The sequence below is a fragment of the Mesorhizobium sp. M4B.F.Ca.ET.143.01.1.1 genome (genome assembly GCF_004792275.1).
GTDB lineage: Bacteria > Pseudomonadota > Alphaproteobacteria > Rhizobiales > Rhizobiaceae > Mesorhizobium > Mesorhizobium abyssinicae.
Genome location: NZ_SRSR01000003.1, coordinates 57,672 through 173,014, shown reverse-complemented (window position 1 = coordinate 173,014; position 115,343 = coordinate 57,672). Strand labels below are relative to the sequence as shown.

Sequence of the window (115,343 nt, the reverse complement as noted above, 5' to 3'; positions counted from 1 at the left end):
GCCGTACGCAAGGCCTCGAGCCGTATCCGTCGCATGGACCTGAACGGACGGTGATCGCGTCCGCCGCGCCCTTCATCCCACCACGCTGCAACGCGATCGGCCGCCGGCAGCGAGCTGCCGTCGAGATGGGCAAACTCCTTGCCAAGTACAGCAGGATCGGCAGCGAAAAGACCTGTGTCGCCAAAATCCACCTCGAAGAGATCACGAAGCGCCGCACCTGCAGCGGACGCCAGTTCTGGATCGCGCATCTTCTCGATCAGCCATGGCATGACCGCACGGTCGCCAAACAGGCCGACCGATGCCGTGGCCGCGATGCGCGAGATGGGCTGTTCGAGACGCGACTGCAGCCAGGCCTTGCCGGCCTTCAGCGGTGTCGTCATTAGGCGCAACTCCATTGCCGCCCCCGCAAGGTCCGCCTCCGTCAGCAGGATCTTGTCGACCACCGGATGCGCGGATCGGGCCTCGCCAAGCAGGCAAGCAGCGAAGGCGGCCGCAAGACGTTCTTTCGCGGTCTCGCCATCGAGGCCAGTCAAGACTGCCGGAAGGAGGTCGCGCCGCTTCAGCGCGCCGGCGAGCCGTACGGCGCGCCAACGGACGCCCGCGTCGGAATGGCTGACCAGATGATGCAGGCGCTCGCCCGGATCGACACGATTATGCCACAGCGCAGACAGCCCTAGGCAGCGAAGCCGCGCATCGCGGGTGTCCAGCCACTGCGCCACGAACGGCCGAAGGTTTTCGCGCGGCGTGCGCGCGATCGCACCTGACAGGCTCGATATACCGGCTTCACCCAGGCTTGCGCTGGCGTCGATCGCGGAGCCTACCAGCTTAGCATCGCCCCAACGCATCGCCAGAGTGCCGAGTACGAAGAGTTCACCCGGTTTGGCGTAGTCGGCAAAGAGCGCGTGGGCAGAAACCCAGCCGGCGTTGCCGGCAGCCATCAGTCCTTCCAGGTTGGCTTCGAGACGCTGGTCAATGCGGCCTATATCGGTCTCGTCCAGAATTGGACCATCGATCTCCTGGCGGCGACGCAGCCAGAGAAATGCTGCGTCCTCGGCATGCTGGTCCACAATGGCCGGGATGGTCGCGATGCGATGCATCGGCATGCCTCAGTTGAGATGCACGGCCCCGCCGCGAATGCGATTGGTGCCGCTGGCCTGGCTGGTCAACTGGGTGCCACGAATGGTGACGCGGCCATTCTTCTCCAAGATGATCGATGCCAGGCCGCAGCGCAGTTCTATACGCTCGTCACCGTTGATGACGATGTGCTGGCCGTCACGGACGACTTCGAGGCTTCTTCCGGGGCGGGCGGGATCGACAATGCGACCGACCACCAGTGGTCGCATCGGGTCGCCGCCCTCGAAGAGCAGGGCCAGTTCGGACCCGATGGCCGAGGCGTCCAGTTCCGTGAGGCTGCGCGCGGCAATCGCGGTCTCGCGCGGATTGCCGACAAAAACGACGAGTGGCGCCCCGCCTTCGAAACCGATCAGCAGGCCGATCACGACGCCGTCGATACGCTCCAGCACTTCCATGGTGACGTCCTCAATTGTTGTTGATCGTGCTTCCCTTGACGACGACGTCGCCATCGGCCTTGAGGGTGATCTTGCCACTGCCCAGGAGCGAAATATCCTTGCCGTCGGCAACGATGGTGCCATCCTTTTTCAGGATGATCGAGGCCGACCCGCATTTGAGCGTGATCGAGTCGCCCGCCTCTATCACCAGGTTTTTGCCGACCTTGATCGAACTGTCTTCCGCGACATCGATGCCGCTGCCCTTGCCGACCTTGAGCATGTGCCCGCCATCGATCTCGGTCGCGTCATCGGCGCCAATTTTTGCCGATCTGGCTTTGCCGATCTGCGATGACTGAGCGCCACCGACGGTGAAGCTCTGATCAGCGCCGACATTGACGGTCTGAGCTGCCGCAATGTTCCAGCTGTCGGCCGCCCCTATGTCGTGGCTCTGCGCTGCGCCGACCGTGACCGAGCGCGAAGCGCCGATAGTGTTGGTCTGCACCGCGCCAACGGTCCTGGTCTCAGCGGCCCCGACGGTGTCGATGCGCGCCGCGCCGACGGTGATGGTCTGGACTATCGCCACGGTCTGCGTGTGATTGGCGCCGATCGTTTCGGTCGAGTTCGAGCCGATGCCGATCGTCTCGTCCGATCCCACCGTGAGCGAGCGGTTGGCGCCCACCGTCTCGGTGTCGTTGCTGCCGATGTTCGTCGTCTGGTCGACGCCGATCTTGGCCGTCTTGTTGTTGCCGACGTCCTCGTCGAGGTTGTGGCCGACGGAATGCTTGGCGTCATGGTCGATGCGGTCGGACTGGTCATGCTGGACCAGCTTCGTGCGGTCGTGCTTGATCAGCAGGTTGTGATCCTTCTGCGCCTGGAAATTGACCAGCTCGGAACCGGCCTTGTCCTCGAACATCAGCTCGTTGTAGCCGCCGCCGCCCTTGGACGAGTTCGATTTCCAGCCCGATTGCGTCGCGTTGCCCGGCAGCCCGTAGGGCGGCATCTGCGAGGCGTTGTAGACCCGGCCGGTGATGATCGGCAGGTCCGGATCGCCCTCGATGAAGTCGATGATGACCTCCTGGCCGATGCGCGGGATCTGGATGAAGCCCCAGCCGCTGCCGGCCCAGGTCTGCGAGACGCGCACGAAGCACGAGCTGTTCTCGTCCTTCTTGCCCAGGCGATCCCAGTGGAATTGCACCTTCACCCTTGCATATTTGTCGGTGAAGATCTCTTCGCCGGAAGGGCCGACCACGGTCGCCGTCTGCGGCCCGCGCATGATCGGCCGCGGCGTGATGCGCGGCGGGCGATAAGGCAATTTGGTAGGCGCGAGGCCCAGCACGATCCTGAAATTCTCGCTATGCCCCTCGTTCTGGGTCCGGTAGCCCGGATCGAACAGCCGGTACTCGGCGCTGAGCACCAGATAGTCCTGGTTCTGGTCGTCGCGCGGAAAACTCTCCAGCTTGAACTTGCAGCCGGCAAACAGCCCGCGCACGGTGCCCACCGCGGTGCCGCGCTGATGCACCGCCTGAAGTTCCTCGCGCCTTATCCCCGCAATCTTGTCGCCGCGCCCGACATCCAGATGCGCTCCGGGCTGGCGGTAGTTTTCGCCAGCGGCCTCCTTGTGGCCGAAGGGCTGCGCCGATTTCGCCATCAAATCCGCGCCGGGCTTCTCGAAATCATAGTCGGTGTGGGCGTAGGCGCCGGGCCGCACCGAACTGCCTGGAATCCATTCGGTGATGTATTCGACATCGCGCCGCGAGGCCTGCCCCTCGAAATTGTAAAGCACCTTGTCGTAGCCCGGAGCCGGCTTCAGCTTGCTCATCGCATCGCACAGAATGAGCGTGTGCTTGCCCTCGTCATATTCGAAGAAATAGAAGATGCCTTCGTGCTCCATCAGCCGCTGCACGAAATCCAGGTCGCTCTCGTCGTACTGCACGCAGTATTCGCGCTGCGGATAGGACCCCTGCAGCCGCTTCTCGAATTTCGCGATGCCGTATTTCGAGAATATCTTCTCGATGATCTCGACCGCGGTCATGTTCTGGAAGATACGGCAATCGGTGGTGTTGCCGAGAAACCAGAGCCACGGCCTGATGACCGCTTCATAGTAGGCCAGCCGGTCCTCGATGCGGGTGAGCCTGAACTCGGAGACGAGGCCGCTGAACCAGCGCTTCGGATCGGTCTCACCCTCGATCGAGACGGAGCCGCCCAGCATCTTCAGCGGATCGACATCGTGGTTGGTGCTGACGAACCCGATCGTATGGGCGAAGCAACGGCTGATCTCATCGCGTCCGACAAGATGGGTGAAGGTCAACAATTCGGCGCCTAACGGCGTCTGCACAACCGTGGCACGTTCGTTCGGCATAGGTCGTGCCCCTCCAGGACGCGGCCGCCAGTGTGATGGATTTGAAGTTGCCCCTATGTTAACCGCATCACGTTCGGGGACTTCCCGGATTGCCACACTAGGCTTCGTTCAGCCTACCATATGTTTTCCCACCGGCCAAAAGGAACGACGGGCGGGCAAAGCTTGCGCCGGAGGCAGTTGTGAAAGGCTGCTGTCGTGTTGTCCTCGCAAACTGCTAGAATGGCGAAATAGATCAGCGGTCCGCGGCCAATTCATATGTTCATCAGTCTGCAGATCAACAATGTCGAGGCCGTGCCCGCAGGTCTCCCCCTCGGCTACGGATCGCGGGACCGCAGCTTTGAAATCGGGCGCGAAAATTGCGACTGGACCTTGCCCGACCCGGACAAATTCATTTCCGGCCGGCATTGCGAGGTGCGGTATGAGGCGGGAGCGTTCTGGCTGCACGATGTCTCGCGCAACGGCACCTTCATCAACGGATCGAGCAAGCGCCTGGCCGCGCCGCATCGCCTCGGGCACGGCGACCGGCTGCTGATCGGCCGCTACGTCATCTTCGTGTCTCTCGACGACGAGCGCGGCGCGACCGGGCACCCTCATTCGCGATCCGGTTCGACGCAACGCGAAATGCCGGCCCCGACGGGCCGGCCGCAGGAATTCAGCAACGAGCCGTTCTTCAGCCCGCGCGACCAGCGTCAGGCGCCGGCCTCGACGTCCTCATTGCGGCAGGCCGCCCCGCCGCCTTCGGCCGCGCAGCACCCCGGCGCGGACGAGATCCTCAGGGATATCGCGCGGGCTGCCGGTATCTCGCCGGACCTGCTTCAATCGCGCGACCCGCATGAAGTCGCCGCCGAAATCGGCGCGGTGCTGCGGACGACGGTCGAGCAACTGGCCTTGCTGCTGAAGGCCCGCGCGGCCGCCAAGATCCTGGCCAAGAGCACCCACCGCACGATGATCAGCGCGGCCGACAACAATCCGCTCAAATTCGTGCCCGGAACCGACGACATCATGGAAATCATGTTCGCGCGGCGCAGGGCCGGCTATCTTGACGCCAGGCACAGTGTCGAAGACGCCTTCCGCGATCTCAAGACGCACGAATTGGCCACCTATGCGGCCATGCAGGCGGCGCTCTCCCGGCTGCTTGACGACCTGTCGCCCGAGGCGATCGGCAAGAAGCTTCCGCCCACGTCGTTCAGCTCGAAGAAGAGCCAGGCCTGGGATGCTTTCGTGGCCACCTGGCGAACCATGGAGGAAGCCCACGAAAACGGCATGCTGGACATATTCCTGGCCTATTTCGCCGAAGCCTATGCCAAGGCCGACAAGCAAAAATAGCGTGTAAAATCCGGCGCTAGAGCCGGATTTCTGCACCGCCGCCGTTAAGAATAATCCGCGCCATTCCGCGCATATGGTTCCAATCGGCGGCTTCTGAGATTACGATCACATACGACAGTTCGCCAGGCGGTTACGGCTGAATGACCCAGGGGTCTGCGGCAAATGTCATGTTACGGCGGGATCGCGTTCTGTAGCCTAGCTTCCACCGGACACTCCCCGCGCCAGCAGGGCACGCATTCTTTGCTTCTGCCCATGCATGGTCTTGCGCGCCGGCACGGCCGCCATGCGGGAACGGAAGGCCAGCAATGAGCTCGAAGGACGATCCCTTCGGCCCCGCCGGCAAGACCGTCATTCGCGCCAATCCGCGACGCAGGCAAAAGCCGGCGCCGTCGCCTCCGGCATCCGCCGATGGCGGGCAGTCCATGCCCGTGCGGGATTCGACGGTTTTCGATCCGCAGGGCGGACAGCACATGCCGCCGGGCTGGGCATCCGGAACCGTGATCTATCAAGGGGCGGCGTCCAATGCCGGCCCCTTGGAGACCGCGTCCTCGTCGGGGCCGCAGCAGGACGTCCTGCTCGAGGCCGCCGGCAGCATCACCTACCCCACGGCAAACCCGATCCTCGCCGCCGCCGCGCCTTTGCTGCTGCTGTTCAGCCAGCTCAGGCTCATCCCCGTCGAAAGACATGCCGAGCCGCTCGCCGGGCATATCGCCGAGGCGATCGAAAAGTTCGACCGGACGCTGCAGAAGTCAGGCATCGCCGAAGAGGACGCACGGATCGCGAAGTTTGCGCTTTGCGAAACCGCCGATGATCTTGTCGGCAACCTGCCCTGGCCCGAGGGAGACGGCTGGGCAGGACATGCCATGCTGTCGCGGTTCTTTCACATCAAGTCCGCTGGCGCGGGTTTCTATGAAGCGCTGAACAAGCTGCTCGCCGCGCCGGAAGCGCATTACGACCTGCTCGAATTGATGCATGGCTGCCTGTCGCTGGGGTTTGAAGGACAATACCGCGGCCTGGCGCGCCAGGGCGACAATCTCGAGCGTATCCGGCGCGACGTCTTCGACACGCTCCGCTACTTCCAGCCGCCTGCCTCGCAAGACATCTCGCCGCGCTGGCAAGGCATGGCGGCCGTCATGGCGCAGCCGTCGGCCCGGCTGCCATTGTGGGCCGTGGCGGCCGCCGCGGCGACGCTGGTGACGGCGGCGTTTTTCGTGCTGCGCGTTCTCATCACCGATGAGGGCGATGCGACGGCCGGAGAGCTGCTGGCGCTCAATCCGTCGACGCCGGTCACCATCGAGCGCGCCGGCGTGGCGCCGCTGGCCGAACCGGCGAAAGTGGCTCCTCCTCCTCCAACGCCCGTCGCGCTCACCCAGATCAACCGCATCCGCGCAGCGCTGGCGAAGGATCTGGTGCGCGGCGGGCTGGCGGTGGGCACGCAAGGCAGCTTCATCGTCGTCGAGATAAACAACGTCCTGATGTTCGAACCCGGCAAGGCCGAGCTGAAACCGGAGTTCCAGTCCGTTGCCGCCGACATCGCCGGGGCGCTCGACGCCGAGCCGGGACCGATCAGGATCGTCGGTCACACGGACAACGCAAAGCCACGCAAATCGAGCACGTTCAAGTCCAATTTCGACCTCTCCGTCGCCCGCGCCAAGGCCGTCGAGGCGCTGATGGCGCCCAGGTTCAAAGACCCGTCGCGGATCACTGCCGACGGCAAGGGCGAGGACGAGCCGATCGCCGACAATGCGACGCCGGAAGGCCGCGCCACCAACCGCCGCGTCGATGTGATGATCCCCAAGGAGGAGACATTATGAGCGCGGCCCGCCGGAAGCGCCCATGACGCAATGGCTGCTGCGCATACTCAACGCCCTTGCCTTGGCCGGTTTCGCGGCAGCCGTCTGGTTTGCCGGGCCGTTGATCCGCTATGCCGATAGCCGCCCGCTGGGCCCGGTGTGGCTGCGCGCCGCGATCATCGGCCTGGCCGTGGCCGCGGCCGTGCTCTTCTACACGATCCGGTTCTGGCAAAGGCGAAAGGCGCAAAAGGCGCTTGAAGCCGCAATCGTGCGCAACGACGCCGGCAATGACGATTCGCAGGTGCTCGAGGCCCGCATGAGCGAGGCCATCGCGACGCTCAAACGCTCGAGCGGCAAGCACAATTTTCTCTACGACATCCCCTGGTACATAGTCATCGGTCCGCCCGGCGCCGGCAAAACCACGGCGCTGGTCAATTCGGGCCTGAAGTTTCCGCTTGCCGGTTCCGGCACGGCGCAGCCGGTGGCCGGCATTGGCGGCACCCGGTCCTGCGACTGGTGGTTCACCGACGAGGCCGTGCTGATCGACACCGCCGGACGCTACACGACGCAGGATTCCGACAAGGCGCGCGACAACAAGAGCTGGCTCGCCTTCCTGTCGCTGCTCAAGAAATATCGCGCCAGGCAGCCGATCAACGGCGTCATCCTGGCTGTCAGCCTGGCCGATCTCATGAGCCTCGACGACCGGCAGCTTGATGCCCATGTCACCGAGATACGCAGCCGCCTGCGCGAAACCCATGAAACGCTCAGGATCCAGTTTCCGGTCTACCTGCTTTTCACCAAGGCCGACCTCGTCGCCGGTTTCATGGATTACTTCGGCGGCTTCGACGAGGCGCGCAGGCGCCAAGTGTGGGGCGCGACCTTCCAGACCACCGACCGCAACAAGAATATGACCGGCGAGGCGCCGGCCGAATTCGATGCCCTGGCGGCGCGCCTGTCGGACGAGGTGGCCGACCGGCTGCAGGAAGAGGCGGATCCGGTCGCGCGCATTTCCATCTTCGGCTTTCCGGCGCAGTTCGGCGCCTTGCGGAACCGGATTGCCGGCTTCATCGGCAGCCTGTTCGACCCCTCCCGCAGCGAGGTCAATGTCAGCCTGCGCGGCCTCTATTTTTCCTCGGGCACGCAGGAAGGAACGCCGATCGACCAGGTGCTCGGCGCCATCGGGCGCAGTTTCGGCAGCAGCGCCCAGCCCCATCTTTCCGGGACCGGCAAGAGCTTCTTTCTCCACGATCTTCTGGCCAGCGTCATTTTCGCCGAAGCCGGCTGGGTTTCGTATGACAGGTCGGCCGAAAGGCGCGCGGCGATCGCCAGATATGGCGGCATCGGCGCAATTGCCTTGGCCGCCGCCGTCGCCCTCGGCGCGTTTGCGCTCAGCTTTACCGCCAACCGATCGCTGCTCGCCGCAACGACGCAGGCGATGAGCCAATACCGCCAGGCGGCGGAACCGCTGCTCAACAGCACCGAGGTCGCCGACGTCGACCTCGAGAACGTGATTGGTCCGCTCGACCAGCTACGCAACCTGCCAGCCGGATTCGAGACCGGCGACACGCCGACGCCTATCGAGGAGACGTTCGGCCTCGGCCAGCGGGAACGGCTTCTTTCAGCGTCCAAAACGGCCTACCGGCAAGCACTGGAACGAAGCTTCCGCTCGCGCCTGCTGCTGCAGGCCGAGCGCACGATCCAGGCCAGGATGGCCGATCCGGCGGCACTCTATGAGCCGCTGAAGATCTATCTGATGCTCGGCGGCAAGGCGCCGAAGGTCGACGACGAGCTGGTCGTTTCCTGGATGAGGCAGGACTGGGAGCAGAACCGCTATCCCGGCGAAAACAACCGCGAAGGACGGGCCCAGCTCGAAAAGCACCTGCGCGCCATGCTTGCGCTGGACGACGCCTATGATCCGGTCTTCGAGCTCAACCAGCCGCTTATCGAAGCCGCCCAGCGCTCGCTCGGACGCATGAGCCTCGCCGATCGCGCCACGGCCCTGATCAAGTCGGCGGTCTACGCGGCGGCCCTGACCGATTTTTCCGTCTCGGCCAAGGCAGGGCCGGAAGCGCCGCTGCTGTTCGAGCGCGCCGACGGCAGCGATCTCTCTGGACTTCGCATTCCCGGCCTCTACACCCATGCCGGCTTCAACGATTTCTATCTGCTGCAACTTTCGCGCATCGCGCAGATGCTTGTCGACGACCGATGGGTCCTGGGCGGCGGCGGCGAGCAGGGCGGCATCGATCAGGAATTGCTCAAGCTCGGCCCCGAGCTTCTCGATCGCTATGCCAAGGAATTCGCCGCTGCGTGGAACGGCGTTCTCGATCAGCTGCGCTTCAAGGCGATGCTGAAGGACAAGCCGCAATACATCGCGCTTTCCGCCGCGGCTTCGCAGAACTCGCCGATCGATCAGCTGTTCAGCGCGATTGCCGATGAAACCGCCCTGACCCGGCAAAGCCAGGTCGCAAACACCGAGGCAGCCACGGCCGGGCAGCCGGACGCCGCGGCCATCGCCAGGGGCCTTGCCCGCATCGGCATCCAGATGGCGATCGGCAAATCACAAAGCCGTGCCGGCGCGGGCACTGCGAGCGCGCAGGGCCCCGGCGCCAACGTCGAGGCGCAGTTCAGGTCGTTCCAGGCCCTGGTGGGCGGTCCCGCTGGACGCCGCCCGATCGACGCGTTGACCCAGAACTTTCGCGACATCTATCAGAGCCTGAAGCTGGCGGCGGACGTTCCCTCCGAGACCGAGCGCGTCAGCACGAACCTTCAGTTGCAGGTCTCGACGCTGCGCGCCAACGTCTCGCGCCTGCCCAAGCAGCTTGCCCGCATGGTCAATGCGGCGGCCGACGAGTTCGAGGGCAACGTCGCCGAAACCTCGGTGGCGAATCTGAACCAGTTGCTCGACCAGACGGTGACGCGCCCCTGCGAGGAGATGGTCAACGGCCGCTATCCTTTCGCCGCCGGCAGCACGCAGGACATTGCGATGGCGGACTTCGCCAAGCTGTTCTCCCCCGGCGGCTTGATGGACCGCTTCTTCGCGCGAAATCTCGCATCCATGATCGACATGACGGGCCAGGACTGGAACTGGAAGCAGGACCAGCGTTTCGGGCGCGATCTCTCGAAAGCGACGTTGAAGACCTTCCAGTCGGCGGCGGAAATCCGCGCCGCCTTCTTTCCGTCCGGTGGTTCGGTGCCTTTGGTCAGCATCACCTTCACGCCCTTTTCGTTGCATGGCGATGCCGACAGCGCGGTGCTCGATGTCGATGGCCAGACCGTTCAAAGCAGCCAGACAGGCAACGCGCCGAGCACGCTGAGCTGGCCGAGCGGCGCTGCCTCCGGCTCCGCCAGCCTGAGCCTTGCGCCGGAAATGCCGGGCCGGGAATCCGCCATCAAGTTCGACGGCCCGTGGGCGCTGAAACGGCTCATGGACAAGGCATCCGTCAGCGGTGGCGAAGGCAGTCTGGAAGCGCGCTTCGTGATCGGCGGACGCGACGTGGCTTATACGATCCAGAGCAATTCCGATCCCAACCCGCTGTTCCTTCCTGCGCTTGGCGCGTTCAGTTGCCCGAAGGGATTCTGAGATGTTTTTTCCGCTCCCCGCCTCATCGATGACAAAGCCGGCCGGCCGGCGTACCGGCCTTGATTTCGGTACTCTAATGCTCGCGCCTGTGGCAGAGTGGCGCGAGCGGCGGCCCGAGGGCGCGGCGCGAAGGACGCTTGAGAAGCGCTTGGTGGCAAATTGAACAATGTCGCCCTTCCCTTTGAAAGCTTCGGCGTCAGCCACAAAGGCTGCGTGCGCGACCTCAATGAAGACAGCTATCTGGTCGAGCCGCGAACAGGCCTCTGGGTTGTGGCCGACGGCATGGGCGGACATGATGCCGGCGAGGTGGCTTCGGCAAGCATCGTCGATCATCTGGCGACGATCGGCATCGCCAGTTCCGCGCCGGATCTTCGCGCACGCTTCGAGGACAGGCTGAGCCGGGCCAATGCCGAAATCCGCGGCATATCCGAAGCCCGCGGCATAACCATCGGCTCGACCTTCGCCGCCCTCTTGGTGATGGATGGGCGGTTTGCCTGCCTTTGGGCCGGCGACAGCCGCGTCTATCTTGTCCGCAATGCCTCGATCTCGCAGATCTCGAAAGACCACACCGAAGTCCAGGAACTCCTCGACAGAGGCATGATCAGCGCCGCCGAAGCGCTCACCTGGCCGCGCCGCAACGTCATCACCCATGCGGTCGGCGTCAGCGACGAGGTCGTGATCGACTACCAGCAGGGCGAGACCATGCCGGGCGACATCTTCGTGCTGAACACCGACGGGTTGACGGCGCATGTCAGCGATGCGGAGATCGAGGCGGCGGTGTTGTCGGCCGCGCCTCAGGCGGCGTGCGAGAACCTGCTGGAAACGGTGCTGGCGCGCGGCGGAACCGACAATGTGACCATAATACTCGTGAAGATCGGCGATCGTCGCAACGGCCAGGCGGCCGGTCCGCATCCCGCCACCGCCGGAGGTCGGGACCGATGAGCGCCGACGACAGGACGCGCGTCTCGCCGAGCTTTGCCAGCACAGGCGTCGGCACGCAGCTCAGCGGCATATACGAGCTCGACGAGCGGATCGCGTCCGGCGGCATGGGCGAGGTCTATCGCGGCCACAACATCCAGACCGGCGATCACGTCGCCATCAAGATCGTGCTGCCGGAGTTCGCCCGCGATCAGACGATCCTGTCCCTGTTCCGCAAGGAAGCCTCGATCCTCAATCACCTGTCGCATGACGCGGTCGTGCGCTACCACGTCTTCACCATCGATCCCGGCATCGGGCGACCCTACCTGGCCATGGAATTCGTCGACGGCCAGTCGCTGTTCGATGTCATCAGGCGTGGCGCCATGCCTGTGGAGGACGTGCGCAAGCTCTGCCATCGGCTCGCTTCCGCCCTGAGCGCCGTGCACCAGGCGGGAGCGATCCATCGCGATCTCTCGCCGGACAACATCATCCTGCCGGGGGGCCGGGTCGACCGCGCCAAGATCATCGATTTCGGCATTGCGCGCTCGGCGGCCGTCGGCGGGGAGACGCTGATCGGCGGCAGGTTCGCCGGAAAATACAACTACGTTTCTCCCGAGCAGCTGGGGCTTTACGGAGGCGAGGTCAGCGAGCAGTCCGACATCTACAGCATGGGGCTGGTGCTGGCGGCCGCCTTGCGTGGCAACCCGCTCGACATGAGCGGCTCCCAGCTCGAAATCGTGGAAAAGCGCCGAACGGTTCCGGATCTTTCCGACATAGATGCCGATTTCCGCGAGATCATCGAAGCGATGCTGCAACCGGACCCGAAGCACCGGCCGATCAGCATGGCCGAAATCGCCAGGATGACCCGGGACCCCGACGAGGAGACCAGGCCGCCGGTATCCGCCTTACCGCGCGAGCGGCCGGACCTGCATCGCGCCTCGACCCCTGCCGCGCCGGAAAAGCCGCAAGGCCAGGCCTGGGTGCCCCCCGGCGACCAGCGTTTTGTCCCGCATCAGCGGCCCGCGCATCTTTCCGAACCGCGCCCGCGGGCGGCGGCACCACCTCCCCGTGCAGCCGCGCCCGACGGTTCCAGGAAACCCGCAAGGACCCGAAACATCGCCATCGCCGCCGTGGCCGCGCTGGCTCTGGTGTCGGGAGCAGGCGTCTATCTCAGCGGTGTCCTGACGCCCGCCCCGCCGCCGGCCGGCAAGACGACGCTTTCCCCTTCGAAAACGCCGAAGCCGGCGCCGGCCGACAGCGCCGCCACGACGCCCCCCGAGGAGCCCGCAGCGGGCTCGCCCCGAAAGCCACAGACAGAGGCAGCCCAGCCGCCGGCTGAGAAGCCGGCAGCGCCGACCCCGGCGCCGGTCGAAAAACCGGCGGATGCGGCGTCCGACCAGAAGCCGGCGCCAACGCAGCCTGCCGAGCCCCTGCCGTCAATGGAGGAGGAACCAAAGCCGCCGACTGCCCAGTCGCAAGCGCCCACCGAACAAGCTCCATCGGCAAATCAGCAGCAGGCCGGCGATGGCCAGAAGGCGACTGCGCCGCCCACCAAGATCGCGCCTGCTACGCCGCCGGAAGAGATTGCCCCGGCCTCGCCATCGGTCGAAAAGGCCCCGGTGCCCGCCCAGCCGGATGTCGCGGAAACCGCGAAGCCGAAGCTGCCGGCCAGCCAGCCGGCTGAGCCCGTCCAGCCGAAGGTGGCTGACAAGGTTCCCGAAGGCGCGGCGACGGCACCGGAAGCGGCGAACACGACAAGCCCGCAGCCTGAACCGCCCGCCGCCAAGCAGCCGGATGAGACCGACGTCTTGAATGTGCCCAAACCGCAGGTTCCGCCGGCCGCTCCCCTCGACGAGACCGCGCTACGCGCTTCCTGGGTGCGCGATTTCAGCGGCGGCGACTGTTTCTACGCGACCATGACATCGGCAACCGCCAACGCCGCCGCGATCGAGGGCTTCGGCACTGCGGTCCAGCCGTTCGAGCGGCTGATGTCCGACTTCCAGTCGCGCTTCGGTGTCGAGCCGGATATCAGCGTGCGCCTCATTGAACCCGCCCAATGCGAGGTCACCAATTTCCTGCGTTCTCTCGGCCGCTCCGATGGCGACAAGCCGCAGCTCGTCCTCGATCGGACATTGGTGCCGAACGGCGCGCCGATCGGCGGCACGCTGGTGACGCGTGGCGGCCTCATCTCCAACGTGCTGCTGATCGACCACAAAGGCATGGCGTTCAACCTCGACGACCGCATGGTCGTGCAGGCGGGCAAGGCGAGCTTCAGCATCCCGATCGAGCTCGGCGCCGCCGACAAGACGGCCGGCAAGGTCGTGCCGCAGGTCATACTGGTGATCACGGGACCTCGCGACATCCCGGCCGCCGTGTTCACAAGGCCCACTCCGGCATCCGAGCTGCTGCCCAGGATCCTTGGCGAGATCGAGGCCCGCGGATCTGATTTCTCCGCCACCGCCAAATATTTCCGGCTCGGCGGATAGCATGGACGCCGATGGAAATCCGCCGCTCGCGTTCTTCCTTCCCGCCCGTCCTCCCGCCACGCAAGCTGCGTGATCGGGCTCGAACCCTGCTTGGCCCGATCGGCCGCGCCAGGCCTGCCGCGATCCCGGTCGCGGCACTGCTGGCGGTCCTGTCGATCGGCCAGGCGCGCGCCGAGTTCACGGTCTGCAATCAGACGCTGGATGTCGTCAATCTCGCGGTCGGCCAGAAGGTCGACAATGCCGACCAGACGGACGGCTGGTGGACCATCGGCGCGAACCAGTGCGTCAACGTCATTCGCGAGGAGCTGACCAACCGCTACATCTACATCTACGCGACGGACGTCTTCGGCCACGCGATCCTGAACGGCTCGACCGAAATGTGCATCGACAGGCGCCGCTTCTCGATACGCGGCATCGACGAATGCTGGCAGCGCGGCCATATCGCGGCGCGGTTTGTCGAGGTCGACACGCTCGAACAGGTGCGGTGGACGTTCTTCCTGACCGGGAACAGCCCGTGACGCACAGTATCGACACGAGCTTCAAGCTGAAAAGGCAGGCGCGCCTGGCTTCGCGCAGGCGCAAGCTCTGGCGCCGGATCCTTGTCGGTCTTGCGGCGATGGTCCTGGTTTCGATCGGAACCGGCTTCTACCTCACCGCCGACTACTGGTCATTCGGCGATGAGGATGAGGAATTGCAGGCCGTCGACGGCACGGAGGACGTCCCGGCCGACGCCTCGGTCTACGTGCCCGCCATCATCGACCTTGCCGGGGACCCGATGTGGATCACGCTCGCCCCAGATGCCGACACTTCGACGAAAGCCCATGCGATGGCGCGACCGGCCGAGCTCGATCAGTCCGGGATCTCGCCGCAGATCGAGGTGCTGTCGGACGTGATGCTCAGCGCCAGCGAGAAATTCATGACGACGATCCCGTCGACGCAGGAGGATTTCGCCTTCTTCCAAGCGCAGCGGCAGACCGCGTCCCCGCCGTCCGACGACCTGCAGGACGATCTTCAGCCGCCGGCCGGCGACCTGCAGAACGATCTGCAGCCGACGCCTGTCCCCGACGAGGCGCCGGCCGCTGCGGGACAGCCGGCGGACGCCGACGATCCGGAGGCCGGCTGGGGCGAAACGATCGATGCAGGCGAGGCCGCCCTGCCCGCATTCCAGAAAACCCAGATCGAAAACAACACCAGCGTCGCGACCGTCACCAAGGAATACCAGCGCTTCGAGGCGACCGAAGACAGCTTCGTGAAGATCCTCAACGACCGCAGCCTGGACAGCGTGGCGCTCGATGCGCATTTCTCGGCCGAGGACGCCAAGCTGGCCGGCGAAGCGCTGAAGGCGCTGTTCAACCGGGAAAGCCTGGAACCGGGCTATGTCGTGGCGATGCGCGGCTTCAGGCCGACGCGCGAGGCGACGACGATGTCGCTCATGCAGGTCTCGATCTACGCCAAGAACGTGTTTGTCGGCACGCTGACGCGCAATGCCGCCGGCGCTTTCGTTTCGGGGGTCGATCCCTGGGTCCGCGAGGACCTGTTCAACTATTCGGGCGCGCCGGAGGAAGGAACGCACAAGCGGCAGTATCGCCTGCTCGACGCGATCTATTCGACGGCCGCGCGCAACAAGGTTCCGACCGGCGTGATCGGCGAAGCGATCATGTATCTGTCGCGGGGGCAGGATCTCGACGCCTTCGCCAGCGAGGACCAGCGCCTGGTGCTGATCTACTCGCAGACGCCGCGCGGCCAAAGCGAGATCTCCGGACGGGTCCTCTATGTCGGCGTCCAGGGCACGGAAAAGAGCCTCGACTGTTTCGTTTTCCAGCAGAGCGACGGCCAGTTCGCGTGCGTCACCGGCAATGACGAGGTTCGTTCGCTGGCGGTGACCAACGGCATGGTCACCCCGGTCAGCGGCGTCATGACCTCGACCTTCGGCCCGCGCAAGCACCCGATCCTCGGCACCGTTCGAATCCATAAGGGCGTCGACTGGGCCGCTCCGGTCGGCACGCCGATCATGGCCGCCTTCGATGGCGAGATCACGTTTCAGGGCGATGGCGGCAGCTACGGCAATCTCGTGAAGATCTCGCATCCCAACGGGCGCGAGACGCGCTATGCGCATATGCAGAAATTCGCCATCGCCAGCGGCGTCGGCACCAAGGTGAAGGCCGGCGACGTCATCGGCTATATCGGCACCACCGGGCTTTCGACCGGCCCGCATCTGCATTTCGAGCTCTACCAGGCCGGCGCGGCTATCGATCCGCTGGGAACGGTCACCACGGTTGCCGCCTACGCTTCCGGCGGTTCTGGCGGCACCGGCGATGCTGCCGTCGAGACGCTGACCGACCGCATCGTCCATGTCGAAAGCGGCGGCAGCGCGCGGGCCAAGAACCCGCTTTCCTCGGCGACGGGCGCCGGCCAGTTCATCTCCAAGACCTGGATCCGGATGATGAACACCTACCGCCCCGATCTCGCCCGCTCGCTGTCCACCGCCGACCTGCTCGCGCTTCGCTATGATGCGACGCTGTCACGCGAGATGGTGCGCAACCTGGCGCGCGAAGGCGAGGCCTATCTTCGCGCCCGCGGCCATCAGATCACCGCCGGCCGTCTCTATCTCTGCCATTTCCTTGGCATGGAAGGCGCGCATCAGGTGCTGGCGGCGCCGGGCGCGTCGCAACTGAGCGCCGTGCTCGGCTCGGCCGTCATCCAGGCCAACCCGTTCCTCACCGGCAAGACGGCCAGTTACGTCGTCGACTGGGCGGAGCGGAAAATGGGGCAGAAGGCCCCTCGCATCGCCACCGACGCGGCGCAGCAGACGACGACCACGACCGAGATCCGGCAGACGTCGCCAGAATTCGAGAAGTACAAGCAGGCCGTCACCGCCCTTATAGGCTCGCTTCAGAACACCCTTTAAGCCCGCCGTTGGTGTTCCCTGCCGCCCGGTGATATTATCGGCGAAATTTTTTCGGGCCTGTCGTGAACCATGACTGTGGTTGAGATCACAGACGCCCAAGAGCCATTTTTGGCAGAAGCGACTGTGTCGCCGACGAAACTAGCATGCGCAGACATCACTAGCGCGCCCCGCTGGGGCGGAGGGCTGATCCATGAAAGCGTTCGCCGTCTTTCTGAGCGGATTCATACTGTTCGTCCTGGCCTCGCTTGGCGCCCAGGCTGCGGCCTCCGATAGTGGCGCGCCCGACGCCAAACGCGTCGCGCTGGTGATCGGCAACAGCAAATACGTCCATGCCGTCGCCCTGCCTAATCCCGCCAACGACGCGCACCTCATTGCATCGACGCTGCGCAACGCCGGCTTCGAGGTCATCGAAGGGGTGGACCAGGACAATGTGGGCATGCACAGCCTCATCAGCCGGTTCACCGAGCAATCCTACGATGCCGACCTCGCCGTCATCTACTATGCCGGCCACGGCATGCAGGTGGACGGCAAGAACTTCCTCATTCCGGTCGATGCCGAGTTGACCTCGCCGGCCTATCTCAAGACCCGCACCGTCCAGATCGACGAGTTCATGGCGGCGCTGCCGTCCGATCCGGCGGTCGGCGTCATCATCCTCGACGCCTGCCGCGACAATCCGCTGGCCAGGACGCTTGCCGCATCGCTGCCGAAGTCGCGCTCGCTGGGCGCCGGCCTGGCGCCCGTCGAAGCCAAATCGGAAGGCGTCGGCACCGGCGGCATCCTGATCGCCTATGCGACCGACCCCGGCGCCATCGCCTTCGACGGCAACGGCGTAAACAGTCCCTACTCGACCGCGCTCGCCAGGCATCTGACCGAACCGGGCGTCGAGATCCAGAGCGCGCTGACGCGCGTGCGCGGCGAAGTGACCGAGACCACGCAAGGCCGGCAGCGGCCATGGCACAACGCGTCGCTGGGGCGTGAGGTGTTCATGGGAAAACCTGTCGTGGCGCCGCCTGCGGCAAAACCCGCCGCCGACGCGCCCAACGCCGCGGCGACATCGGCCCCCGGCCTGGTGGTCGGCGAAGCTCCGTCCTGGGAAGTCGAGCAGCGGCTGTGGGACGAAGCCTCGAAGAAGAATTCCATTCCGTTCTACGAGGCCTATCTCGACCAGTTCCCGAATGGCCGTTTCGCGACGGTGGCGCGGTTGAACATCGATGAGTTGCAGGACCCGAAAGCCGAAGACCGGAAGGTCGCGGCCCTCGATACGGATGAGGCGGATGCCAATTCTGGCTCCACGGTGCGCACCTCGGTTGGCATTTCGGACGAGATGAAGCAGGCGCTGGGCAGCGAGCAGACGGAAAACGCCATCGGCCTCGACCGCGAGGGCCGCATCGACCTGCAGTTGCGCATCGAGGCGCTTGGCAACGAACTTGGCCGCGTCGACGGCAATATGGGGCCCAAGACCCGCCAGGCCATCGGCGACTGGCAAGAGAGGAACGGCCTGCCGCCGACGACCTTCCTGACGCGCGACCAACTGGCCTTCCTGGTGGTCCAGACCGATCCGATGATGGAGGCCGTGCGTGCCAAGCACGCAGCCGACCAGGCCCGTGCGGCGGCGCCGAAAAAGCAGGTCGTGCAGAAGGCCCGCACGCCGAAGGCGGTGGCGCAGAAACCCCGCAGGAAGCAACAGCAGGTCGTTCAGACGAGGCGCAACCGCGACACGCTGGTCGGCCGCGAGGAACCCCCGCCGCCCCAGGACAACAACAACGACTTCCTGACCAAGGCGCTGATCTTCGGCACCGGTGTGGCCGTGGACGGCGCGCTCAAGAACTGACGCGCCTGCGTCCTACGGCAATTCCAGGGATTGCGTAGAAGCAAATAGTTAGAGCGGTTCTCTGAACCACTCTGGACTGCATGTCGGCCCAAGCTACTGCGTGCTGATCCGCATCTCCACCCGGCGGTTGACCGGATCATAGGGATCGGGGCTGCGCGGGTTCTTCTCGCCCATGCCGATGGCCTTGATGCGGGCAGCGTCGACGCCGTTGGACGTCAGGAAGGCGGTCACCGAGCGTGCCCTTCGCTGCGACAGTCCCTCATTGTAGTGGACCGTGCCGGACGCGTCGGTATAGCCTTCGACGACGAAGCTGAGGGAGCTCAGCCGGCTGTCCTTCAGCGCCTTGGCGAACTCGTCGAGTTCCGCGCGCGCCGTCGCGTCGAGCTCGGCCGAATCCAGTCCGAAATTGACCAGCATGTCGAGGCCTGCCTGTTTGGCCGGGGCTTGCTTCGTCTCGCTCTTGCTCTTGCACTCGTCTTCGCTGCCGACGCAAATTCCGCGCGAAGCGCCGAGTTTGCCCTCACCGGCAAAGAACTTCACGATATCTTCCGATTTCTGAAGCGGATCGGCAAAAGCCTGGCCCGACACAAGCGCGATCGCCAACACTAAGGCTGAATTGCCCAATTGCATAACCGTTACTCCCGTCTGAGCATCCGATTTCGCCGGCCGGATCATATCAAATTCCGGAGCAATTGTCTGTCGGCGACATCGAAAATATACGGCATTGCCGACAGTGGCCGCTCCGCGGCCGAGCAAGGCTTGACCGTTGCCTCGCCGAAGGCTTGAGTGGTTGTTGTCCCTCAGGGAAGGCGTGGCAGCCATGGCCAATGAGCTCCGATACAAAACGGCACGGGATCTTTTCATGGCTTGTCCCGCTGTTGCCGAGGACATGAGCGCCCCTGCAACCGAGCAAGCCTCGATCGACTTCTGCCGCGCCCTGCTCGCCGGGCCGGTGCCCGAGGAGGCGATCACGTTCTGCGCCTATCTGCTTGCCGCACGGGCTGCCGTCTGGTGGGCGCATGAGTGTCTGAGCCACCTGACCGACCTGCTCGACGGGCAGGATCAGGAACTGCTCAGGCTTGTCGGCGACTGGGTCAGCGAACCGGACAATCCCCGGCATCATGCCGCGCTGAGCAGGGCCGCGGCGATGCCGCCGACAACCCCCGCCGCCTGGATCGCCCTGGCGGCGGCATGGCGCGACGACGGTTCGGCCGCGGAAGCCACGGCGCGGCCTGGCGCGCGGCTGTTCCCCGCCGCCCATGCGGTCAATGCAGGGATACTGTCGGGACTGGCGCGTGTCGCGCTCGCCGATCGATTTTCCGTGCTTTCAGCCTTCGTCGAACTGGGCATCCAGACGGCGGAGATCGATGCTATGCGTCAATCGACGGACGCCTAATGGCGCAGCGCACGGTCATCGCAGCCGGCTGCCCTGGAAGCTTGGTCATCCTCCCCAGCCGCCGCCGCCTCCGCCGTTCCCGCCTCCCAAAGTGGGGACAACAGGCGCGGTCACAGTGGTTTCCTCAACCGGCTTTACCACTTTCTTGGCAGTCACCTTCTTCTGTTTGACGACCGTGGTCTGAGGGGTCGTCTGAACGACCTTCAGCTGCGGCTTCGCCGCCACCGGCATCGGCTCGGCCTTGGGCATCATGGACGTGCAGCCCATGAGCGCCACCACGACGCCGGATAGCGTTGTTGCGGTGATTGCTTGCTTCAATGTCCTGCCCACCATTGCCTCCCGGTTGATCAGAAAAGGTCCCTGCGCGGATTGGCTTCTTCCCACACTCCTCTGGCCGCGTTGATCAGCTGGGCGTCCAGCGAACCGGTCGCGGGGATCTTCGACTTGAGCTCCTGCCGCAACTGCTGCAACGCGGCCGTTTTCGGCTTGGCTCCGAATTTTGCCAGCGTCTTTCTGGCCTCCGGCAGTTCCTTGCGAAGATCGAGCGCAGCCGCGAAGGCAAGGAAACGCGCGGCAACGGCTTGATCCGCCTTGTCGCCCTTTTGCATTTCGAGAGCCGCGCGATCGTAGGCGCCGGCCTGATCGCCGCGCATGGTCGCCAGCTCGAACAGTCTTTGCGCTTCGGCGAGGTCCTGCTCCACGCCAACACCGTCCCGGTACATGCGTCCAAGGCTGGCCGGGGCATAGGGCTGGCCAAGATCGATGGCCTTTTGAAACAGCGTCAGCGCCATCTTTGGATCCTTCTCGATGCCCTGGCCGCTGAGATAGTTCCGGCCGAGAAGGTTCATCGAATACATGTCCTGCCGCTGCACGCCGGCCTGAAGGAAGGCGACGGCGCGGGCCGGGTCGGCGGTCACGCCGTTGCGGCCCTCGGTGAAGATCGCGGCGAGATCGTTCATGGCGTAGGTATGTCCCATCGCCGCCGCCTTGAGCAGCAGGTCCAGCCCCTTTGCGGTATCGGCCTTGACGCCGTAGCCGTTGAACAGGGCGCGGCCCCAGGATGTCATGCCGTAGGGATCACCCTTGTCGGCCGCGGCCTTGTAGAGGGAGTTGGCCTGCGTGCGGTCTTGCGGCGTCCCAGTCCCGGTCGCGTGCAGGTAGCCGAGCTCGAACACGGCGCGGACATGTCCCTTCTTTGCGGCCTCCTCGATGGCTGTCCTCGCCTCCTGGACCTTGCCGGCGGCAAGCAGCGCGCGCCCGAGTTCATAGCGGAAGCGGGGCACATCCGGGTAAGCCTTCACCGCGGCCTCGCAGACGTCCACGGCACTGGCGCCGATCTCGTTCGGCAGCAGGCCGGGGACCACGCCCTGCAGGTCGAGAGGCTCGCCGGCGGCCGTATCGCAAGGATCGACGCTGGGCGAGAGTTTCATGGTGGCGGGCTTGGGCGAATTGTTGTCCGCCCGGATTTCGAAGCCGACCACAAGCGGTTTGACGGTGCCGATCTGGGGTTCGTACCGCAGGTGCTCGACTTCGCCGACCATCAGGCTTGAGTCGGGCGTCAGTGTTCGGTCAGGCAGCGATAGCGTTCCCGTTGCCGGATAACTCGCGACTTTCAGGCTGACCGCTGGGTCCTTCGTCGGCAGGTCCAGCTTCAGCGCAACCGGGCCGACGCCCACGGGAACGGCAACGTCGCTATTCTCGATCGCCTCGGCGGCACCGGTGATGTGGATGCCCCGTTCCAGCGTCTGCTGCTTTTGCTCGGCCTCGAGCGAGGCCACAACCTGTTCGCCCTCGGCGCCCTCGCCGCTCTTGACCCGGAACACCATGATGCCCTGAGCTTCACCGCCCCAGTCGTCGTGGGTGGCGTAGGCCAGCATATCAACTTCTTCCTGGGCAACTGCTCCCTTGGGTACATCCATCTTCAGGCGCGGCAGGTCCTTGCCCTGGATCGGCTGGCCGACCTCGACAGGCTTGCCGTCCAGTGTCAGTTGTCCGAGCGCAGGCGGTCTTTCGATGCTGACCGTGACCGTTCCACCATCGACGTCGACGGGCGCCGGCAAATCGAGGGCAACCGGGCCGATCCCCGACGGCACGACCTTCTCCAGCACCGGCGGCAGCGAAGGCCGGGTGGCGCGGCGCATCAGCACGACCTCATCGATCAGCGAGGAATTTTCCCAGGGCACCTGCTTGCCTTCGGTCGCCTGGACAACATCGCGGCGCACAGCCGCCATCACGGTGCGTATCTCCTGGTTCGGCGCCAGCGCGCGCCGCGAAAATGCCGACGAGAAGGGACTGAGGTCGCCGGTTCCGTCATAGGCGACCGCCCCCGGTTCCGTCGCGAAGGCAATCAGCGTGTTCAGCGAGCTCTTGACCTGCGCAAGGCCTGCATTGCCGGCGGTGATGAGCTGATCCCTCAGCCAGTAATCCTTGCGCGGGAACGGGTTGTTGCGGCAGGCATCGAGGATGATCACCTGAATCTTCGATTTCGAACGCATCTGCTCGAGCACATCGTTGAGCTTGATGGCCTGGACCTCGATGTCGGCCGCTTTCTTCAGCGAGGCATCGACCGGGATCAGAAAATTCTCGCCGCCGATCTGGAAGCCGTGGCCGGAATAGTAGACGACCGCCAGTTCGGCGCCGTCGGCTGCGGCCAGATAATTGCGAAATTGCTTCTCGAACTCGAGTTTGGTGAGGTCTTTGGCGACGAACACGTCGAAGCCGGCCTGCCGAAACGTGTTCGACACATCCTCGGCATCCTTGTCGGGATTCTTGAGCGCCGGGATGTCCCGATATTCGGAATTGCCGATCACAAGGGCAACCCTCCGATCGGCGCGGGCATCCAACGTCGCGAGGCCCACGAGGATCAGGGCTGCAATGAACGCGCAGCATCGCAGCATGGCAAATCCTTAACTGCTATGACCTGTCGACCACAAGAACGCAGCTTGCGGTGCCGGGGTCTGTTAAAGAGTTCACAATCTGCCGAAACAGGGGCTGAGGCAGGCGCCATGGCGAATGCGGGCGTATTCCTCATCCAATCGGTTTCTAAATTACCCTAGCGGCGGAACTTCCGCAATGATTTGAGCCGGCTTGCCGCTGCGGCTTGCCAAGCGCCTTAGTCGGCCTTCAGCCAGTTCAAACGCCGGATTCCGGATACGGGGCGCGGCGGCGCGGGAACAGCGCCAGCACATTGTCTGACCGGCCGCACTGCCGCCCCAGGCGGCGAGTTCAAATTCCTGATTTGGCTGAGGCTGGCCCCGAAAAAGGCGGACCTGGGGGACACCGGGTCCGCCTTGCCTGCCGACGGGGCTTCGGGGGGAAGACGAGGTTCGGCAAACAATCCGAGGGCAACTCCTGCGAGCGTTGGAGTTTTTGGTAAGCTCGGAAGACAGGATAGTGAGCGTGTTTTGCGCTTAACTCAATTAGCTCGATAGGCCTTAGCTCGATCTGATTAGTCGGCAGCAGCTTATGTTGTCTCCTTCACAGTCACCGACACGGCTTCGTTACATAAAGATGCGACCTTAAGCTGTGGGTAGGCAGAGGGAACCGTGGAGATGACATACAAGTCAGTTCAAGAGAGCCTGCGGGCAGCCGGAATTGTCATGAGCAAGAAGGGCGAGATCCATCGCATAAACTTCTTCGGCGGCCTCGAGGACACCGCGCACTACACCACAAGTCTCAAGGAGGCCCTGGAAAAGGGGCTGGCGATGGCAAGGCCGCAACGCTGGTGACAGGCGCCGCCCAGCTGGCGTCGGCAACACGGATCCCCGCGGTTGCAAGCTTGCCTGTCAGGTCGCCCGTTCACGCCGGGCCACGAGCCACCGATCCACGGCCATCGGGGTCAATTCAGCAGCGAGGCGCAACGCACGGACTCGACAAGGTCGAGCAGGTCGTCCCATTGGGGTGAAATATCGAGCCCGAGGCCGGTCCCATAAGAGAGCAGGGAAAACTGCGCCGTCAGTTCCTCCTGAAGACGCAGCGCTTCAGCAGGATCGGAAATCGAAGTCGTAGCCAAGGCAGCCAGGTCGCGGCACCTGGCCTCGGTCTCGAAGCCGAGGCCACCGACAATCACACCAAGTTCGACCATCATCGAAATGAGGCGCACAAACCCCCTCCGGCGATCTGCGCAACACGAGCGGCACGAAATCAACCATGGTTGATTGGAAATAGAAAGCCGCAATTCGGGGAATCCCCGTCTTCCCCGCATTTCACTGTCTTGTGACAGCATACCCCTCCTCCCGGGAATACTTGTATTGACAGGTTTTCCTGCAATAGGACGGCCAGCCGAGATGCCGGCGCGTGGAGCGCTCGGCCGCGCGGTGTGACGGGGTCGGCGGTAGGGCCAGCTTGCGATACGCGTGGTAGACCGGTGGCAGTCGAAAACGCGGGGCCGGTCCCAAGAAATCGTCTCGCACATCTCTTGGCGGCAGTCAGGCAAGCGGGTGGGCGCCTGACCCAGACGTCCACCCGCTTCTGCCAACTCGATACGACGAGTTGCTCTATCCGGATTTAGCCGCCACTGCCGCCGGAGCCACCCGAGCCGCCGCTGCCGCCGCCCGAACCGCCACTGCCGCCGCTGCCGCCGCTGCCGCCCGAACCGCCGCTGCCACCGGAGCCGCCCGAACCACCGCTGCCACCGGAGCCGCCCGAACCACCGCTGCCACCGGAGCCGCCCGAGCCGCCGTCACCGCCGGAGCCGCCGCCATCACCGCCGCCGTTGCCGCCGCCATCACCGCCGCCGTTGCCGCCGCCATCACCGCCGCCATTACCGCCGCCATCGCCGCCGCCATCGCCGCCGCCGTTGCCACCGCCGTCGCCGCCGCCGTCGCCGCCGCCAGAGCCGCCGCCTTCACCGTCACTGGCAACGGTGGCTGCGATAAGGGCTGTCGTGATCGGCGGGCACATTGCGATTTGTGCTCGCGTCAGGATGCTTCCGCGATTGCTCGCAATGCAGCAGAGCGCGTAGTTGGATTCCGTCAGCGGCTGGCATTGTGCGGCCGTCATACGCGGCCGAACGCTGTTTTGTGCCGATGCGGGTATTGTCAGATTCACCGCTGCAAGAGCGGATGACACAAGCAAAAGTGCGCGAGCCCTGCTCGCGCAGGTTGGGTACAGGTGCATTTCTTCCTCCAAGAAGGGAAAAAAGGCGCTCCCGTCCCCAAACTGGGCGCTATGTCAAAGTTTCCGACCATCGGAAACAATTTGTTAAGCATACATTGTTTTAGAATCTGTGCAAACACTATCCGGCAGGGTTGATTTACCTGGCTCCGCGAACATCATCATTGCCTTGATCATTCGAGCTAGTTCGAGGGGATGAACGTGATACGTTTCGTGGCGCTTGTCGCCGCGGCCATGGCTTTGGCCGGCTGCAGCGAAACCATGCACACTTCCGACAGTTCGGCCATGATGGCCACGGCGGGCTATGCGTTCGCCCCGCCGGCCGCGCGCACCTTCTGCGCAAGGCAGCCGAGATACTGCAGTCCGACCGGACACGTCAGAGAGGTGAAGCTTACCGATCGCCGCTTGGCCGAGCTGCAGGCGGTGAACAGTTCCGTCAATGCCAGGATCGTGGCCCGCAACGACTCTGCTTCCGGCAGTGCCGACGACTGGCGTATCCCGACCCGGGAAGGCGATTGCGAGGATTTCGCAATCCTCAAGAAAAGCGAACTGATGAAACGCGGCTGGCCGGCTTCGGCCTTGCTGCTGACGGTGGCGACCCTCGGCGGCGCCGGCCATACGGTTCTCACCGTCCGCACGGACAAGGGTGACCTCATCCTCGACAATCGCAGCGGAGCCGTCAGGAATTGGTCGCAGACCTCCTATCGTTATTTCGCTCGCCAATCCCAGTCGCAAAGCGGCAAGTGGGTGCGGATCGAATCCTAGCCAGATCCCCGCCCCGCGCGGTCTGCCGATCTGCCTGGCGGGACAAATCAGGTCGCATCCCGCGCTCACTCAATCCTTTGATTGTCTTGCAAGGCTGGTCCCCGCCATGGGATCATCACAGCTCGCTCCCTGGCCAGGCCCAGGGACTGGGGGAACAGCTGATACCAGGATCATTGCCCGTTTACCGACGCTCCTGGAGCAAAGGTCGGCGCCATGCGCGTGGATGTTATCGACGGCTTCGACACGCTCGTCCAACTGAGAAGCAACTGGGATGCCGTCTACGCGGCGGATCCCGAAGCTCAGTATTTCATGTCGTGGCTGTGGATAGCAGGCTGGTTCAAGCGGCTTCGCTATCAATGGCTCGTTCTGGCTGCAAGGGAGGATGATTCATCCGACTATGTCGGGTTCTTTCCGCTTCAGCTTCGAACCGAAAGGGCCAGCGACGGCGCGTTCCACAACGAACTGAGGACCGGGGGCGGCTATTTCGCCGGATACAGCGGCTTCCTCTGCAATCCCGATGTTCAGGACGACGTCATCGTCGCGTTCGCCGAAACGGTGAAGCAGCAGAACTGGGCCAAGCTGCATCTCGAGAACATCTTTATGTCGCCGCGGCGGCTGAACGGTTTTCTGAGCGAGTTTTCCGCCCCGGCATTCCTGACCGGCAAGGTCAGGCGACCGGACGACGGAGATGGCGTCGATCATGACATCTATGTCTATGTGAACCTGCCCGGCGACTGGGAAGAATTCCTCAACGACAGGCTCGGCGCGGCGACACGCAAGACCGCGCGGCGTACGCTGCGGGCGATCGACGATGCGGCCGAATACCGTGTGACAGACGTTACCGCCGCGACATTGGAACGCGACCTGCGGATCCTGCTTCAGTTCTGGGAAAACCAGTGGGGCGCCAAGCTGGCGGCGCGATATCACCCTGGCCTGCCCCAGGCGATGATCAACAATTTCCGCAACATGCTGCGATGCGCCTTCGAGGACGATGCCCTTTACCTGCCCGTGCTTTGGCAGGGCGAGAACCCGATCGGCGTCCAGGCCACGCTGATCGATCGCAAGAACCGGTCCCTGATCGGCATGCTCAACGGACGCGACCTCAGCATCAGGAAGCCAGCGCCCGGGTTCGCGCTTCATCTCTACAGCATACGCTGGGCCATCGAGAACGGCTTTGCCGTCTATGACCTGCAGACCGGGGACTTCGCCTACAAATATGATTTCGGCGGCCTCGAGCGAAAGGTCGAATGCCTGTTCGTGAGCACCGCCACGCGCCGTAATCTCCGCGACAGCCTGGAGAGGCGAAGCCTGCCCGTCGTGCTTGCGCGGGCAAAAGCACTGCGTCAGGCGGGCGACCTCGACGGGGCCGTTCGCGCCTGCAGACAGATCCTGAGCGCCGACCGATCCCATTCCGGAGCACGTCAGTTGCTCGAACAGCTGGATGCCGCGCGACGAGCGTTGCTGCCGCAGACGCTCAGTGTGGCCGCCCGTTTGCACCAGGCCGGAAACCTGGCCGAGGCCGAAAAGATCTATCGCGAGATCCTGGACGTCGAGCCCAGGCACTTCGACGTCCGCTATTTGCTCGGCGTGATCTTCCTTCAGCAGCGCAGATACGGCGAGGCGGAACAGCAGATCAACCAGGCGATCGAGATCAGGCCCGACGTCCCTGCCGGGCACTACAATCGCGGCCTCGCGCTGGCAAAGCTCGACCGTATCGAGGACGCGCTCGCAAGCTTGGACAATTGCATTGAACTGGAGCCGAGCCACAGCCAGGCGCTGGCCCTTCGCGCCGCTTTGGCGAGAAGCCCTCAGCCCGCCGCGAGCCTCACCCGGTAGCAGCCCTCATCTGGGGAACGAATTGTCCACGACGATGGACCAGATGTCCTTGTTTATGGCCCTGATGTCCTCGATGGAATCGTGGATCCTGCCCATCTCCTTGTCATCGAGCGCTTCAATCTTCCCGTATTTGACGTCGTCCTTGCCGTCGACGATGCGCATCAGCTGCGTGCTTCCGTGCGATCCGCTCTCGTCGAATGAATAGATGCAATGGCTGTATTTGTTGCGCAGCTTTGCCTGGCGCGTGAGCTTGCCGGTGACGGTCAGCACCGCCTGGCGGCAATCCGCGGCCGTCTTCGGCATCTTGGCCAGCCGTTCGACCAGCTCGATACGGGCACGCGTCGTGTTCAGCGTCAGAAAGATGATGATTGCCGTTTCCTTGTCCACCTTCGCCAAACCGGCAATCAGATAGATCAGCAGGCTTTCGGTGTTGGTCCATGTATAGTTCAACTGGCCAACGAGGAGCAGTATCTCCTGGAAGCGGGGCATCGCCGCCTCATGCCGAGGACTGGCTGATGCCCGGCTGTCTCGACCGTTCCATGCCGCCGTAAAAGGTATCCTTGCGCGCATGAAAGACGGCGGCCGCTTCGGTCCTGTTGTGAGCTCCGAGCTTGGTGATGATGTTGTGCAGATGGATCTTGACCGTATGCTCGGACAGCCGGAGGGTCGCCGCGATGATCTTGTTCTGCAAACCGCGCGCTACCATTTCGAGAATCTGAAACTCGCGCTCGGTCAATTCACCCATCTCGTCGAAACCCGCGCGGTCCGTCGCCGATTGCTCGATCTGCAGCGAATGATCCGGAGCCCGGTCCGAAAGGCCCTTGGCGAAGGACTGGAACATCGCCAGCGGGAAGTATTCGCCGCCGCGAAGCATGAGCCTGATGACCGAAAGCCAGACGTCCAGCTTCAGATCCATGGGCAGGACGCTGCGCACGATCTTCAAATCGAGAACGTCCTGGATGGAAACAGGAACGCGGCTGTCGTGCTGCACCAGCACGATCGGCGCCGATGGATGGCACCGCATGAAAGCAGCCGCATGCGTATCGATATCCTGCAGGAATTCAGTGTCGATAAGGATCAGGCAAACAGGATGCTCGAATGTGTCGCAGGCCGCGTCCAGGCTTGTAGCCTGTTCCACGACGATGGAGGGAAACTCCCTCTCGATTGCGTAGACGAGACATTCCGGAAAGCTGTCTTCAGACGAAACAGTTAGAAGAATTCTGCGCGCCCAACTGTCTCCCGCACCGCTACCCACGGTGCTGCGCAAATTGACTCTGGACATGGTTGCCACCCCACCCTAGACCAAGACTGTCGATTTTTCGTTCTTTTCCCTTCTGCGATGTTGGGGGCCTCCACCCCACGAACAGCTAGCCTTAATGACTTATACACCAAATTAGGCGCCGCTGATATAGTTCGGACGAGCTATAGCTGATTTTACCGATCTCGCCGCCGATCAGCTGGCCCCGACAGGGCTGTTTTGACCTCGATTCGCGGCGAAATCCGGCCATTTTGCCCCTGTTGGCCACCTCCGCCGCAGCCCGGCCGGACGGGCTAGGCCGAACTGTCAGCTTACAATCACACCCCCGTGGCCACAAACTTCTCGGGTTCCATGCGGGATTGGGGAACATCCAGGTCTCCCCTGTTTGAACGACCGGATCAGTGCTGATCCGGCGCTCGATGGGTGTTGCCTTGGCTGTGCCGCCTCTCCCGGAGTCAAAGGGAGGTATTCAAGCAAACAAATGAGGAATGCCGGGTTTCGGACCTCAGTCCCCTCGGTCCGAGAATCCGTTCACCGCATTAGACGCAACGTCCGCGTACGGCCAATAACCGCGTAAGAGAAGAATGCGGTTCGGCGGTCGCGGCCTCAACAGAGGACACGATCATGTCTCTCGACCTCGACAAGAATAATATCAATGCATTCGGCTTGCAGATCGTCGACAGCGAATTCGATATCGGTGACGGCGGTGGCGAGAACGAAAACACGAACCACAACACGAACGACGCCAAGAACGAAAACGAGAACGAAAACAAGGCCTCGAACGAGAACGAAAACAAGAGCGAAAACGAGAACCAGAACGAGAGCAAGTCCTCGAACGAGAACGAGAACAAGGCCTCGAACGAGAATGAGAACAAGAACTCGAACGAGTCCAAGAACGAGAACTCGAACGAGAACAAGAACGTCAACGAGACCAAGGTCGACGTCGACGTCGACGTTGGCGTCAAGCTCGAGGGCGAGCTCGGGAACTCGGATGACGACTTCGCCGACATCTATGCCAACGGCGACATGAAAATCGACACCATGATCAACAACAAGGACGGCAACGTCACTTATGATCCTGGCGACGACGTCACCTTCAAGGACATCCTGAACAATTCGATGACCGGCGCCGGAACCAACACCGCGTCGATCATCAACCAGACCCTGAACATGTATGACAACGACAAGCTCGACAACGCGACCGTCAAGAACGACGCCGATTTCAAGCTTGATCTGAACGCCAAGGGCGGCAATTCGGAAGCCGGCGACGGCATCTCGGCCGGCGGCGGCGGCGGCAGCGGCGGCGATGACGCCAAGGCCAATGGCGGCGAAGGCGGCAATGGCGGCGACGCCAAGTCCGGCGACGTCGAAGCCGGCGACGGCAAGGGCGGCCTGGCGCTCAGCGCGGCCATCGGCGGCGACTCCAAGAGCGACAACAAGGCCGACGCCGGCGACGCCAAGGCAGGCGACGGCGATAGCGGCGACGCCAAGGGCGGCTACGGCGATGGCGGCGACGCCAAGGGCGGCTACGGCGATGGCGGCAACGCCAACGGCGGCGATGGCCTCGGTCTCGGTCTCGGGCTCGGCCTGGGCCTGGGTGTCGGCGCAGCGGAAGCCGGCGATGCGAAGTCGGAAGACGGCGGCGATGCCAAGGCGGATGCCGGCGACGCCAAGTCTGATGGCGGCGATGCCAAGGCCGATGGCGGCGATGGCGGCGATGGCGGCAATGGCGGCGACGTGACCGGCGGCGACGCCAAGTCGGACGGCGGCGACGGCCTCGACGTCGATGGCAAGCTCTCGCTGCTGAACTACGGTGAAGGCGGTGACGCCAAGAGCACGGCCGGTGACGCGACCGGTGGCGGCGGCGGTGGCGGTGGCGGCGGCGGTGGCGGCGGTGCCGACGCTGACGGCGGCAATGCCAACTCGGACGGCGGCAACGCTCATTCGGACGGCGGCGACTCCGAAGCCTATGGCGGCGATGCCCTCGGTGCAGGCTTTGGCGCAGGCTACGGCGCAGGCTCAGGCTCGGGCACCGGTGGTGCTGGCGGCACGGGCGGTTCTGGCACGGGCGGTGCCGGAGCTGGCGGTAGTGGAACCGGCGGCGAAGCCACCAGCGGCGCGGCGACCGGCGGCGACAGCCTCGGCGGCTTCGCGGCGGCCTTTGGCGGTGACGGCGGTCATGCGCTGAGCGGCGCCTGGGCCGATGGCTATGGCGGCGACGCCAAGGGTGGGTTCACCCACGCTGGCGACGGCGGTCTCGGCGGTGCTGGCGGCACGGCCTATACCGGCGACGGTGGTGCCGGCGGCGACGGCGGGACCTGGGGTTCGAACAATGGCGATGACGGCTTCGTGACCGGCACCAGCCATGCTTCGGCCGACGGCCTGATCGACATCAGCGCTTTCAACCAGCAGATCGTGATGGGCGCCAACCTGCAGGAAAACCTGGTCGACCAGACCGTGGTTGGCGGCGACTACCACAACACGCTGACTGGCGAGGACGCCGGCGACCACACCGGTACGTGATCGATCCTACACGACTGATTTCTCAGGAAATCAGACAGCTTGGGACTGCGCGGAGTTTTCCGCGCGGTCCTTCCAATCCGGGAGACATGCCGCCCCGACCGAGCGCGAATGATCTCAAGATACGGAGGCTACCGTGTATTCGATGCAATTGGACAAGATCTCCGAGGCTATCTCGCATTTCATCGGAATGTTCGAAATCTCGGTCGAGGAGGCACGGCAGCTAAAGAGCTACGACGAATTCAAGATCGCCGAGGCCGTCAAGGAAGAGACCCCCGATCTTCCCAACACGAACATCAACATCAAGGCGCCGTACACGCTGGACGATTTCGATCCGCATGTTCCGTACATGGGACTTAAGGCTGAGCTGGTGCCGAACACGGTCGGCTCGAGCTTCTGGTACACGCCCCCCGAAATTCCGAACGCCGGCCCTTTGCACCCTGGCCACCACCTGTTTCACATCCCGCATCTGCCGGGAGCGGGCGGCCATCTGGTTCTGCCTGACATCGAACCTCCGGGTGCGGTTGCGGCCTACATCAACCAGGAAATCCGCCTGTCGGATAACGACTATGTCAGCGCTGGCGGACACGGCCTGACGTTCACGCCGGCGATCGACGACGGCAGCCACCTGGCTTTCCTGATGAACAAGGCGGCCGAAGCATCGCCGCTCGACGATCTGGCAATGCCTGGCTCCGGCGAGGAGATGGCAAACACCGTCATCACCGCCGGCGAGCGGATAGCGGCCTATGCCGACAGTTTCGACGGAGACGCGACCGTCTTCGTGCTGCACCCGGACACGGCCTCGGGGCCGATCGCGGGCATCTACGTCAACGGTCAGCTGGTCGACGAGGCCGACGCGCCGAAGGCGGGGGACCACCTCAACATCCTCAAGGAACAGCAGCAGGATGACGAAACCGCGAGCGACGGTCCCGACAAGGACGATTACAACACGCCGCCGGACTCCTCGGACTTCATGTCGGGCTGGGGCAACGGTTTGCTGAACCCTTGCGTCGAGTTGGACACCGGCGGCAACACGCTGGTCAACTCCGCGGTGCTGACCAACAACTGGACAACGACATCCGTCGTCGCCGCGGTCGGAGACAGCTATGAAATCAATGCCATCATTCAGATCAACGCCTATTGCGACAGCGACGCGGCCGGCCCGAGCCTGAACGGCTGGACGTTGGACAACGCCGCCGACGCGTGCTTCAACATCGCGGCGTTCAAGCACATCGACCCCTCGGCCGGCAACGAAGCGCCGACCCCCGCGGACGGTTTCCCCGCCGCCTGGGTGGTGACGCAAGTCACCGGCGATCTGATCATCATGAGCTGGCTGCAGCAATACAGCTTCATGATGGACAACGACACCTCGATCCTGTCCTCGTCGGGCGTCAGGACCATGGTGAGCACGGGCGACAACACAGCGATAAACGATATGTCGATCAGTGAGTTGGGTCACTACTACGACCTGATCATCATCGGCGGCAACATCTATGACGCCAACATCATCCATCAGCTCAACCTGCTGATCGACAACGATCTTATCGGCGCCGTGGATGGATTCGAGACGTCGGGAGGCGGCTCGTACTCGACCGCCGGCAACCTGCTCTGGAACGACGCGACGATCATCAACGTCGGCGGGCAGAACCACTTCGAGGCATTGCCCGCGTCTTACCTGAAGGCGGCCCACGACATGGCTGCCGGCAAGGATGACGATCCCGGCGACATCCTGAAGGACCCGGCGTTCCACGGTCTCGGTCACTTGCGGGTGCTCTACATCTCGGGCGACCTGATCAACATGCAATACGTCTCCCAGACCAACGTCCTGGGCGACAGCGACCAGGTGGCCTTGGCGATGAACCAGCTCGTCGCCCATCCCGAAGCGGAATGGACGATCACCACCGGCGGCAACCAGGTGGCCAACTTCGCAGGCATCATCGACGTCGACGGCACCGACAAGACCTATGTCGGCGGCGAGCACTATACGCACGAGATCCTGATCCAGGCAGACATCATCTCCTGCGATCCGGAACTCGGCGGACAGAATCCGGACGCGCTGGTGAACGAGGCGGTCGCCTTCCTGGCCGACGATCTCACCGACGATGCCGCGCAGGTAGACCATCCGATCGCCCCGACGCCCGACCATGTTCAGGCCGACGGCGTGCAAACGATTTTGGCTTGATCCGGGATCCGGGGGGAAATTATGACCGACGATCGCGACCTGTCCTGGGAGACGTTTGCCGAGGACCTTGAGGCAACCCTGCATGAGGACGAGCAGGCATCGCCGAAACCAGGTTCCGAGATGCCCCGCAAGACGCTTTCGAGCGCGTTGCTGCAGCATGAGCGGGCCATAGACCGCACCATCGAGGCCATCGACACGGTCGTCGGCGAACTGCACAACGTCGTGGCCCATGAGGGCGCAAAGGATCGGGCCCCAGCCCAGCCCGGCAGCCAGACGGTCGAGACCGCACGCCCAAGAGCCGTGCCGACAAGGGAACAGGCGACGGCGCCCGCCCCCGCGTCGCAGGTTAGGCCAGCGGCACCGGTATCAGCGCCTTCCGTCGTGCCTGCTTTGGCGGCGCGCGGCGGCCAGCCCGGGCAAGCGGGAATGGCGCCCCCGGCCTTGAGCCCGCAGGCTACTGCACCGAAGACTCCGGTGGCTGACCCCGTCAAATCCGCCCTGTCCATCCAGGACCAGCGGCCTGAGCCAGGGCCAAATCCAGTTCAGCTGGCGGCAACCCGCTCGGACGGTTTGCCGTCACCTGCGCCGGCCGCGAAGGCGGCGCCGGCGGCCGGCAGGTCGAACCTAGCACCCTCCGCTCAACCGGCCAGACCGGTTGAGGAGCGGCATTCGAGCCAGAACACCGCTGCCGGCGCTCCAGCCATTGCTTCCACGCCGGCGCGCGTTCCCGAGCCGACGCCGGCGCCGCAAAGACCCGGATCCGCACAGCCGGTGCAGGAGCCGAGGCCGGCATCGACGAACGACAGGAACGGCGCAACGGCCGCACCGGCGGCGGCAAGGCCGGAGTCCCCGCCCCAGCGTGGACTCGAGCCCAAGGCCGCGTCCCCGATCGAGAAGCAAGGCGCCACAGTGCCGCCGACGGCTGCAAGGCCGCAACCAGCGCCGCAAGGCACGGCCGCCCCCCAAGCCAAGGCGGTGCCGGAAACGCCCGAAAAACCATCGAAATCCGAAATGAAGGATGTGCCCAAGTCGCCAGGCATGATCACCATAGACGGCGACACTGGTCCGATCGTGGCAAGGGAGCGCACCTCCGATGGCGGCGATCCCCCGCGCGGCGACGACAATGGCCGGCGGGGCGGCGGTGGCGGCGGCAGCGGCGCCTTCCACAAGCGCCTCGGACCGGTTGATTTCGGCGCCTCCCTCAAGGCCGGTTTGAGTGCGGTCAGGAAAAACCTGGCGATCGTGATGATGTTCACCGTTGCCTGCAACATGCTGGTCCTGGCGATCCCGATCTACCTGTTCCAGATTTCGGATCGCGTCCTGACCAGCCGCTCGGCCGACACGCTGGTCATGCTGACGGTGGTGATTGTCGGTGCCGTCGTGCTGCAGGCGATGTTCGACGCGCTTCGCCGCTTCATCCTGATGCGCACGGCGGTCGAGGTCGCGGCCCAACTGGGCGCGCCGATCCTCAGCGCCGCGGCCAGGGCCTCCCTCAACAGCAACGGCAAGGAATATCAGGTCCTGGGCGACCTGCAGCAGCTGAGAACCTTCCTGACATCCGGCACCCTGCTGTCGTTCCTCGATGCGCCTATGGCTCCCTTCATGATGCTGGCGGTGTTCCTGATCCATCCGCATCAGGGGTTCATCGTCGCGGCCTCGGCACTGATGCTGCTCATGATCACGATGCTCAACCAGCGCGCGACGGCCGCCGCTTTCGGCGAAGCCAACGCGCATCAGAGCAAAGCCAACATCCATCTCGATTCCATGTCGCGCAACTCCCAGATCATCAATGCGATGGCGATGATTCCGGAGGCGGTGAAGATCTGGGGCAAGGACACCGCCAACTCCCTTCGCGCCCAGGTGATCGCGCAGGACCGCAACATCGTCTTTGCCTCGCTGTCGAAGGCGGTGCGCCTCCTGACCCAGGTGACGATGCTCGGCTGGGGCGCTCATCTGTCGATCGAAGGTCATCTCACCGGCGGCATGGTCATCGCCGCCTCGATCATCGCCGGTCGTGCCCTGGGCCCGATCGAAGGCGCCATCGAGGGCTGGAACCAGGTCGTGCATGCGCGCGCCGCCTACGGCCGGATCGCATCGCTCCTGCAGTCGTCGCCGCTCAATTTCGAACGGCTGAACCTGCCACGTCCCGAAGGCCGTCTCGACGTCGAACGCCTTCTCTTCGTGCCGCAGGGAACCAAGCGGGTGGTGCTGAACGGCATTTCCTTCGCACTGTCGCCGGGCGACTCGCTTGCGATCATCGGCAATTCGGGCGCCGGCAAAACGACCCTGGGCAAGATGCTCGTCGGCTCCATCCTGCCGACATCAGGCAACGTCCGGTTGGACCTCATGGATCTGCGCAACTGGGATCCGCGCCAGTTCGGCGAGAACATCGGCTATCTGCCGCAGGATGTTCAGCTGTTTCCCGCTTCGATCAAGGCCAACATCGCCCGAATGCGCGACGACGCAACGGACGCCGAAATCTATCAGGCCGCCGCGCTTGCCGACGTCCATGAGATGATCTCCACCTTGCCGCACGGCTACGAGACCTTCGTCGCCGCCGACGGCGCGCCGCTTTCCGGCGGCCAGAAGCAGCGCGTCGCCCTTGCCAGGGCCTTCTTCGGCAATCCCCGCCTGGTCGTGCTCGACGAGCCGAACTCGAACCTGGACTCGGCGGGTGACGCGGCGCTGGAACGAGCTCTCCAGCACGCCAAGGAGCACAAGATCACGGTCATCACCATTACCCAGCGGCCATCCCTGCTGAAGAGCGTCGACAAGATACTCCTGCTCGTCAACGGCACCGTCGCCTTGTTCGGCATGCGCCAGGATGTCCTGCAGGCATTGGCGTCACGCGGGCTCAGCATCGAAGGCGGGGCGTTTGGCCAGATCCAGTAGGCGGGCAATCACATGACGACCGACATCGCGAAAGTTCACGACATAGAGTGGTACTCCGAGGTGCCGCGCTCGATCTGGAAGCAGACGGCGGTCGGCTTGCTGCTGATCACCGTGGCCTTCGGCGGCTTCGGCACCTGGGCATCCACGGCGCCGCTGGCGTCCGCCATCATCGCCCAGGGCAGTTTCGTCGCCACCGGGCAAAACAAGATCGTCCAGCATCTCGAGGGCGGCATCATCAAGGAAATCCTGGTCAGCGAGGGCGACCATGTCAGCCTCGACCAGCCGCTGATCAAGCTCGATGAAACCGCCGCCCAGACCAACGAGCGGCAATTGTTCCTGCGCAAGGCCCGGCTCGAGGCAATCTCGGCGCGGTTGAACGCCGAGGTGCAGGGCAGCCCCAGCATCCAGTTCCCGGCGATCGTCCTCGACAACCGCTACGACCCGGAAATCACGCCGATCATGGAGAGCCAGCAGCTCAATTTCGAGGCCGCGGAACGCAAGCGCGACAGCGAGATAGCGCTGTTCGACCAGAACAAGAAGGCGATGGAATTCCGCAACGAAGGCATCGACGAGCAGATCTCGTCGGTCCGGCGGCAATTGCAATTCCTCAAGGAGGAATACCTCGGCAAGCAAAAGCTACTCGACCAGGGCCTGATCCGCGGAACCGAGGTCAAGGCGATCCAGCGGGCGATGGCCGACGCCGACGGACAGATCGGCAAGATGGTGGCGGAAGTCTCCGAGAACCGTGAACAGATCGTCAGGTTCGAGCAGCAGATAAGCCAGACGAAGGATGCCTATCGCCAGGCCGCGCTTCAGGAGTTGCAGAGCCTGGAGGCCGAACTGGACGCGGTGCGCGAGCAGTCGCGGGAGGCCGAGAATGTGCTTCGCCGCGTCACCATCAACGCCCCCGTGCCCGGCACGATCATTCGCATGTACTACCACACTGCCGGCGGCGTCATCGAGAGCGGCAAGGCCATCCTCGAGATCCTCCCCTCCGATGTGCCCCTGGTCATCGAGGCGCAGGTGCCGCGCACCGACATCGACAACGTCAAGGTCGGGCAGAAGGCTTCGATACGGCTGATCGCGCTCAACCGGCGCACCACGCCGGTGCTGGAGGGTGAGGTGTACTATGTCTCGGCCGACGCATTGCCGGAGATGAGCGGCCCCACGCCCAAGGAAGTCTATCTGGCGCGCGTGCGCTTGCCGGCAAGCGAACTGGCGAGGGTGCATGGCTTCCAGCCGACGCCCGGAATGCCGGCCGAGATCCTCGTGCAAACCCAGTCGAGGACGTTCTTCAGCTATCTGACGAAGCCGATCGCCGACAGCATGGCGAGAGCCTTCATGGAACAGTGAGCAACAAGGAAAGAGGAATTATTCGGGGGGCACCATGCAGATCGATGTCATTGCGACAAGGGAGGCCCTGAACGGGCTCAGGCAGAACTGGGACGACCTTTACGAAAAGGATTCCGAAGCCCAGTTCTTCCTCTCCTGGACATTCCTGTCGTCCTATGTCCGCCGCTATGAGGGCGGCTGGTCGGTGCTGGCGGCCCGGCCGGGACCGAAAGGGACTCCGTATGTCGCGCTGCTGCCATTGCGGCTGCGCACCAGGCTGAACAAGAAGACCGGCTTCTGCCACAACGAAATCAATATGGCCGGCAACTACGCGGCCGACTATGCCGGCATCGTTTGCGCGCCGGGCTTTGCCGAACGCGCCATCCCGGCGCTTGCCGGCCATCTGCTGAAGATGAACTGGGCCAAGCTGCATCTCGAAAATCTGCGCATGTCCGACAAGAGGCGGCGCCTGCTGCTCGACAATCTCGTCGACAAGCGGCTCACCGCCCAAAGGATGCAGCGCGTCAACAAGACCGACAATGTCGACAATTGCATCTGCCCGGCCGTTGCCCTGCCGGGAAATTGGGACAGCTATCTCGAGCAGAACACGAGTTCGAACACCAGACAGAAGATCAGACGCTTCCTGCGCAAGCTGGACAGCTCCGACGAGTTTCGCATCACCCATGCCGACGCCTCGACGATCGACCGCGACATCGGCATCATCCTCGAAATGTGGCGCATCAAATGGGCGCCGCGCAAAGGCAACCTGATCCCAGGCCTGATGCGGTCCAATCGGATATTGTTCAAGGACGCCTTCGCGAGCGGCACGCTGTTCCTGCCGATCCTGTGGCAGGCAGACAAGCCGCTCGGCGGCCTGGCGTTCCTGGTCGACCCGGTCAAAAAGGCGATGCTCTTCCATCTCGCCGGGCGCGACGAGACCGCCAACGACATTCCGTCGGGGCTTGTGCTGCATGGCTATTGCATCCGCCGTGCCATCGAGCAGGGCTTCCGCAGTTACGACTTCCTGCGCGGCAACGAGGCCTACAAATACTCCTACGGCGTCGAGGAAACCGCCATCCACTGTGTCCTGGTCAAGACCAGGACTGGTCGCAATCTCGGTGACCGGCTTGACCCGAGATCCGTCGGCAGCGTGCTCGAGCAGGCGACCAAGTTCCATGAGGCGGGCAATCTGACCAATGCCGAGAACGGCTATCGCCAGATTCTCGAGGTCAATCCCCGCCATTCCCGCACCCTGTACGGTTTGGGACAATTGCTGGCAGCCAAGGGCGACCACTGGTCGGCTGCCGATACCTTCGCCACGCTGGTCGATATCGCCCCTCAGTCGCTCAAGGCGTGGTCGAGGCTCGCCATCGAGTACCAGGCGCTAAGTCGCCACGCGGAGGCCGCGGACGCCTTCCGCAAGGTGCTGGAGCTCAATCCGGACCTTCCCGGGGCGCAATACGGCCTAGGCCGCAGCCTGGCGCAGTTGCGGCAGATGGACGAGGCCGCGAAGGTCCTGAGCGCGGTGCAGGACAAGGCCGACAAACCCGTCGACCCCGTGCTTCGCGCCAAGGCTCGTGTGCAGTTGCAGAAGCTGAAGGAGGAAGCAAACCCCTGCTACATCAGGCTCGAGCCAAGCAATGCCAGGTCGCCAATCCTTGAGCAGGCGGGCGCTTAGGGCAATTCCAGGAAAATGTGTAACGCTTTTCCGTCCCGAGCTTCGCCCTGACGTTGGGCTCTACTGCTTCACGGAGGTGGAGGTGCCCCAGGTGTCGGACAGCACATAGCCCTGGGGGTATGGATCCGTCGGATCGAGATAATAGGCATGCTCGCCGGTGATCCAGGCCCGGCCGGTGATCTCCGGAACGATCGCCTTGCGACCGCCGATTTCCGTTAGCTCCACGATCCTGCCGGTGAAGCGGGAGCCGATGATCGATTCATGGATCAGAACCTCGCCTACCTGCATCAGGCCCCTCGCTTGCAGGACCGCCATGCGGGCCGACGTGCCCGTCCCTGTTGGGCTGCGGTCGGAGCGTCCCGGCGAGACGATGCAGGTGTTGCGAGTGACGTTGCCCGGACCCTGGAACGGCATGGCGAACTGCACGATCGAGACACCGCGTACATGCTCGAACTCCGGATGCACGACATCGAGCTGCTCGCGCGCGGCGTGCCTGATCTTCTCGCCGGCCACCGCCAGTTCGCGGGCCTCGTCGGGAGCGACCGAAAAGCCGAGCGCCTTGGCATCGACGATGGCGTAGAACATGCCGCCATAGGCGATGTCGACGGTGAGCGTGCCGAGCCCCTCGACCTCGATGCTGGCATCGAGACGTTCGGCGAAGGCGGGCGCGTTGCGCAAGGTGATCGAGACGCATTTGCCGTCGCGGCATTCGGCGCGCACCTCGATGACGCCACCCGGCATGTCGAGCTTGAAGCGCGTCTCCGGCTCCTGCATCGGCACCATGCCGGTCTCGAGCAGCACCGTGGCGACGCAGATCGTGTTGGAGCCAGACATCGGCGGGTATTCCGTCGGCTCCATTATGATGGCGCCGGCGGCGCAATCATCGCGCGTCGATGGAACCAGGAGGTTGACGTGGCGCGCGACGCTGCCGCGCGGCTCGCAGATCAGCATCCGGCGGATGTGGTCGTGATCGCGTTCCATCGTGACCATCTTTTCCATCATCGTGCGGCCCGCCGGCGGCAGCACGCCGCCGACGATGACGTCGCCGACTTCACCTTCGGCATGGCAGCCGACGACACGAATGCTTGTTTTGGTGCGCATTGTTTCTCCCTGGCCTCCGCCACTATTTGCTTGGCAAGCAGTGCCGCTCCGGGACAAACTGGTCAATCTGCCAGCCAGCCTCAAGGAGAATCCCAATGGGCGCCAATATCTTTTCCGGCTGCATGCCGGCCTTGATGACACCCTGCACGGAGGACCGCCAGCCCGACTTCGAGGCGCTGGTGCGCAAGGGGCGGGACTTGATCGCGGCCGGAATGTCTGCCGTGGTCTATTGCGGCTCGATGGGCGATTGGCCGCTCCTGACCGACGAGCAGCGCATGGAAGGCGTCGAGCGCCTGGTGAAGGCCGGCGTGCCGGTGATCGTTGGAACCGGCGCGGTCAACACCGCCAAGGCCGTGGCCCACGCCGCCCACGCCCAGAAGGTCGGAGCGAGGGGCTTGATGGTGATCCCGCGCGTCTTGTCGCGCGGACCGTCGGTGACGGCGCAGCGCCACCACTTCAAGGCGATCCTCGCCGCGGCGCCGGATCTGCCCGCGGTCATCTACAACAGCCCCTACTACGGCTTTGCCACGCGCGCCGACCTGTTCTTCGCGCTGCGCGCCGAGCATCCGAACCTTGTCGGCTTCAAGGAGTTCGGCGGCCCGCAGGATCTGCGCTATGCCGCCGAAAACATCACCAGCCGCGACGATGAGGTTGCGCTGATGATCGGCGTCGACACCGCCGTCTTCCACGGCTTCGTCAATTGCGGCGCGTCCGGCGCCATCACCGGCATCGGCAATGTCTTGCCGAAGGAGGTTCTGCATCTCGTCGGACTGAGCCAGGCGGCCGCCAAGGGTGACGTCGAGGCCCGCCAGCGCGCGCAGGAGCTCGAAGCCGCGCTCGCCGTTCTCTCCTCCTTCGACGAAGGTCCGGACCTGGTGCTTTATTTCAAGCACATGATGGTGCTGAAAGGGGATCCCGAGTACCGGCTGCACTTCAACGAGACGGATGCCCTGACCGACAGCCAGCGCGGCTATGTCGAAGCGCAGCTCAAGCTGTTCGACACCTGGTATGCCCAGTGGTCGAGGCAGCCCGGCGTGATCGCGAGATATGCGGCCTGAAACCGGTCGAGATCATCTCCGCGCCATAAGCCGAAGGCAGGGGGCCTTTCATCTATGCTGGCGGCGGCGCGGTGTCCGCAGCTCGAATTGCCATTACCAATTCGAGCCGCAATCATGGCGAGCAGTGGCCGATCGTCAGGAAGCAATCGTTTTCCTGCGCGGCCAGGCTAGTAGACCTTGAATGCACCCGCACCCGCTCGTGCATCCACATCGGTGATCAGCATGTGTCCCGGCGATACCGTGATCGAGATCGCCAATTCGGCACGAGCAAGAGCATCCTGGGCGGTCAGGCTGCTGCCCCAAAATACAGGGACCTCCCCGTCCATGATTTCGACCGCATCGCCCCAGTCGGGAGCCATCAAGTCCTCTATCCCAATGATGGCGGGCTCTCCGACATGGATGGGAGAGCCATGGGCGTGCGGAAAGCGTGCGGTAAGGGCGCGAACCTTGTCGACGTCGCACCCTCTTATCGGCCGCATGGAGACGACCATCTCGCCCCCAAACGGTCCGACGCCGCGGGTCTCGATCCTGGTTCGGAATTTGGGCAAGGCGTTGCCGTAGCCGATGCTGCGGAGCTTGATGCCCTTCGCGACAAGGGCGGCTTCGACCGTCAGCGAACTGCCCAGCGCGAAAACGGCGAAGTCTTCGCGCCACAGGTCGATGATGTCCGTGGTCTGATGGATCACTTCCCCGAAGCAATAGATGTTGTACTGGGGCGCGTCGGTGCGGATGTCGATATCACCCAGTGCCGGGAGCAATGGGCTGCCGACACGGCTGACGCCCACCAATGGACAGGGTTTTGGGTTGCGGACGCAGAACTGGTGGAAATCGCCGGCAAAGCTGCGAGGCACGATCACGACATTGGCCTGGAGCTTGCCGCGCGCAAGCCCGCCCGTGTGCCCTTCATAGGCACCCATCCTGACCAGTCTGCGGAGCCTGTCCGCATCGACCAGTCGCAAATTGTCATAGAACAATGAAGTGGTCAGGCGGGCCATGGCTTCCGAAGTGAGATGCACGTTTCAGAGACACGTCGAGAGCGCGTAAGATCATCGGCGGGTTGGCCGCTTGTCAAATTGTCAGAATCTTTCCCCAACGATAAATTGTATTTATTGGTCGGCCAATGGTGGCTGCTATTATTATTAGCGTTTGCGAATAAACCTTTTCGTTCACCGGCAGCCGTGGCAGCCGATCGCCTCTATCTGCCGGCCAGCTTCGTGCAGGAAGGCAAGGTCCCGGTTCATGTAGAACAGCAGGAAAGCCGCATAGAGGACAAACACGAGGCTGAAGACCAGCGTCTTGACGACCAGCGAAAGCGCAAAGACGTTCAGGTGCGGCGCGGCGCGCGCGAGGAAGGCAAGCACGATGTCGGACAAAAGCATGCAGATGATGAGCGGGAAGACGAGTGTCAGGGCCATCATCAGGATGCGGTTCAGCAAACCGAGGAAGATGACGGCGGCATCCTTGCTGAACACGGGCATGAGCTGGTCGATCGGCCAAAGGCCATAACTGTCATAGAGGCTGGTCAGGGAAAGTTCGAAGCCGCCGGCGGCCAGATAGACCGTGACCATGATGACCGCGAGCAAGGTGCCGGTGGCACTCGTCTCGTGGGTCATCATCGGGTCGATCAGCGTTCCCATCGTCGAGCCGCGCTGCAGATCGAGGATGTCGCCGGCAGCCTCCGCCGCCCAGAACGGTATGCCCATCGCCAGCCCGAGCGTTACCCCGACCACGACCTCCTTGAGCATGTAGAGCACAATCATCGTCGTCGTGATGTCGGTGCTCGTCAGCTTGTTCACGATCATCGGAAAGACCGGAACCGCCAGCGCCAGAGCCACGCCGTTGCGCAGCAGCCCGGATAGCGGCACCCGCGAAAAGAGCGGCATCAAGAGCATGAAACCGGTCATGCGCGCGAGCGCGAAAGCGCCGGCCAGCAGATAGAACTGAAGCTCCTTTATCGACGCGAAGAGTGGTTCGACCGGCATCCGCGTGCCTCAACGCGTGACGACGGGGAACTCGTCCAGCGCCGTCGAGGCCTGCTCCGCGATCTGCTGTCCAAGCAGCGGGCCGACGACGATGATGACCAAAAGGATCACGACGAGCTTGATCGTCTGCGGCAAGGACTGGTCCTGAATCTGCGTCAGCGCCTGGGCAAGTCCGACAAGGATGCCGACCGCCAGCGCCGCGATGATCGCCGGGCTGGACGCGAACAGCACCGTCCAAAGCGCGCCTTGGACCTTCGCCAGGATGAAGTCATTGCTCATGCAAAACCCCCGGCGTCAGCCATAGCTCAGGATGAGGCCATGCATCAGCCGCGACCAGCCATCGATGGCGACGAAAAGGAACAGTTTCAGCGGTATCGAAATGAGGACCGGCGAGACCATGATCATGCCTAGCGTCATCAGGACGTTGGCGACGACGATGTCGATGATGAGGAAAGGGAGATAAAGCAGGAAGCCGATCTCGAAGGCACGGGTCAGCTCGGAGGCGACAAAGGCGGGAACAAGGATCGAGAGATCGTCGTCCTTCAGGTTCTGGCGCGCCTCTTCCGGCCACAGGCGGCTCGTTCCGTCGAGGAAGAACTTCCGCTCTTGCGGCTGGGTGAATTTCATCAGGTGTCGTTGCAACGGTTCCCTGACCAGCTGTGCCGCCCTGGCCAGGTCATCGGTCGTCTGGAACTGGACCTGCCCCTCCTGAAGCCGCCCCGACATCTCGCTCAGCAACGGCGTCGTGACGTATACGGTGAGCACCAGCGCTATGCCGTAGAGCACCAGATTGGGCGGCATCTGCTGGACGCCGAGCGCATTGCGGATGAGAAACAGCACGACCGAGATTTTCAGGAAGCCCGTCATCGTGACGACCGCCAGCGGCAGCAAGCCGACGAAGCCGACGGCGATCAGAATGCCGAGCAGGTTGGGCGAATTCTCAAGCATTGTCGAACATGCGCACGATCCGCACGCCCAGGCTTTCGCCGATCCGCACGATCTCGCCACGACCGACACGCTTGCCGTTGGCGATGATGTCGACACTCGCCTCCGTGACATCGGCGAGGGCAACGACAGAGCCGGGCGCAAGCTGCCTTATCTCGCCGACCGGCATGGCCGTGCGGCCGATCTCGAAGGCAAGCGCGACCGGCAGCTCGTCCAAAGTCGACTCTTCCAAGGTCCGGTCGGCTGGCGGCGGCGTGTTCTCGTTCATGGTCCACTCCCAATTCGATCCAGCGATTGCGGTCGGCGCGGCAAGCAATTGCGGCCCATCGGCAGTCAGGGCCACCGGCGCATAGAGACGCTCGGCAATCACCAGCGCCGCCATGCGTTCCTCCTCTGCATCCCTGAAAAGCACCACATCGTCAGGCTGCAGGCTCCGCAGCTCGCCAAGGGTGATCGCAAGCGGGCCACGCCGAAGGTGGACCGGCAGCGGAAATCCGGCCGGGATCGGCGGCCTCGCCTTGCCGAGCTCGTCGAGAAGGCGGCCGATCCGCGCCGCCAGACCGCCGTCGTCAGCATGCAAGACGCAGTCGATCGCTTCATCCTTGCCGGTCAGGACAAAGGCGAATGGGATCTCGCCCGAAACGGCGTCTTCCGGTGCGATCGAGGTGATCGCGATCCTCTCGCCCAGCCTGTCCTCGATCCAAGCGAGATCGTCCTCGAACGTGGCCTCCAGCAGCAGAGCGGCGTGAGCAGGCGCCAATCGTTGCACGTCGAGGAGTTCGTCCGCCCTGGCCAAGCCCCGTTCGACAACAGAAAGCGGCAGGCGCAATTTGACGATCGCGTCCCCGACGGTGAGCGCAATGGTACGAAGCTGCTCGTTGGCAAGGTTCGGTGCCGGCCAGACCGCCGCGATCGCCATGGCCTTCCCCGCAACCGTGATCTCGGCAGGAGCGCGGCGGCGGTAGAAGGCGTTCAATGCACCGACGTCAACCGGCGCAACGGATTCCAACGTCAGCAGCTCGCCGACGCTCGACCGTGCGGCCGCGCGCTTCGCCGGTTTTGACCGCGTTTTCCTTTTTGCCGACGCGAAGGCTTGAGGCATCAGATCCATATTCACGATCACGGATTGGGGCTATCGTTCTGTAGGCAAGCGCGATGGACCGCGCTCCTCCTCCTCGGAAAGCTCGGCAAGCGCCAGGCGACGACGTGCGGTGCGCCTGGTCAGGTGCTCCAGCAGCCCGTCCAGCTTCGTCACGGCCCTCATGCTCGCGCGATGATCCTTGCGGGCTGCCGACAGCTCCACTTTGCGTCGCTGCTCGGCCACGCCGGCCATCTTCTCGTTCTCTCGCAATTGCCCGGTTTTGCTGGCGGCGACTTCGAACCGACCCTGAAGCCGATACAGGCTGGCAGCCTTCACCGGCTGTCCGACAAGCGCACCGAACGCTGCATCTTCGGCGTCGACCGTGCGCTGAAGGTGTTCGGTGACGGCGGCCGCCGCTTCCTCGACCTCCCTCGCAGCCCGCTGCGCGGCGGCTTGCCTTCTGATCACCTCTTCCGTTGCACGCTCCTCACGGCGGCGTCTGAGGTCGCGCAGCCGGGCGATCGTGTCAGGCGCCTTCATTGGACGATCTCCCGCATGCGCTGGCGTGTCTTCTCGATGCCCTCGTGCGTGGCGGACGGTTGTCGCAGGAAGGCATTGATGGCGTCGATCTTGGCCACCGCCTCGTCCGCCACGGTATCGCTGCCCTTTTGATATTCCCCGACGCGCAGGAGAAGCTCGATGTCGGCGTAGCGGGCAAGCAGTTCTCGAAGGCGGCTCGCGTCAGCCCGGTGCGCCGGCGGCACGACGGCATCCATCAGCCGGCTTCGACTGCGCAGGACGTCGATGGCCGGGAAATGGTTGCGCTGCGCCAGCTCGTTCGACAGGAAGACATGGCCATCGAGAAGCGCCTGGATCTCCTCGGCGACCGGATCCAGCGTGCCGTCGCCTTCCAGGAGAACGCTGTAGAGGCTGGTGATGGACCCGACCCGGCCGGGCCCCGAGCGCTCGAGCAGACGCGGCAGCACCGCGAACAGCGAAGACGGAAAACCGCGCCGCGTCGGCGGCTCGCCCGAGGCCAGGCCGATCTCGCGCTGCGCGCGGGCAAACCTGGTTATGTTGTCCATCGCAAGCAGCACATGCTTGCCCTGGTCGCGAAAATACTCCGCGATGCTGGTCGCCACGTAAGCGGCCTTGACGCGCTCGATGGCAGGCCGGTCGGATGTCGCGACGACGACGATCGCCCGCTCCCGCCCTTCCGCTCCAAGCTGATGCTCAACGAATTCGCGCACCTCGCGCCCGCGTTCGCCGACAAGGGCGACCACGGCGACATCGGCGTCGGTACCGCTGACGATATCTGAAAGCAGGATCGACTTGCCGACGCCAGGCTCGCCGAAGATACCGACGCGTTGCCCGCGCGCGCAGGTGAGCAGCCCATCGAGGGCGCGGATGCCGAGCTGGATCGGCTCGGAAATCATACTGCGCTCAAGCGGAGATGGCGGATAGGCGTTGACCGGATAGCTGCCGGCAATGCCGTCCGGCGCAAGCGGCTTGCCGTCCAATGGCTCGCCGAGCGCGCTGATCACCCGGCCAAGAAGGCCGGGGCCGACGGGCACCTGCTGGTCCTTTCCGGTCGCAACGACCTCGGTCAGGCTCGAAAGGCCGGTCAGATCGCCAAGCGGAACGAGGATCGCCATCTCGTCCAGCAGGCCGACCACTTCCGCCCTGGTCGTCCTGCCTGTCCTGGGGTCGATCAGTTCGCATATCTCGCCGATCCGGGCCTCCTCCACGGTCGCGTGGATGACGGTGCCGGTGACCCTCCGCACGCGCCCTCGCCTCGGCCGGCTGGCATCGTCGCGCAGGCCGGAGCGCAGGCCGGGGATGATGGACGCCAGGCGATTTTCGATTTCGGTAGCGGGCGTCGTCATGCAACCTCCGCCCTCGACGCGATGGCGGCAGCTATGGCCTTGAGCTGCGCGTCGATGCTGGCATCGACGACGGCAAAGTCGGTCGAAACGATGCAGGCGCCGACCGCCAGCGCATCATCCGCGTCGATCTCGACGGTCATGCCCAGATCACTGTCGCGCAGGACCGCGTTCAGCTCGTCCCGGACCCTGTCGACGGAAGCGGGATGAACCCGGACCTTCAGATATTTGGCACGGCGAATTTCGGAAACCGCCTGTCTCGCGGCCCTGGCGACAAGCGTGCTGACGTCGAACTCGCCCAGCATTCGCCTGACGATTTCGATGGCCAGGCCGATGACTTCGGCCTCCAGCCCGGCGAGATAGCGATCCACCTTGACCGCTGTTTCGCCGATCAGCCGCGTGGCGTCCGCATCGCCCTGCGCCTTGCCGTCCTCATAGCCCTGCGCATATTCGGCCGCGTAGGCTCGCCGGGCGGCCTCACGCAATTGCTGCGCATCGCGCCTCGCCTCGTCGAGAAAGGCGTGCCCATCCTGCCAGGCGCGCGCTTCCGCGGCGCGCAGGATGCGCGCAGAAGGGCGCCTCGGCATGGCGTCGATCGCTTTGCCCGGTTCGATCATCTCGTCTCGCTCATCGCTCGTCGAACAATCGCCGGACCGGCAGCGGCAAATGCTTCGGCCGCCGCTGCGTCGACAGACCCGTGCGGCATCAGCTTGAGGCGAACCCGCATGCTCGTCTCGCCGGGCATCGCCTGACACCACGCGCCAAGGCAGCTCAGCCCATCGGCATAGACGCGATCATGAATATCTTCCAAGGGCTGCAAGGACTGGGTCGGACCGGCGAGATCGCGGTTGGCGACCGACAAGGCGCAGAGATCGGCGCCAAGGGCCGCCTGCAATCCGGCGGCTTCGCGTCCATCGATGACAGCGGCCAGACTGCCGGCCCAGTAGATCGCGCCCGAGCGGAGCGCAAGCTCCTCCAACTCCTCACCCGATGACAACGCGATCGCCCGATCCACCGCGTCGGCCGGCTCATCGGCCGCGGAATGGAGCCGGTAGCGCTCGAGCAGCAATTTCGACAAGCGCTCCTGCAGGCGCTGCGATCGCAGCATGCGCTCGCAGGCGGCCTCGCTTATCGTGCCGTCAAAGCATTCCGCAAGCCGGGCCGCATCCGCATAGGATGCGGGATTGGCCATGAATGCCTGCCATTCCGGGCTGGCGGTTTGCTGCGAGCCGGTCCCGGTCATGTCTTCTTCACCGGCAGAGCGGATGCGTCGAGCGCATAGACACCCGGCCGTCGATACCACTGGAGGTACGCCAGCCGGGCAGCCAGCGCGAGTATGGCCGCCGCCATGCCGTAGAACAGCCACATCGCGGCGGCGACGCTGTCCGGATGCAGCCAGAGGCCAAGGAATGTCGTGAAGCCTGCTTCGGTGCTTTCGTGCTCGGGGGCCGTCGCGGCCACCGGGATGAGCGTGACCGAGACATTGTCATAGGTCAGTCCCGCAATGCCCTTGGCCACCAGCATCTTGACCTGCGGGATCAGCTCATTCATCGGGACCGACGCGCGATGCCGGATGAAGACGGAGGCGGAAGACGGCACCAGCTGCTGTCTCAGCGGATCGTTCTCCGGCAAGACGAGATGGACGCGTGCGGAAAGCACGCCGTCGATGTCCGAGATCGTCTGCGAAAGCTCCTGGCTCAGGCCGTAGATCATGGTCGCCCGCTCTTCCACCGGCGAGGACACCAGCCCGTCTCTCTTGAACACCTCGCCGAGCGTCTGGAATTCCTGCTTGGGCAATCCGCTTTCGTCGAGGATTGCCATGGCTTCCGCGAAACGGCCCTTCTGCACGGACACCGTCATCTTGCCGTCCTTGCCGGCCTCGCGCTGGGCCGGGATCCCGCGACGCATCAGCGTGGCGACGATCTCGTTGGCCTGCTGCTGGTTGAGGTTGGAATAGAGCTCCACCGAGCACGCCTGGAGCACAAGCATGCCGATGACAACCAGCGCGACCCGGCACCGGGCGCCGCACCGATTCAAAAGCGTTGATCGCCGCGGCAAGGATAGCGTGGGCACGAACACTCCGTAGCGCTTACTGTTGCTTGATCAGCGTGCTGGTGGACGAGGTGACGGCGGTCACGCTGCTCGTCACCACCTCGAGATTGGCGGCTGCCCACATCACCGAAATCGATCGCTCGAGAAGTTGCTCGGCGTTCTTTGCCGGCGCGCTTTCGCCTTCCTTGCCCGACGGCGCCGCCTTGCCGGTGGCATCCTGCAGCGAGGCTGCTTCAGCGTTCACGGGGGCGTTCGCCTGGCCGAGAGCTTTCTGGACCTGCTGCATGGTTCCTTCAAGCGACCGAACGGCGGAACCGAACAGTGCCGACGGATCGGTGAGCGCCCCACCCCCTGCCTTCTCCGCCTCGGCCAGATAGTCGAAGAGTTGGCGCTCCACGATCGGCTCGGTGCGTTCCGCTTTGGCAGATTGTCCGCCCGCTGCCGGATTGGCGCCGGACGATGCCTGCGCCACCTGCCGACCTGCCGGCGTGGCGACATCGCCCCGGTCGGGCGTGCTGGCCTTTGCGACATCGTGCTTTTCCTGCTTGGCGCCCACCATCCGGTTGCCCGGCTGCGCTGCCGCGCCGGCGGTGATCTGCTGTTGCGAACTTATGCTGGTGGTCAAATTTGCCAGCGTTGCCTCCAGGGCTCCAATCGGCGCGATCTGCATGATCCTGGCCTCCTGTTTCAGTTCGGTGTGACGGGCACATTCTGTGTCTCCGCCAGCTTGCCGCCGCGGAAAACGCGGATCGAAACGACCTTGCCGGGCTCCCGCTTCGGGCTCGATGCGGCAGGAATTCCGAGCGTCTTCCTCACGAGTTCGACGTAGGACGGCGGCCCCGACACCGAGACGACATCGTCTTGCCTGGAAACCTTGATCGGAAACCTCGGATCGATGACGCCCAGCCGCTGCAGCCGATCTTCCGCGCTGGCAGCCGTGTTGGCATCGAGCGGGATCATCTCGGTCTGGACTTCGGCCTCGGTCGCGACGTTCATGACGATGCCGTCGAAATGCCAGACCAGGCCGTACCGATTGCAGATCTCTTCCAGGAACTCGCGGGCCGTTCCAACCGGCATGCCGGCGCTCAGGCGCCCCTTCACAAGCTTGCTGACACGCATCGGAACGCGCATGTTGCGGCCAAGCTCGATCAGCGCGTCCGTCACCGACTGATCGACCGTGATGTATTTGTACGGGCCGGCGGGCCAGCGTGGCTCGGCGGCGCTCGCCCGAGACGAAGCGAGGCCAAGCGCCAGGATCATCGCGAGGCCGCCGGCCGCGAAGACGGCCTTGGCTCCCGACAACCAGCGTGCATGGCAGGTACCGCGTCCCGTCAACATTTGGTCCTATCACAAGACGACGCGGAGCGATGACCCGCCTCGCCTGTCTCATGGTTTAACCCGCCAACTCGCTTTTATCGTGCGCACCGCAAAATTGGAAGTCCAATTGGATTGCTTCTGTGTATTTGGTTCCAAATGTTGCGAACAGCGAGCAAAGCGATATGGTGCGCGCTGGAATCAGGCGTCACCGCTTCGTGATCCCCGGATTCAATGACTGGTTGGGAAGGATCGGCCTCGGTGGCGGCAAGCAAGAACCTGGTCGCACATCTGGATGCTCCCACCGGAAGTCCGGGGCGCTGGACGTCGATCGGGCTGAGCCTCGCCCAGAGCTTGGGTGAATCAGTTCTGATTGCTGCCACGTTGACTGTCGCCATGGCGCCGGCGCAGGCTCAATCGAACAGCGGCTATCCGCATGACCAATGAAGACGTCATCGACCTATATGACCGAGTGAAGATCGGCGCCCAGATTATTGTCCGGCATTGAATCGTGATCCCTTTCAACATCAAGCAGCTCGAAACATTTCTGCTGGTAGCGACTTTAGGCAGCTTTCGAAAGGCGGCCGAACGGCTGAACACAACGCAGCCGGCGGTATCCACCCGAATTGCCGGCCTGGAAGAAGCGCTGGGTGCCAAGCTGTTCGAGCGGCAAAGCAGCACCGTCAGGCTGACCGCCGAGGGACAGCGGCTGCTGCCGCCCGCGCAACGCGTCTTGCGCGTGGCGGAAAGGCTGCAGCTGACGGCCAACTCCCTTTCAGAAACGGCGGGAGTGCTCAGGCTCGGGGTTGCCGAAACCATCGTGCACACCTGGCTGCCGACTTTCCTGAAGGAGTTGCAGACAAACTATCCGCTGATCGACACCGATATCGTCGTTGACGCGACGACCACCCTTCGCAACGAACTCATGTCGCATAGGCTCGATCTTGCGGTGCTGATGGGCCCGGTTCTGGAGTACAGTATCGAGAATATCGGGCTGCCGCCCTTTCCGCTCGTCTGGGTGTGCTCGCCGCAGCTGAAATTGCCGAACCGGCGCAAGCTGACGCTGAACGATCTGATGCAATTTCCCATCATCAGCTATGCGCGCACCACAACGCCCTACAGCGAGCTCTACCGCAAGCTGACCGGCGAGTTGGAAGAGACGCCGCGCATCTTCCCCGCCAATTCGCTGGCCGCGTCCATCAAGATGACGGTCGACGGTATCGGCATAGCCTCTCTCCCCGAGGAAGTGGTCCGGGACTATGCCGCAGGCGGCCAGCTGCGCATCATCGATTGCGAATGGCACCCGTCCGACCTGCGGTTTACCGCCTCCTACTCTTCCGAGCCCTCCAATCCGATCGCGGAGCGGGCGGCGAAGCTGGCAGCCTGTGTCGCACACGCCTATGCCGCCAGGATCGGCAAGGCTCCTGCCGACTAGACCGAGCCGGCCACTCCTCAGCCGACCGATGCGACCGGGAGATAGATGCGGTCGCCCGAAAAAATCTGATCCGGGCTCAGGATGTGATCCATGTTGAGCACCACCGTCTCCGCGACATCCGCTGAGTGGGTCCTGGCGATCAGGCGAATGCTGTCGCCGCTCTTGACCTCGACCCACTGATAGCCGTCCTTCTCCAGCGTCGGGTTCGTGCGGCCTTCGGCGTTGCTGCTGCCGTCGGGATGAACCTCGACATGGTCGCCGGAAACCCAGCCGCTATGCATTTTGCTGTCCGGTCCGAAACCTTCGACGGGTATCCAGGCCTCTCCTGACGGATCGCTCGAAGGCTTCGCGGTCTGTTCGACGAACGTGCCGGGCTGCAGAACCGTGGCCACGCTCGAATCCCCGTCAGGCTGTGTCCGCAAATTCAGCCCGTCATCCGCCGACACCACGAGTTGCGGGAAGTCCTCGGGCGGGGTTTGCGGCGGAACATCCGACGGATCATCGGGTTGCTGGGACGAGGCATCGCCGTCCGATTTTTTCGGATCGGGTGGAGAGGTCGGGGCGCCCTCCCAAGGCTTCGTCAGCAGCGAGTCCAGCGAGAAGAGAAGCATGCCGACGCCGAAGGTTATGCCCAGGGTCCACCGATCCCACGCACCCCATCTTTTGTCGGACTTTTCCGCCGCCGCCATGTCGGCATCGGTTCGCGGCACCGAACGGCGATTCATCCGGTCCGTCCTGATCGCCGATGCCCAGAATTCGGCGCAGCCGAACGTGAACAGGGTGCCGGCGACCGTGGCGATCGGCGCCGGCCAGGAGTGCAGCGTATAGACGGCGCAGCCAAGCACATAACCGGGTCCAGCCAGATGTTCGGCCACATTTCGGATCACCGGTCTGCCGGTGAACGACTGCAGCATCGACTTCGTGCCATAGACGACGTTGCCGAGCGAAAACGTGCTGTTGACGACAAGGTCCTTACCCTGGATCATCCCGGTCGCGGCACCTGGCGCCGCTGCAATGAATGTGGCCCCGCCGAGCGCGTTGAGGAATCGCCCGAACGGCTTGTGATTTGCGGTTGCGTTGGGGAAGATCGCCTGCGAGCCGAAAACGAAGCCTCGCACGCCAAATGCCACCGCTGCGGCAGTCGCGCTCCAGGTTGGCGGCAACGAACTCCACAACGCGTAGGAGGTGGTCGACATGCCGCCAAAGGTGGCGAGCGCCTGAGCGTTTTCGCGCATCCTCGCATGGCTGAGGGCCAGATCGACACTGGCAGCCTGATCCGGCGTCAGCGCCTTGCTGTGGGTGGCACGATAGTTCGTCAGTTGCAGCACGGAGAGGCCGTTCGTCTGATCTCCGCCCATCCACCCGAACTGCTCAGGCGTGAACTTGCGGAACTGGCCGGGGCTCATTTCCTCGAACTGTTTTGGTGTCACCGCTTCGATCTGCGGCTGGGTCAGGGCTTCGATGTGGTGGATCGTGAAAGCACCCCATTGATCGCGGGTCAGCACCGGAATCTGCTTCTCGGTCAGCCACGGCACCTGCTTGGGATCGAGCTTCGCAGTGTCAATGGAATCGATCATGTTTTCGGGGATCGCCGGAACCTGGCGCTCGGTGAGGTTGTTCAGCAATCCGGCCGTGGCCAGGTCCTTGAACTGCTCTGACGTGAACTTCGCGACCTGGCTGGGCTTGAACCACGGAACCTGGCGCGCTTCCAATGTCGACGCGTCAACGAACTCGACCATGTCTCCTTTGATCGCCCGCATCTGTGGTTTCGTCAGGTGAGGCGTCAAACCGGCTTTGCAGAGGTCCCGGAACTGCTGGTCGGTCATATTCCGGACGTGACCCTCGGTCAGCCAGGGAACCTGCTTCGCCTCGAGGCCCGCGATGTTGACATAGCCTATCTTTGCCTTCGGGATACCGCGCAGCTGGCCCTTGGTCAGAGACGGCAGCAAGCCGGCCCGATCCATGTCGCGGAACTGCTGTTTTGTCAGCTCGGCCACCTGCTCTCGCTTGAGCCATGGAACCTGGTTCGGCTGGAAATCGCCCATGACGAGATCCGGCACCTGGTCAAGCGGAGTAGCCCTGACGCCATCGCGGGTCAGCCCGTGGCCGCCGGAGGCACCGCGTATCCAGGGCAGCACGACGGCTTCGCCCGTGTCGGGGTCGTAGACCAGCATGTGCGTCTTGTCCTGCACCTCCGGAGCATCGGCCGGGGCGCGGGGTCCGTCGGAAGGCGGCACATAAACCTGTTCCGGGCTCCTCGGCTCCGTGCCCAGCATTGCCGCGACGATCACCTCGCCATTCCTGTCCTGGAGATGGATGGTGCGGCCCGCGGCGACCTGGCTCGACGCCGGTTGAGATTGCGGAGTTGCCGTAGCGGGCTTGCTGTGTCCGAAGATGTTGCCGACAATTCCCGCATCGTCGAGCGCCCGCTGCAATTCCGCGGAAGGCGGCGCATCGAGGAAAACCCAGCGCGGCTGATAGGCGGGGTTCTCGTTGCGCAGCGCCACATCCTTGTTGATCTGCTCCTGCAGTTTTGGCGTCAGCGGCACTTCGCGCATCTGGGCGACACCGTTGATGGTCGTCCAGCGATGGTAGGTCTTTACCTCGATGGCCTCGATCACGTCAGGGCTCTTGAAGACAGGCGAATCCACGTAGCGCCCGCCCTCGCCGAAGACCGGATGCGGGCCGTCCGGATTGGCCGCGACCGGGAAATGCGCCTCCCCAAGCGATCCGTTGAGTTCGCGTGTGTAGGTCTCGCCGGCCTTCCATTTTTCAGGCTGCCGCATGTTGCGCACCTGCTGCAGCGAAAAGGTGGTCGGCGGCGCCGCCTCGATTGCCTTCCTGGCCGGCATTGCCTGCGGCGGCACGGCTTCTCCCTCCGGCCGTCCCTGGCTGCCCGGCACGTGGTCCTGCGAGCCGCCGCGCACCCATGGCAGGACATATGCTTCGCCCGTCTCCGGGTCCCGATAAAGAATATGCGACTTGTCCATCAGCTCCGGTTCGTCGCCGCGCGCCTTTGGTCCGTCGGCCGGCGGCACATAAACCTGCTCCGGACTGTTCGGCCCGTTGCCCAGCATTGTGGCGGTAATCACATTGCCGCTCTCGTCCTGAAGCTGCAGGGTTCTTGGCGGGCGTTTACCGGCCGACGCAGCGTTGGCGGCGCCTGCGGCCGCGTCTTGCCCAGGCGCAGGGTTGCCTGCCGGCGGTGCTGGCCGTCGAAACCAAAGAGGCCTGTCTGAGGGCGAAGGAGCAACCCCCTGCTCACCATACCAGCGCGCAAGCGCCTGCTGCTGGTCGGATGGCGCCAGATAGATGAATTCCGGCGGCGGCATCTCAATTGGTTTTGCCTGTGTCTCGAGGAAGTTACGGATGGCGCTCATCGCGCCAGGTGGAATGAAGGCTTCATCCTTGAGTGACAGCAACGTGGATTGGCGGAACGCCTCGATATCGGCCTTCTGACCGGGTGTCGCGGTCGTTTCGAGTTCATCCAGCCATTTTCCGAAAGACGCCTTGCCGCCTCTCGGAAATGCCAGACCTCCGCCCCTGTCGGCACGCTGGTCGAGTTCATGCAGCCAGCGCGGAACCGCTATTTCCACAGGCAGGTTGTCGGCGAAGGTAAATTCACGTCCAACGAAGTCGCCCTTCGCGACGATCGGGGCGACCTCAGGCAAATTCGTTCGGTAGAAGAACCTGATTTCGCCCGTGAACGCCAATGGCAGCTGGAGGAACGGCACGGAGGGCACGCGCAACTTGAGCGCCGGGCTCCGCACCGCAAGCGTAACGTCAAGTGTCGAGGCGACAGCCTCACGCTTGCCGAAAAGGTTGACATAGATCGGACCGCCCGAGCGAACATAATGATTGTAGGGCGCAGGCAGCTTGCGCAGGAGAATGCGGTCCGGACTCGGCAGGAATTTGTGGAATGCCTCGTTGACGATGACCTCGAGCCGGCTTGCGCCGGCATCCCACACGCGTCGACTTTTTCCCGTGAGATCGACAATTGTCTCGCCCAGCGCCAAGCCGGGAACAGCAGATTGCCGCATCCCGCTTGCCGAGCCAGGAATGAACAAGATCGATTTCTGAGCATCGATTTCTCCCGACGCCACCAGTGTCCGGATCGTGCTCATGTCAGGATTGTCGGCAAGCGCCTGCGCCGTATGCTCGTCCTTCACGACGAACTGGGCCCTCAGTCGCAGGCGGTCAAGCACTCCCTTGTTCGCGTCGACGAAATCTGAATTGACGATCGTTCCCTTGGGCAATGTTGCGTCCATCGCCACTTCGTAGCGCTTCTCGACGCTTAGCAAGCTCGTCAGGTAATACTTGTCCTCCAAGTAAACTTTGCGATACGGAACGTCGCCGTGGAACTCCGAGAATTCCGTCTTGCCGTCCGCCGTTTGACGCAAGAAGTCGCTTTCACCGTCCTTCAAAATTGCCGACTTTGAGCGAAGGGCGAGGCTGAATGTGAGCTCCACGGCCCAACCCTTGTTCCCTGCCGGACCCTCAACGCTGGCAGAACGCGGCATGACCGTGAAGACGGAATCCGAGGCCTCGCCGAACAGCCTTTGACGTGCCGCGTCGAGAAGATCCTGACCTTTGAACTGGAAAGCCGTCTGGCGCTGAACCTTGAGGCCGAGCTGCGCGAGCGTGACGTTGCGATGCTCGTTCGGGCGAATGGAGATTCCCAGTTCCTTACCGAGACTATAGCGTGCCGGTTCGAGCGACCGGTATTTGACGCTGTCGGCAAATGCCTGCCAAAGGGCACGATAATCGGTGCGTGTCCCTAGGCCCACCATGTATGACCGCCAGGTCGGCGATCCCAACTGGAGGGCCTCAGGCATACCCGGGATCGAATGGACGGCCATGTTTACCGGATCGGAGTTGAACCGAACCCGCCCGAGCGCGGATATCCTGAAATCTCCCCAGTTCTTCTGTTTGGCCGGCTCGACGCCTGCCAGCGGGTTGGCGCCAGGCGCTGCGCTTTCGTCCGCCGTCCTCCGCGCTGTTTCTGGAATGCCATCCGGGCCATAGCGCTCTGCCAGCTCGTGGCTGGAATAGTAGCTTTTCTCCTGTTCGTAACGGGTGACCAGCTGTTCGGTGGTCAAGCCGTCGAGATAGGCCGAGGGTGTTTTGGGATCCTTGCCGCTTGTGTAGACATACCCGCCTGTGTCGCGTTCAGGCGTGCCAGTGAAGCTGCGCGTTTCCGGATCCCACACGAGATGCACCGGGACCTCTGTCACGGTCGGCTTGTTCGACACGATGATGGGATCGCCGTCAGTGGGGTTGGCTGGGCTTCGCACGGCCAAGCCATCTGGATCGCGGCCCGGCAGCATCGTCGGGTCACCGCTTCCAGCGCCTTCGAATGGCTCATGCAAGACGATCGGCCGCGACGGCTGACTGTTGCCTGAGGGATCAGTCTTGTCACCAGTCGATGGCGGCTGATTCTGGCCCTCTGACTTGCCGGCTGGCAGCGCGCGCTGACCAACTGGATTTCCGGCCCCCTCCCGAGCGCTGAAACCGGGCCCCGGTTGGCCGCTGGTTTCGCCGATCACCTCGCCCTGGATAACGATCTCATTCGGGTCCGGCATGACGTATTCGCCGGTGGGCCTGTAAACACCGTCCTGGCCCATCGCGTAGACCGCCCGCGGTCCCGGCCCCGAATCCGGTCCGCCCGGCGGTGGAAAGCCTGACGTGGGAGTCGCGTCGCCGCCCCGAGGACCGGACGCTCCAGGCATGTTGTACAGCAACGAGCGGCCGCCAAGGCCCGTGCCGACCGCGCCGGTGCCGATGCCCATGATGGCGTTCGCAAGTTCGGCAAATGACATTTCACCGCCGTGCCTGGCCAGATCCTCCGCCGACCTGGCAAGCACCGGAATACCGGTGACCACGCCCCCGGCATCGAGGCCCCAGGCTGTGTTGGTCAGCTTGCTGCCGCTTTGCAGATAGCTCGCTGCCTGTTCGGCATAAGAGGATTGCGTTACGTTTACGCGGAGTTTGCCAATGCCCCAGCTGGCGTCACTCATGCGCGCCATGCCGAATCCGCCCGCGAACGCCTCGGACGTGGACAGGCCGGCCCTTGCCAGGCCGAACGTGCGCAGGGCGCCGGCCCCTACGGGCAGGAACGCGGTCACGCCGGTGGCGACATTCCAGGCCGACTGACTGTCGAAGTCGCCGCCCTGAAGCAGATGCTCGCCTTCCTTGTAGAGCGTCTTGCCGCCAAGAGCCGCGCCGGAGGTGATCGCAATGGGAATGGCCCATTGACCGCCCGGAACGAACGAGACGATGGTGGCGGCGCCGGCGACGATGCCAAGACCGATGTCGGTGGCCTTGTCCCAGAAATCAACCTTGCGTGCGTCGGCGATCTCCACCTCGTCGAGCGAGAACCCATCGGCGCCGAGCTTCATGTCGCCGCCCTTGGCCAGGATCAGCTTGCCGTTCTGGCTGAAGATGCGGTTCTCATGCTGGAATTCGTCGAAGCTGCCGTAGTATTTGCCGGAGCTGTCGACGTAGCCGATTTCTTTTCCATCGTTCTTGATCGCGAACAGTGCCGTCGACGATTCCATCCCGCCATCCAGCGAGAAGATCGGCACGACCTTGACCTCCGCGTTTTCGCCGGCACGGTCGGTGATCTCTCCGGTAACCTTCGTGACCCCCTCGCTCGATTCGTCGAGGCCGAGAGTGCGGGCAACCGTGCCGCTGAGCTCGCCGGGCTTGTATTGCTTGTATTCGCCCGTGAACCCGTTGTCGTACAGCTGCTTCAGCCGGACCTGATAGCCGGCGAGCGCCTGATCCTTGTGCTCCTCGAAATACGTGTTTTTGAGCCGCGCCTCATGCTCTTCGTTGCCATAGGTCAGAAGCTTGGGGTTGCTTGCGTAGAAGCCGTACCAATCGCGCGCCGCCACCATCGCGGGGCGGACATCCTTGTTCCATGTCTCCAGTTGAGTCTTTTCGGTTTCTGCTAAACCCCTGTCGATTTCCGCGGCCGCCACTTCGGGGTGCACCCACAGCCACTGGCCATCCATCTCGATCCGGACCGACTTGCCGCTGGCGCCGATTGCGCCCGGCCCACTCTTTTCGTAGGCAGCGGCAACCTCCGGTGCGACCCAAAGCTCGCGGCCGTTCACCGTGACCTTTACCGGCTTCTCGCCCGGCTGCAGTGTGCCGGCAGGCGCTTCGACGGTGCCCCCGCCATGCTCGGTGATTGCTTTGTCGCGAGCCGTCGTCGCGTCGACGAGCTTGGCTTTCGCATCTTTGAGCTTCGCGTCGAACTGCTCGACCTGCACCCCGACGATCTTGGATTTGGCTGCCGCCAGCGCCGATTGCGAACCTGTCCCATTGGGCGTGCAGACCGGCGCCGAAGCCGAGCTTTGTGTCGATGCCAGCAGCTCCTGCCACTGTTTGTTGAGCGGATTGTTGCGGAAATCGTCCCGGATATTCTTGTCGCCGAGATCGTATGTCAGAGCATATCTTAGGACTGGCGTGTCGTTGCCGTCTTTGTCGCTGAAAACATCATTCTCATAGGTGTTTACGAGATAGAGCTGTCCATTCTCCTCGATCACTTGCTGCGATTTCAGTTTGCCGGTGAAGTCACCCTCGCCGTTCGTGTAGCCGTCCCAATCGAAATGGTGCGGATTTCTCTGCTTCGCCTGGGCGACCAATGCCTGCTTGATCGGTTCGACATCCACGGCAAGGTCGGCCGCATCTTTTTGCGCGACGCCAAATTCCTCATACGCCTCAGCCAGCGTCACCTGGCTGGCTGCCGGCCCCTGCAGGCCTTTCAGTCCCTCAAGCCTGCCATTGATTTCTGTATACTCGGGACTCCCGGATTTGACGCCGTAGAGCTCCAATTCCGTCGCGCTGACCATCTGGTCGATGGTGGCCTTGTTGCCTCGCGCGGTGTGCAGCGCCGCGTTGATGAAGAGTTGCGTCACCCCCGCGTGCTCGGCCTTGCCCTGCAGGTTGGTTTCCTCGCGGCTGGGCCCACCGACAGGACCGACGGACGGCTTGCTCGGATCGCTGAGCATCGGCAGGGTTGCCTGCTTGCCCAGGGCATCAAGGAGGCTCTTCTCGCCCTGTGCGTACTCGGCCCTGGCAGTGCTGGCACTTTGCAGCATGCTGTTGGCGGTGGTCAGCCGCTTTTGCGCATCCGCCAGCGTGCCTTTCGGCTCGGGGGCCTGCCATTGCAGCCCATACGGCGCCAGGACCTTATCGAGTGTCGTCTCGGCGCTCTTCACGGCTCCCTTAAATTCGGGGTCCAGCGCATAGACGTCGAGCTGGGCCCCGCTCTGCTCAGGCTTTGCCTGTGCTTCGCCGAGACGCGCTATCACAGCGTTTTCGGCGGCGATCGCCTTGGCAACTTCCGGATCAAACCACTGCCAGCTCCCGTCGACCATCAGCGGCACCCACTTGCCGCCTGACGGAGCCGTAGCCGACGGCGGCTCGCCGAACGGGCCAACCGATGTGGCGCTGCCGTCGAGATTCGGCGTCGCCGGCCTTCCGCCACCATATTGCTTGATCGCGTCCTTTACTGCTTGCTGCTTATCTGCGACCTCTTGCGCAAGCTCAGGACTTGCCCCGCCGAGCACTCCTTCCAGAATCGTCTTGAGAACCGTGTCGGTCTTGGCCTGCTCGGGATCCTTGCTCTGCGGGTTGATTTTCATCAGCAGTTCGGCCAACGCCTGCTGCGCCGTGCCGACCTCGATCTTCAGGTCGCTGCCGGTCGTGTCGTTGTGCAGCGTCATGCTGCCATCGGGCCTGGTGGTCAGCGTATAGCCGTTGAACGTGACCTTCACGGTCGTTCGCGTGCCGTCTTCGATGGTGACCTTTTCTCCGGCGTTGATGACGTCCGGATCACGGGCCGAATCGAACAGTCCGGGATTCGTCCGCCTGAGATCGTCGAGCGATACACCATATTTCCGTGCGATCAGGGTCAGGTTGTCGCCCGGCTTGACCTCGTACTCGACAGGCTTGCCGCCATTGATCTTCTCGGTGATGGTCGTCGTCACCCGGCCGTCCTTGTCGGTGACGGTCTTGGTTTCGGTCCCGTTGCCATCGATGGATTGCGACGTTTTTTTCCCGTCTGCCGTCGTCGTGACGGTGCGTACATCGTGCTGATAGTCGTAAGAGTAGACCGTCTTGTCGCCGGTGCGCGGATCGGCGAGCTCGACCGACTGCGCGTCGCTGCTGCTGGTGGCCGTCACCTTGTAGCCGGCGGCCTGCAATTCGGCGACCACCTGGTCGCTGGTGAGGCCGTTTTCCTGCGCGATCTGCTCGATGCTCTTCCCATCGGCAAGGTCTTGCTTGATGTTGTGCGTGCTGGCCCCGCCCGGATCCTGGGAGGCCGCCAATATGGTCTTACGTCCGTCCGGACCGGTGACGGTGGTGACGGGAAGCGACGGGCCGGCGCCCGGCGTCACCGTTTCCACCGAGGTCCCGTTGGGCATCGACGTCCGCTCGGTGACGGTGCCTGTGCCGAGATCGTCTTCATACCGCGTCGTGATGGCGCCGGTATCGGGATTGTAGCTGCTGGTCTCCTTGCGTCCGAGCCCGTCGCGGACCGGCGTGGTGGTTGCCGCGCCATTGGGTTGTGCCTGGACGCTCGTATAGTAGCTGTCGTGCTGGTAGTCGTAATATTGGGTGACGGTGCGGCCGCTGCCATCCGTGATTTTCGTCGTCTGCACGTCGCCATTGCCGCTTGTCGGGTCGGTGGTCGACACGGTCATCCCGCCGGACCTGAGCGCGGCGATAACCTGTTCGCGCGTCATGCCGCGAGCGGACGCAATCTGGTCGATGCTCTTGCCGCCGGTGACGTCGTTGACAATGTTGCGGGCGGTCGTCGCGTCCTTGGGGTTCTCTTCGGCCGGGCCCCCATCGAGTTTCACCGTCGCGGCGGTTGCGGCAAGATCGGGTCGCACATAGAGAGCTGGCGCCACCGTCGCGCCATTGCCCGACGTGCCTGCGCTGGCGTTGACGACATTGACGCCCGGCATCGCCGGAACCGCGACCGGCGGCGGCTGAAGCGAACTCAGTTCGCTATTCACCTGCGCCAGTTGCTGGCGCGCCTGCGCCGCCCAATCGCGCTCGCCCATTCTGTTGGCAAGCCGGATCTGCTCGCGCAGTTGCGCTGCCTGCGCCTCCAGCCGCGCAACCTGCGCGGCGTTTGCCTTGGCGTCGACCTTTTGCGGTTGGACCGGCGGCTTGGTGAGCGTTATCGGGCGAACCATCTGGGCGACCTCCGGGAATCACTGTTGCCGGCAGCCTGGCTGCCGTCACGCCCGCCCAGACAGCAACCGTTCCAATGCTACCTGGGGGGCTTCCAATAAATGCCGAAAGCGGCAAGCTGCTCTTCCGACTGCTTAATTCGATCCGCGGCATCTACCTCGGACTGCGCAGCCGTCAGTGCCGCCAGGATTTCGACGGCGGCGAAGGCCGGCGCCAGGCTGCGGAAGAACGACTGCGAATTTGACGTGACGATGATTGTTTCCCGCGCGATCCGGGCCAGCGGCGACACGCTGCTGTCGGTGATTGCCACCACGCCGACGCCCTGCCGAGCCGACTGCCGCGCAACATCGATCGTCGTGCGTTCATACGGCGACATGGCTATGGCCAGCAGCACATCGCCGCGTCCCGCCTGCTGCAGAACATCGAGGCCAGGTCCGCCCATCTCGCCGACAAGCGTCACCTTGCGGTCGCCGCTAGCCAGAAACGACATGATGTGAGCGAAATGGCCCGCGACCGGATAGGCGGAGCGTGTGGCCAGGACGAACAGATTGGACGATCGCGCCAGCAGGCCGGCGGCGGCGATGAATTGCACGGCACTGCCATATTCGCCAAGACTTGCAATCTGGGCCGCGAGCGTATCGGCAACGACCCCGACGGTCGAATATCCGGGATCGCCATGCTGCTTGATACCCTGTCGCGCGGGCTCACCGGCGATCGTCTCACGAAGCGCACGCGCATAGAGGCTGCGCATGTCCTCGTAGCCATCAAGCCCAAGCCAGCGCGCCAACCGCATCATCGTGCTGTGCGAAACGCCGGCCTGGTGCGCCTGCTCGCGCATCGACATCAGCGCGACATCCTTGGGATGATCCAGCACGAAACGCGCCGCGACCCGCAACTGCGGCGGCATATTCTCGAACCGTTCGACCAACAGCTCGGCCAAAGGACCTTTTTCCATATCCGAAGTACCCCATTCACCCGCCTCGCAGGTTACTCCTAGAACGCGACCAACGCAACAGTTGGAACTTGTCTGGCTCAAATATTCCAAATGGACTTTCATTTTCAGCCACGCTGCCTTAAGCTGCCTTGGCAATGTGCCGGAGCGCAGCGGTGTGAGTCCGGCGTTTGCGACTTGAATTTCTCGCAAGGAGACAATGATGGCTGCTACCCCTCCCATTACGTCCGGCTCTGCAGGGTCGCCGGAACAGAACCTGGACAAGATGATCAAGCACCAGGAGCGCATGTTTGGGCTGGAGATCACGAAAGAGATCGCGAAATCCCAGCATGACATGCTGATGAGCACCGCGAGGACGCTCGGCCAGTCGGCTGAGAAGGCCTAAGGCGGATCTCGAACCCGTACGCCGCCGAAGCAACCGGCGGCGTACTTGCACGGCAGGAACCTTTCAACGCCGTCGTCAGGCTGCATTTGAAATCGTCATCGGCGGGAGATGAAGTGGCATGACCGATAGTCCTATCGGCAGGTATCTGGATGCGGCGCCCGCGCGCCGGCTGCGGTCGCTCGTCGCCCCCTCCCCGGCATCCGGAGGTTTCGTTGTGCTCAGCGTCACCCACGGATTCCACGCCGGCGCCGAACTCAGCCTGGTGGAGACGCTGTACACGATCGGCTCCAGCACGGAATCCGACATTGTGCTGAGGGATGCCGGCATCGCGCCGGTCCACGCAAGGCTGCGGCGCAAGGGCAGCCAGTTTGAAATCGAGGCCGTCGGCGGCGATGTCACGCTCGCCACAGGCGAAACCATCCATGAAGGCCACGGCAGCCGCTGCAGGCTGCCGCTCACGGTAAGTGTCGGCGACGCCCGTATTCGGCTGGTCAACCCGGAACGCCCCGCAAGTCGGTGGTCCTTTTCCAATCGCCCCGTGCTGGTGGCGGGCAGCGTTCTGTGCGCCGTATTCGCTCTTTCCCTCGCCGCGAACGGGCTCTCTCTCGCCAAGCCCGATGTTGGCGAGACGCGCCCCTCGAAAGATGGCGAACCGATCAGAATGGCCTTCGCCGGCGAGCCGGGCCAACAGGTCCTGGACGATTCGTCGCCGGCGCAAATGCAGACCGCCGCCGAAGCGGAAAGTCAGCTCAAGCTGCGTCTCGAGCAATCCGGCATAAGGACCTTGACCGTTCAGCGATCGCCGGGACGCCTCGTGGTCTCGGGCATGATCCCGAATGACCAGAGCGGCGTCTGGACGGAAACGCAATCGTGGTTCGACCAGGCCTTCGGCGCACACATTCCGCTGGTCTCCAACGTCATGATCGGCAACGCCGAGCAGGCCCCGCGTCTGACGCTGCAGGCGATCTGGTATGGCGAGCGGCCTTACGTCATCGCAGCCGATGGCGCGCGCTACCACGAAGGTGCGTTCACCAATGACGGCTGGACCATCAAGCACATCGGCGAGACGGAACTTCTCCTGACGAAGGGCGGCGCCACGGTCGCGCTGAAATACCCGTGAACCGTCGGCTTGAAGGGCCGCGATTCGATTCGGCAAGGATGGACACGGCTGGCCGCGAGGTGCGCCAGGCGGAAGGCGTGCGCGGTCAGTCAATCAACCGGCGACGGATGAATGGCGTCGACAAGGCCGCGAGCCGTGCTCAGGGAACGAAATCCGCCGCTGGTGCTGAAAGGCCGCAAACCGCGGAGTTTCAGTCCTCCAGGGAAGCGGCAGGCGAATCGCTTGATGACATCCTCATCGACTTCGTCATGCCCCGTATACCCGAGCCAGCCATCCTGCGGCGCTCCGTGCCTATCCTCCAGCATTTTGTGACGCACCTGGTTCCCAACCTCGAGGGCGGCGAGCAGCTCAAGTCGCTTGCGAGAACGCTGATGGAGGATGAAATCGAGCGTCATCGCGACCTGCTTGGTCGCATGCAGGAAGGAATCGAAATCTGACCGGCCCGGATGACACCGTGCACCTGCTGCATGTCCTGGGCTTTCTCTACGGGTCTCACGGGCAGGCAAAGCGGGGCGCGGCGTATCTGCTTATCGCCGCGCAGCTGTCGCCGGGAAATGCCGGCGTGCTGAGGACATTGGCGCATCTGCTCATCCTCGATGGCGAGGCGGAAAAGGCGCTGGCCACGATTGCCAGGCTGGAGACCTTGGAAGGAATGGACCATCCGGCGCTTGCCTTGTTGAAGAGCCGCGCCTTGCTCGTGGCGGGGCGCAAGACCGAGGCGCACAGCGCCCTGCTGAGTTTCCTTTCGCAACGAGGCGTTCAATGACCATGACCGTGTCGGAGCGGGTGCTGCAATTCCTTGCCAGGCTGTCACGCCGCAGCGATCTGGTCATCGCCGTCCTGCTGCTCGTCGCGGTGGTGATGATGCTCATTCCGTTGCCGACATTCCTCGTCGACATTCTCATCACCGCCAACATCGCCATCAGCGTGCTCATCCTGCTGGCATCGTTTTACGTTTCCCATCCGCTCCAGTTCTCGTCGCTGCCGTCGGTCATCCTGATCGCCACCTTGTTCCGGCTGGCGATCACGATCACGACGACGCGACTGATCCTGCTGCAGGCCGATGCTGGCGAGATCATTACCGCCTTCGGCACCTTTGTCGTCGGCGGCAGCATTGCGGTCGGCCTGGTCATCTTCCTGATCATCACCGTCGCACAGTTCATCGTGGTCGCGCGGGGTGCCGAGCGCGTCGCCGAAGTGGCCGCACGCTTCACACTCGATGCACTGCCGGGCAAGCAGATGAGCATCGATGCGGAGCTGCGCAACGGCGACATCGACCAGGCGGAGGCGCGACGCCTGCGCCAGCAGCTGGAGCGCGAGAGCCAGCTGTTCGGCGCGATGGACGGCGCCATGAAATTCGTCAAGGGCGACGTCATCGCCGGTATCGTGATCATTCTGGTCAACCTGATCGGTGGTTTCGCGGTCGGAACGCTGCAGCACGACATGTCATTGGGGGATGCGGCCGCGACCTACTCGCTGCTCACCGTGGGTGACGGGCTGGTGGCGCAAATACCGGCACTGCTCGTCGCCGTGGCCGCGGGCACGATGGTGACGCGGGTCGGCAGCGCGGACGGGACAGGCGACCTTGGCCAGCAAATAACCAGCCAGCTCCTGCGCGACTCCCGAGCGCTCGCGCTCGCTGCGGTAATCATGGTCGGCCTTGCCATCGTGCCAGGCTTCCCGTCGATCGTGTTCCTGATCCTCGGTGCCTGCTTCGGCGCCGGCGCCTACGCAATCAGTCGCCGCACCGCCCGGGAATCCGAGCCTGACGACGCCGCCGGCCAGATCGCCATGCGCGAACAGCCGGGAAATTCCGCAGCGCTTTCAGCAATCTCCACCGGAACGCTGCCTCCTTCCTACCGCATCGTCGTGCGCTTCGGAGCCGAACTCGGTCGCTCGATCCCGGAGCCCGAATTTGCCGCGCTGGCCGACGGCGTGCGCCGCGAGCTCTTCGGCGATCTCGGCGTCGACGTTCCGGCCATCGGCCTGCAGGTCGACGAGGTGCTTTCGCCTCGCGGCATCCGCATCGATCTGGAGGGTGCGCCCATCCTCGACGCCGAGATTCCCGCCGACCGCGTTCTTGTCGAGGCGGATGCAACGCATCTCGACCTGCTCGAGGTGACTTACGAAGGCGGTTCTTCGATTGCCGGCCAGCGCAGATTCGTGTGGGTCGACGACAGCCACCTGCCGGCATTGAGGGAAGCCGGCTTCGTCTTCTCCACGCCGGCGGAAACAGCGGCCAAGTGGACCGGAAATGCGCTGCGGCTCTATGCCGGCCATTTCGTCGGGATTCAGGAGACACGCAGGCTCTTGTCGGACATCGAGCCGGACTACGCGGATCTGGTCAGGCAGGCTCAGGAGATCGTGCCGCTGCAGAAGATCGCGGAAGTGCTTCGCCGGCTCGTCGGCGAAAACGTGCCGATCCGCAATCTGCGCCTCATCCTGGAAGCGCTGATCGAATGGGGCCAACGCGAGCAGGACGTCGTCCTGCTGACGGAATATGTCCGCACGTCGTTGAAGCGCCAGATCAGCTTCCGCTCCGCCGGCCGCAACAACATCATCGCGGCCTACGTGCTGCAGCGGTCGGCCGAGGATATCCTGCGCAACGCGGTGCAAGGCACCTCGACCGGCACATTCCTGAACCTTTCGGACGATGACGCGCAGGCCCTGGTGACCGAGATCGAGCGAGCCCTGTCGCAGAGCTCCATCGATGTCTCGCCCGTCGTCCTCGCCGCGATGGACGTGCGCCGGCACATGCGCACCTTGCTGATGCACAATGCCATCGAGCTTCCCGTCCTGTCGTTTCAGGAACTCGCGCAGGAATTCAACGTCCAGCCTTTGGCCACGATCACCGGCCGCACGGTCAGAACCGGCGCGCGCTCGCAGGCGCTGCCATCGGCTCAGGCGAAAGCCGGGCAAGAGGCTGCCTCATGACGGCAGCCGGACGGACGGGGCATTAGGGGAATCAGGAGAGGAACGGCATGACAATCCACGATGCCGCAGCGCTCGCCTTGGCGTCCGGCATCGCTGCCGCACATCGGCCCACTGGAACCACAACTGTGCGGTAAGATTGCAACATGGCCGAAGACGCTGAGGAAAAGAAGCTACCGGCATCGGACAAGAAGCTCCGTGACGCCCGCCGCAAGGGCCAGGTTCCGCAGAGCCGCGACCTGGTCTCCGGCTTCACGCTTTTCGCGGCGCTGGCGTATCTCTATTTTGCCTGGCCGACGCTCTTCAAGCGCCTTTCGGACCTCGTGCAGACCGTGACGATGCCCGGCGAACCGTTCGGCGACGCCAGCCTGCGGGCCATCCGCCATTCGTTCTCGCTGCTGATGCTTGCCACATTGCCGTTGGTCGGGATCGTCGTCGTTCTCACCGTTGCCTTCGGCATGCTGGGGACGTTCGGGCCGGTCTTCTCGTTTGAGCCGCTCAAGCCGCAGTTCGATCACATAAATCCGGCGAAGGGCCTGCAGAAGATCCTGTCGCTCCGCAACGTCATCGAGTTCGCCAAGGGCCTGGCCAAGGTGGTGTTGCTGGCAAGCCTGTTCGTGTTCATCCTGATGGCGTGGCTGCAGCCGCTCTTCGATGCGCCGGGCTGCGGTCCGTCATGCCTGGAGCCAATCATCACGGCGGTGTTGACACCTCTTGGAACCGCCGCCGCCCTGGCCTTTGTCGTCATCGGCGTGATCGATGTTCCGATCCAGCGCTGGCTGTTCCTTCGCGACATGCGCATGACGACAACCGAATACAAGCGCGAACACAAGGATCTCGAAGGCGATCCCTTGATCCGCCACGAGCAGCAGCGGCAGCGGCGCCAGGCGGTGACGCAACCTGCGAAGCTTGGTGTGAGAAATGCGGTCATCGTCTTCGCGACCGGCGACCGCGCCGTGGCGTTGCGTTACATCAAAGGCGAAACGCCGGTGCCAACCGTCGTCGGCAAGGGCCAGGGCCGCGCGGCCGACGAGATGGCTGCGCAAGCACGCCAGGCAGGTATTCCAGTGGTCGACGATGCGACGGTCGCGGAACCACTTTTCGAGCGCGCCAATACGGGAACATATATCGGCCAGGACATATTCTCACCTGTCGTTCGCCACCTCGTCCGCCACGGGCTCACGTGAGGCAAAACCCTGCGGTTCTTTTGCAGTCGCGATGTGGGAACGAACCCGACGGCCAGGGTATGAGCGCGGCTGGCTATCTGATGGAGAACCGCTGGCCAAACGGCCGCGATCTCATGCCGTCCACATCGTGGAGTGGAGCAGAGCTTGCATGTGCTCTGGCAAATCCAGTTCGCCGCGCGCCTCGATCTCGAGAAGATATGTTGCCTTGGCAAAGCGATCGCCTTGCGTGGCCACGGGAAAGGCGCAGATGGAGATCAGCGCCCTCTCCTCTTCCCGGCTGGCTTCATCGTAGTAGCCGCTGTCGGCACCCGTTTCGAGGACGGCTTTGAGGAACGCCGCATATGCCGTCTTGTGCCCGTCGATCAACGCTCGCAGTTCGTTGGACGGTTCTGCCTCTAGACGCGATGCCTCGGCGGCGAGTGACGTGGCTGATACGGTCAAGGCGACGGCGGCGGTGCCTGACCGAAAGAGCACGGTGCGACGGCTGATCCTGGACGTGGGAAACGCTCCTCTCATTTCAGAACAGCACGTAACAGCTGTCCTCGACCGTGGGACCCTAACATGGCGGCTAGCCCATTTATGTCAGGATGAAACTCGAAGCCGGCCACGGTTATCGCACAAGGTCAGTTCCTGGCCTGCCCCGCCTCACGCCGCGAGCCGGTCGCAGACGTTCCCGGTGATCTCGGCGGTCGAAGATCTTCCCTTCAGGTCGGCGCTGAGCAGCCCGCCCGCCAGGCAAGCCTCCGTCACACGACGGATTTGCTCGGCTGCCCGGAGCAGCCTTTCGTCGCCATGTCCACGGCCGAGCCAATCGAGCATGGCCGCCGCCGACAGGATCGTCCCGTAGGGGTTGGCGATCCCCTTACCGGCAATGTCCGGCGCCGAGCCGTGCGCGGCCTGGAAAAAGCCCTTCGTGTCGCCAACCTCTGCCGACGGCGCCATTCCCATTCCGCCGACCGTCGCGGCCGCCAGGTCGGAGAGGATGTCGCCGAACATGTTTTCGCTGACGATGATGTTGAAATGGCCGGGCTTCAGCACGAGGTGCATGGCCATGGCGTCGACCAGCGCATGTTCGGTCGCGATGTCGGGATAGTCCTTTGCCACCTCGTCGAAGACGGAGCGGAAAAACGCGTAGCTGCGCAGCACGTTGGCCTTGTCGCAGCATGTCACCCGCCGCACGCCGTCGCGGGGCGCGCCGTTCGACTGGCGTGCCAGTTCGAAGGCCTTGCGCACGATGCGCTCGATGCCGGCGCGCGTCTGCACGAGCGTGTCGACCGCCACCTCGCCGCGCAGCAGCGCCCCTGCTCCGCGCGCCGCGTAGAGCCCCTCACTGTTCTCGCGCAGGATGACGTAGTCGATGTCGCCCGCCTTCACCCCGCTGAGCGGACTCGTCACCCCTTCGAAGAGCCTGATCGGGCGGATGTTGGCGTAGAGATCGAGTTCGAAACGGAGCTTCAGCGTGAAGTCGAGGCCTGCTTCCGTGCCGTCGGGATAGACCACGCCCGGCAGGCCGCCGGCGCCGTGCAGGATCGCGTCCGCGGCGCGGCACGCTTCGAAGGTCGGTTCGGGAAAACTCTGCCCCGTCTTCAGGAAATGCTCGGCGCCGGCGGGGTATTCGGTGAAGCGCAAAGGGCAGTCCGGCCCGAACGCCGCCTTCACCACCTCGACGGCCGCTGCGCAGACCTCGGGCCCGATGCCGTCGCCATGCACGACCGCGATCTGGTAGACATCCTTCATCGCCAACCCCTCAGGAACTGCGGATCTTCATATGCACTTGCCGCCGTCGACATTGAGGTCGACGCCGGTGATCATGCCGGCTTCGTCGGAGCACAGGAACGCGGCGGCGTTGCCCATGTCCTGCGGCGTCGACAGCCGGCCGATCGGAATGGTGGCGACGACGCGGGCGCGGTTTTCCTCGCCGGAGCCGATGAAGGTGGACAGAAGCGGCGTGTCGCCGGCAACCGGGTTGATCGCGTTGACGCGTATGCCGAAGGGCGCAAGCTCCACCGCCATGGCGCGGGTGGCGGCGATCGCCCAGCCCTTGGAGGCGTTGTACCAGGTGAGGTTCGGGCGCGGCGAGACGCCGCCAGTCGAAGCGACATTCAGGATGGCGCCCGCTTTGATGGATTTGAAATGCGGCACCACGGCGCGCGCGCCGTTATAAATCGAGCGCATATTGACGTTGGCGATGCGGTCGAACAGGCCTTCGTCCATCGTCTCCAGCGGCAAGGGCGGCTGCGCGACGCCGGCATTGTTGACCAGTATGTCGAGCCCGCCGAAGGCCGAGCGTGCAAGGTCGGCGGCAGCGACGAAGCTTTCCAGCGTCGAGACATCGCCGACGATCGGCCGCACCTTGTCGACGGCTACGCCAGCGACGCGGGCTGCAGCGGCTTGGTCGCGGTCCATCAGCACGACCGCCGCGCCTTCCTCGACGAATTTCTTGACGATGCCTTCGCCAAATCCGGAAGCGCCACCGGTGACGATGGCGACCTTGCCAGCAAGTCTCATATCTCTACCTCCATTGCCGGAACCATCGGGGAAGACGCTTGTGTTGCACAGTCCGATTATCTGAACGCCCTTTTAGCTTTCCTTGTTTGAGGTCGCCGGCGCTGGGAGTAATAGTCGGCCCGAATTCGTGAGGAGGAGACGATGACGCTGAACTTCGACCCGAGGGCGAAGGCCACGGCGCTCTACCATGGCGAATTCCGGCCGATGGTCATCGGCGGCAAGTGGGTTGCGGCGCAATCCGCAGAGGTGATGCAGGCGCTGAACCCGGCGACGGGAGAGGTGCTGGCGACAGTGCCGCGCGGCTCGGCCGCCGATGTCGACGCGGCGGTGGCCGCGGCGCGCGCTGCCTTCGAAGGCCCCTGGTCCAAATTCTCGCCCTACGAGCGGCAATGCGTGCTGCTCAGGATCGCCGATCTGTTCGAGACGCATTGGGAAGAGCTCTGCGTCTCCGACACGCTCGACATGGGGCTGCCGATCACGCGCACGCTGGCCAACCGGCGCCGCGTCATCGGCATGCTGCGCTTCTATGCCGGCATAGCGACCGCGCTGCATGGCGAGGCGATCGACAATTCCATTCCGGGCGAAATCGTCACCTTCACCCGGCGCGAGCCGGTTGGCGTCGTCGGCGCCATCATTCCCTGGAATGCGCCGACCGCCGCCTCCATCTGGAAGATCGCGCCGGCGCTGGCGACGGGCTGCACCATCGTGCTGAAGCCGTCGGAGGATGCATCGCTGACGCCGCTCCTGATCGCGAAGCTGATGCAGGAAGCCGGCGTTCCCGACGGCGTCGTCAACATCGTCACCGGAACCGGCGCCGAGGCCGGCGCAAGGCTTGCCGAACATCCGGACGTCAACAAGATCGTCTTCACCGGCTCGACGCTGACCGGCCAGGCGATTGCCCGCGCCGGCGTCGCCAACCTCAAGCGCGTTTCGCTGGAGCTCGGCGGCAAGTCGCCGATCATTGTCTGTCGCGACGCCGATATCGACAAGGCGGTGCCGATCGCGGCGATGGCGGTGTTCGTGCATTCGGGCCAGATCTGCATCGCCGGCTCGCGGTTGTTCGTGGCGCGCGAGATCCATGACGAGTTCGTGCGCCGGGTCGCCGAGTTTGCCGGCAAGCTGCGCATCGGCCACGGCATCGAGGCGGAGACCGAAATCGGGCCGCTCATCAACTCAAGGCAGGCCGGCAAGGTGGAAGGCTACATCAAGGCCGGCAGCGACGAGGGCGCCGAGCTGGTCGCCGGCGGCTCGCGGCTGACGGGCGAGCTCTATGACGGCGGCAACTTCATCGCCCCGACCGTCTTCGGCGCGGTGTCGGACAAGATGACCATTGCACGGGAAGAAATCTTCGGACCGGTCATCTCGGCAATGCCCTTCGACACGCTGGATGAGGCCGTCGCGCGCGCCAACGCGACGCCTTACGGCCTGGCGGCAGGTATCTTCACCACCAATCTCGGCACCGCGCACAGGCTGGCGCGTCGCGTCAAGGCCGGTTCGGTCTGGGTCAACATGTACCACGCCATCGACCCGGCGGTGCCGTTCGGCGGCATGAAGATGTCGGGCTACGGCCGCGAAGGCGGCGTCGAGCATCCGCACGAATATTTGGAGACGAAGTCGGTCTGGATCCAGACTGACTAGGCATACCCTTAAGTCAGTGAGCCAAGCTCACGCAGATTGGTGCGGATCAGGTTCATCAGCTGCTCGGAGAACGAGTGGTGCACGTAACCCCGGGCGGTGATGATGCCGACCGCGCGGTGGGCGTCGCGATGGTCGATCGGCACCACCCGCATGCGCTCGTCGTTGCGCGAGATGGCGATGCCAGGCACCACGCAGACGCCCAGTCCCGACGACACCAGCGCCACCGCGGTCTGCGCGCTTTCGACTTCATATTGCGGCTTGAGTTCGATCCCTTCCGCCGCCGTCAGCCGGTCGAGAAGGCCGCGCACCGCCGTCTTGCGGTTGAGCAGGATCAGCGGGAAGCGCTTCAGGTCGGACAGATTGAGCTTCTTTTCGCCGCCATAGGTTTCCACCGGGATGCAGGCCATCAGCGGATCATCGAGGATCGACTCGAACTGGAAGTCGTTGAGGTTCGGCAGTTCGGGGCCGATGTAGAATTCGACCTCCTGCTGCTGCAACAGCGCAAGTGCCGCCTGTGGCGGGGTCTCGATGACCTCGACGATCGAGCGCGGATAGCGCAGCTTGAACGTCGCCAGTATGTCGCCCAGCCGGCTCGCCGCAAGCGTCGGCGCGCAGGCGATCTGTACCTTGCCCTTGCGCCGCGCGGCGATCTCCGTCAGCCGGTCGAGGCTGGTCTGCACCTGCGACATCGCGTTGGCGATCTCCTTGAACAGCACCTGCCCTTCCGGCGTCAGGCTGGCGCGCTGCGCCGTGCGGATGAAGAGTGAGATGCCGATCTGCTCCTCGAGATCGCGTATCTGCATGGAGACGGCCGATGGCGAGCGGTTGCTCTCTTCGGCCGCGCGCCGGAAGCTGCCGTTTTCCGCGGCAAGCAGGAACGTCTGCAAAAGTTTGAGGTTGATGCTTGACATGTCCGCCCGGGCAGGTGATCCGAACCCCTGCCCTATTCAGACGCGGAAGCGATTGCAAGGCAAGAGGCAGGTCCAGGCGCCGGTCCGGATTTAGCCAGCGAACCTGCTCCCGATCAAGGTGTGTCGAGATCCAGGTCAGGGTCAGTCGAAAACGGTAGCTTCCGAGACCCGGAGCGGAGCGTACTTGAAGTACGTGAGCACCAGAAGCGCAGGAAACCACCTTGGCAGGCCGGCCTCACCTGAATATCGACATACCTTAGTGGACCGCGGCGAACATGACGCGCTCCTCGGTCGCTTCCGACAGCATCATCTCCTCCACCACGCGGCCGCGCTTGACCACCAGGATGCGGTCGGAAACCGCAAGGATTTCCGGCAGATAGGAGGAAATGACGACGACGGCCATGCCCTGGTCGGCAAGGTCGCTGATCAACTGGTGGATTTCGACGATGGCGCCGACATCGACACCCCGTGTCGGCTCGTCGAAGATCACCAGCTTGGGTTTCTGGATCAGTGACTTGGCGATCACGACCTTTTGCTGGTTGCCGCCGGAGAGCTCGATCATCCGGGCCCGGTCGCTGATCTGCTTAAGTCTGAGCCGCTCGCCCCACTGCTTGGCAAGCTCCCTGGCGCGCGTCATCGACACCATCGACACCGGGTTCGAGTTGTCGGTCAACTCGCCGATCTGCAGGTTTTCGCCCGCCGTCATCGTCTCGAAGAACCCGTCGAACTTGCGGTCCTCCGTCACATAGACGATGCCGTCGCGCACCGCCGGCCGGGGCACACGGTAGCGCACCGATTTGCCAAGCAGGCGGATCTCGCCGCCATGGAAGATATTGCGCTTCAACAGGCCGGCCACGACTTTTGCCATCTCGGTGCGGCCGGCGCCGACCAGGCCGAACATGCCGGTGACCTGGCCCGAAAAGACGGAGAAGGACGAGTTGCGCACCAGGCCGGCGCAGGAGAGGTTCTCGACAGAGAGCACCTTGTCGCCATAGGGGCGCGCGGTGCGCTTGATCTCGCCATGCAGCGTTTCGGTCAGCGTGCGGCCGACCATGGCCTGCACGATCGAGGCGCGGGTGAAACCCTTGGCCTCTCCCGAAGCGACGATCTCGCCGTCGCGCATCACGGTGATGCGATCGGCGACGGCGAGCGCCTCCTCGAGCGCATGGGTGATGAAGATGACGGCGATGCCTTCCTTCACCAGCCGCTGCAGCAGGTTGAAGAAATGGCGCTTCTCTTCCGGCGTCAGCGTCGCGGTCGGCTCGTCGAAGATGATGACGCGGGCCTTGTGGTGAACGGCGCGCGCGATCTCGACCATCTGCTTGTGCGCCGCGCCCAGCGTGCTCACCTGCGCGGTCGGATCGACCTGGAAGCCCATGCCGGCGAGAAATTGGCGTGCCTGGATATAGAGGCCGCGCAACCGGTTGAACATCTTCTCTTCGCCGAGATAGAGGTTCTGCGCCACGGTCATGGACGGCACCAGATTGGTCTCCTGAAACACCATGGCGATGCCGGCGCGAAGCGCCTCGGCGGGGGTGGCGAAAGACACCTCCTTGCCGTCGAAGAACAGCTTGCCCTCGGTCAGCTTGAATACGCCGGCCATGACCTTGGTCAGCGTCGACTTGCCGGCGCCGTTTTCGCCCAGAAGCGCGTGGATCTCGCCCTTGCGCAGGTCGAGATTGACGTTCTTGAAAGCCGGTATGCGCGAGAACGCCTTGGTCGCGTCCTTCAGTTCGATGATGTTGGCGTCCGCCATCGCTTAACCCCGCTTGCCGCCGGCGGCCTTGGCCAGGCGCACGATCCTCGATCCGCCGCGCGAGGCGACGAGCAGGTCGTCGCCAAGCTCGCAGGCGCTGACCGTGCCATGCACTGTGCCGTCGGCACGCGAGTGGAAACTCGACAGCGGCTTCATGTTCTGGTCGCAGTGGACCACCAGACCGTAGGATCTGGTCACCGCGTAGGGCTTCAGTACATTCATCTGCTTGAGCTGGCTGCCCTGCATCGGCTCGCGGTAGTCGCGCCATGAGTTGAGCGACGGCGCCATCCAATAGGCTTCCGGCACCTCAGCCAGCATGCGCTTGCGGTAGGCCTCCTCGCGCAGGATGAATTCCACCAGCTGGTTGCGCACGGAATAGAAGGTCAGCCAGTAGCCGGCGTTGAAGGCCGGCGCGATGCGGGCGGGGTAGGCCGGCAGATGTTCTAGCACCGGCACCATTGCCTTGGTGGCGAGATCGATCGCCAGCGCGCGATGGCGCCAGGCCTCTGTGACATAGACGCGGTTCGAGCCGGTGGTGGCTATGCCCGCCGGCCAGGCGAGGCCGTCGCGGATCAGCTCCAGCCGGCCGCTTTTCAAGTCGAGGCGCCAGACCGAGCCGGAAGCATTCTTCTGCATCAGGTCGCGGCGCCAGCCTGTCGCAGGCAGCGATGCCGAGCCATTGGCGATCAGCAGGGTGTTGCTGTCGAGGAAAGTCAGCGCGGTGACGCAGGACAGCCTGCGGGCCTCGTCGCCCTCCGCCTCCCGACCGTCATGCAGGCCGCCATGAATGACGACACCCTTACCGTCGACGGCCAAAGCGGTCATGCCGCGGGCGTGGGCGAGCGCGGTGATCTCGCCCGGAAATTCTCGCAGCAATTCCGCCTTGCCGTCGGCGTCGAAACGCATCAGCCGATTCGCGCTGCTCGCCAGCACACTCTTTTCGGTCCGCACCAGATTGTCGACTTCAATGAGGCCGGCGAAAGTCTCTGCCTCTTCCAGCTCCTGATTGGGCAGCAACGGCCCATCGAGTGTCGGCACGGTAACCGCCCAGTCGCCGCGGCCGAGGAAGCGGTCGAAAAACTGGCTCACGGCGCTCATGGCTTTTTGCCCCAGTAGGAATCCGAGCTGAACCAGTCGGGATCGGCGCCCTTCAGCGCCAGGGTCCCCATGCGGTTGTTGAAGATGCCGCAGAGATACAGGGTTCCCTTGTGCTCGCGCATCGAGGTGATCATCGGATGCTTCTCGCCCGCCTGATCCCACAGGCTTTCGAGGATCTGGCCCTTGTCGTCAAAGCGCAGCACGCAGCCGGTGTTGAGATTGGGCATCAGCCAGGCGTCTTCCGACACGCGCCGCGCCATGCGGCGGCGGAAGCCCGGCATTTCCAGCGAGAGATCGAGCGCCGGCGTGCGCATACCCATCAGCGCCAGCCAGTAGGTTCCGTCGGAGGCGCGGTTGATGTTGTCGGGATAGCCGGGCAGCCCCTCGATGACCCGCTCCACCGTGCCTTTCTTCGGACCGTCGAAATAGTAACGGCTGATGCGGCAGGCCCAGCTTTCCGCGAACAGCACGGACTGGCCGTCGAAAGCCGTGCAGATGCCATTGGGGAAGACGAGGTTCGACAACAGCGTGCGCGTCGAACCGGATTTGGGATCGTGCACGATGATGCGTCCATTGCCGCGGCTTTCGAGCGCGTCCGCATACCAGTCGTGCATCTCGAAGCGCACGGTGGCTTCGGAAAATACGATGCGGCCGTCCGGGAGAATGTCGCAGTCGTCGGCGAGCTTCATGGTCGAGTCGTCCACGACCGATGTCAGCGAACGGTTGGTCTCGGCGGTGAGCAGCTTCACCGCGCCTGCCGGCGAGACCTGATAGAGGCCCATGCCGGCGACGCAGATGACCAGATTGTCGTCGCGGTCGAAGGCCATCCCGAGCGGTGAGCCGCCGATATGGGCGAACACTTCGCTGTCGGTGTAGTGCGGCGGCTGGAAGCGCAATATGTCGCCTTGGCGGCTGCCGGTGTAGAGCCGGTCCTGGCGGTCGAAGATCACGTCTTCGGCGCCATCGAGGAAACCGAGGCCGATGACGCCTACGTCCTTCAGCCGGTCGTTCACCGCCATCGGCGCGCCGGGCGCGGTCGAGACGGCCTGCGGCATCTTGGCGAAGGTCGGCGAGATATAGACGCTGCGCAGGATTTTGTGGCGGTTCTTCACCCAGCGCACGTCGAGCAGCACCGATAGGAGCAGCACGAGGCCGAGGATCAGGTAGTTGACCGGGCCTGGCACGGCGAGCGCAAGCAGGCTGTTGGACAGCACGAGCACGAAGAGCGTACCCATCAGCGCCTTGGCGACCGAGCCGCGCCCGCCGCCGAGCGAGATGCCGCCGAGCACCGTCGCGGTCAGTACCTGCAGTTCGAGCCCGGTGCCGATATCGGAAGCGGCACTGCCGATGCGGGCCGAGAAGAAGAAGCCGGATAGCGCGACCAGCACTGAACAAAGCACGTAGGCGCTGAACAGGGTGAGCCGCACATTGATGCCGGCATTGTAGGCGGAACGGCGCGCGCCGCCGACCGCGAACAGCCGCCAGCCATAGCGGGCGCGCGACAGCACCAGATGGGTCACCAGGGCGATGACCACGAAGACGGCGAACGACGTCGGCACGCCCCAGACCGTGCCGAAGCCGAGAAAATCATATGTCGGCGAATCTGGTCCGCTGGTGACGATCGGCGTCGAGACCTGCGGGAAGACGATGTCGAAGGTGGAGCGGTAGATGATGAGCGTCACCAGCGTGGTGAGAAACGCCCTCATGCGCAGGAAGCCGACCAGGAAGCCGTTGACGGCGCCGCAGACAACACCGAGGCCGAGGCAAGCCAGGAGGCCGGTTCCGAAACTCCACTGCTCGACATTCATGCCGTAGAGCGTGACGAGCACCGCCAGCGCGAAGGTCGAGCCGACGGAGAGGTCGATGCCGCCGGACACCATGACGATGGTCATGCCGAGCACGACCAGGCCAAGCTCGGCGGTCTGGCCGCTGAGGTTGGTCAGCGTCGCCACATCGAAGAAGCCCGGCACGATCGAACCGAAGATCGCGCACAGGATAACCAGCGCCGTGAACGGGATGACGCTGTCTATCCACTGCTTGGTCAGGATCTCCCCGACCACATGGTCGGGGAGCAGACGATAGCGCCAGCGCACAAGGCTTTCGGCCATGCTCATCGAAAAGTCCGTTACTTGATGTCTTCAGGCTTCCAGCAGTTCCGGCCGGTCGCATCGGTCTTGTCAACGCGGGTGATCGGGCCGAAGAAGATGGTCTTCTCGCTGCCCGCCTGGCGTTCGGGATGCTGCAGCAGCTCGGAAATCTGCTGCGCCGCGATTTCGCCCTGGATCGGCGCGTTGAAGTTGAAGATCACGTCGAGCAGCCCGTTCTTGATGCTCTCGCAGCCGGTGGCGGCGCCAGCGCCATTGGTGACGATCGTGACCTGGTCCTGCTTGCCGGCAGCCACGACCGCCGCGCCGGCGCCGACTTCAGCATTGTCCCAGATGCCCATGATGCCGCAGAGATCGGGATGCTGCTGCAGCACCGTCTCGGTGATTTGGCGGGCCTTTTCGCTGATGTAGTCGGCCGGCTGGTCGGAGACGAGCTGCAGCTCGGGATTGGCCTTCAGCACCTCGTCGATGCCGGTGCGCATATAGATGTTGGCCGCGCCCGTCTGGACGCCGGCAAGCCAGACCACCTTGTGCGAGACGGCGTTCGGCCCGGTGCAATGCTTGGCCAGCTCGCCCATCTCCAGGCGCCCCATCTCGATCCAGTCATTGCCTACATAGGAGTCGGTCTGGGTCGCCGACTGCATGTTGACCTGCAGCACCTTGATGCCGGCGGCTTGCGCCTGCTTCAACAGGCGCGCATAAGTCTGCACGTCCGGGTTCTGCACGATGATTAGGTCCGGCTTCTCGGCGATGGCGCCCTGCATGGCGCGGATGCCGGCATTGGTGTCGCCGTTGGGGTCGCGCACCTCGAGGGTGAAACCATAGCGGGCGGCGTGGCGCTGCCATACCATCACCCAGGCCTGGTTGAGGTCCATGCCCTGCGAGATCGGCACGAAGATGACCTTCTTGCCCTTGACGCCGTCGATATAGGCGGCCCGGCCGACCTGATCGGTTTCCTGCGCGCTCGCGACCTGAGCGGCGCCAAGCATCGCAAGCGCGGCCGGGCCCGCGAACAGGCATTTCCTGATTATTTTCATGGGTTCCTCCCTGATTTGATGGTTCGGTTCTTGTTTCAGATGTCGCCGCTCTGCGAGGTCTGCTCGTCACGCGGATTGATGATGGCGTCGATGGCGAGCGCGCTGAGCAGGATCACGCTCTTGATCAGGTTCTGGCTGGTGTAGCTGAAGTTGAGGATCGTCATGCCATTGGTCAGGATGCCGACCAGGATGGTGCCGGCTATCACGTTGCGCACGCCGCCCTGCCCGCCTGACAGACCGATGCCGCCGAGCACGACCACCAGGAGCACGTCGTAGATCAGGCTTGAATTGTAGAGGCGCGTGTCGATGCCGGTGACGAGACCCGTCATGATGATGCCGGCCGTGAACGCGATGAGCGCGCTGATGACATATTGCGTCACGATGATCGGGCGCGTCGGCAGGCCGGTGGTGCGGGCCGCGTTCGGATTGTCGCCCGTCGCATAGACCAGCCGGCCAAAGCGTGTCTTGCGCAGGAAGAGACCCATCAAAGCCGCCACGGCGCCGAAGATGACGACCGACATCGGTATGCCGAGCACGCTGCCATTGCCGACGAATTTCAGCCAGGCGATGTCCGGCGGGGCATAAAGCACGTCCGAGGCAAAGACGATGCGCCCCGAGCCATAGACCGAAGAGGCAATGGCCAAAGTGGCGAAGATCGGCGGCACTTCCGCGATCGCCACCATGACGCCGGTGAACAGGCCGATAGCCGCGACCAGCACGGCGCCACAGATCACGGCCAGTGTGAAATCGATGCCCCAAGAGGAAATCCAGATGCTGAAGGCGATGCCGACGACCATCACCGCGACCATGGTGAGGTCGATGCCGCGGCCGACAACGACGGAGCCCATGCCGACCGCCAGCGTGCCGAGGATCGACACGTTCTTGAGGATGGCGATGATGTTGCCCTGGCTCACGAAATTGTTGAGCGTCGCCGAGAAGACGACGAACAGCGCAAGCGATATCGCAACGACGACGACTTCCTGGGACACCTTGAAGCCAAGGCGCCTGTCGTCCGATTTGCCCGAACCAGGCATTTTCCTCCTCCCAGGCAGCCTATGGTTGGCGCCTTCCTCAGGCGACCAGTTGCTCCGGAATCCTCCCAAGGCACCGGCCGTCCGCCTGATGGGACAATTACGACTGGAGCTTCGGCGGACAATTTCGTTTTTCTGATGCGCTGTGCAGTTTGCCGTCCGCGCGAGGACAATCCGGTACCCTTAGGTCGACGCCAGACAGCTGGCGCACCAGTGGGCACAAGAGGGCCGTTCCTTGTTGGAAGTCCGCTTGCCATTCCGCAGGTCTGGCGAAGCTAAGGACGACGCACGAAATTGACTGCCAGCTTCGAGATATCGGTCATGCCCCGAACGAAGCCACGCAGAACGTCCCGGCAGCCACCCGGGAATGGAAGCGAAGGCGGCTAGTTACCCATCCAAGGCATATCGATCGCCCCGAGCGATACGACGATCCCGAGGGCCACCAGCGCAACGCCCACGCTACCTTCGAAGCGCCGGCCACGGGGCAGCAGCTTCTCGACGAAGACAACCAGCGTCAAAAGCAGCATCCAGGCGAGGCTCATGACGCCGGTCGCGACCAACACGGCAAACAGCGCCCAGCAGCAGCCAAAGCAATATAGGCCGTGGCGCAGCCCCATCTTGAGCGCGCCAACACGTCCGTCGCGCCAGTGCTGCGCAACGAAAGCAAGCGGCGAGCGGCAGTGGCTGAGGCAAACATGCTTGAAGGTTGTGAATTGGTAGAGCCCGGCGACGCCAAGCGTGGCGCCAAGCGCGAGCGGTGCCCATTTCGAACGCTGCGGTGGATCGAGGCTCGTTGCAAAGCCGCTGCCGAGCTGGACCAGGACATATACGACAAGGCCCGCGGCCGCCCAGATGAGCAGATAGCCCGCGACAAAGGTCCACGTCGGGACGGCCACGCCTTGTTCGCGCCTCGCCTGCGCCGCCGCGAACATAAAGATCATAGGCGCCGCAGCTGGCAGCATCATGGCAGCCATCATCACGGTCCACACAGCGAGAAAAGCGGCAGCGCCGGCAACCGACCAGCCGTCGGCGGCAATTCCGGCCATCGCCATGCCGGCCATGCCTTCCATACCCGCCATGCCGCCGCGCACGGCAATGCCCATGGGCATATCCATGCTGAAGGTTTGGTAGAGGGTGAGCGCCCACGCCGCTGCCGTCAGCCCGACCAGCGATGCGAGCAGACCGAACGGGATGCCGCGCAGATTCCGGGTTAGCCGCCGCGATGTCCTGGGGAACGCGTCAGCCATCGCCGTACCCTAGTTCGGGCCGGTCCAGTCGAACGGAATGTGCTTGCTCGAGCGGGCCGTTCCGGTCCAGTCGAACCCGAAGCCTTTGGCGCTCACCTCGACAGAGCGCCCCCAGGTGGCAACCTGGCCCGGGCCGACCTCCGAACCAGGCGAGTTGATCGTCTGCACCCGCTTGCCGGGTGGGGTGGTGGGTCCGGAAAGCGCTTCCGCGTGACCGACGACGAGGCCAGGAATATCGACGCGCCAGGTGGCCAGGTCGCCCGCCACCTCGAAAGTGATCGGCACGAACTCCATGCCACGCATCTCGCCGACATTGGCGGCAAAGCCCGCCGGCCAGCCGCCGGCCTGGCCACCGAAGATCATCTGCAGGGCTTCGCGTTGCCGCTCGTTCGCCCTTTCGTCGAGATACATGCCCATCACGGCACTTGCCTCGCCAGCCCAGAGATTGCCTTCAAACTCGCCGAGCGCCACCAGTGTCAGGCCGTCGAGCTTGACGTCGCCATACTGACCCTCGCGCACATGCCAGGCGAGCACACCTTGGCAATGATTGCCGGTGGGCCGCTGTGCGAACTCGCAGGGGCAAGGGATATCGCAGCTGCAGATGTCGAACCAGTCGCCTGCGAGCCGCCATTGAGGTACTGCATTCATGGCCAGTCCTCCCGAAGATCGAGGGATCAGATAATACGACGATGGCAAGCCGCACTCCAGCTATTCGTGCGCAGCTCTCCGATTTTGAGACTGGCCCTTCACGTAGGGGTCGAGCGGTTCACGCCTGCAACTGGGCCACTTAGGTCGCCATCTCGGCAACGACCGTCCCCGAGACCGGATCGGTCACGCCGAGGTCGCCGCCAAGATCCTCAAGCATGTCGCGCATCGTATCCAGAAGCCCGATCATCTGGGGCCGCGCCGCTGCGAGACTATCCATGTCGTTCCATTCGCCGACGATGCAGAAGGTTCGGTCGCCAGTCCTGATGAGCGCACCTTTGCGGAAGCCCTTGACGTCGAGCTTTGCCTTCATGTGCGCATCGATGAATGCCTGCTCCCTGCCGGGCTTGGTGCGGAACCGGACGACGTTGTAAGCGGTCATGTCTTCCTCCATTCAATCGCTTTCACGCAAAGAACCTTCGGGACGTGCCTCGATAGGCGTGTTGAACGGCGTCTCGTGGCGCGGCCTTGGCGACAGGCCAGTTCCCGTTGCGGGGTAAGGTTCTCGCCGTGACAGTCAGTTGTTCGATCCGTAGCGACTGGCCGTTACAGCTTCACAGTAACGTGACCGCTGATGGGAATTCTCAGCGAGAGCGGCGACTTCGAGTCCGCTGCCACATGGGGCCAACCAAGCTAGCTCAGAAACCCCGGCTGGCGTCGACGTCCTATCCTGGTGGACTGGACTACGCCGATTTCAAAACATGGCTGTGGTCGAAGTCTACGAGTTTTGGGTAAGCGATGGTTGGCGCATGCGCCAGACCAAGGAGCCGTTCACGGTAACGGTCGAGGAAAATCCAGCGTTCGGTGTCGCTGATGCGCGCAGGTGCGTGCACCAGGAAAGGCTCGATCACCGTGAAGCCGACAAAGTAGAGCATACCGTGATTGATCGGAAAAAGAATTGCACCGATTGGGCCGTTCAATCCTCGGTCGGAATAGATCGGCGGCGGCCCGCCGATCGTGACGGAACACATCGCGCGCTTTCCTGAGAAGACGCCGCGATCATACCATTTGCCGCCGCCATAAGTGCGGCCCCCAGACGCGAACACCCGGTCGACCCAGCCCTTGAGAATCGCCGGCAGCCCGAACCACCAGAGCGGAAACTGAAGGATCAAAGCGTCACACCAGAAGAGTTTGTCCATCTCCGCCTGGATGTCTGGAGCAAATCCGTCGTGGGCGGCCGCATTCGCCTCCTCAGTCTGCTGGTGGTAGTAGTTCGCGTCTCGTACGGTCGTGAAGTTGCGGCGATCCGATACTGGGTTGAACCCCATGGCGTAGAGATCGGAGACAACGACCTCGTGTCCAGCCTCGGACAACGCCCCCCTGGCCGATCGGGTCAGGGCACCGTTGAAGCTGTTGGGCTCCGGGTGCGCGTGGACGATGAAGATGCGCATCGTGCTTTCCCCGCCCGGTCGGACTGTTCATTTTGCAGATGCCGAAAGCGTTCGCTCGGCGACATAGTCGAGAGACAAGACGCCGGCGCCGCGTGTCAGCACGAGAAACAGCAGCGATGCCCACAGGAGGTGCTCGGCCCAGTTCTCCGGATAGACGAAGATCTGGATAACGGAGACGACGCCGAGCAGCATCAGAGCCGCAAGGCGCGAGAACAGTCCAAGGAAAATCAACACCGAGCCTGTGATTTCGGCCGTCGTCGCCAAGGGCGCGGCGATCGACGGATCGATGAGCGGCAGATTGTATTCGCTGGCGAATAGCTGCAGCGTCACGGGCCAGGATGCGAGCTTGCTCTGCGCCGATTGCCAGAAAACATGAGCCACCGCCACACGAGCAGCGAGCTGGATCAGTGAAAACGGAAGGTACTCGGGCAGCTTGATGATACGCTTGTAGAGGCCGACAAAGCCGGCCGGTTTGGACGAGGATTGCTCCGATATTGCGGTCATGACCGTCTCCGTCAGTTTGAGGGGGAATTCGCAGCGATCCGCACGTCGGTGACGAGCCTGTCGCGGAACAGACGCACAAGGGCTGAAACCAGGTCGAAGGCCGGGTCGAGCGCCAGGGCACGGCCGGTGGCATGCTCGAGACCGAAACTGTGCTTCAGCGAATGCCAGAAGGCGAAGCTCGCGCGGTCGAGCAGAAAAAGCCGCACGTAGTTCCCCGATCGCCACAGCGCCACGCGTTCGGGACGCCTTGTCCAGGTGATGCTTTCGTCGACCGCCGTCCCGTGTTGATGCGCCATCCATACCGACAGGATCGACCAGTGCGAGATGATCAGTCGCAGTGAGGGCTGGAGCAGGATATCCGGCGAGAACCCAAGATCAGTGCAGTCGTATTCTGCTAGGCTGCGGGGCGGCAGGGAAGCCGTGTCGAGCGCCTCCGCTATGGCCCATTCGAGCCGCGCCGTTTCGGCGACGATCGGCATGTCGGACAGCGTGTCGATCGTCTTCAGGAAGCGTGGGAATCCGGATCCATAGCGCGAAAGACGCGATTCAGCCGGCGGATACCGTCGAATGAACTCACTCGCCACGTAGCGGAAAAAGCGTTCGTCTATCAGCCGGACGGTGACAGGAAACACCGACATCAGCGCCGCGGTGAGCGAGCTGCGCGTGTTGTTTTGGTAGATACGCAGGCGGGCCAACGGATCGGCCTTGCCGGCGGTCAGCACATTCGCGGCGACAACTGGCTCCATGGCCAGCACTGCCCGCGCGATGGTGGTCTGCAGGTGTTCAAGCGGCAACATGGTATTCCTCCTCGATTGAGACAAGCGCCGCGGGCATGCACGACCTGGCGCACCGGGCAGCTGCAAACGCCGCAAGGACGGGCATGCTGGTCGTCGTTTCGGCCTCGACAGAAAGGCGGATCGGCGGCGCTCGTGTTTCGGTCGTTTGCTCACGTCGCGCGGCTTGCTTGCGGCTGAACATGATCGACGCGGTGAGCATGTCGGCCCACATCGCTTCGCCAAGCAGCACGTCTAGGACGGGAACGTCGGTGTCCCACTCGATCAGGGTGGGACGCGGTCCGAACCGGTCTATGGCATGCTGGTAGAGCGCCCAGACGACCGGCGGCACGCGCGAGCCATGGTCGTCGATGAGCACGGTGTCGGTCCCGACCTGATTGGTTGCGTGACCGGCAAGATGAATCTCCTCGATCGCCGCCGCCGGCAGCGCATCGATGAAGGCTTTGGCGTCATATTGCAGATTGTGCGCCGAAACCTGGACGTTGTTGACGTCGAGCAGCAGGCCGCAGCCGGTCCGCGCCACGAGCTCGGACAGGAACTCGGCCTCGCTCATCGCCGAATCCGCAAAGGCGACATAGGCCGACAGGTTCTCGATCAGCACACGCCGCTTCAGCGCGTCCTGGACGGTCTCGACGTTGCGCGCCACGATCTCCAGCGCGTCTTCGTCGTAGCGAAGTGGCAGCAGATCGTTGAGGTAGGCGCCGTCGGCGACGCTCCAGGCCAGATGTTCGGAGACGAGATCGGGCTGGAAGCGCTCGCAGACCTTGCGCAGTCGCTCCAAATGATCGCGGTCCAAGCCTCGCGCGCTGCCGAGCGACAGGCCGACGCCATGAACGGAAACGGGATAGATCTCACGCAGTCTTTCCAGCGCCTCGACGCCGGCGCCCTCCCCCATGTAGTTCTCGGCGTGGACCTCAAGCCAGCCGGCGGAGGGCCGCCTCGTCAGCATCTCTGTGATGTGAGGCGAGCGAAGACCGATGCCCGCCGATGCGGGGATTGCGAGGGACTGAAACGCACGGGACATCGGTCTGCTCCTTTCAAGGGTTGGCTCGAAGTCTGGATTGCTCAGGCTTTCGGCTTGTCGCTGCCGCCGGTGATCTTGGCGCAGCTGCCTGCGGGCACGTAGAGCCAGGAATCCGGCTGGTTGTCGGCGGTTGCGGTGCCGGCGCAGGAATGCGTCGCGGTCTGGCAGTCGTTCTGGCCGGCCTTGACGACGCCGTAGCACTTCTCGAAGGCGAAGCCGGGCTTGGCGGCCGGGCCGCTGTAGGCCGCTGTCGCGGCAAGCGAAGTAGCGGCCGCGAGGGCCGATCCGATGAGGGTCTTGGTGTTGATCACAGGCTTGTCTCCTGGTTGGCGTTTCGAGTGAAAGACCGGCCTCGAGGCCCGTCTGCAGATCAGTCTGCCCGATCGTGACGCCGAGCTGAAATGCTGTCTCGGCATGGATTTGATACGCACTCCCTATGTCCCGGAAGGCGGCGCGAAAAAGCCCTCCGGCGGGGGCACCGGAGGGCTTGGCACCTGCGTTCGGGAGTATGCGATGCAGGCGCGGCTAGGCGGGGAGCGAGGCGCCTAGATGTATCGTCTCCCGCAGGCTGCGACCGGGCTTTCATCAGCGCGCAGAGGATCAGCGGCAAGCCAGGCTGCTGCACGCTGCCGCCCCCTGTCGCGCATGTCGGTCAGTTCGCCCCAGTCGGTCCAGGGCCGCAACAGCAGCGGAGCTCCGGCACGGTATCGACTGTCGAATATGGTGTGAACCGGCGCGCATTTCGTCAGGCAATGACCGGCTGCGGTGCTGCGATCCGGACACGGCGTGGTGAAGACGGAAGGCTTGCCGGCGATAATCAGGCGATGGCGACCTTCAGCTGATACGAGGCGCGGCGACTGGAAGACGTCGCCCTCACCCCAATAGGCATCGCCGTCGATCTCGACAGGCGGCGAAAGGAAGGGGATCGTGGCTGCCGCGACGATCGCATCGATCGACAACTGGTCGCTCGTGAATATCTTTACCGCATCCGTGCGCGCGTTGACGGCTAACACGCCCAGTTTCACTGGGCATTCCTCATCACGGATTTGCTTGAGATCAATTGACTGTTCCAGGATAGATCGAAGCAGGCTGGCTCTGTCATCGGCAAAGACCGAAGCGTGGCTGATGCGCCGCCAGAAATTGGCCAGTGCCATCCGCGCGCCGCGCCTGCCGCCGACGCTCAGGCCGTAGGCAAAGACGGATGCCTCCATCGCTGCGAAACCCGACGCCGTGACGCCGTTGACGCGGCAGTTCGTTTCGTCCAGCAGGCGATCGAGCACGCCCCAGACGAACGCGCCATGGGCATCGTTTGCCAGCACGATGTCGATCGTCCGTTCCTCCAAGCCAAGATCCACCGCTGAAATGGCGGCCTGGTCCGGTCTAATCGGGGACTGGGCAAGCATGGTTTCGTCTCCATCCCAAGATCGTCAACAAGGCGACTGGAATGAGACTGCCGCATCTTCTTGATCAGCCGAAATGCCAAGGTGGCATGAAGTCCATAGGCAGATTGCATTGGCTGCCGGTCTTCGCGCGCCGCACTCTTCATCCCGATCAGACGAGGCGACGCGCGTTGCCAGCCCTGGCGCTGTTGCCAGAGCCGCCGCCTGGAAAGGAGATCAATGATGAGAAGACTACTTGCCTGTCTGGCAGCGTTTGCAATTGGCGTTGGTGCGTACCCTGCGTCCGCCAACCCGTTCAGTGACTTCGCTGCATTTCCGAGCTTCTATACGGACGCCACGATGAAGACGATGAAACCGATGGCTGGGTTCAAGAACGCCTGGTTCGCTCTGTCGAAGCATGATCGCGTCAAGATGACAAAGGCATGCAACGACCCGGCGATGAGTAAGCCCCACGCCCAGTTCTGCGCCAAAGTCCTCGCTTTGGGCGGAGCTAACTAGCAGTGCGATCGTAGGCATCTACGAGATGCACGCCCGGCATAACCTCGATACGCAGATGGCATTGGCAGCTTGCCGGCTGATTGTCGCAAGATCAAAGCCAGCAACGAGAAACCCAGAAATTCTCAATTGCTGTCAATCAATCAAACGGTTGTCGATAGGACGACTACTCGACCAGAAAAGGACTTGAAAATGAATCCAAAAGCTGTCTGCCTCGGCGCTTTTGCCCTTTCCGTTCTTGGCGGCGTTGCCTTCGCCGGCGCCCTCGACGAGCCTTCCAACATGCAGCCCTTCTTCACCGATTCCGGCATGAAGACGATGAAGTCGAGCGCCGATTTCGAGACGGCGTGGAAGGCCACGCCGAAATCGACGCAGAACGCAATGATGAAGGAATGCAACGACGCCGCCATGAGCAAGCCGCATGCACAGTTCTGCGCCCAACTCTTTGCCCTCGGCCATCACAGCTGACGCTACACGACCAGATGGCGGGCCTTGGCCCGTCATCGTCGCATGACGAAACGCTATCGACTTTATAGCCCCCGCGCATTGGCGTGATCCCGTTCCTTGCGGCAGTCTTCGAGCTGGAAATGCACCTGTGCTGCTCGAGGGACGATACTTATGGACATCCATCACATCCGCTACTTCCTGGCCGTCTGCGAGACCCGAAACTTCACGCGCGCGGGCGAAAGATGCAACGTCACCCAGCCTGCGCTGTCACGTGCGATCCAGCAGCTCGAGGAAGAGGTCGGTGGCCTGCTGTTTCGCCGTGAGCGAAACCTGACCCACCTCACCGATCTGGGTGCTTTGCTGCGGCCGCGGTTTCAGCAGATCCTCGATGAGCTGACCGGAGTGCGGCAGGAGGCCTCGAGATTTTTGTGCCTGGAAAATGCCAACCTCAAGGTTGGCGTCATGTGCACCATAGGCCCGCGCCGCTTCACCGGCCTGCTGGCCGATTTCAACAGGCGCCAGCAAGGCATCCAACTGCAGCTGGTGGAAGGTGTGCCCGCTTCGCTGTCGCAACTGCTCGAATCCGGTGAAATCGACGTTGCCATCATGGCGTCCAGCGACAGTTTTCCAGAACGGTTCGATGCCACGCCGCTCTATCGCGAGCGCTTCGTCCTGGCCTTTCCAAACGGCCATCGGCTGGCCCGCAACGACAATGTCGCCATCTCCGAACTCGACGGCGAAAATTATCTCAGGCGGCTGAACTGCGAGTATCGCGATCATCTCGCCGGTCTGTGCAACGACCGTGGCGTCAAACTCAGGATCTCCTATGCGAGCGAGCGCGAGGACTGGATCCAGAACATGGTTTCCGGGGGGCTTGGCATCTGCTTCATCCCGGAGTTCAGCGCGGTGATCCCAGGCTTGCAGATCCGGCCAGTCATCGATCCCGAGGTCTGGCGGGAAGTCTCTCTGGTGGTCGTGGCGGGGCGCAGGTTCTCGCCAGCGGCCTCTGCCTTCGTCAACAGCGTCAAGGCGCATGGCTGGCCTGAGAGTGCCCTCGCTCAAGCAATCCGTAAGACCGCAGCCTGAAGAAAACTGAAGAAATGGTTGTGGCGCGCCTCAAGTCCTGTCGTGCGCCTTCTTCATGCATCCAGGACAGCCAACGATAGTTTTCAGGTATCGAATTAAGAGCCAGTCAGCATTTCTCTTTCATCGAGGCTCCCGTCACTCTCCTCTCATGCCCCGCTTCCGCGATTGGGCACCGACAAAGGAGAAATCGACATGGCTTCCAAGACTATTGCATTGCAGGTGCCGCTGAAGCTGGCGCTGACACTCGGACTTCTCACCGCCACCGCCGCGTTTTCGGTGGCCCCGGTTTTCGCCGGCGACTGTCCTGCCGGCCAGGCCGCGACGACCGACATCCAGGAACATCCCAGCAAGCCGGTGGGTGTGACCGACACGGTCCTTTCCGCAATCGATCTGAGCAGCAAGGGCGAGGCCTGGAAAGGCAACATGCTGCGCCTTCGCAAGCTCGTCGTTCAGCCCGGCGGCGTCGTGCCTTGGCACGAGCACAATGTCCGCCCGGCCAACATCCTGATCGTCGAGGGTTCGATCACCGAATATCGCAGCACCTGCAAGGTCGGCATCGAACATCCGGCCGGCGACGTAACCGCCGAGTTCGGTCAGCTTGCCCACTGGTGGAAGAACAATGGCAAGGTTCCGGCCGTCCTCTATTCCGCCGACGTCCTGCCGCCCGCGATGCACGAAGACCACATGATGTGAGCCGTTCGTCGCGGCCAAGCTATCCCGACATCAGAAACCAAAAGCCCGTCCTCTGGCGATCGCCCGGGGACGGGGCAACGGAGCCTGTCATGACGACGAGTGAACATACCGAACCAACGCGGCTTCGCTCAGTGGCCGCAGACGGCTGGCGCTTCGGCCTGATCGCCTTGATTGCGTTCCTGACGCTCGTTGATCTGTTTGCCACCCAGGCCATCCTGCCTTCGCTGGTGGTGAAATTCGGCGTCAGCCGCGCCACCATGGGCTTCGCCGTCAACGCCAGCACGTTCGGCATGGCGGTGGCGGGCATCGCCATCGCGCTCTTCGGACGCGGCATTGATCGCCGCAACGGCATCTGGATCAGCCTGGTCATCCTGGCGATACCGACAACGCTGCTTTCGCAGACCGACAGCATCGTCGTTTTTGCCTTGCTGCGCATAGCGCAAGGCCTCTGCATGTCGACCGCCTTTACGTTGACGATGGCTTACCTGGCAGAGCATTTTTCCGCCCGGCAGACGACCAGCGCGCTCGCGGCCTATGTGACCGGCAATGTCGCCAGCAACTTCTTCGGCCGGCTCATGTCGGCTGCCGTGGCCGACACATTCGGCATCTCTTCAAACTTCCTGACTTTCGCCGCCCTCAATCTGTTCGGCGCCGCTCTTGTCTGGTTCACGCTGCAGAAGACCTCGGCCATGATGCGTGGGGACGGGACTGGCGGGACTGCCCGCGGGGACTGGAAAGCACCATTGCAAAACGTCGAGCTGCGCGCCTGTTTCGCGATCGGCTTCCTGATCCTCTTCGTCTTTATCGGCACGTTCACCTACGTGAACTTCCAGCTCGTAGCAGTGCCCCTGTCTTTGACCCCGATGGCCCTCGGCGTGGTCTACTTCGTCTTCCTGCCCTCAATGTTGACTACTCCACTCGCCGGGCGCGTGGCCTCGCGTCTCGGGCCGAGGGCGGGGGTCGGACTGACGCTCGGGCTGGCGATCGCCGGTTTGCTTCTGCTGCTCGCTCCGAGCCTTCCCGTCGTCCTCGCCGGAATGGCGCTGGTTGCTATCGGCACCTTCCTTGCGCAGGCGATAGCGACCGGACATGTCAGCCGGACCGCGTCGCGCGATCGCGCCGCCGCGAGCGGCATCTATCTCGCGTCCTACTACGGCGGCGGCCTCGCCGGCAGCTTCGTCATCGGACAAGTCTACGACCGCATTGGGTGGACCGCCTGCGTGGCCGTGCTTGTCGCCGTTCTCGCCAGCGCGATTGCGATCGCGCGTGTGCTGCAAACACCGAAGGCCTGAGCATCAACCTGAAAAACTGTTATCCAACCAAGGAGACTGACATGATCAACCAACTGAAAACTCTGCTCGCAGGCGCCGCTCTGCTGATCGCCGTTGCCCTCCCGGCAGCCGCATCGGACGGCGTTGTCACCGTAAAGAGCGACTATTCCGTCGCCGAGACCGTCGCCCGCATCAAGAAGGACGTGCTCAAGAAAGGCATCAAGTTCTTCGGCGTCATCGACCAGGCACGGCTTGGCAACAATGCCGGCAACGATGTCAGGCCTTCGCGGCTCGTCATGTTCGGCAATCCGGCCCTCGGCACGACGTTCATCACCTCAAATCCCGAGGCCGGCCTGGACTGGCCGGTGCGCGTGCTGGTCTACCAGACGCCCGACGGGCAAGTTTACGCTGCCTACAGCGACTTCGACTGGATTGCCAAGCGCCACGGCATCACTGACCGGCAGGCGCAGTTCAAGATGGCCACCGAGGTGATCCAGTCCGTGACCTCGACCGTCAAAAAGAACTGAGTGCCGAGATCTAGTGGCTGGGCATGTGCAGCACGCTGGCTGGCGCCGGCGGCCCCTACTCGGCGGCGGACAATGCTTTCACCCGCTCGCCGAACCACTTCTTCTGCGTGGCCTCGCGCACCAGTGCGCCGACCGCGGGCGAATGCCTGCGGCCGCGCACTGTGACGAGATTGACCTCTCGCCAGAATTCCGGTTCGGTGATCGGCAGGGGCACCACGCCAGGATGCTTGGCGGTATGCTCGGGCATGAAGCCGAACCCAAGCCCGGCAGCGATCATCGCCAATGTCCAGTCGTCACGGTCACTCCAGTAAACCGGACTGACGGTGACGCCTTGCTCCGCAAGGATGGCATCCGCGTAGCCCGCGAACTCGCAATTGTTGCGGTGGATGTAGCTTTCGTTGCTCATGTCCTTCACCCGCACAACGCGCTGGTTGGCAAGGCGATGAGCCAGGTGAACGGCCATCACCATCTGCTCTTGGAACAGCGGCAGTGAGTGCACTTCCTCGTCGGGGACGTCTGAAGGCAACGCATAGATGGCGGCCTCGAGTTCACCCTCGAGCAGCCTTCTCCTGAGGCTCACCGCGTCCGCATCGCAAAGATGCAACTCGACGCCGGGGTGGTGCGCGCGAACGCCCGCGATGAGCTCGATGATCTCGTCCGGAGCGATCGTGCTCATGATGCCAACCTTGAGCGGCATCTTCTTCAGGGTCACATATTGTTCGGCAATCTGCTTTGCCTGGCGAGAGTTCTCGAAGACGCCCTCAAGATAGGTCTCGACCATGCGGCCGAGCTCGGTGAGGTGAGTGAAGCGGCGCTCACGGTGGAAGAGCGGCCCGCCGAATTCATCCTCGAGAAGCTTGATTGCGCGCGACAGCGCGGGCTGCGTGACATTGCACTGCTCGGCCGCCCTGGTGAAATTCAGCTCCTTGGCGACGGCCAAGAAGTATCGGACCTGGCTGATCTCCACTGCACGCTTCCCCTCGGGGGCGGTTCCGGATGCCCCGGCGTTGCCGAGCAATATTACTAGTTGCCGTAACGTCAAACAACCCGGCCTGCGGACCTGCACCGCGAGGCGCGCCGGTCAGACTGTCGGCTATCGAATCCATGTCTCAACGGCATTTCCGCGGTTTCAGGCGGCTCGCCATACTGGCCCGCAGATCCAGAGCCGAGCGCTGCAGCTCGGCGCCAAGCAGCCGCCGGCCCATTTGCCTGCGGTTCCAGACACAGGGAAACAACGATGCTCAGTGGCAAGACAGCGCTCATCACCGGTTCGACCAGCGGCATCGGGCAAGGCATAGCCGAAGCCTTCGCCGCCAAGGGCTGCAACATCGTCCTGAATGGTTTTGGCGATGCCGTCGAAATCGAACGCCTGCGGGCGAAGCTCGCCGGCGATCATGGGGTCACCGTCCGCTACGACAATGCCGACATGAGCAAGGGCGTTGCGATCACGGCGATGATGGACAAGGCCATCGATGAATTCGGCGCAGTCGACATACTGGTCAACAACGCCGGCATTCAACATGTCGCGCCGATCGATGACTTCCCGATCGAGAAATGGGAGGCGGTCGTCGCGATCGATCTTATGTCTTCGTTCTATACGATCCGGCGTGCGTTACAGGCGATGAAGGCACGCAAATGGGGTCGCATCATCAACGTGGCCTCAGCACACGCACTCGTCGCATCGCCCTATAAGTCCGCCTATGTCGCAGCCAAGCACGGGGTCGCCGGCTTGACCAAGACCGTCGCGCTGGAAGTCGCCGAACAGGGCATCACCGTCAACGCCGTCTGCCCCGGCTACGTGCTCACGCCGCTGGTTGAGAAGCAGATCCCGGACACGGCGCGAGCCCGCGGCATCACCGAGCAGCAGGTGATCAAGGATGTGTTGCTCGCGGCGCAGCCGACCAAGCAGTTCGTCACCGTCGAGCAGGTTGCCGCGCTCTGTCTGTTCCTGGCGTCGGACGAGGCGGCGTCGATCACCGGTGCCGTGATGCCGATCGAAGGCGGTTGGACCGCTCACTAGACCTGCACGAGGACCGAAGGCCATGAACAAGATCACGCGAAACCTGTCTATCCCGGAAGCAGAACCGGCGGTCAGCCACCAGGGCGAAGTCAGGCGTCAGACAGTCCTTGTCCTTCAAGGCGGTGGCGCTCTCGGTGCCTATCAGGCCGGTGTCTACCAGGCGCTGGTCGAAGGCGGCATCGAACCGGATTGGGTCATAGGCACCTCCATCGGCGCCATCAACGCCGCGCTGATTGCAGGAAACGAGCCCGGCGATCGCCTGCCCAGACTTCAGGAGTTCTGGGACGGCGTCAGCCGGAGCAGTCCGCTCGACGAGTTTTTCCGGATGATGATTCCGAGCAACATCTTCGCCAACATGGGCACGGTGATGCGCGGCATCCCTGGCTTTTTCGAACCGAACCCAAGCGCGATGTTTGGAGTGAACCGCGAGGTCGGTGTCGAGAACGCGTCCTACTACACGACAGATCCGCTCAAAAGGACGCTGAACAATCTGATCGACTTCGACTACCTCAACGGTCGCCACACGCGACTGACGGTCGGCGCGGTCAACGTCAACACCAGCGAGCTCAAATACTTCGACACGCGCGAGATGATCCTGTCGCCGGCGCATATCATGGCGTCGGGCGCTCTACCGCCAGCGTTTCCGGCGGTCTGCATCGACGGCGAGCCTTACTGGGACGGCGGCATCTATTCGAACACGCCGATCGAGGTCGTTCTGGACGAGCGTCCGCGGCGCGACGCGCTGATCTTTGCCGTCAATATGTGGCAGCCCCGCGCCACCGAGCCGAAATCGATCTGGCAGGTCATGGGGCGGCAGAAGGATCTTCAATACGCCAGCCGCGGCAAGAGCCATGTCGCCCGCCAGGAGCAACTGCATCGTTTGCGCCACGTCGTGCGCGAAATGGGAAAGCTCGTGCCCGAGGAGCGTCGCGAGGATCCGATGTTCAAGGAACTCGCGTCTTACGGCTGTCCGTCGGTCATGCATCTCGTCCGGCTGCTTTCGCCGCGCCTCGACGGCGAGGACCACACCAAGGACATCGACTTCACCCGCTCAGGCATCCGCACCCGCTGGCAGGCGGGATACGGACATGGGCAGCGCGTCCTCGCGGACAAGCCCTGGGAGTGCGAGGTCGACATGCTTCAGGGCATCGTGATCCACGAATCCCAAGAGTGATGCGCCGCGCCAAAGAAGGGATGGGAGACCACCGATGCAGATCATCACTCCAGGTAAGCGGCTCATTCCTGAAGCCGTTCTGGCCAACAATGCCGCGCTGTTCCGCACCATCCCGGAGACTCCCTCGCACGCGGACAAGTCACTGCACCGCGTGGTCATTGTCGGCGGCGGCGCCGGCGGCCTGGAACTGGCGACGCGCCTCGGCCGCAAGTTCGGCAACCGGCGGCTTTCGGTCACGCTTGTCGATCGAAACCGCACCCATATCTGGAAACCGCTATTGCATGAGGTGGCGTCCGGCGCCTTGAGCGCGTCGCACGACGCCGTCGAATATATCGCCCATGCCAGCCGACACGGCTATCGGTACCGCATCGGCGAGGTCGTCGGCGTTGACCGTGCAAAGCGCCAGGTCTTTGTTGCGCCCAGCTTCGACGATGACGGCCGGCAGGTCATACCGCCACGCGTTCTTGGCTACGACACGCTGGTAATGGCAGTCGGCAGCGTCAGCAACGATTTCGGCACGCCGGGCGCCGCGCGCCACGCCATTTCGCTCGACACCGCGGAGCAGGCCGCCCGGTTCAACAGGCGCATGATCGATGCATGCCTTCGTGCCAACGCGCAATACGAGCAGCTGTCGCCCGGTCAGCTCCATTGCGTCATCGTCGGCGCTGGCGCAACCGGCGTTGAACTGGCCGCGGAGCTGCACAAGTCGATGCGTGAAATTGCATCGCACAATCTCGACAACATCGACTTCGAAAGGCTGATCCGCATCACCATCGTCGAAGCCGGGTCGAGGATTCTCCCGGCGCTGCCTGAGCAGATGGCGCGCGCGACGGCACGCTTGCTGATCAAACTTGGCGTGCAGATGCGTTGCGGCATCAAGGTCACCGAAGTGACCGAAGACGGTATCCGGCTAGGCGAAAAGCTGTTTGTGCCGGCCGAATTGGTGGTATGGGCGGCCGGCATCAAGGCGCCGGATTTCCTGAGGGATCTCGATGGCCTCGAAACCGACCGCATCAACCGGCTGGTCGTCGACGAAACCCTGCGGGCGGTTGGAGACGAGCATGTATTCGCGATCGGCGACTGTGCGAACTGCATGCTGCCGGGCGAAGACAACGCCTTGCCGCCGCGAGCCCAGACGGCCCATCAGCAGGCAGACCACATGGTGAAGGTGATCGCAACTCGTCTCGCAGGGCGTGCCGCGCCGGCGTATCGCTACCGCGACTATGGTTCCGTGGTCTCGTTGGCCGACTACGGCGCGTTTGGCAGCCTGATCGGAGGGCTGAAGATCGAAGGTCTCGTTGCAAGGCTTGTCTATCGCTCGCTATACAAGATGCATCTCAAGGCGGTGCACGGACTGGCGAAGACCATGCTGGCTGCGATAGGCGAGATCATCGTCAGGCGGGCAAGACCGCGGATCAAGCTTCACTGATGCATGTCGCCCAAAGTGTGCCGGCGGATCGGATCGTCGGGGGATACCTGGTTGGGAGGCGAATGGAACAGGAACCTGGCATGCGACGATGCACGGGGGGCATCGAAACCATGCAGGAAAAACATGGCAATGGCCGAGGGGCTCCGGTGGTAGGCTGTGCAGGACGCGTGAAAGTGCAGACATGACCGCCGACGACCAGGCAATGACATTCGAGCAGTCCGTCCAGGCAGCCATCGAACTTGATGCGCCTCTCAACGAACGGCTGGCTGTGGTTGCCGCGGCGGTTCGCCGTCTGAACTCGGAGTTCGCGGACGCTGTAGAGCGACTGGTGGATCGCCTTGAGAAACAAGGGGCCGGGACCATGGCGCCGGCTCCGGGCGATGCCATGCCCGGTTTCCTGTTGCCTGATGACGATGGCAAGCTCGTCAGCCTGTCGGAAATCCTCGCCAGGGGCCCAGCCGTCATCACCTTCCAGCGTGGGCACTGGTGCCCCTACTGCCGCTTGAACGCCATCGGCATCGTCGAGGTGCAGCGCGAGATCGCTGAGCTTGGTGGACAGGTGGTCGTGATCATGCCCGAGCGGCGCAAATTCGCCAAAGCCATGAAGGCCGCGGTTGGCGCGCAGTTTCCGTTTCTGGTCGACATGGATAACGGCTACGCATTGTCCCTCAACCTTGCGATCTGGGTCGGTGCAGAGATGGAGCGGCTGATGGGCCTGGGGCTCGATCTGCCCAAGTACCAGGGCAACAGCAGCTGGTTTCTGCCGATCCCAGCCACCTTCATCGTCGGGACGAACGGCATCATCGCGGATCGCTTCGTCGATCCGGACTACCGCCGGCGCATGGACGTTGACGAGATGATCGCGGCGCTCAGGCGGGCTCGCTGACGCCGAATGTCGACCAATCTGCTGACCTCAGCAGGTTGAGCAGCGTTGTCGCGACAGGCGAGCGCTGCCTGCCGGCAACCGCATAAACGGAAACGATCCGCGAGACGTCCAGATCGCGAAGCTTGAGCCGCCGGGTGTTCGAGGATCGCGGCGCCGTAAGCGAGACAAAGCCGACCCCGGCATTGGCCTCGAGCAGCGCGAGTAGGTCCTGGTCGGTTTCTACTTCATGCGCGGTTCGAGGCGAGTAGCCTTTTGCGGAAAGGCAGCGCGACAGCTCCTCGCTCGTCTCCCAATCGATCCGGCTGAGCACAGGCTCTGCCGCAAGCTGGGCCAGCGAGACATCGGCCTCATTGCGCCGGGCCAGCGGATGATCGGAATTTACGGCGAGCTCAATCTCCTCCTGAAACAGCGGCCACACGTCCAGGCGATCCCAGGCCTGTCCCAGCGGCCCGGCAATCGCCAGTTCGGCATCACCACTTTTCAGCGCGTCGATGACGGCAGCCGGCGAACCACGGTTGATCTTGAGGTGAACGCCGGGATAGGCCCGGAAAAGCTCCGTAAACGGCGACACCAGCAGCGCGATATTGACGCTGTTCGAGATCGTGACATTGAGCGGCGCGACGTCGCTGCTTTGCACTGCCTTGGCAAGCGATTTGGCGGAAGTGGCGGCATCATAACACTGCTGCAGCAGCGGCAGCATGCGGCGCCCAAGTTCGGTGAGGTGCGAATGCTGGCGCTCGCGCCGAAGCAGCTCTCCGCCCAGTTCCTCTTCAAGCGTCTTGATGGCGCGCGTAAGCGCCGGCTGCGTGACGTTGCACTCTTCGGCCGCTCTGGTGAAATTCAACGTATTGGACAGGGCCAAAAAATAGCGGACCTGCTGCATCTCCATGAACTTTCGCCCCCTCAGCGAAATGGTTTATCAGCGATGGCGCATATTGCGAGACTAACCCAATTGATCTCATTGAGCAAAGTGGCTTGCCGCGAGGCTGAAGAGCGGCGGCGATTGCGGACGTTGATGCAGAGGAGCTTAGCCCTTTTGCCTGGCGTCATTCTCAGCAGAATCTAAATTCGGTCGTTCGCTTCCTTGCGTCTCAACATTGTAGACGCGAACGTGCCCTTCGAGGCCTTTGAACTGGCGCGTGCCGAGGTCAACGATCGGCATGTTACCAGGCAAATGGCGCGCCACGGAATAATCGATAAGGATTTGGCGATCTTCAGCGGACGAACACAGCCTCGACGCCAAGTTCACGACATTGCCAATTGCGGTGTAGTCAGCGCGGGCCTCATAGCCAATCCGACCCACCGTTGCCCACCCCATAGCGAGACCCATGCCGAAGCCGATCTCATAACCACGCTGCCGCCAATCAGATATGAGCTCTTGTGTGGAATCCTGCATGTCGACAGCCATTCTTACGGCATGAAGCGCCGGCTCTTCACATGGAACCGGGGCGTTGACGAGGATCATCAATCCATCCGCCGAAAAACTGGTCAGCGTTGCTTCATACTTGGTGATTATCGCGCCGAGCGCCTCATAGTACTCGCGCAGAACCTGCATGAGGTTCTCAGGCTCAGCGTGCGATGAAAATGCAGTAAAGCCACGCAAGTCGCTAAAAACAGCGACTACTTCTGCGCGCTGTCCAGCGAGCATTCGCTCGTCACCGGCCTTCTCTACGAGTTCCGCAACCTGTGGTGCAAGGAAGCGCTTCAACCGCGTCAGTCGTTCCGCGCGGTCCCGCGATGTGGCAAGTTCCTGCGCCATTTGGTTGAACCGAGCAGCCAACCGTTCAAGTTCGTCTCCAGTGGAGATGGTGAGCCGGTGATCGAACTGTCCGGCACCGATCTTGAGAGCGCCCTCCTCCAACAGGAGAATAGGCCCGCTCATCCGTCTGGCAAGCCAGTATGCGAGCACCGCCGCAAGGACTGTGGCGAGGAACAACAACCCGCCGGTCCGCCACAATGAAGCGTATAGAGGCGCAAAAGCCTCTGCCTGCGACTGCTCGACAATTACCGTCCAGCCGGCCGCGGTAACCGGCGCGCCAGCAATCACAACGCGTTCATTCTCGGCGTTGCGGCTTGCAATCGCAGTGCCGCCTGCGGCAGCGCTCGCATCCCGCAATTCGCGCAGGGCCAGCGCTGCTTTCTCGTCCGCGCCCTCCATCACTTTGCTGATCGCGGGGTGAGCGATGAGGCGGCCGGCCTGGTCGATGACAAATCCCTGGCCGCTGCGGCCCACGCGGATTTCGGAAACGATGAGCCAGATCGGCTTCAGACTGATTTCGGCGATGACCGAGTTGGCGACGGCTAAATTGTCGTAGCTGGCCATCGCCATGGTTAGGGAGGGTTCGGACCCCGGGCGATAAATGACTGGACCGTACCACACCTTCGCCGTCCTGAGGCCCACGACAGCGGGATCGCCTGAGCGATCCGCCCCGCTTTCTGTCCTGTTTTTGCCAATGCGAGAGATGTGCAGCCGCTCCGCGCCAGTACCGTCGACAATACTGATGCTGAGGATTCCCGGGACCTCGTGCATCGCTCGTACGGCAAGAAGCCGAAGCTGTTTCACGCTGGCCATATTCGATCCTTCCGGGGGGATCGTCGAGCCTAGCGGAAGCTGGATGCCGTCAAGAAAGCTCTCAATTTTGTCGGCCGCCGATGTTGCCTCGGACTGCAGCAGGGCACTGAGGATCGCATGCTGGTCGACATAGCTGAACCACGTGTTGCTGATGCCACCGGCAGCGATCGGAAAAATGGCCGCGGCGAACAAGACGAAGAAATACTTCTGAAATAGCGATCGACGCATGATGCGGCTTTGAGATTGGACGAAGGTCTCCCAAGTGATGCGACCCGACCATAGGTCGCGATAGCTCAGCCCCGGAAAGGTAACCTAAATTATTGCGTCTTGGTATGGGCTGAGCCGTTCCCGCTCATGGTCGCGTCTCGTCCCTTCCATGGGTTTGGATACGGATCCGGGAGAGTCGCAATCTCAGCTTGATGGAGTCCGCTTCAGGACAACGACGAACTTTGCCTGTTAGGCCGAAATTGGACGCGAAGCCGTCGTTAGCCCTGGCGAGTATACTGGATGGGTCAGGCCGCCCTTTCGCACGCCGTTGCCGCCGATCACCGCACCCACCGTCGGAGAGCCTTTCGAAATTAATGGCCTTGCGCTACGTCGTAGTTGGTGGGCCAGCAGCGTCATCGTTTTCTGCATAAAATCAATATGTTAGCGGGTGGTTAGCCAACCCTTTTCCTTCGTATTCTCTCGTATGGCCTGGCGAACCGAAGTATCAAGTGGACACAACCCCACAAGTCTCTCGACCATCTCCTTAGGCAAAAATTGAAGTGCCCAAAATCAGACGGTCTGCCTGACCGGCAGAGCCACGCCCTTGCTGGAGCTGATGACTTCCGCCAGGTCCTCGACCGTCCGCAGATAGTGCTGTTCGAGCAGCACGGAGGCCTTGTCCGCATCCCTGTCGAGGGTCGCTTCCGCAAGCGCGCCATGCTCGGCCTGGACATCGCGACCGACCGGTCGGGCAGAGGCCAGCAGAACGGGAATGCGGTAACGCTCGGTCGCTGCATAGAGCCGTTCGAAGAATTCGAGCGTCCATGGCGAATTGCAACCCGCCAGCAAGGCGCGGTGGAACGCGTGGTGCCGCTTTTCGAGGGTCCAGATATCGGCTTCGGGGCCCGTTCGCGCCGCCTGCACATTCAAGGCGTAGAGCGAGGACACGATGCCCGACGCCCAGGAGTCGTCGCCATTCTTGATTGATGCCTTGAGCGCTTCCGTCTCGATGACGATACGCAGTGACGTGGCGTCGTGGAGCTCGTCGAGCGACAGCGGCGCCACGCGGAAGCCGCGCAGCGATTCGGCCGTCACCAGCCGTTCGGCCTGCAGGCGGTTCAGTGCCTCGCGCAGCGGCGAGAAGCCCATGCCATAGCGCTCGCCCAAGTCGGCAAGACGCAACGGTCGGCCAGGCGGAAGTTCGCCGCGTATGATGTCGTGGCGCAGGGCATCGTAGGCTTTTTGGGCAAGCGTCATTCACATTTCCTCGCCCTTACAGCCTTACCTCATAGAGGAGCTCGTCGGCAATTTCATTTATTTTCGAAAATTTCTGTTGCAATCGAAAATCCTTGAGGCCATGCTAGATTTAACGGGCTACAAGCAGGAGGATGCCATGGCACAGGAGCGCGAAAACCATCGCGAGGATGTCGTCGGCCGGGCGAACGTCGAGGACACGCCGGAATTGCTTGCCTATTACGACGAGCTGGCGCGCCATAAGGCAGGCGCGCTGTGGACCGTCGCCAACAAGATCGAGCCTTGGGAACCGAAGTCGCAGTCGGTGCCGGTGGTCTGGCGCTATCGCGACCTGCGTGCGCATGTCCTTCGCTCGGTTGAACTCGTCACACCGGAAAAGGCCGGACGGCGGGTGGTTTATCTGAACAATCCGGGGCGCACCGACGTGGCCGCCGCGGTCGGCTGGATCTATGGCGGGCTCCAGGTGATGAATCCCGGCGAGGTTGCCTCGGCGCATCGCCACTCGGCCTCGGCGATCCGCTTCATCATCGAGGGCTCGGGCGCCTATACTGTGGTGGACGGGCACAAGATGACGCTCGGCGCGAACGATTTCGTGCTGACGCCGAACGACACCTGGCACGAGCATGGCGTGGAGGCGACCGGCTCGCCCTGCATCTGGCAGGACGGCCTGGACATCCCCTTCGTCAACGCCATGGAAGCCAATTTCTACGAGGTTCACCCGGATCTCAGCCAGGCGGTCGGCTACGCGGTCGACGACATGACCAAGACCTGGGGGAACGCGGGGCTCAAGCCGATGGGCGAGAACTGGACCAAGGGCTACAGCCCGATGTTCAAATACGAATGGGCACCAACCTACGACGCACTGACGAGATACGCGGGTTGCACTGATGGCTCGCCCTTCGACGGCGTGCTGATGGAGTATGTGAACCCGGTGACGAACGGCCCGGTCATGCAGACGCTCGGCGCATCGATGCAGATGCTGCGTCCCGGCGAGCACACAAAGGCGCACCGGCACACGGGCAGCGGCCTCTACCATGTGGCGAAGGGCAGCGGTCATTCGATCATCAACGGCCGCCGCTACGATTGGCAGGAGCACGACATCTTCTGCGTGCCGTCCTGGGCGTGGCACGAGCATGCCAACGGCTCCGATCGCGAGGACGCCTGCCTGTTCTGCCTGTCCGACCTGCCGGTGATGCGGGCGCTCGGGCTCTACCGCGAGCAGGCATTCGGCGACAATGGCGGCCTGCAGCCGCTCCTCTGAAGGAAAGATCATGAAACTTGTGACCTATCGCACCTCGGTCGAGGCGGCGGCAAGGCTCGGCGTACTCGCCGACAATTTGGTCGTGGATGTGGAGGCGCTCGCCACGGCGCAAGGCACGACCCTGCCCGATACCATGCTCGGCCTGATCGATGCCGGGCGCGGCGGACTGGAGACGCTTCGCGACTGCCTCGGCAGGGCAGCCGGACGCTTCCCGCCCGGAACCGCCACTGCGGTGGACAATGTAAGGCTGCTGGCGCCCATTCCCCGACCGCGCAAGAATATCTTCGGCATCGGCCTGAACTATGTCGAGCATGTCGCGGAAAGTGCGAAGTCGCTCGACACGTCAAAAGACCTGCCGAAGCAGCCGGTCGTCTTCTCGAAGCCGCCGACCACGGTGATCGGGCCTGGGGACGGCATCGAGCACAACAAGAAGATGACGCAGCAGCTCGATTGGGAGGTGGAACTTGCCGTTATCATCGGCACCACCGCCCGCCGCGTGCGCAAGGAGCACGCACTAGACCACGTCTTCGGCTATTCGGTGATGATCGACGTTTCGGCGCGCGACAACCGGCGCGCCGGTCAATGGATCTTCTCCAAGGGTCAGGACACGTACGCGCCGTTCGGGCCGTGCATCGTGACGGCCGACGAGATTCCCGACCCGCAGGTGCTCGACCTGTCGCTGACGCTCAACGGGGTCGAGAAACAGCGGTCCAACACCCGCCACATGCTGTTCAAGGTCGACCACCTGATCGCCGACATTTCGTCGGCGATCACGCTGGAGCCCGGCGACATCATCGCCAGCGGCACGCCGGAAGGTGTCGGCGCCGGGCGCGATCCGCAGGAATGGATGTGGCCGGGCGACGTGGTCGTGGCATGCGTTGAAGGGATCGGCACGCTGCGGCATCCAGTCGTGAACGCGACGCCGGAGTAGGCACGTGCCCACGCCGTTCAAGACAGCCGTCGTGCGGTTGGTCCCGGATCTAAGCGATCAGAAGGTCTCTGGCATCCAAGACAGCCTGCCTGGTGGCCGATGAGAGCAGGAGAGTTGCCATGCTGAAGCTTCCAAAGTTCGTTGCCGCGGCGGTGCAAGGCGCACCCGTTTTTCTCGATACACCGGCGACGATCGAGAAGGCCGTCTCCCTGATCCGCGAGGCAAGGGCCAATGGCGCAGATCTCATCGCCTTCCCGGAGGTGTTCATCCCGGCCTATCCGTATTGGAGCTGGATCACCGATCCGGTGACCGGCGGAGCCTGGTTCGACAAACTGGCGCGCGCCGCCATCGCCGAGCCCGGTCCGGAAGTCGAAATCCTGCGCAGTGCGGCACGTGAAGCCGGCATCCACGTCGTGATCGGTATCAACGAGCGCAGCACGAGTTCGATTGGAACTCTCTACAACACCCTGTTGACCATCGGCCCGGATGGAACGCTGCTTGGCAAGCACCGCAAATTGATGCCGACCTGGGCCGAAAAGTTGACCTGGGCGCCTGGCGATGGAGCCGGCCTGAAAGTCCACGATACTGCAATCGGGCCACTCGGCGCGCTTGCTTGCGGCGAGAACACGAACACCCTTGCGCGCTTCACCCTTCTCGCCCAAGGCGAACTGGTTCACGTCGCCAGCTACATTTCGCTGCCCGTTGCGCCGCCCGACTACGACATGGCGGAGGCCATAAAGCTGCGCGCCATGGCCCACTCGTTCGAAGGCAAGGTCTTTACGATCGTTTCCTGTTCGACCGTCTCGGAAGAAATCATAGCCGCAATGGAAGGTGTCGTTCCGGATGCAAGGGCGCGCCTGCAGCGCAAGTCCAGCGCCTTCTCTGGGGTGATCGGCCCGGACGGGCGCGTGGTTGGCGAGCCGCTGATCGACGAAGAAGGAATCGTTTACGCCGAGATTGATCTCGGACGCTGCATCCAGCCGAAGCAGATGCATGACATAGTCGGCCACTACAACCGGTTCGACGTTTTCGACCTGCGGGTAAACCGCCGCAGGCTGGAACCCATTTCCCTGACCGAAAGGGCGCAGACCTTCGACAGCGATGACGCCGGCTTGATCGAAACAGCACAGCCAGGTGCCCATTCGGCATAAGCCGAAGCCTACCAGTTACAGCAGTCAGACGGAGCGGATCCAGCATGGCGAGCACTTTTCGCATCGGGCAGATCGTGCCTTCCTCCAACACCACAATGGAGACGGAAATCCCGGCGATTTTCCGCACGAGGGAAATATTCCTGCCTGAACGTTTCACTTTCCATTCCAGCCGGATGCGGATGAAGAAGGTGGTCAAGGAAGAGCTCGAGGCCATGGATCGTGACAGCGACCGCTGCGCGATCGAGCTTTCCGACGCGCGCGTCGACGTCCTCGGCTATGCCTGTCTGGTCGCGATCATGAGCATGGGCAAGGGTTATCACCGCACCTCGGAAGCGCGGCTGCATATGCGCACCGCGGAGAACGGCGCTCCGGCTCCAGTTGTCACGAGTGCAGGTGCGCTCGTCGACGGCCTCAAGGTGCTCGGGGCGAAGAAGATCTCGGTGATATGCCCTTACATGAAGCCGCTTACCCAGCTGGTGGTCGACTACATTGAGCATGAGGGAATAGCGGTGAAGGACTTCGTCGCCCTCGAAATTCCCGACAACCTCGAAGTCGGCAGGCACGATCCGAACAACCTGCTCGACATCTACAAGAGGGTCGACACGAAGGGGATCGACGCGTTTGTCGCGTCCGCCTGCGTGCAGATGCCTTCCTTACCGGTGATCGACGAACTCCAGAAGGCGCTGGGCCTTCCCGTTGTCAGTGCCTCTGTCTGTACCAGCTATCAGATGATGTCACGGCTTGGACTGCTCGCCGCGTCACCCGGCGCCGGGGAACTGCTCTCCGGCAGGTATTGACGAGCGCAGGTTCAGTCATAGGCCCCTTGATCGAAGACCGACCTCGGCCACCAGTCGGCAATGCAGTCCGGATTTCCGCGATGCCCGTCCAACCGCCTGATCGCGGTGATCAGCCCGGATCCTGCGACACGTCATTATTCTCGAAAAAAGAAGAATCTTCGAAAATTTCATTGACAGGCTTATGCGAACGTGAAAACTTAACTGACAAGTAAAGAAATCCGAAACAAGCCGGATCGTCAATGGGAGTTGAGCGATGCTGCAAGAGCGCATCGAAGGACGGTGGCTGGACTGCTTCCGCCGCGTCTTCGTACTAAATGCTATCGGCAATGGGACAAGGGTGGCGATCCTGTCTGAGACGCAGTCGCGTCCGGTGCTGGTCCATCTGTCGGAACTCGCCCTGCACGATCTCGGTGCCGAATTCTGCATGATCCAGATGCCGACGCCGCGCCAAACGGCGCCGGTGCCGGTGAAGTCCACCGGCACGTCCTGGGCGATCCAGGGCAACCGCGCCGTGATCGAGGCGCTGAAGCTCTGCGAGGTGATCGTCGACTGCACGGTCGAGGGGCTGATCCATGCCCCTGAATGGCCCGAGATCGAGGCGGCAGGACGAACCCGCCTCCTGGTCGTCACGAACGAACATCCTGAAATCCTCGAGCGCACCGAGCCGACGGCCGAGCTCGGCCCGAAGGTGGCGCTCGGCGTGCAGATGCTGCGCGAGGCGAGCGAGATGCGCGTCACCTCGCCGGCCGGTACCGATCTCGTCATCGATTTGCGCAACGCACCCTGCGGCGGCACGCCGGGCTTCGGCACCACGCCCGGCGCGGTGGCACACTGGCCGGGCGGGCTCTGCCTCGCCTTTCCCGGAAAGAACTGCGTCAACGGCCGGATCGTCATGGACGTTGGCGACATGAACCTGACGTTCAAGACGACGCTCACCAGCCGCATCGACTTCACCGTCGAGGACGACTTCGTCACCGCCATCAAGGGCGACGGCGTCGATGCCATCCATTTCCGCGAATACATGGAAGCCTGGAACGACCGTAACGCCTACGGCATGAGCCATGTCGGCTGGGGCATGCATCCGCGTGCCCGCTGGGTCTCGGCCGCCATGTACGACAAGCGTGACATGCAGGCTGTGGAGTTCCGCGCGCTGGCGGGATCGTTCCTGTGGTCCACAGGCGCCAACCAATATGCCGGCCGCTACACGCTCGGTCATTTCGACCTGCCGATGCGCAACTGCACAATCACTCTGGACGGGAACGTCGTCGTCAAGGACGGCCTCCTGCAAGGCGAACTGGCGTCCTGACGCCCTCGGAGAAGACCATGAGCGACATTGCCGATTACTACGACCTCTCCCGCATCCGCCCGCAGGTGCAAGCCAAGCTGCGGCTGGTCAACGAGCTTGGCCGCGATAAATTCGCGTCGCGCGCCAAGGGGATCGACGATGACGCCTCCTTCCCGGTCGAGAACTACAAGGATTTGGCGGCTGAAGGCTTTCTCGGGCTCTGCATCCCGGAGGAATTCGGTGGCTGGGGCTTCTCGATGTTCGAGTATGCGATGGTCGGCGCCGAGATCGGCAAATACTGCGGCGCCACCGCACTGACCTTCAACATGCACAACTCGTCCATGGCTTGGTCGCGCTTCATGTTCGATATGCCGAACCTGACGCCCCAGGAGAAGGCGGCATTCGCGCCGCTGCGCGAGCGCCAGTTCCGCCGCGCCATCGCCGAAAAAGCGATCTATTCGCAGCCGATCTCCGAGGGTGGCCAGAACTGGACCTCGAAGCCGAACCAGACGCAGTGCCGCAAGGTCGACGGCGGCTGGAAGATCAACGGCTTCAAGAAATTCGCCTCGCTGGCCGGCTATTGCGACTACTACACCATCGTTTGCACCGAGGTGTTCGAGGGCCGCGAGCCGCGCCACGAGGACACCATGCTGTTCGTCGTCCACAAGGATGCGCCGGGCCTCAGCGTCAAGGGCGACTGGGATCCGCTCGGCATGCGCGGCACCAACAGCCGCGACCTCATCCTGAAGGACGTCTTCGTCACCGAATTGGACCTCTTGATGCCGCGGGGCATCTTCGGCAAGACGCTGCCCAACTGGCCTCACATGATGGTGACCCTTTCGCCCACCTATATGGGTGTCGCGCAGGGCGCCTTCGACTTCATGGTCGACTATCTCAAGGGCAAGGTGCCCGGCCAGCCACCAATAGATCGGCGCATGTATGCGACCAAGCGTATCGCGGTGGGCAAGATGTACGCCCGGCTGGCGAACATGCGCGCGCTGTGGTGGCAGGCTTTCGGCGAGTCGAAAGGCTTTCCGACCAAGGGCGAGGTGCTGCGCATGTACGCCGCGCAATACAACGTCATGGAAGGCGCGGCCGAGATGACGTCGATGGCCATCCGCACCTGCGGCGGCCAGTCGATGCTGAAATCGCTGCCGCTGGAGCGGATGTACCGAGACAGCCGCTGCGGTGCGCTGATGCTGCCCTTCACATCCGAGATCATGGAAGACTACCTCTCGGTGCTGGCGCTCTACGAGATGGACGAGATCGACTCCGCCCCTGGCGATGAAGGCGGCGCCCGCATGTCGCTGTGGCGCGGCGAGCACGGCGCCGCGCGATCGGCCCGGTAGACGCCAATGGCGCGCGAAACGGTTGAGGTCGTCGGCGTCTCAGCTGCCTCGCCGGAGGCGGTGTGGTCCGTCGTTTCGGACTTCTGCGGACAATGGCACCCGGCCATCGCCACCATCCACGCCGAGCGCGACGCGCGAGGCGCCCTGGTTCGCGCCTTTACCGCTCATGGGGAGGGTACCGTCTATCGCGAGCAACTCACCTGGCTGAGCGACAGCGACCGCACGCTTGCCTACACACATCTCGAAGGCATTGCCGGCGCGCAATCCTATGACGGCCGCATTGCCATAGGCGCCGGCGATCATGGCGGCAGCACCCTGCGCTGGAGCGCGCGGGTCGAGGCCGCCTCGCCGCGGTTGCAGGCGATTTGCGAGGGCACGAAGGCGATCTTCGAAGCGGGCATCGCCGCCCTGTCGGAGACAACGCTCGCTACCGACGCGACGGAGCAGCCAAGGCCCCTGCCCGCCTCAGCCGCCACGCGGGACATAGTCATCGATGGCGAGCCTCGCCTCGCGCTAACGACGACGGACAGCGACGGTCCGCTCTGCCTGTTCCTGCACGGCATCGGCGGCTCGCGCGGCAACTGGCTGCCGCAACTCGCGGCCGCAGGCGGCGTGATGCGCGCGGCGGCACTCGACTTGCGCGGCTACGGCGGCAGCGCGCTCGGGCGAATGCAGTCGACCGTAGAGGACTACTGCGACGACATCCTGCGCGTGAAGGAAGAACTTGGCGCCGATCGGCTGGTGCTGGTCGGCCTCTCCCTGGGCTCGTGGATCGCCACCTCCTTCGCCATGCGCCACCCGGAGATGCTGGCGGGGCTGGTCCTTTCGGGTGGCTGCACCGGCATGTCGGAGGCAAGCCTCGAGGAGCGCGAGACCTTCCGTGTCAGCCGCAAGGTGCCGCTGGATGCCGGCCAGACGCCGGCCGATTTCGCTCCCGCGGTGGTGAAAGTGCTGGCGGGGCCGAACGCCTCCGACGCGGTGAAGGAACAGCTTTTCCGGTCAATGGCGGCGATCCCCTCCGCCACCTATCTCGACGCGCTCGTCTGCTTCACGAATCCCTCCGAGGGTTTCGATTTCTCGCGCCTGACCATGCCGGTGTTGATGATGACGGGCGAGCACGACCGGCTGGCGTCGCCATCGGAGATCCGCAGCGTTGCCGGGCGAATGCTCGACCAGGCCTCCCGGCCAGACATCCGCTACGAGACCATCCTAGATGCCGGCCATGTCTGCAATGTCGAGCAGCCCGCAGCCTACAGCCGCATCCTGCTGGACTTCCTGAGGAAACTGCCGCGATGACCGCCTTGTCCCGCCGACAGCAAAACAAGATCGAGCGCGAGCGGCGCATCCTGGAAGCCGCGCTGAAGGTCTTTTCCGAAATGGGCTATTCCGGCGCCAACATGGATGCCGTCGCTCTCGAGGCGAACCTGTCGAAGCCAACGCTTTACCAGTACTTCCAGTCCAAGGAAGCGCTGTTCTCGGCCATGATGCTTGGCGAGCGCGACCAGATGCTGGCGGTCTTCGAACATCCTTCCGATCGCGGCATGGTGGCGGACCTGCTGGAATTTTCCTGGGACTACGCCGACACCGTGCTGCGTCCGGACCTCCTGTCGCTGGCAAGGCTCATCATTGGCGAGGTGCAACGCTTTCCGGAGATCGGCCGCGCCTATCAGGAGGTGGGGCCGGACCGCCTGCTGCGCGGCATCATGGATTATCTGCAAGGCCAGCGACGCGGCGGCCGGCTGGCTTTCGACGACGCCGAACTCGCCGCGCAGGATCTATGGGGCCTGATCCTGTCGGCGCCGCGCACGCAGGCCCTCTACATGCCGGACCACTCGCCCTCGCGCGCCGAGATCGCCCGCTATCTGAACAACGGCCTCAAGGTATTCCTCAAGGCCTATTCGACACAGCCCGAGACTGATCTCGCCGAACTCGCACGACTTATCGGCGCCCATTCCCTCAATCAGGTGCAACATGACGCTTGACGATTATATGGCCGACCCGGCCAGCCGCTTTGCCACGGTCGCGATGACCGACACCAACGGGCTGCTGCGCGGGCAGATGGTCTCGGCCAACAGCCTCAAGGGCATTGCCAAGAACGGCATGGGCATGGCCCCCGCGCAACTGGCGCTGGACCCGACCGATGCGATGCTCATCATTCCTGGCGTCAATGACGATAAGGGTGATTTCCACGATGACCCCTTGCAGCTCGATCCCGGTTCCGTCCGCCGCCTGCCGTGGTCGAAGGCCGGGCATGACCTGCTGGTGCTGTCGAACTACACCGGTGCTTCATCACAGATATGCCCCCGCGCGATCCTGAAATCCGTTCTTGCCCGTGCCGGCGAAGCGGGGCTGGTGCCGAAATACGGAATGGAACTGGAATACACGCTGTTCGACGAGACGCCGGAGAGCGCGAAGGCGAAGGGCTATCGCAATCTCAAGACCGCGACGGCGCATGCAAGCCACGACCTGATCCTTTACCAGGTCGTCCAGACCGAGTGGTACGAGGCCGTGGCCGCCATGTGCGAGCCGCTGAAGATCGACCTCGCCAAGATGCACGAGGAAATCGGCGCGGGTTTCATGGAGGCGTGCATCGGCGCCGGCGAGGGCATGGAGCCGGCCGACCAGCTGGTTCTCCTGAAGAACTTCATCCGCGCGCTGGCGCTGCGGCAGGGCCGGTCGGTCACCTTCATGCCGCGCTGGAACGAAAAGGCGGATAGCCAGTCGATCCACCTACACATCAGCCTGAAGGACAAGACAGGCAGGTCCCTGTTCTGGGACGCGAAGGAGAAGAACGGCGTCAGTCGCACTTTTCGCCACTTCCTCGGCGGCCTGCAGGCCTATGTCGGCGACACGACGCTAGTTTTTCAGCCGACGGTGAACAGCTACCGGCGTTTCGCCCCCGGCACGTTCGCGCCGCCTGGCCTGACATGGGGTTTCGAAAACCGTACCACCTGCTTTCGCCTCGTCGGTCATGACGCGGGGTCCCTGCGGGTGGAAAATCGCCTGCCCGGCGCAGATTCCAATCCCTACCTCTCGGCCGCCGCAACCATCGCGGCCGGGGTCGCCGGCGTCATCGGTGAGATCGAGCCAGATCCCGAAACCATCGGCTCGGGTTATGCGCAGCATCCCGCTCGCGACTTCGCCCGCTCGATGCCGGAGGCGATCGACCGGCTGCGCGGCTCCGCCTTCGCCAAGGACTGGCTGGGCGCACGCTTTGTCGAGGCGTTCACGGCCACCCGCGAAAGCCAGCACAACGAGTTCCGTCGCAAGGTTCCGGACGTCGAGCTGGAACGCTTCTTCGACCTGGGGTGATTGACCATGGATGCCGATCTGCGCGCCCGTTTCATCGAAGGCATGAGCCGCGTGGCCGCCGCCGTCACCGTGGTGACCACGGACGGCGAGGCAGGTCGTTTCGGCGTGACCGTTTCATCGATGACGTCGGTGTCCGCCGACACCAGCCGGCCTTCATTGCTGATCAGCGTCCATCACCTCAGCCCCGCATGCGAGGCGATCAAGAAGAACAGGCGGTTCTGCGCCAACGTGCTCAGCGGCAACCAGAGTTTCGTCTCGGATCTCTTCTCCGGCCGCCTCAAGCATTTGAACCAGGACCGGTTCGGCGCGATCGCTTGGCATCCCGGCGCGACCGGCGCGCCGATCATCGATGGCGCTGTCGTTTCTCTCGACTGCGAACTCAAGACGGCGCTGATGTGGGGAACCCATTTCCTCTTTATCGGCGAGGCCGAGACCATCGACCTTTCGGCGCAGCGCTCGCCGCTGGTCTACGGCAATCGCGGCTACCGGCGCGCCATCCCGATCATGCCGGATGACCATCGACCGCCACACCCGGAGAACCATCTCAGCATCGGCTTCTTCATCACGCTTGGACCGCAATTCGTGCCGGACCTCGTCGCCGGCTTCGCCAGCCAGCAGCCGGATGTCGACATCCGCCTTCTGGAAGCCGACCATGACGATCTCATCGAGCAGATGCGGGCCGGCAGGATCGAGGCAGCGATCACTTTCGGGGCGGTGAACGAAGCTGACCTCGATGCCGAACTGGTCTGCCCTCCGGCTCCGCATGTGCTGTTGAACGCCAGCCACGCATTAGCCGGCAGATCCAGTCTGCGGCTAAGCGATTTGGCTGAACTGCCCATGATCCTGCTGGATTATCCCTCGGTGCGCTCGGCCACGGACACCCTGTTCAAGCGCGGCGGGCTGCAACCGCACATCCGCTTCCAGTCGCCTTCCTTCGCCATGGTGCGCGGCCTGGTCGCGCAGGGTCTTGGATATTCGATCGTCCCGCAGGCGCCGCAGGCCAGGACCGCGCCCGACGGCAAGGAGATCCTCGCCATACCGCTGGACGAGGACTTCCCGGAAGGGGCGGTCGTGGCGATCACGCCACGCGGCAACGGCCGCAGCGAATGGGTCGGGCAGTTTCTGGCCAAATGCCGGCGGTCCTTCGGGCATGCCGCCAGCGGAGGGGGATGACGGCCGGACGAAACGGGCACGCGGTAACAGACACCAACAAACAATGGACCGGTCAATCGGCCGTGGGGAACAGAGAGGGAGAACGACAGATATGAGTACCGCAGGAAGCAATCAACTTCGCAGGAATTCGCTAGGCCTGATCGCCGTGACCTTCATGGTGATCTCGGCGGCCGCCCCGCTCACAGGCGTGGCCGGCGCGATGCCGCTGGCGTTCATGCTTGGCAATGGCGCCGGTATTCCAGCGACCTTCATTTTCGTGACGCTGGTAATGCTCGCTTTTTCGGCCGGTTACGTGGCCATGTCGCGGCATGTCACCAATGCTGGCGCCTTCTACGCCTATGCCGCGCGCGGTCTCGGCGGGCGCTCCGCCGGCGCCGTGGCGCTCGTGGCCCTGGTCGCCTACAACGCCATGCAGTTCGGACTGATCGGTCTGCTGGGCGGAATCGCCTCCGGGGTCTTCAGCGAGCTCGGACTGGTCCTGCCTTGGTGGGGGTGGAGCCTGATCGCCGTCGTCCTGGTCGCCATTTTGGGCTACCGGCAGGTGGACCTGTCGGCAAAAGTTCTCGTCGTGGCCGTCGCGCTCGAATATCTGATTGTTCTGATCGTCGACTTTGCCATCCTCGGCAAGGGCGGCGACCACGGGCTGGCGCTGAACGTGTTCGATCCCGCCGCGATGTTTTCGGGTTCGCTGACCGCTGCGATCCTGTTTTGCCTGGGCTCCTTCATCGGCTTCGAGGCAACCACGATCTATGCCGAGGAAGCCCGAGACCCGGAAAAGACCATTCCGCGCGCCACTTATCTTTCGGTGCTGATGATCGGCATATTCTTCGTGTTCACCACCTGGCTGATGATCGTTGGCATAGGCGCCGACAAACTGGTCCCGACCATCCAGGGCTATGGCGATCCATCAGCGCTCTTCTTCGATCTGGCGGGGCGCTATGTCGGCGGGCCGATACCGACGATTGCCGGTATCTTGCTCGTATCGAGCCTCTTTGCCGCGTTGTCGGCCTTCCACAACTACATCGCCCGATACAGCTACGTGGCAGGACGCGAGGGCCTGTTGCCCGCCGCCTTCGGGCGCACCCATGCAGATCACCAGAGCCCCCACATCGGCTCGGTCGTGCAGACGATCGGCGCCCTGATTGTGCTGGCGATCTTTGCCGGCCTCGGGCTCGATCCGGTGCTCAACATGTTCACCTGGATCAGCCAGGTCGGAACGCTCGGCGTGCTCGGCATGATGACCGTCACCTCGCTCTCGGTGATCGTCTTCTTCCGCAACAAGCAGGCTGGCGCGCCGGCGCTGTCGACTGTGGTCCTGCCTGCCTTGTCGGGGCTGATCATGGCGGCCCTGTTCGTCTACATCTTCCTGCATTTTGGCGACCTCACCGGCACCACCGGCGGCGCGCTAGGGGTCATCCTGCCGGCATTGATCCCGGCCGCCGCCGTGGTCGGATATGGGCTGTCGCTGCGACTGGAGAGGGCAGATCCGGCCCGCTTCGCCCGCATGGGTGAAAATCAGGCCTGATATTGATGCCTATGCGGAAGCGTGC

The 115,343-nt window shown here is 63.5% G+C and carries 96 protein-coding genes (1 of these 96 only partly in view); 48 read left to right on the top strand and 48 right to left on the bottom strand.

The genetic code is table 11. The features are described from left to right. The 3 genes in view from EN786_RS08255 to tssI are tightly spaced (at most 10 nt apart) and all read right to left on the bottom strand, a layout consistent with a single transcriptional unit that may run on beyond the window. Positions 1-1,097, bottom strand: the 5' portion of a protein-coding gene (locus tag EN786_RS08255; RefSeq protein WP_127285314.1) for a hypothetical protein. It extends 67 nt beyond the left edge of the window; only the first 1,097 of its 1,164 coding nucleotides appear in the window; it begins with the start codon at positions 1,095-1,097; its stop codon lies off the left edge, out of view. A 9-nt stretch (positions 1,098-1,106) separates the two neighbouring features. Next, on the bottom strand, positions 1,107-1,529 hold the full coding sequence (locus tag EN786_RS08250; protein ID WP_127285315.1) for a DUF6484 domain-containing protein: 423 nt from the start codon (positions 1,527-1,529) through the stop codon (positions 1,107-1,109). Between the two features lie 10 nt (positions 1,530-1,539). Further along, on the bottom strand, positions 1,540-3,867 hold the full coding sequence (gene tssI / locus EN786_RS08245) for a type VI secretion system tip protein TssI/VgrG (RefSeq protein WP_127308964.1): 2,328 nt from the start codon (positions 3,865-3,867) through the stop codon (positions 1,540-1,542). A 255-nt stretch (positions 3,868-4,122) separates the two neighbouring features. Here tssI and tagH point away from each other — a divergent pair, with 255 nt between their 5' ends. The 8 genes from tagH (at position 4,123) to EN786_RS08205 (ending at position 18,709) form a co-directional block, all read left to right on the top strand. Further along, positions 4,123-5,193, top strand: coding sequence for a type VI secretion system-associated FHA domain protein TagH (gene tagH, locus EN786_RS08240; protein ID WP_127308965.1), 1,071 nt, complete (start codon positions 4,123-4,125; stop codon positions 5,191-5,193). Between the two features lie 305 nt (positions 5,194-5,498). Beyond that, positions 5,499-7,007 (top strand): type VI secretion system protein TssL, long form, encoded by a 1,509-nt coding sequence (tssL, locus tag EN786_RS08235; RefSeq protein WP_127308966.1) that lies wholly within the window; start codon positions 5,499-5,501, stop codon positions 7,005-7,007. A 22-nt stretch (positions 7,008-7,029) separates the two neighbouring features. Continuing rightward, positions 7,030-10,566, top strand: coding sequence for a type VI secretion system membrane subunit TssM (gene tssM, locus EN786_RS08230; protein ID WP_127308967.1), 3,537 nt, complete (start codon positions 7,030-7,032; stop codon positions 10,564-10,566). A gap of 159 nt (positions 10,567-10,725) precedes the next feature. After that, complete coding sequence (locus EN786_RS08225; RefSeq protein WP_127285740.1) at positions 10,726-11,508, top strand: protein phosphatase 2C domain-containing protein; 783 nt, start codon at positions 10,726-10,728, stop codon at positions 11,506-11,508. Then, positions 11,505-13,970, top strand: coding sequence for a serine/threonine-protein kinase (locus EN786_RS08220; RefSeq protein WP_127308968.1), 2,466 nt, complete (start codon positions 11,505-11,507; stop codon positions 13,968-13,970). The genes EN786_RS08225 and EN786_RS08220 overlap by 4 nt, the downstream gene beginning before the upstream one ends. Before the next feature lie 11 nt (positions 13,971-13,981). Next, positions 13,982-14,488 carry a DUF1036 domain-containing protein gene (locus EN786_RS08215; RefSeq protein ID WP_245478115.1) on the top strand — a complete coding sequence of 169 codons (507 nt, stop codon included), beginning with the start codon at positions 13,982-13,984 and terminating at the stop codon, positions 14,486-14,488. Next, positions 14,485-16,878, top strand: coding sequence for a M23 family metallopeptidase (locus tag EN786_RS08210; protein WP_127308969.1), 2,394 nt, complete (start codon positions 14,485-14,487; stop codon positions 16,876-16,878). The genes EN786_RS08215 and EN786_RS08210 overlap by 4 nt, the downstream gene beginning before the upstream one ends. Before the next feature lie 190 nt (positions 16,879-17,068). Then, a complete protein-coding gene (locus EN786_RS08205) occupies positions 17,069-18,709 on the top strand; it encodes a caspase family protein (RefSeq protein WP_135908148.1) in 1,641 nt (546 codons plus the stop codon). A 93-nt stretch (positions 18,710-18,802) separates the two neighbouring features. Here EN786_RS08205 and EN786_RS08200 read toward each other — a convergent pair whose 3' ends face one another. Further along, on the bottom strand, positions 18,803-19,339 hold the full coding sequence (locus tag EN786_RS08200; protein WP_127287344.1) for an OmpA family protein: 537 nt from the start codon (positions 19,337-19,339) through the stop codon (positions 18,803-18,805). Between the two features lie 232 nt (positions 19,340-19,571). Between EN786_RS08200 and EN786_RS08195 the strand changes: the two genes are divergently transcribed. Beyond that, complete coding sequence (locus EN786_RS08195; RefSeq protein ID WP_246688724.1) at positions 19,572-20,105, top strand: hypothetical protein; 534 nt, start codon at positions 19,572-19,574, stop codon at positions 20,103-20,105. 45 nt (positions 20,106-20,150) lie between these two features. On the opposite strand, the gene EN786_RS08190 is transcribed toward EN786_RS08195, so the two are convergent. Both EN786_RS08190 and EN786_RS08185 read right to left on the bottom strand, forming a co-directional pair. Next, complete coding sequence (locus EN786_RS08190) at positions 20,151-20,423, bottom strand: hypothetical protein (protein WP_245478117.1); 273 nt, start codon at positions 20,421-20,423, stop codon at positions 20,151-20,153. Between the two features lie 29 nt (positions 20,424-20,452). After that, the gene (locus EN786_RS08185) at positions 20,453-23,002 is read right to left on the bottom strand and encodes a caspase family protein (RefSeq protein ID WP_127308973.1); all 2,550 of its coding nucleotides are present in this window, start codon (positions 23,000-23,002) and stop codon (positions 20,453-20,455) included. A 702-nt stretch (positions 23,003-23,704) separates the two neighbouring features. On the opposite strand from EN786_RS08185, the gene EN786_RS39250 reads away from it, so the two are divergent. Further along, on the top strand, positions 23,705-23,833 hold the full coding sequence (locus tag EN786_RS39250; RefSeq protein WP_281015745.1) for a hypothetical protein: 129 nt from the start codon (positions 23,705-23,707) through the stop codon (positions 23,831-23,833). 110 nt (positions 23,834-23,943) lie between these two features. Here EN786_RS39250 and EN786_RS08180 read toward each other — a convergent pair whose 3' ends face one another. Together EN786_RS08180 and EN786_RS08175 are read right to left on the bottom strand one after the other, a co-directional pair. Then, the gene (locus EN786_RS08180) at positions 23,944-24,207 is read right to left on the bottom strand and encodes a hypothetical protein (RefSeq protein WP_127287043.1); all 264 of its coding nucleotides are present in this window, start codon (positions 24,205-24,207) and stop codon (positions 23,944-23,946) included. Between the two features lie 404 nt (positions 24,208-24,611). Further along, a complete protein-coding gene (locus EN786_RS08175) occupies positions 24,612-25,106 on the bottom strand; it encodes a hypothetical protein (protein ID WP_189524277.1) in 495 nt (164 codons plus the stop codon). Between the two features lie 375 nt (positions 25,107-25,481). Between EN786_RS08175 and EN786_RS08170 the strand changes: the two genes are divergently transcribed. Next, complete coding sequence (locus EN786_RS08170; protein ID WP_246688726.1) at positions 25,482-25,985, top strand: transglutaminase-like cysteine peptidase; 504 nt, start codon at positions 25,482-25,484, stop codon at positions 25,983-25,985. Between the two features lie 213 nt (positions 25,986-26,198). Continuing rightward, positions 26,199-27,821: a GNAT family N-acetyltransferase gene (locus EN786_RS08165; RefSeq protein ID WP_127308975.1), complete on the top strand. Its 1,623-nt coding sequence runs from the start codon at positions 26,199-26,201 to the stop codon at positions 27,819-27,821. Between the two features lie 6 nt (positions 27,822-27,827). Here the strand turns inward: EN786_RS08165 and EN786_RS08160 are convergent, their stop codons facing one another. Together EN786_RS08160 and EN786_RS08155 are read right to left on the bottom strand one after the other, a co-directional pair. Next, positions 27,828-28,310: a hypothetical protein gene (locus EN786_RS08160; RefSeq protein WP_127308976.1), complete on the bottom strand. Its 483-nt coding sequence runs from the start codon at positions 28,308-28,310 to the stop codon at positions 27,828-27,830. 7 nt (positions 28,311-28,317) lie between these two features. Then, on the bottom strand, positions 28,318-29,103 hold the full coding sequence (locus EN786_RS08155; RefSeq protein ID WP_245478120.1) for a response regulator transcription factor: 786 nt from the start codon (positions 29,101-29,103) through the stop codon (positions 28,318-28,320). 600 nt (positions 29,104-29,703) lie between these two features. Here EN786_RS08155 and EN786_RS37640 point away from each other — a divergent pair. Beyond that, entirely contained in the window at positions 29,704-31,602 is a 1,899-nt protein-coding gene (locus EN786_RS37640; protein ID WP_189524276.1) for a hypothetical protein, read from the top strand. Between the two features lie 133 nt (positions 31,603-31,735). Continuing rightward, a complete protein-coding gene (locus EN786_RS08140; protein WP_128276134.1) occupies positions 31,736-33,781 on the top strand; it encodes a type I secretion protein in 2,046 nt (681 codons plus the stop codon). A 638-nt stretch (positions 33,782-34,419) separates the two neighbouring features. Here EN786_RS08140 and EN786_RS38530 read toward each other — a convergent pair. Next, complete coding sequence (locus EN786_RS38530) at positions 34,420-34,656, bottom strand: hypothetical protein (protein ID WP_189340667.1); 237 nt, start codon at positions 34,654-34,656, stop codon at positions 34,420-34,422. Between EN786_RS38530 and EN786_RS08135 the strand changes: the two genes are divergently transcribed. Genes EN786_RS08135 through EN786_RS08125 form a run of 3 tightly spaced genes read left to right on the top strand, consistent with a single transcriptional unit; the run spans position 34,553 to position 39,683 of the window. Then, entirely contained in the window at positions 34,553-36,673 is a 2,121-nt protein-coding gene (locus tag EN786_RS08135; protein ID WP_246688725.1) for a type I secretion system permease/ATPase, read from the top strand. The two genes, EN786_RS38530 and EN786_RS08135, sit on opposite strands and share 104 nt — an antisense overlap. A gap of 12 nt (positions 36,674-36,685) precedes the next feature. Continuing rightward, the gene (locus EN786_RS08130) at positions 36,686-38,026 is read left to right on the top strand and encodes an HlyD family type I secretion periplasmic adaptor subunit (RefSeq protein ID WP_127312154.1); all 1,341 of its coding nucleotides are present in this window, start codon (positions 36,686-36,688) and stop codon (positions 38,024-38,026) included. Positions 38,027-38,060: 34 nt separating this feature from the next. Then, positions 38,061-39,683 (top strand): GNAT family N-acetyltransferase, encoded by a 1,623-nt coding sequence (locus tag EN786_RS08125; RefSeq protein WP_127285473.1) that lies wholly within the window; start codon positions 38,061-38,063, stop codon positions 39,681-39,683. 60 nt (positions 39,684-39,743) lie between these two features. On the opposite strand, the gene EN786_RS08120 is transcribed toward EN786_RS08125, so the two are convergent. Further along, positions 39,744-40,784, bottom strand: a complete 1,041-nt coding sequence (locus EN786_RS08120) for a proline racemase family protein (protein WP_127312174.1) — start codon at positions 40,782-40,784, stop codon at positions 39,744-39,746. Positions 40,785-40,879: 95 nt separating this feature from the next. Here EN786_RS08120 and EN786_RS08115 point away from each other — a divergent pair, with 95 nt between their 5' ends. After that, positions 40,880-41,842 carry a dihydrodipicolinate synthase family protein gene (locus tag EN786_RS08115; protein ID WP_135908144.1) on the top strand — a complete coding sequence of 321 codons (963 nt, stop codon included), beginning with the start codon at positions 40,880-40,882 and terminating at the stop codon, positions 41,840-41,842. Positions 41,843-42,009: 167 nt separating this feature from the next. Here EN786_RS08115 and EN786_RS08110 read toward each other — a convergent pair whose 3' ends face one another. The 12 genes from EN786_RS08110 to EN786_RS08055 all read right to left on the bottom strand — a co-directional run bounded on the left by EN786_RS08110 (position 42,010) and on the right by EN786_RS08055 (position 51,123). Continuing rightward, positions 42,010-42,837, bottom strand: coding sequence for a DUF1445 domain-containing protein (locus EN786_RS08110; protein WP_127312104.1), 828 nt, complete (start codon positions 42,835-42,837; stop codon positions 42,010-42,012). A 171-nt stretch (positions 42,838-43,008) separates the two neighbouring features. Continuing rightward, positions 43,009-43,824 carry a type III secretion system export apparatus subunit SctT gene (gene sctT / locus EN786_RS08105; RefSeq protein ID WP_135908142.1) on the bottom strand — a complete coding sequence of 272 codons (816 nt, stop codon included), beginning with the start codon at positions 43,822-43,824 and terminating at the stop codon, positions 43,009-43,011. Positions 43,825-43,833: 9 nt separating this feature from the next. Beyond that, positions 43,834-44,103 (bottom strand): flagellar biosynthetic protein FliQ, encoded by a 270-nt coding sequence (locus EN786_RS08100; protein WP_127285468.1) that lies wholly within the window; start codon positions 44,101-44,103, stop codon positions 43,834-43,836. 15 nt (positions 44,104-44,118) lie between these two features. Then, on the bottom strand, positions 44,119-44,772 hold the full coding sequence (gene sctR / locus EN786_RS08095) for a type III secretion system export apparatus subunit SctR (RefSeq protein ID WP_127285467.1): 654 nt from the start codon (positions 44,770-44,772) through the stop codon (positions 44,119-44,121). Then, positions 44,765-45,745: a type III secretion system cytoplasmic ring protein SctQ gene (gene sctQ, locus EN786_RS08090; RefSeq protein ID WP_189340728.1), complete on the bottom strand. Its 981-nt coding sequence runs from the start codon at positions 45,743-45,745 to the stop codon at positions 44,765-44,767. The genes sctR and sctQ overlap by 8 nt, the downstream gene beginning before the upstream one ends. 156 nt (positions 45,746-45,901) lie before the next feature. Beyond that, complete coding sequence (locus tag EN786_RS08085; RefSeq protein WP_127309765.1) at positions 45,902-46,390, bottom strand: hypothetical protein; 489 nt, start codon at positions 46,388-46,390, stop codon at positions 45,902-45,904. Beyond that, entirely contained in the window at positions 46,387-47,736 is a 1,350-nt protein-coding gene (locus EN786_RS08080; protein WP_127284917.1) for a FliI/YscN family ATPase, read from the bottom strand. Before EN786_RS08080 ends, EN786_RS08085 begins: the two co-directional genes overlap by 4 nt. Continuing rightward, the gene (gene sctL, locus EN786_RS08075; protein WP_127284918.1) at positions 47,733-48,350 is read right to left on the bottom strand and encodes a type III secretion system stator protein SctL; all 618 of its coding nucleotides are present in this window, start codon (positions 48,348-48,350) and stop codon (positions 47,733-47,735) included. Before sctL ends, EN786_RS08080 begins: the two co-directional genes overlap by 4 nt. Continuing rightward, a complete protein-coding gene (locus EN786_RS08070; protein ID WP_127284919.1) occupies positions 48,347-48,976 on the bottom strand; it encodes a SctK family type III secretion system sorting platform protein in 630 nt (209 codons plus the stop codon). The genes sctL and EN786_RS08070 overlap by 4 nt, the downstream gene beginning before the upstream one ends. Continuing rightward, the gene (gene sctJ / locus EN786_RS08065; RefSeq protein WP_281033876.1) at positions 48,973-49,806 is read right to left on the bottom strand and encodes a type III secretion inner membrane ring lipoprotein SctJ; all 834 of its coding nucleotides are present in this window, start codon (positions 49,804-49,806) and stop codon (positions 48,973-48,975) included. The genes EN786_RS08070 and sctJ overlap by 4 nt, the downstream gene beginning before the upstream one ends. A 16-nt stretch (positions 49,807-49,822) precedes the next feature. Then, positions 49,823-50,455: a hypothetical protein gene (locus EN786_RS08060; RefSeq protein ID WP_127284920.1), complete on the bottom strand. Its 633-nt coding sequence runs from the start codon at positions 50,453-50,455 to the stop codon at positions 49,823-49,825. A 17-nt stretch (positions 50,456-50,472) separates the two neighbouring features. Continuing rightward, on the bottom strand, positions 50,473-51,123 hold the full coding sequence (locus EN786_RS08055; RefSeq protein ID WP_245478210.1) for a type III secretion protein: 651 nt from the start codon (positions 51,121-51,123) through the stop codon (positions 50,473-50,475). 237 nt (positions 51,124-51,360) lie between these two features. Here EN786_RS08055 and EN786_RS08050 point away from each other — a divergent pair, with 237 nt between their 5' ends. Both EN786_RS08050 and EN786_RS08040 read left to right on the top strand, forming a co-directional pair. Next, positions 51,361-51,546, top strand: coding sequence for a hypothetical protein (locus tag EN786_RS08050; protein WP_127284921.1), 186 nt, complete (start codon positions 51,361-51,363; stop codon positions 51,544-51,546). Between the two features lie 64 nt (positions 51,547-51,610). Then, entirely contained in the window at positions 51,611-52,534 is a 924-nt protein-coding gene (locus tag EN786_RS08040; RefSeq protein ID WP_127284922.1) for a LysR family transcriptional regulator, read from the top strand. 17 nt (positions 52,535-52,551) lie between these two features. Here EN786_RS08040 and EN786_RS08035 read toward each other — a convergent pair whose 3' ends face one another. After that, positions 52,552-62,751 carry a LysM peptidoglycan-binding domain-containing protein gene (locus EN786_RS08035; RefSeq protein WP_127309766.1) on the bottom strand — a complete coding sequence of 3,400 codons (10,200 nt, stop codon included), beginning with the start codon at positions 62,749-62,751 and terminating at the stop codon, positions 52,552-52,554. A gap of 77 nt (positions 62,752-62,828) precedes the next feature. Next, a complete protein-coding gene (locus EN786_RS08030; protein WP_246688723.1) occupies positions 62,829-63,923 on the bottom strand; it encodes a MurR/RpiR family transcriptional regulator in 1,095 nt (364 codons plus the stop codon). On the opposite strand from EN786_RS08030, the gene EN786_RS08025 reads away from it, so the two are divergent. The 6 genes from EN786_RS08025 (at position 63,904) to EN786_RS08000 (ending at position 69,324) form a co-directional block, all read left to right on the top strand. Continuing rightward, on the top strand, positions 63,904-64,086 hold the full coding sequence (locus tag EN786_RS08025; RefSeq protein WP_126092905.1) for a hypothetical protein: 183 nt from the start codon (positions 63,904-63,906) through the stop codon (positions 64,084-64,086). The two genes, EN786_RS08030 and EN786_RS08025, sit on opposite strands and share 20 nt — an antisense overlap. 118 nt (positions 64,087-64,204) lie before the next feature. Next, entirely contained in the window at positions 64,205-65,206 is a 1,002-nt protein-coding gene (locus EN786_RS08020; protein ID WP_135908138.1) for an EscD/YscD/HrpQ family type III secretion system periplasmic domain-containing protein, read from the top strand. 38 nt (positions 65,207-65,244) lie between these two features. Continuing rightward, on the top strand, positions 65,245-65,643 hold the full coding sequence (locus EN786_RS08015) for a hypothetical protein (protein ID WP_127312128.1): 399 nt from the start codon (positions 65,245-65,247) through the stop codon (positions 65,641-65,643). Between the two features lie 17 nt (positions 65,644-65,660). After that, positions 65,661-65,972: a hypothetical protein gene (locus EN786_RS08010; RefSeq protein ID WP_245455579.1), complete on the top strand. Its 312-nt coding sequence runs from the start codon at positions 65,661-65,663 to the stop codon at positions 65,970-65,972. Next, on the top strand, positions 65,969-68,140 hold the full coding sequence (gene sctV / locus EN786_RS08005; RefSeq protein WP_246688722.1) for a type III secretion system export apparatus subunit SctV: 2,172 nt from the start codon (positions 65,969-65,971) through the stop codon (positions 68,138-68,140). Before EN786_RS08010 ends, sctV begins: the two co-directional genes overlap by 4 nt. A 143-nt stretch (positions 68,141-68,283) precedes the next feature. Further along, positions 68,284-69,324 carry an EscU/YscU/HrcU family type III secretion system export apparatus switch protein gene (locus EN786_RS08000; RefSeq protein ID WP_127311050.1) on the top strand — a complete coding sequence of 347 codons (1,041 nt, stop codon included), beginning with the start codon at positions 68,284-68,286 and terminating at the stop codon, positions 69,322-69,324. 111 nt (positions 69,325-69,435) lie between these two features. Here EN786_RS08000 and EN786_RS07995 read toward each other — a convergent pair whose 3' ends face one another. From EN786_RS07995 to EN786_RS07985, 3 genes are all read right to left on the bottom strand, one after another. Further along, positions 69,436-69,765, bottom strand: coding sequence for a hypothetical protein (locus tag EN786_RS07995; protein WP_245478374.1), 330 nt, complete (start codon positions 69,763-69,765; stop codon positions 69,436-69,438). A gap of 204 nt (positions 69,766-69,969) precedes the next feature. Then, positions 69,970-71,061: an isocitrate/isopropylmalate dehydrogenase family protein gene (locus EN786_RS07990; protein WP_127311048.1), complete on the bottom strand. Its 1,092-nt coding sequence runs from the start codon at positions 71,059-71,061 to the stop codon at positions 69,970-69,972. Between the two features lie 27 nt (positions 71,062-71,088). After that, entirely contained in the window at positions 71,089-71,832 is a 744-nt protein-coding gene (locus tag EN786_RS07985; protein ID WP_127311047.1) for a glucose 1-dehydrogenase, read from the bottom strand. A 141-nt stretch (positions 71,833-71,973) separates the two neighbouring features. On the opposite strand from EN786_RS07985, the gene EN786_RS07980 reads away from it, so the two are divergent. Further along, positions 71,974-73,470: an aldehyde dehydrogenase family protein gene (locus tag EN786_RS07980; protein ID WP_127311046.1), complete on the top strand. Its 1,497-nt coding sequence runs from the start codon at positions 71,974-71,976 to the stop codon at positions 73,468-73,470. Positions 73,471-73,478: 8 nt separating this feature from the next. On the opposite strand, the gene EN786_RS07975 is transcribed toward EN786_RS07980, so the two are convergent. The 15 genes from EN786_RS07975 to EN786_RS07905 form a co-directional block, all read right to left on the bottom strand. After that, a complete protein-coding gene (locus EN786_RS07975) occupies positions 73,479-74,381 on the bottom strand; it encodes a LysR family transcriptional regulator (RefSeq protein ID WP_127311045.1) in 903 nt (300 codons plus the stop codon). 256 nt (positions 74,382-74,637) lie between these two features. Next, on the bottom strand, positions 74,638-76,137 hold the full coding sequence (locus EN786_RS07970) for a sugar ABC transporter ATP-binding protein (protein ID WP_127283297.1): 1,500 nt from the start codon (positions 76,135-76,137) through the stop codon (positions 74,638-74,640). 3 nt (positions 76,138-76,140) lie between these two features. Continuing rightward, the gene (locus EN786_RS07965; protein ID WP_127283296.1) at positions 76,141-77,235 is read right to left on the bottom strand and encodes a strictosidine synthase; all 1,095 of its coding nucleotides are present in this window, start codon (positions 77,233-77,235) and stop codon (positions 76,141-76,143) included. Then, a complete protein-coding gene (locus EN786_RS07960) occupies positions 77,232-79,349 on the bottom strand; it encodes an SMP-30/gluconolactonase/LRE family protein (protein ID WP_135908136.1) in 2,118 nt (705 codons plus the stop codon). The genes EN786_RS07965 and EN786_RS07960 overlap by 4 nt, the downstream gene beginning before the upstream one ends. 11 nt (positions 79,350-79,360) lie before the next feature. Next, positions 79,361-80,377 (bottom strand): sugar ABC transporter substrate-binding protein, encoded by a 1,017-nt coding sequence (locus EN786_RS07955; protein ID WP_127309252.1) that lies wholly within the window; start codon positions 80,375-80,377, stop codon positions 79,361-79,363. 35 nt (positions 80,378-80,412) lie between these two features. Continuing rightward, positions 80,413-81,411, bottom strand: a complete 999-nt coding sequence (locus tag EN786_RS07950; RefSeq protein ID WP_127309253.1) for an ABC transporter permease — start codon at positions 81,409-81,411, stop codon at positions 80,413-80,415. Positions 81,412-81,791: 380 nt separating this feature from the next. After that, positions 81,792-82,655 carry a DUF2182 domain-containing protein gene (locus EN786_RS07945; protein WP_127309254.1) on the bottom strand — a complete coding sequence of 288 codons (864 nt, stop codon included), beginning with the start codon at positions 82,653-82,655 and terminating at the stop codon, positions 81,792-81,794. Positions 82,656-82,664: 9 nt separating this feature from the next. Next, a complete protein-coding gene (locus EN786_RS07940; RefSeq protein WP_127283291.1) occupies positions 82,665-83,303 on the bottom strand; it encodes a DUF1326 domain-containing protein in 639 nt (212 codons plus the stop codon). A 139-nt stretch (positions 83,304-83,442) separates the two neighbouring features. Further along, the gene (locus EN786_RS07935) at positions 83,443-83,742 is read right to left on the bottom strand and encodes an antibiotic biosynthesis monooxygenase (RefSeq protein ID WP_127309255.1); all 300 of its coding nucleotides are present in this window, start codon (positions 83,740-83,742) and stop codon (positions 83,443-83,445) included. Between the two features lie 301 nt (positions 83,743-84,043). Next, the gene (locus tag EN786_RS07930) at positions 84,044-84,751 is read right to left on the bottom strand and encodes an NAD(P)H-dependent oxidoreductase (protein ID WP_127309256.1); all 708 of its coding nucleotides are present in this window, start codon (positions 84,749-84,751) and stop codon (positions 84,044-84,046) included. Positions 84,752-84,778: 27 nt separating this feature from the next. Beyond that, entirely contained in the window at positions 84,779-85,255 is a 477-nt protein-coding gene (locus tag EN786_RS07925; protein ID WP_127309257.1) for a DoxX family protein, read from the bottom strand. Between the two features lie 11 nt (positions 85,256-85,266). Then, positions 85,267-86,052: a DNA-binding domain-containing protein gene (locus tag EN786_RS07920; protein WP_127309267.1), complete on the bottom strand. Its 786-nt coding sequence runs from the start codon at positions 86,050-86,052 to the stop codon at positions 85,267-85,269. After that, complete coding sequence (locus EN786_RS07915) at positions 86,039-87,073, bottom strand: DUF692 domain-containing protein (protein ID WP_127309258.1); 1,035 nt, start codon at positions 87,071-87,073, stop codon at positions 86,039-86,041. Before EN786_RS07915 ends, EN786_RS07920 begins: the two co-directional genes overlap by 14 nt. 41 nt (positions 87,074-87,114) lie before the next feature. After that, positions 87,115-87,384: a DUF2282 domain-containing protein gene (locus tag EN786_RS07910; protein WP_127283463.1), complete on the bottom strand. Its 270-nt coding sequence runs from the start codon at positions 87,382-87,384 to the stop codon at positions 87,115-87,117. 234 nt (positions 87,385-87,618) lie between these two features. Further along, positions 87,619-88,476 carry a hypothetical protein gene (locus EN786_RS07905; protein WP_127309259.1) on the bottom strand — a complete coding sequence of 286 codons (858 nt, stop codon included), beginning with the start codon at positions 88,474-88,476 and terminating at the stop codon, positions 87,619-87,621. A gap of 219 nt (positions 88,477-88,695) precedes the next feature. Here EN786_RS07905 and EN786_RS07900 point away from each other — a divergent pair, with 219 nt between their 5' ends. From EN786_RS07900 to EN786_RS07875, 6 genes are all read left to right on the top strand, one after another. Continuing rightward, the gene (locus EN786_RS07900) at positions 88,696-88,971 is read left to right on the top strand and encodes a hypothetical protein (RefSeq protein WP_135908134.1); all 276 of its coding nucleotides are present in this window, start codon (positions 88,696-88,698) and stop codon (positions 88,969-88,971) included. Positions 88,972-89,160: 189 nt separating this feature from the next. Next, positions 89,161-89,436 (top strand): hypothetical protein, encoded by a 276-nt coding sequence (locus EN786_RS07895; protein ID WP_127309261.1) that lies wholly within the window; start codon positions 89,161-89,163, stop codon positions 89,434-89,436. A gap of 150 nt (positions 89,437-89,586) precedes the next feature. Further along, positions 89,587-90,501 carry a LysR family transcriptional regulator gene (locus EN786_RS07890; RefSeq protein WP_127283466.1) on the top strand — a complete coding sequence of 305 codons (915 nt, stop codon included), beginning with the start codon at positions 89,587-89,589 and terminating at the stop codon, positions 90,499-90,501. A 192-nt stretch (positions 90,502-90,693) separates the two neighbouring features. Then, positions 90,694-91,194 (top strand): cupin, encoded by a 501-nt coding sequence (locus tag EN786_RS07885; protein ID WP_127283467.1) that lies wholly within the window; start codon positions 90,694-90,696, stop codon positions 91,192-91,194. 89 nt (positions 91,195-91,283) lie between these two features. Continuing rightward, positions 91,284-92,486, top strand: coding sequence for an MFS transporter (locus EN786_RS07880; RefSeq protein WP_127309268.1), 1,203 nt, complete (start codon positions 91,284-91,286; stop codon positions 92,484-92,486). Between the two features lie 41 nt (positions 92,487-92,527). Next, on the top strand, positions 92,528-92,992 hold the full coding sequence (locus EN786_RS07875; protein ID WP_127283469.1) for a DUF302 domain-containing protein: 465 nt from the start codon (positions 92,528-92,530) through the stop codon (positions 92,990-92,992). 55 nt (positions 92,993-93,047) lie between these two features. Here the strand turns inward: EN786_RS07875 and EN786_RS07870 are convergent, their stop codons facing one another. Beyond that, on the bottom strand, positions 93,048-94,010 hold the full coding sequence (locus EN786_RS07870; RefSeq protein WP_245478159.1) for a LysR family transcriptional regulator: 963 nt from the start codon (positions 94,008-94,010) through the stop codon (positions 93,048-93,050). Between the two features lie 219 nt (positions 94,011-94,229). Between EN786_RS07870 and EN786_RS07865 the strand changes: the two genes are divergently transcribed. The 4 genes from EN786_RS07865 (at position 94,230) to EN786_RS07850 (ending at position 98,501) form a co-directional block, all read left to right on the top strand. Then, complete coding sequence (locus EN786_RS07865) at positions 94,230-95,012, top strand: 3-hydroxybutyrate dehydrogenase (RefSeq protein WP_127309262.1); 783 nt, start codon at positions 94,230-94,232, stop codon at positions 95,010-95,012. A gap of 22 nt (positions 95,013-95,034) precedes the next feature. Further along, positions 95,035-96,186, top strand: coding sequence for a patatin-like phospholipase family protein (locus EN786_RS07860; protein ID WP_127309263.1), 1,152 nt, complete (start codon positions 95,035-95,037; stop codon positions 96,184-96,186). A 34-nt stretch (positions 96,187-96,220) separates the two neighbouring features. Then, on the top strand, positions 96,221-97,615 hold the full coding sequence (locus tag EN786_RS07855; protein ID WP_189524275.1) for an NAD(P)/FAD-dependent oxidoreductase: 1,395 nt from the start codon (positions 96,221-96,223) through the stop codon (positions 97,613-97,615). Between the two features lie 181 nt (positions 97,616-97,796). Then, complete coding sequence (locus EN786_RS07850; protein ID WP_127309264.1) at positions 97,797-98,501, top strand: peroxiredoxin-like family protein; 705 nt, start codon at positions 97,797-97,799, stop codon at positions 98,499-98,501. Here EN786_RS07850 and EN786_RS07845 read toward each other — a convergent pair. The 3 genes from EN786_RS07845 to EN786_RS07835 form a co-directional block, all read right to left on the bottom strand. Beyond that, complete coding sequence (locus EN786_RS07845) at positions 98,485-99,390, bottom strand: LysR substrate-binding domain-containing protein (protein ID WP_127309265.1); 906 nt, start codon at positions 99,388-99,390, stop codon at positions 98,485-98,487. The genes EN786_RS07850 and EN786_RS07845 overlap by 17 nt on opposite strands. 138 nt (positions 99,391-99,528) lie before the next feature. Further along, positions 99,529-101,301 (bottom strand): adenylate/guanylate cyclase domain-containing protein, encoded by a 1,773-nt coding sequence (locus tag EN786_RS07840; protein WP_127309266.1) that lies wholly within the window; start codon positions 101,299-101,301, stop codon positions 99,529-99,531. A gap of 549 nt (positions 101,302-101,850) precedes the next feature. Beyond that, positions 101,851-102,537, bottom strand: coding sequence for a GntR family transcriptional regulator (locus EN786_RS07835; RefSeq protein ID WP_127283476.1), 687 nt, complete (start codon positions 102,535-102,537; stop codon positions 101,851-101,853). A 136-nt stretch (positions 102,538-102,673) separates the two neighbouring features. Here EN786_RS07835 and EN786_RS07830 point away from each other — a divergent pair, with 136 nt between their 5' ends. The 11 genes from EN786_RS07830 (at position 102,674) to EN786_RS07780 (ending at position 115,318) form a co-directional block, all read left to right on the top strand. Further along, entirely contained in the window at positions 102,674-103,795 is a 1,122-nt protein-coding gene (locus EN786_RS07830; protein WP_127283477.1) for a cupin domain-containing protein, read from the top strand. Positions 103,796-103,805: 10 nt separating this feature from the next. Next, positions 103,806-104,726, top strand: coding sequence for a fumarylacetoacetate hydrolase family protein (locus tag EN786_RS07825; RefSeq protein WP_127283478.1), 921 nt, complete (start codon positions 103,806-103,808; stop codon positions 104,724-104,726). Positions 104,727-104,845: 119 nt separating this feature from the next. Then, complete coding sequence (locus tag EN786_RS07820) at positions 104,846-105,877, top strand: carbon-nitrogen hydrolase family protein (protein WP_127311815.1); 1,032 nt, start codon at positions 104,846-104,848, stop codon at positions 105,875-105,877. Positions 105,878-105,921: 44 nt separating this feature from the next. Continuing rightward, positions 105,922-106,674: an Asp/Glu racemase gene (locus tag EN786_RS07815; protein WP_127311816.1), complete on the top strand. Its 753-nt coding sequence runs from the start codon at positions 105,922-105,924 to the stop codon at positions 106,672-106,674. A gap of 253 nt (positions 106,675-106,927) precedes the next feature. Beyond that, positions 106,928-107,980 carry a peptidase M29 gene (locus tag EN786_RS07810; protein WP_127311817.1) on the top strand — a complete coding sequence of 351 codons (1,053 nt, stop codon included), beginning with the start codon at positions 106,928-106,930 and terminating at the stop codon, positions 107,978-107,980. 17 nt (positions 107,981-107,997) lie between these two features. Next, complete coding sequence (locus tag EN786_RS07805) at positions 107,998-109,308, top strand: acyl-CoA dehydrogenase family protein (RefSeq protein ID WP_127283482.1); 1,311 nt, start codon at positions 107,998-108,000, stop codon at positions 109,306-109,308. 6 nt (positions 109,309-109,314) lie between these two features. Continuing rightward, positions 109,315-110,604: an alpha/beta fold hydrolase gene (locus EN786_RS07800; protein WP_127283483.1), complete on the top strand. Its 1,290-nt coding sequence runs from the start codon at positions 109,315-109,317 to the stop codon at positions 110,602-110,604. Then, entirely contained in the window at positions 110,601-111,290 is a 690-nt protein-coding gene (locus tag EN786_RS07795) for a TetR/AcrR family transcriptional regulator (RefSeq protein WP_127283484.1), read from the top strand. Before EN786_RS07800 ends, EN786_RS07795 begins: the two co-directional genes overlap by 4 nt. After that, positions 111,280-112,620: a glutamine synthetase family protein gene (locus tag EN786_RS07790; RefSeq protein WP_127310622.1), complete on the top strand. Its 1,341-nt coding sequence runs from the start codon at positions 111,280-111,282 to the stop codon at positions 112,618-112,620. Before EN786_RS07795 ends, EN786_RS07790 begins: the two co-directional genes overlap by 11 nt. A gap of 6 nt (positions 112,621-112,626) precedes the next feature. Next, the gene (locus tag EN786_RS07785) at positions 112,627-113,793 is read left to right on the top strand and encodes a LysR substrate-binding domain-containing protein (protein WP_127310623.1); all 1,167 of its coding nucleotides are present in this window, start codon (positions 112,627-112,629) and stop codon (positions 113,791-113,793) included. A gap of 91 nt (positions 113,794-113,884) precedes the next feature. Beyond that, the gene (locus tag EN786_RS07780) at positions 113,885-115,318 is read left to right on the top strand and encodes an APC family permease (RefSeq protein WP_127310624.1); all 1,434 of its coding nucleotides are present in this window, start codon (positions 113,885-113,887) and stop codon (positions 115,316-115,318) included. Positions 115,319-115,343: the final 25 nt, after the last annotated feature.

What these genes read in the sequence shown, in the direction of transcription:
- EN786_RS08250 (WP_127285315.1), bottom strand. Translation starts at nt 1,529, where the DNA reads ATGGAAGTGCTGGAGCGTATCGACGGCGTCGTGATCGGCCTGCTGATC.
- tssI (WP_127308964.1), bottom strand. Translation starts at nt 3,867, where the DNA reads ATGCCGAACGAACGTGCCACGGTTGTGCAGACGCCGTTAGGCGCCGAA.
- tagH (WP_127308965.1), top strand. Translation starts at nt 4,123, where the DNA reads ATGTTCATCAGTCTGCAGATCAACAATGTCGAGGCCGTGCCCGCAGGT.
- tssL (WP_127308966.1), top strand. Translation starts at nt 5,499, where the DNA reads ATGAGCTCGAAGGACGATCCCTTCGGCCCCGCCGGCAAGACCGTCATT.
- tssM (WP_127308967.1), top strand. Translation starts at nt 7,030, where the DNA reads ATGACGCAATGGCTGCTGCGCATACTCAACGCCCTTGCCTTGGCCGGT.
- EN786_RS08220 (WP_127308968.1), top strand. Translation starts at nt 11,505, where the DNA reads ATGAGCGCCGACGACAGGACGCGCGTCTCGCCGAGCTTTGCCAGCACA.
- EN786_RS08215 (WP_245478115.1), top strand. Translation starts at nt 13,982, where the DNA reads ATGGAAATCCGCCGCTCGCGTTCTTCCTTCCCGCCCGTCCTCCCGCCA.
- EN786_RS08205 (WP_135908148.1), top strand. Translation starts at nt 17,069, where the DNA reads ATGAAAGCGTTCGCCGTCTTTCTGAGCGGATTCATACTGTTCGTCCTG.
- EN786_RS08200 (WP_127287344.1), bottom strand. Translation starts at nt 19,339, where the DNA reads ATGCAATTGGGCAATTCAGCCTTAGTGTTGGCGATCGCGCTTGTGTCG.
- EN786_RS08195 (WP_246688724.1), top strand. Translation starts at nt 19,572, where the DNA reads ATGGCTTGTCCCGCTGTTGCCGAGGACATGAGCGCCCCTGCAACCGAG.
- EN786_RS08185 (WP_127308973.1), bottom strand. Translation starts at nt 23,002, where the DNA reads ATGCTGCGATGCTGCGCGTTCATTGCAGCCCTGATCCTCGTGGGCCTC.
- EN786_RS39250 (WP_281015745.1), top strand. Translation starts at nt 23,705, where the DNA reads ATGAGCAAGAAGGGCGAGATCCATCGCATAAACTTCTTCGGCGGCCTC.
- EN786_RS08175 (WP_189524277.1), bottom strand. Translation starts at nt 25,106, where the DNA reads ATGACGGCCGCACAATGCCAGCCGCTGACGGAATCCAACTACGCGCTC.
- EN786_RS08170 (WP_246688726.1), top strand. Translation starts at nt 25,482, where the DNA reads ATGCACACTTCCGACAGTTCGGCCATGATGGCCACGGCGGGCTATGCG.
- EN786_RS08165 (WP_127308975.1), top strand. Translation starts at nt 26,199, where the DNA reads ATGCGCGTGGATGTTATCGACGGCTTCGACACGCTCGTCCAACTGAGA.
- EN786_RS08160 (WP_127308976.1), bottom strand. Translation starts at nt 28,310, where the DNA reads ATGCCCCGCTTCCAGGAGATACTGCTCCTCGTTGGCCAGTTGAACTAT.
- EN786_RS08155 (WP_245478120.1), bottom strand. Translation starts at nt 29,103, where the DNA reads ATGTCCAGAGTCAATTTGCGCAGCACCGTGGGTAGCGGTGCGGGAGAC.
- EN786_RS37640 (WP_189524276.1), top strand. Translation starts at nt 29,704, where the DNA reads ATGTCTCTCGACCTCGACAAGAATAATATCAATGCATTCGGCTTGCAG.
- EN786_RS08130 (WP_127312154.1), top strand. Translation starts at nt 36,686, where the DNA reads ATGACGACCGACATCGCGAAAGTTCACGACATAGAGTGGTACTCCGAG.
- EN786_RS08125 (WP_127285473.1), top strand. Translation starts at nt 38,061, where the DNA reads ATGCAGATCGATGTCATTGCGACAAGGGAGGCCCTGAACGGGCTCAGG.
- EN786_RS08120 (WP_127312174.1), bottom strand. Translation starts at nt 40,784, where the DNA reads ATGCGCACCAAAACAAGCATTCGTGTCGTCGGCTGCCATGCCGAAGGT.
- EN786_RS08115 (WP_135908144.1), top strand. Translation starts at nt 40,880, where the DNA reads ATGGGCGCCAATATCTTTTCCGGCTGCATGCCGGCCTTGATGACACCC.
- EN786_RS08110 (WP_127312104.1), bottom strand. Translation starts at nt 42,837, where the DNA reads ATGGCCCGCCTGACCACTTCATTGTTCTATGACAATTTGCGACTGGTC.
- sctT (WP_135908142.1), bottom strand. Translation starts at nt 43,824, where the DNA reads ATGCCGGTCGAACCACTCTTCGCGTCGATAAAGGAGCTTCAGTTCTAT.
- EN786_RS08100 (WP_127285468.1), bottom strand. Translation starts at nt 44,103, where the DNA reads ATGAGCAATGACTTCATCCTGGCGAAGGTCCAAGGCGCGCTTTGGACG.
- sctR (WP_127285467.1), bottom strand. Translation starts at nt 44,772, where the DNA reads ATGCTTGAGAATTCGCCCAACCTGCTCGGCATTCTGATCGCCGTCGGC.
- EN786_RS08085 (WP_127309765.1), bottom strand. Translation starts at nt 46,390, where the DNA reads ATGAAGGCGCCTGACACGATCGCCCGGCTGCGCGACCTCAGACGCCGC.
- EN786_RS08080 (WP_127284917.1), bottom strand. Translation starts at nt 47,736, where the DNA reads ATGACGACGCCCGCTACCGAAATCGAAAATCGCCTGGCGTCCATCATC.
- sctL (WP_127284918.1), bottom strand. Translation starts at nt 48,350, where the DNA reads ATGATCGAACCGGGCAAAGCGATCGACGCCATGCCGAGGCGCCCTTCT.
- EN786_RS08070 (WP_127284919.1), bottom strand. Translation starts at nt 48,976, where the DNA reads ATGACCGGGACCGGCTCGCAGCAAACCGCCAGCCCGGAATGGCAGGCA.
- EN786_RS08060 (WP_127284920.1), bottom strand. Translation starts at nt 50,455, where the DNA reads ATGCAGATCGCGCCGATTGGAGCCCTGGAGGCAACGCTGGCAAATTTG.
- EN786_RS08055 (WP_245478210.1), bottom strand. Translation starts at nt 51,123, where the DNA reads ATGTTGACGGGACGCGGTACCTGCCATGCACGCTGGTTGTCGGGAGCC.
- EN786_RS08035 (WP_127309766.1), bottom strand. Translation starts at nt 62,751, where the DNA reads ATGGTTCGCCCGATAACGCTCACCAAGCCGCCGGTCCAACCGCAAAAG.
- EN786_RS08025 (WP_126092905.1), top strand. Translation starts at nt 63,904, where the DNA reads ATGGCTGCTACCCCTCCCATTACGTCCGGCTCTGCAGGGTCGCCGGAA.
- EN786_RS08030 (WP_246688723.1), bottom strand. Translation starts at nt 63,923, where the DNA reads ATGGGAGGGGTAGCAGCCATCATTGTCTCCTTGCGAGAAATTCAAGTC.
- EN786_RS08020 (WP_135908138.1), top strand. Translation starts at nt 64,205, where the DNA reads ATGACCGATAGTCCTATCGGCAGGTATCTGGATGCGGCGCCCGCGCGC.
- EN786_RS08015 (WP_127312128.1), top strand. Translation starts at nt 65,245, where the DNA reads ATGGACACGGCTGGCCGCGAGGTGCGCCAGGCGGAAGGCGTGCGCGGT.
- sctV (WP_246688722.1), top strand. Translation starts at nt 65,969, where the DNA reads ATGACCATGACCGTGTCGGAGCGGGTGCTGCAATTCCTTGCCAGGCTG.
- EN786_RS08000 (WP_127311050.1), top strand. Translation starts at nt 68,284, where the DNA reads ATGGCCGAAGACGCTGAGGAAAAGAAGCTACCGGCATCGGACAAGAAG.
- EN786_RS07990 (WP_127311048.1), bottom strand. Translation starts at nt 71,061, where the DNA reads ATGAAGGATGTCTACCAGATCGCGGTCGTGCATGGCGACGGCATCGGG.
- EN786_RS07985 (WP_127311047.1), bottom strand. Translation starts at nt 71,832, where the DNA reads ATGAGACTTGCTGGCAAGGTCGCCATCGTCACCGGTGGCGCTTCCGGA.
- EN786_RS07980 (WP_127311046.1), top strand. Translation starts at nt 71,974, where the DNA reads ATGACGCTGAACTTCGACCCGAGGGCGAAGGCCACGGCGCTCTACCAT.
- EN786_RS07975 (WP_127311045.1), bottom strand. Translation starts at nt 74,381, where the DNA reads ATGTCAAGCATCAACCTCAAACTTTTGCAGACGTTCCTGCTTGCCGCG.
- EN786_RS07970 (WP_127283297.1), bottom strand. Translation starts at nt 76,137, where the DNA reads ATGGCGGACGCCAACATCATCGAACTGAAGGACGCGACCAAGGCGTTC.
- EN786_RS07965 (WP_127283296.1), bottom strand. Translation starts at nt 77,235, where the DNA reads ATGAGCGCCGTGAGCCAGTTTTTCGACCGCTTCCTCGGCCGCGGCGAC.
- EN786_RS07960 (WP_135908136.1), bottom strand. Translation starts at nt 79,349, where the DNA reads ATGAGCATGGCCGAAAGCCTTGTGCGCTGGCGCTATCGTCTGCTCCCC.
- EN786_RS07955 (WP_127309252.1), bottom strand. Translation starts at nt 80,377, where the DNA reads ATGAAAATAATCAGGAAATGCCTGTTCGCGGGCCCGGCCGCGCTTGCG.
- EN786_RS07950 (WP_127309253.1), bottom strand. Translation starts at nt 81,411, where the DNA reads ATGCCTGGTTCGGGCAAATCGGACGACAGGCGCCTTGGCTTCAAGGTG.
- EN786_RS07945 (WP_127309254.1), bottom strand. Translation starts at nt 82,655, where the DNA reads ATGGCTGACGCGTTCCCCAGGACATCGCGGCGGCTAACCCGGAATCTG.
- EN786_RS07940 (WP_127283291.1), bottom strand. Translation starts at nt 83,303, where the DNA reads ATGAATGCAGTACCTCAATGGCGGCTCGCAGGCGACTGGTTCGACATC.
- EN786_RS07935 (WP_127309255.1), bottom strand. Translation starts at nt 83,742, where the DNA reads ATGACCGCTTACAACGTCGTCCGGTTCCGCACCAAGCCCGGCAGGGAG.
- EN786_RS07930 (WP_127309256.1), bottom strand. Translation starts at nt 84,751, where the DNA reads ATGCGCATCTTCATCGTCCACGCGCACCCGGAGCCCAACAGCTTCAAC.
- EN786_RS07925 (WP_127309257.1), bottom strand. Translation starts at nt 85,255, where the DNA reads ATGACCGCAATATCGGAGCAATCCTCGTCCAAACCGGCCGGCTTTGTC.
- EN786_RS07920 (WP_127309267.1), bottom strand. Translation starts at nt 86,052, where the DNA reads ATGTTGCCGCTTGAACACCTGCAGACCACCATCGCGCGGGCAGTGCTG.
- EN786_RS07915 (WP_127309258.1), bottom strand. Translation starts at nt 87,073, where the DNA reads ATGTCCCGTGCGTTTCAGTCCCTCGCAATCCCCGCATCGGCGGGCATC.
- EN786_RS07905 (WP_127309259.1), bottom strand. Translation starts at nt 88,476, where the DNA reads ATGCTTGCCCAGTCCCCGATTAGACCGGACCAGGCCGCCATTTCAGCG.
- EN786_RS07900 (WP_135908134.1), top strand. Translation starts at nt 88,696, where the DNA reads ATGAGAAGACTACTTGCCTGTCTGGCAGCGTTTGCAATTGGCGTTGGT.
- EN786_RS07895 (WP_127309261.1), top strand. Translation starts at nt 89,161, where the DNA reads ATGAATCCAAAAGCTGTCTGCCTCGGCGCTTTTGCCCTTTCCGTTCTT.
- EN786_RS07890 (WP_127283466.1), top strand. Translation starts at nt 89,587, where the DNA reads ATGGACATCCATCACATCCGCTACTTCCTGGCCGTCTGCGAGACCCGA.
- EN786_RS07885 (WP_127283467.1), top strand. Translation starts at nt 90,694, where the DNA reads ATGGCTTCCAAGACTATTGCATTGCAGGTGCCGCTGAAGCTGGCGCTG.
- EN786_RS07880 (WP_127309268.1), top strand. Translation starts at nt 91,284, where the DNA reads ATGACGACGAGTGAACATACCGAACCAACGCGGCTTCGCTCAGTGGCC.
- EN786_RS07875 (WP_127283469.1), top strand. Translation starts at nt 92,528, where the DNA reads ATGATCAACCAACTGAAAACTCTGCTCGCAGGCGCCGCTCTGCTGATC.
- EN786_RS07865 (WP_127309262.1), top strand. Translation starts at nt 94,230, where the DNA reads ATGCTCAGTGGCAAGACAGCGCTCATCACCGGTTCGACCAGCGGCATC.
- EN786_RS07860 (WP_127309263.1), top strand. Translation starts at nt 95,035, where the DNA reads ATGAACAAGATCACGCGAAACCTGTCTATCCCGGAAGCAGAACCGGCG.
- EN786_RS07855 (WP_189524275.1), top strand. Translation starts at nt 96,221, where the DNA reads ATGCAGATCATCACTCCAGGTAAGCGGCTCATTCCTGAAGCCGTTCTG.
- EN786_RS07850 (WP_127309264.1), top strand. Translation starts at nt 97,797, where the DNA reads ATGACCGCCGACGACCAGGCAATGACATTCGAGCAGTCCGTCCAGGCA.
- EN786_RS07845 (WP_127309265.1), bottom strand. Translation starts at nt 99,390, where the DNA reads ATGGAGATGCAGCAGGTCCGCTATTTTTTGGCCCTGTCCAATACGTTG.
- EN786_RS07840 (WP_127309266.1), bottom strand. Translation starts at nt 101,301, where the DNA reads ATGCGTCGATCGCTATTTCAGAAGTATTTCTTCGTCTTGTTCGCCGCG.
- EN786_RS07835 (WP_127283476.1), bottom strand. Translation starts at nt 102,537, where the DNA reads ATGACGCTTGCCCAAAAAGCCTACGATGCCCTGCGCCACGACATCATA.
- EN786_RS07830 (WP_127283477.1), top strand. Translation starts at nt 102,674, where the DNA reads ATGGCACAGGAGCGCGAAAACCATCGCGAGGATGTCGTCGGCCGGGCG.
- EN786_RS07825 (WP_127283478.1), top strand. Translation starts at nt 103,806, where the DNA reads ATGAAACTTGTGACCTATCGCACCTCGGTCGAGGCGGCGGCAAGGCTC.
- EN786_RS07820 (WP_127311815.1), top strand. Translation starts at nt 104,846, where the DNA reads ATGCTGAAGCTTCCAAAGTTCGTTGCCGCGGCGGTGCAAGGCGCACCC.
- EN786_RS07815 (WP_127311816.1), top strand. Translation starts at nt 105,922, where the DNA reads ATGGCGAGCACTTTTCGCATCGGGCAGATCGTGCCTTCCTCCAACACC.
- EN786_RS07810 (WP_127311817.1), top strand. Translation starts at nt 106,928, where the DNA reads ATGCTGCAAGAGCGCATCGAAGGACGGTGGCTGGACTGCTTCCGCCGC.
- EN786_RS07805 (WP_127283482.1), top strand. Translation starts at nt 107,998, where the DNA reads ATGAGCGACATTGCCGATTACTACGACCTCTCCCGCATCCGCCCGCAG.
- EN786_RS07800 (WP_127283483.1), top strand. Translation starts at nt 109,315, where the DNA reads ATGGCGCGCGAAACGGTTGAGGTCGTCGGCGTCTCAGCTGCCTCGCCG.
- EN786_RS07795 (WP_127283484.1), top strand. Translation starts at nt 110,601, where the DNA reads ATGACCGCCTTGTCCCGCCGACAGCAAAACAAGATCGAGCGCGAGCGG.
- EN786_RS07790 (WP_127310622.1), top strand. Translation starts at nt 111,280, where the DNA reads ATGACGCTTGACGATTATATGGCCGACCCGGCCAGCCGCTTTGCCACG.
- EN786_RS07785 (WP_127310623.1), top strand. Translation starts at nt 112,627, where the DNA reads ATGGATGCCGATCTGCGCGCCCGTTTCATCGAAGGCATGAGCCGCGTG.
- EN786_RS07780 (WP_127310624.1), top strand. Translation starts at nt 113,885, where the DNA reads ATGAGTACCGCAGGAAGCAATCAACTTCGCAGGAATTCGCTAGGCCTG.